116 protein-coding genes and 2 tRNA genes (1 of these 118 only partly in view) are annotated in these 111,984 nt (G+C 67.4%); 68 read left to right on the plus strand and 50 right to left on the minus strand.

The features are described 5' to 3' along the window. Positions 1-111: 111 nt before the first annotated feature. The 3 genes from hda to N5C18_RS19895 are packed head-to-tail and all read right to left on the minus strand — an operon-like array spanning position 112 to position 3,112. The gene (gene hda, locus N5C18_RS19885) at positions 112-819 is read right to left on the minus strand and encodes a DnaA regulatory inactivator Hda (RefSeq protein WP_053511546.1); all 708 of its coding nucleotides are present in this window, start codon (positions 817-819) and stop codon (positions 112-114) included. Next, complete coding sequence (locus tag N5C18_RS19890; RefSeq protein ID WP_006423004.1) at positions 819-1,988, minus strand: AI-2E family transporter; 1,170 nt, start codon at positions 1,986-1,988, stop codon at positions 819-821. The genes hda and N5C18_RS19890 overlap by 1 nt, the downstream gene beginning before the upstream one ends. Then, on the minus strand, positions 1,985-3,112 hold the full coding sequence (locus N5C18_RS19895) for a DUF2066 domain-containing protein (RefSeq protein WP_230078980.1): 1,128 nt from the start codon (positions 3,110-3,112) through the stop codon (positions 1,985-1,987). Before N5C18_RS19895 ends, N5C18_RS19890 begins: the two co-directional genes overlap by 4 nt. 112 nt (positions 3,113-3,224) lie before the next feature. Between N5C18_RS19895 and purM the strand changes: the two genes are divergently transcribed. The 6 genes from purM (at position 3,225) to N5C18_RS19925 (ending at position 7,471) form a co-directional block, all read left to right on the plus strand. Beyond that, positions 3,225-4,283, plus strand: coding sequence for a phosphoribosylformylglycinamidine cyclo-ligase (gene purM, locus N5C18_RS19900; RefSeq protein ID WP_053449018.1), 1,059 nt, complete (start codon positions 3,225-3,227; stop codon positions 4,281-4,283). Positions 4,284-4,303: 20 nt separating this feature from the next. Next, the gene (locus N5C18_RS19905) at positions 4,304-4,795 is read left to right on the plus strand and encodes a hypothetical protein (RefSeq protein WP_053511544.1); all 492 of its coding nucleotides are present in this window, start codon (positions 4,304-4,306) and stop codon (positions 4,793-4,795) included. Positions 4,796-4,802: 7 nt separating this feature from the next. After that, entirely contained in the window at positions 4,803-5,240 is a 438-nt protein-coding gene (locus tag N5C18_RS19910; RefSeq protein ID WP_154582922.1) for a hypothetical protein, read from the plus strand. Further along, positions 5,237-5,890 carry a phosphoribosylglycinamide formyltransferase gene (gene purN, locus N5C18_RS19915; protein WP_279945483.1) on the plus strand — a complete coding sequence of 218 codons (654 nt, stop codon included), beginning with the start codon at positions 5,237-5,239 and terminating at the stop codon, positions 5,888-5,890. The genes N5C18_RS19910 and purN overlap by 4 nt, the downstream gene beginning before the upstream one ends. A 67-nt stretch (positions 5,891-5,957) precedes the next feature. Next, positions 5,958-6,785 carry a DUF3108 domain-containing protein gene (locus tag N5C18_RS19920; protein ID WP_053511541.1) on the plus strand — a complete coding sequence of 276 codons (828 nt, stop codon included), beginning with the start codon at positions 5,958-5,960 and terminating at the stop codon, positions 6,783-6,785. Positions 6,786-6,787: 2 nt separating this feature from the next. Beyond that, positions 6,788-7,471, plus strand: a complete 684-nt coding sequence (locus N5C18_RS19925) for a DUF3108 domain-containing protein (RefSeq protein WP_053449013.1) — start codon at positions 6,788-6,790, stop codon at positions 7,469-7,471. Positions 7,472-7,593: 122 nt separating this feature from the next. On the opposite strand, the gene N5C18_RS19930 is transcribed toward N5C18_RS19925, so the two are convergent. Genes N5C18_RS19930 through N5C18_RS19940 form a run of 3 tightly spaced genes read right to left on the minus strand, consistent with a single transcriptional unit; the run spans position 7,594 to position 9,440 of the window. Continuing rightward, a complete protein-coding gene (locus N5C18_RS19930; RefSeq protein WP_008268212.1) occupies positions 7,594-7,920 on the minus strand; it encodes a hypothetical protein in 327 nt (108 codons plus the stop codon). Beyond that, positions 7,917-9,188: a UDP-N-acetylglucosamine 1-carboxyvinyltransferase gene (gene murA / locus N5C18_RS19935; protein ID WP_006422851.1), complete on the minus strand. Its 1,272-nt coding sequence runs from the start codon at positions 9,186-9,188 to the stop codon at positions 7,917-7,919. The genes N5C18_RS19930 and murA overlap by 4 nt, the downstream gene beginning before the upstream one ends. Positions 9,189-9,209: 21 nt before the next feature. Next, a complete protein-coding gene (locus N5C18_RS19940) occupies positions 9,210-9,440 on the minus strand; it encodes a BolA family protein (protein WP_021202589.1) in 231 nt (76 codons plus the stop codon). 54 nt (positions 9,441-9,494) lie between these two features. Between N5C18_RS19940 and N5C18_RS19945 the strand changes: the two genes are divergently transcribed. The 16 genes from N5C18_RS19945 (at position 9,495) to N5C18_RS20020 (ending at position 22,783) form a co-directional block, all read left to right on the plus strand. Next, positions 9,495-10,496: a KpsF/GutQ family sugar-phosphate isomerase gene (locus N5C18_RS19945; RefSeq protein WP_053449010.1), complete on the plus strand. Its 1,002-nt coding sequence runs from the start codon at positions 9,495-9,497 to the stop codon at positions 10,494-10,496. Between the two features lie 65 nt (positions 10,497-10,561). Next, the gene (locus tag N5C18_RS19950; protein WP_053449009.1) at positions 10,562-11,110 is read left to right on the plus strand and encodes an HAD hydrolase family protein; all 549 of its coding nucleotides are present in this window, start codon (positions 10,562-10,564) and stop codon (positions 11,108-11,110) included. Beyond that, a complete protein-coding gene (gene lptC / locus N5C18_RS19955; protein WP_279945484.1) occupies positions 11,107-11,682 on the plus strand; it encodes an LPS export ABC transporter periplasmic protein LptC in 576 nt (191 codons plus the stop codon). The genes N5C18_RS19950 and lptC overlap by 4 nt, the downstream gene beginning before the upstream one ends. 99 nt (positions 11,683-11,781) lie before the next feature. After that, complete coding sequence (gene lptA, locus N5C18_RS19960) at positions 11,782-12,309, plus strand: lipopolysaccharide transport periplasmic protein LptA (RefSeq protein WP_053511539.1); 528 nt, start codon at positions 11,782-11,784, stop codon at positions 12,307-12,309. Then, complete coding sequence (gene lptB, locus N5C18_RS19965; RefSeq protein WP_053449007.1) at positions 12,309-13,028, plus strand: LPS export ABC transporter ATP-binding protein; 720 nt, start codon at positions 12,309-12,311, stop codon at positions 13,026-13,028. Before lptA ends, lptB begins: the two co-directional genes overlap by 1 nt. A gap of 40 nt (positions 13,029-13,068) precedes the next feature. Next, positions 13,069-14,490, plus strand: a complete 1,422-nt coding sequence (locus N5C18_RS19970; RefSeq protein ID WP_164242731.1) for an RNA polymerase factor sigma-54 — start codon at positions 13,069-13,071, stop codon at positions 14,488-14,490. A gap of 58 nt (positions 14,491-14,548) precedes the next feature. Continuing rightward, positions 14,549-14,866, plus strand: coding sequence for a ribosome-associated translation inhibitor RaiA (gene raiA, locus N5C18_RS19975; RefSeq protein ID WP_005415556.1), 318 nt, complete (start codon positions 14,549-14,551; stop codon positions 14,864-14,866). Between the two features lie 21 nt (positions 14,867-14,887). Continuing rightward, positions 14,888-15,340 carry a PTS sugar transporter subunit IIA gene (locus tag N5C18_RS19980; RefSeq protein WP_006422799.1) on the plus strand — a complete coding sequence of 151 codons (453 nt, stop codon included), beginning with the start codon at positions 14,888-14,890 and terminating at the stop codon, positions 15,338-15,340. Further along, positions 15,337-16,287: an HPr(Ser) kinase/phosphatase gene (hprK, locus tag N5C18_RS19985; protein ID WP_004147299.1), complete on the plus strand. Its 951-nt coding sequence runs from the start codon at positions 15,337-15,339 to the stop codon at positions 16,285-16,287. The genes N5C18_RS19980 and hprK overlap by 4 nt, the downstream gene beginning before the upstream one ends. 25 nt (positions 16,288-16,312) lie before the next feature. After that, entirely contained in the window at positions 16,313-17,197 is an 885-nt protein-coding gene (gene rapZ / locus N5C18_RS19990; protein ID WP_053511537.1) for an RNase adapter RapZ, read from the plus strand. 408 nt (positions 17,198-17,605) lie between these two features. Beyond that, positions 17,606-17,998 carry a PTS ascorbate IIA component gene (locus tag N5C18_RS19995; RefSeq protein ID WP_006422749.1) on the plus strand — a complete coding sequence of 131 codons (393 nt, stop codon included), beginning with the start codon at positions 17,606-17,608 and terminating at the stop codon, positions 17,996-17,998. Next, a complete protein-coding gene (locus N5C18_RS20000; protein WP_005408385.1) occupies positions 17,991-18,260 on the plus strand; it encodes an HPr family phosphocarrier protein in 270 nt (89 codons plus the stop codon). The genes N5C18_RS19995 and N5C18_RS20000 overlap by 8 nt, the downstream gene beginning before the upstream one ends. A 2-nt stretch (positions 18,261-18,262) precedes the next feature. Further along, entirely contained in the window at positions 18,263-20,032 is a 1,770-nt protein-coding gene (gene ptsP, locus N5C18_RS20005; RefSeq protein ID WP_274512078.1) for a phosphoenolpyruvate--protein phosphotransferase, read from the plus strand. Between the two features lie 194 nt (positions 20,033-20,226). Next, positions 20,227-21,588, plus strand: a complete 1,362-nt coding sequence (gene mgtE / locus N5C18_RS20010; protein ID WP_008266103.1) for a magnesium transporter — start codon at positions 20,227-20,229, stop codon at positions 21,586-21,588. 60 nt (positions 21,589-21,648) lie between these two features. Then, complete coding sequence (locus N5C18_RS20015) at positions 21,649-21,915, plus strand: hypothetical protein (RefSeq protein WP_053449002.1); 267 nt, start codon at positions 21,649-21,651, stop codon at positions 21,913-21,915. 70 nt (positions 21,916-21,985) lie between these two features. Then, positions 21,986-22,783, plus strand: coding sequence for a prolyl oligopeptidase family serine peptidase (locus N5C18_RS20020; RefSeq protein ID WP_279945485.1), 798 nt, complete (start codon positions 21,986-21,988; stop codon positions 22,781-22,783). A 102-nt stretch (positions 22,784-22,885) separates the two neighbouring features. On the opposite strand, the gene N5C18_RS20025 is transcribed toward N5C18_RS20020, so the two are convergent. The 4 genes from N5C18_RS20025 to N5C18_RS20040 all read right to left on the minus strand — a co-directional run bounded on the left by N5C18_RS20025 (position 22,886) and on the right by N5C18_RS20040 (position 25,768). Continuing rightward, positions 22,886-23,377, minus strand: coding sequence for a transposase (locus N5C18_RS20025; protein WP_053512103.1), 492 nt, complete (start codon positions 23,375-23,377; stop codon positions 22,886-22,888). A 370-nt stretch (positions 23,378-23,747) separates the two neighbouring features. After that, positions 23,748-24,698 (minus strand): aspartate carbamoyltransferase catalytic subunit, encoded by a 951-nt coding sequence (locus tag N5C18_RS20030; RefSeq protein WP_049456205.1) that lies wholly within the window; start codon positions 24,696-24,698, stop codon positions 23,748-23,750. A gap of 16 nt (positions 24,699-24,714) precedes the next feature. Next, a complete protein-coding gene (gene ruvX, locus N5C18_RS20035; protein ID WP_180879650.1) occupies positions 24,715-25,182 on the minus strand; it encodes a Holliday junction resolvase RuvX in 468 nt (155 codons plus the stop codon). A 19-nt stretch (positions 25,183-25,201) separates the two neighbouring features. Continuing rightward, positions 25,202-25,768, minus strand: coding sequence for a YqgE/AlgH family protein (locus N5C18_RS20040; RefSeq protein ID WP_006422622.1), 567 nt, complete (start codon positions 25,766-25,768; stop codon positions 25,202-25,204). 89 nt (positions 25,769-25,857) lie between these two features. On the opposite strand from N5C18_RS20040, the gene N5C18_RS20045 reads away from it, so the two are divergent. Beyond that, positions 25,858-26,400: a DNA-3-methyladenine glycosylase I gene (locus N5C18_RS20045; protein ID WP_053449000.1), complete on the plus strand. Its 543-nt coding sequence runs from the start codon at positions 25,858-25,860 to the stop codon at positions 26,398-26,400. 73 nt (positions 26,401-26,473) lie between these two features. Here N5C18_RS20045 and N5C18_RS20050 read toward each other — a convergent pair whose 3' ends face one another. Continuing rightward, a complete protein-coding gene (locus N5C18_RS20050; RefSeq protein ID WP_164240476.1) occupies positions 26,474-27,181 on the minus strand; it encodes a YitT family protein in 708 nt (235 codons plus the stop codon). 110 nt (positions 27,182-27,291) lie between these two features. Continuing rightward, a complete protein-coding gene (locus N5C18_RS20055) occupies positions 27,292-27,501 on the minus strand; it encodes a DUF4287 domain-containing protein (protein WP_005412490.1) in 210 nt (69 codons plus the stop codon). Positions 27,502-27,594: 93 nt separating this feature from the next. On the opposite strand from N5C18_RS20055, the gene N5C18_RS20060 reads away from it, so the two are divergent. Next, positions 27,595-28,494, plus strand: coding sequence for a LysR family transcriptional regulator (locus tag N5C18_RS20060; RefSeq protein ID WP_279945486.1), 900 nt, complete (start codon positions 27,595-27,597; stop codon positions 28,492-28,494). A 75-nt stretch (positions 28,495-28,569) separates the two neighbouring features. On the opposite strand, the gene N5C18_RS20065 is transcribed toward N5C18_RS20060, so the two are convergent. The 3 genes from N5C18_RS20065 to N5C18_RS20075 form a co-directional block, all read right to left on the minus strand. Beyond that, positions 28,570-29,553, minus strand: coding sequence for an aldo/keto reductase (locus N5C18_RS20065; protein WP_279945487.1), 984 nt, complete (start codon positions 29,551-29,553; stop codon positions 28,570-28,572). A 201-nt stretch (positions 29,554-29,754) separates the two neighbouring features. Continuing rightward, positions 29,755-30,897, minus strand: coding sequence for a PilT/PilU family type 4a pilus ATPase (locus N5C18_RS20070; protein WP_006422552.1), 1,143 nt, complete (start codon positions 30,895-30,897; stop codon positions 29,755-29,757). 99 nt (positions 30,898-30,996) lie between these two features. Further along, a complete protein-coding gene (locus N5C18_RS20075; RefSeq protein ID WP_006422551.1) occupies positions 30,997-32,034 on the minus strand; it encodes a type IV pilus twitching motility protein PilT in 1,038 nt (345 codons plus the stop codon). A gap of 87 nt (positions 32,035-32,121) precedes the next feature. Between N5C18_RS20075 and N5C18_RS20080 the strand changes: the two genes are divergently transcribed. Next, positions 32,122-32,799, plus strand: coding sequence for a YggS family pyridoxal phosphate-dependent enzyme (locus N5C18_RS20080; protein WP_053508568.1), 678 nt, complete (start codon positions 32,122-32,124; stop codon positions 32,797-32,799). Between the two features lie 18 nt (positions 32,800-32,817). Beyond that, on the plus strand, positions 32,818-33,639 hold the full coding sequence (proC, locus tag N5C18_RS20085) for a pyrroline-5-carboxylate reductase (protein ID WP_053508570.1): 822 nt from the start codon (positions 32,818-32,820) through the stop codon (positions 33,637-33,639). Positions 33,640-33,678: 39 nt separating this feature from the next. Here proC and N5C18_RS20090 read toward each other — a convergent pair whose 3' ends face one another. After that, the gene (locus N5C18_RS20090) at positions 33,679-34,554 is read right to left on the minus strand and encodes a LysR family transcriptional regulator (protein ID WP_053508572.1); all 876 of its coding nucleotides are present in this window, start codon (positions 34,552-34,554) and stop codon (positions 33,679-33,681) included. A 100-nt stretch (positions 34,555-34,654) separates the two neighbouring features. Here N5C18_RS20090 and N5C18_RS20095 point away from each other — a divergent pair, with 100 nt between their 5' ends. Continuing rightward, positions 34,655-35,257, plus strand: coding sequence for a short chain dehydrogenase (locus tag N5C18_RS20095; protein ID WP_006422483.1), 603 nt, complete (start codon positions 34,655-34,657; stop codon positions 35,255-35,257). 42 nt (positions 35,258-35,299) lie between these two features. Here the strand turns inward: N5C18_RS20095 and soxR are convergent, their stop codons facing one another. Continuing rightward, complete coding sequence (gene soxR, locus N5C18_RS20100) at positions 35,300-35,734, minus strand: redox-sensitive transcriptional activator SoxR (RefSeq protein ID WP_008267329.1); 435 nt, start codon at positions 35,732-35,734, stop codon at positions 35,300-35,302. Between the two features lie 29 nt (positions 35,735-35,763). Here soxR and N5C18_RS20105 point away from each other — a divergent pair, with 29 nt between their 5' ends. Then, entirely contained in the window at positions 35,764-37,185 is a 1,422-nt protein-coding gene (locus N5C18_RS20105; RefSeq protein ID WP_053448992.1) for an MFS transporter, read from the plus strand. A gap of 87 nt (positions 37,186-37,272) precedes the next feature. Here N5C18_RS20105 and N5C18_RS20110 read toward each other — a convergent pair whose 3' ends face one another. Both N5C18_RS20110 and N5C18_RS20115 read right to left on the minus strand, forming a co-directional pair. Further along, a complete protein-coding gene (locus N5C18_RS20110) occupies positions 37,273-39,294 on the minus strand; it encodes an alpha/beta hydrolase (RefSeq protein WP_164240491.1) in 2,022 nt (673 codons plus the stop codon). Continuing rightward, a complete protein-coding gene (locus N5C18_RS20115; RefSeq protein WP_164240592.1) occupies positions 39,294-40,268 on the minus strand; it encodes a DUF4105 domain-containing protein in 975 nt (324 codons plus the stop codon). The genes N5C18_RS20110 and N5C18_RS20115 overlap by 1 nt, the downstream gene beginning before the upstream one ends. Positions 40,269-40,439: 171 nt before the next feature. On the opposite strand from N5C18_RS20115, the gene N5C18_RS20120 reads away from it, so the two are divergent. Together N5C18_RS20120 and N5C18_RS20125 are read left to right on the plus strand one after the other, a co-directional pair. Next, positions 40,440-40,844, plus strand: a complete 405-nt coding sequence (locus N5C18_RS20120) for a GFA family protein (RefSeq protein WP_053448989.1) — start codon at positions 40,440-40,442, stop codon at positions 40,842-40,844. A gap of 331 nt (positions 40,845-41,175) precedes the next feature. Further along, positions 41,176-43,263: a TonB-dependent siderophore receptor gene (locus N5C18_RS20125; protein ID WP_279945488.1), complete on the plus strand. Its 2,088-nt coding sequence runs from the start codon at positions 41,176-41,178 to the stop codon at positions 43,261-43,263. Here the strand turns inward: N5C18_RS20125 and N5C18_RS20130 are convergent. Beyond that, complete coding sequence (locus N5C18_RS20130; RefSeq protein ID WP_279945489.1) at positions 43,247-44,764, minus strand: MFS transporter; 1,518 nt, start codon at positions 44,762-44,764, stop codon at positions 43,247-43,249. The two genes, N5C18_RS20125 and N5C18_RS20130, sit on opposite strands and share 17 nt — an antisense overlap. A 106-nt stretch (positions 44,765-44,870) precedes the next feature. Here N5C18_RS20130 and N5C18_RS20135 point away from each other — a divergent pair, with 106 nt between their 5' ends. After that, the gene (locus N5C18_RS20135) at positions 44,871-45,770 is read left to right on the plus strand and encodes a LysR substrate-binding domain-containing protein (RefSeq protein WP_279945490.1); all 900 of its coding nucleotides are present in this window, start codon (positions 44,871-44,873) and stop codon (positions 45,768-45,770) included. Positions 45,771-45,783: 13 nt separating this feature from the next. Here the strand turns inward: N5C18_RS20135 and N5C18_RS20140 are convergent, their stop codons facing one another. The 3 genes from N5C18_RS20140 to N5C18_RS20150 all read right to left on the minus strand — a co-directional run bounded on the left by N5C18_RS20140 (position 45,784) and on the right by N5C18_RS20150 (position 48,602). Beyond that, positions 45,784-46,662 (minus strand): LysR family transcriptional regulator, encoded by an 879-nt coding sequence (locus tag N5C18_RS20140; protein ID WP_279945491.1) that lies wholly within the window; start codon positions 46,660-46,662, stop codon positions 45,784-45,786. Between the two features lie 38 nt (positions 46,663-46,700). Then, on the minus strand, positions 46,701-47,537 hold the full coding sequence (locus N5C18_RS20145) for an SDR family NAD(P)-dependent oxidoreductase (RefSeq protein WP_279945492.1): 837 nt from the start codon (positions 47,535-47,537) through the stop codon (positions 46,701-46,703). Positions 47,538-47,738: 201 nt separating this feature from the next. After that, a complete protein-coding gene (locus tag N5C18_RS20150) occupies positions 47,739-48,602 on the minus strand; it encodes a DMT family transporter (protein ID WP_053451252.1) in 864 nt (287 codons plus the stop codon). Between the two features lie 132 nt (positions 48,603-48,734). Here N5C18_RS20150 and N5C18_RS20155 point away from each other — a divergent pair, with 132 nt between their 5' ends. Together N5C18_RS20155 and N5C18_RS20160 are read left to right on the plus strand one after the other, a co-directional pair. After that, on the plus strand, positions 48,735-50,114 hold the full coding sequence (locus N5C18_RS20155) for a PLP-dependent aminotransferase family protein (protein WP_180879662.1): 1,380 nt from the start codon (positions 48,735-48,737) through the stop codon (positions 50,112-50,114). A 78-nt stretch (positions 50,115-50,192) separates the two neighbouring features. Beyond that, entirely contained in the window at positions 50,193-50,867 is a 675-nt protein-coding gene (locus tag N5C18_RS20160; RefSeq protein ID WP_271260609.1) for a methyltransferase, read from the plus strand. 15 nt (positions 50,868-50,882) lie between these two features. Here the strand turns inward: N5C18_RS20160 and smqnr are convergent, their stop codons facing one another. Then, positions 50,883-51,530, minus strand: a complete 648-nt coding sequence (gene smqnr, locus N5C18_RS20165; protein WP_279945493.1) for a SmQnr family pentapeptide repeat protein — start codon at positions 51,528-51,530, stop codon at positions 50,883-50,885. A 126-nt stretch (positions 51,531-51,656) separates the two neighbouring features. Here smqnr and N5C18_RS20170 point away from each other — a divergent pair, with 126 nt between their 5' ends. After that, positions 51,657-52,433, plus strand: coding sequence for a DeoR/GlpR family DNA-binding transcription regulator (locus N5C18_RS20170; protein ID WP_053508597.1), 777 nt, complete (start codon positions 51,657-51,659; stop codon positions 52,431-52,433). Positions 52,434-52,444: 11 nt separating this feature from the next. Further along, positions 52,445-53,578 carry an MFS transporter gene (locus N5C18_RS20175; RefSeq protein WP_279945494.1) on the plus strand — a complete coding sequence of 378 codons (1,134 nt, stop codon included), beginning with the start codon at positions 52,445-52,447 and terminating at the stop codon, positions 53,576-53,578. Between the two features lie 10 nt (positions 53,579-53,588). Here N5C18_RS20175 and N5C18_RS20180 read toward each other — a convergent pair whose 3' ends face one another. The 5 genes from N5C18_RS20180 to N5C18_RS20200 form a co-directional block, all read right to left on the minus strand. Beyond that, positions 53,589-55,094 carry a PepSY-associated TM helix domain-containing protein gene (locus N5C18_RS20180; protein WP_279945495.1) on the minus strand — a complete coding sequence of 502 codons (1,506 nt, stop codon included), beginning with the start codon at positions 55,092-55,094 and terminating at the stop codon, positions 53,589-53,591. Between the two features lie 11 nt (positions 55,095-55,105). Beyond that, positions 55,106-57,244, minus strand: a complete 2,139-nt coding sequence (locus N5C18_RS20185; protein ID WP_164240513.1) for a TonB-dependent receptor — start codon at positions 57,242-57,244, stop codon at positions 55,106-55,108. A gap of 128 nt (positions 57,245-57,372) precedes the next feature. Then, entirely contained in the window at positions 57,373-57,759 is a 387-nt protein-coding gene (locus tag N5C18_RS20190; protein ID WP_279945546.1) for a DUF2946 family protein, read from the minus strand. Positions 57,760-57,970: 211 nt separating this feature from the next. Further along, positions 57,971-58,225: a hypothetical protein gene (locus N5C18_RS20195; protein ID WP_053508608.1), complete on the minus strand. Its 255-nt coding sequence runs from the start codon at positions 58,223-58,225 to the stop codon at positions 57,971-57,973. An 11-nt stretch (positions 58,226-58,236) separates the two neighbouring features. Beyond that, positions 58,237-58,461 carry a hypothetical protein gene (locus N5C18_RS20200; protein WP_279945496.1) on the minus strand — a complete coding sequence of 75 codons (225 nt, stop codon included), beginning with the start codon at positions 58,459-58,461 and terminating at the stop codon, positions 58,237-58,239. Positions 58,462-58,941: 480 nt separating this feature from the next. On the opposite strand from N5C18_RS20200, the gene N5C18_RS20205 reads away from it, so the two are divergent. The 23 genes from N5C18_RS20205 to N5C18_RS20315 all read left to right on the plus strand — a co-directional run bounded on the left by N5C18_RS20205 (position 58,942) and on the right by N5C18_RS20315 (position 77,521). Beyond that, positions 58,942-61,278, plus strand: a complete 2,337-nt coding sequence (locus tag N5C18_RS20205; protein ID WP_279945497.1) for a VapE domain-containing protein — start codon at positions 58,942-58,944, stop codon at positions 61,276-61,278. 120 nt (positions 61,279-61,398) lie between these two features. Next, entirely contained in the window at positions 61,399-61,626 is a 228-nt protein-coding gene (locus N5C18_RS20210) for a hypothetical protein (protein ID WP_053508613.1), read from the plus strand. Between the two features lie 40 nt (positions 61,627-61,666). Next, positions 61,667-62,218 (plus strand): hypothetical protein, encoded by a 552-nt coding sequence (locus N5C18_RS20215; RefSeq protein ID WP_164240521.1) that lies wholly within the window; start codon positions 61,667-61,669, stop codon positions 62,216-62,218. A 151-nt stretch (positions 62,219-62,369) separates the two neighbouring features. Next, positions 62,370-62,753, plus strand: coding sequence for a hypothetical protein (locus tag N5C18_RS20220; RefSeq protein ID WP_053508617.1), 384 nt, complete (start codon positions 62,370-62,372; stop codon positions 62,751-62,753). A 352-nt stretch (positions 62,754-63,105) separates the two neighbouring features. Beyond that, a complete protein-coding gene (locus tag N5C18_RS20225; RefSeq protein WP_230078891.1) occupies positions 63,106-63,534 on the plus strand; it encodes a Mor transcription activator family protein in 429 nt (142 codons plus the stop codon). Beyond that, positions 63,531-63,881: a hypothetical protein gene (locus N5C18_RS20230; RefSeq protein WP_004154677.1), complete on the plus strand. Its 351-nt coding sequence runs from the start codon at positions 63,531-63,533 to the stop codon at positions 63,879-63,881. Before N5C18_RS20225 ends, N5C18_RS20230 begins: the two co-directional genes overlap by 4 nt. Beyond that, positions 63,878-64,363 carry a glycoside hydrolase family 104 protein gene (locus tag N5C18_RS20235; protein ID WP_279945498.1) on the plus strand — a complete coding sequence of 162 codons (486 nt, stop codon included), beginning with the start codon at positions 63,878-63,880 and terminating at the stop codon, positions 64,361-64,363. The genes N5C18_RS20230 and N5C18_RS20235 overlap by 4 nt, the downstream gene beginning before the upstream one ends. Beyond that, a complete protein-coding gene (locus N5C18_RS20240) occupies positions 64,360-64,737 on the plus strand; it encodes a hypothetical protein (protein WP_053508624.1) in 378 nt (125 codons plus the stop codon). Before N5C18_RS20235 ends, N5C18_RS20240 begins: the two co-directional genes overlap by 4 nt. Beyond that, positions 64,721-64,981, plus strand: a complete 261-nt coding sequence (locus N5C18_RS20245; protein ID WP_279945499.1) for a hypothetical protein — start codon at positions 64,721-64,723, stop codon at positions 64,979-64,981. The genes N5C18_RS20240 and N5C18_RS20245 overlap by 17 nt, the downstream gene beginning before the upstream one ends. Before the next feature lie 117 nt (positions 64,982-65,098). Next, entirely contained in the window at positions 65,099-65,650 is a 552-nt protein-coding gene (locus N5C18_RS20250; protein WP_053448966.1) for a hypothetical protein, read from the plus strand. Further along, a complete protein-coding gene (locus N5C18_RS20255) occupies positions 65,647-66,237 on the plus strand; it encodes a phage baseplate assembly protein V (protein ID WP_279945500.1) in 591 nt (196 codons plus the stop codon). The genes N5C18_RS20250 and N5C18_RS20255 overlap by 4 nt, the downstream gene beginning before the upstream one ends. Positions 66,238-66,289: 52 nt before the next feature. Next, positions 66,290-66,628, plus strand: a complete 339-nt coding sequence (locus N5C18_RS20260; protein WP_279945501.1) for a GPW/gp25 family protein — start codon at positions 66,290-66,292, stop codon at positions 66,626-66,628. A gap of 2 nt (positions 66,629-66,630) precedes the next feature. After that, positions 66,631-67,527, plus strand: coding sequence for a baseplate J/gp47 family protein (locus N5C18_RS20265; RefSeq protein WP_279945502.1), 897 nt, complete (start codon positions 66,631-66,633; stop codon positions 67,525-67,527). Between the two features lie 229 nt (positions 67,528-67,756). Then, complete coding sequence (locus N5C18_RS20270; protein WP_279945547.1) at positions 67,757-68,299, plus strand: phage tail protein I; 543 nt, start codon at positions 67,757-67,759, stop codon at positions 68,297-68,299. A 7-nt stretch (positions 68,300-68,306) separates the two neighbouring features. Beyond that, the gene (locus N5C18_RS20275) at positions 68,307-70,388 is read left to right on the plus strand and encodes a tail fiber domain-containing protein (protein ID WP_279945503.1); all 2,082 of its coding nucleotides are present in this window, start codon (positions 68,307-68,309) and stop codon (positions 70,386-70,388) included. Between the two features lies 1 nt (position 70,389). Beyond that, positions 70,390-71,022 (plus strand): hypothetical protein, encoded by a 633-nt coding sequence (locus N5C18_RS20280; protein WP_004154668.1) that lies wholly within the window; start codon positions 70,390-70,392, stop codon positions 71,020-71,022. Positions 71,023-71,124: 102 nt separating this feature from the next. Further along, complete coding sequence (locus tag N5C18_RS20285; RefSeq protein ID WP_279945504.1) at positions 71,125-72,327, plus strand: phage tail sheath C-terminal domain-containing protein; 1,203 nt, start codon at positions 71,125-71,127, stop codon at positions 72,325-72,327. A 2-nt stretch (positions 72,328-72,329) separates the two neighbouring features. Further along, positions 72,330-72,833 (plus strand): phage major tail tube protein, encoded by a 504-nt coding sequence (locus tag N5C18_RS20290; RefSeq protein WP_004154666.1) that lies wholly within the window; start codon positions 72,330-72,332, stop codon positions 72,831-72,833. Positions 72,834-72,914: 81 nt separating this feature from the next. After that, complete coding sequence (locus N5C18_RS20295) at positions 72,915-73,205, plus strand: phage tail assembly protein (protein ID WP_004154663.1); 291 nt, start codon at positions 72,915-72,917, stop codon at positions 73,203-73,205. Positions 73,206-73,325: 120 nt separating this feature from the next. Continuing rightward, the gene (locus N5C18_RS20300; RefSeq protein ID WP_279945505.1) at positions 73,326-75,788 is read left to right on the plus strand and encodes a phage tail tape measure protein; all 2,463 of its coding nucleotides are present in this window, start codon (positions 73,326-73,328) and stop codon (positions 75,786-75,788) included. Between the two features lie 2 nt (positions 75,789-75,790). Then, positions 75,791-76,258: a phage tail protein gene (locus tag N5C18_RS20305; protein ID WP_004154659.1), complete on the plus strand. Its 468-nt coding sequence runs from the start codon at positions 75,791-75,793 to the stop codon at positions 76,256-76,258. After that, the gene (locus N5C18_RS20310; protein ID WP_053448959.1) at positions 76,242-76,457 is read left to right on the plus strand and encodes a tail protein X; all 216 of its coding nucleotides are present in this window, start codon (positions 76,242-76,244) and stop codon (positions 76,455-76,457) included. Before N5C18_RS20305 ends, N5C18_RS20310 begins: the two co-directional genes overlap by 17 nt. Next, positions 76,448-77,521 (plus strand): contractile injection system protein, VgrG/Pvc8 family, encoded by a 1,074-nt coding sequence (locus N5C18_RS20315; protein ID WP_279945506.1) that lies wholly within the window; start codon positions 76,448-76,450, stop codon positions 77,519-77,521. The genes N5C18_RS20310 and N5C18_RS20315 overlap by 10 nt, the downstream gene beginning before the upstream one ends. Before the next feature lie 31 nt (positions 77,522-77,552). Here the strand turns inward: N5C18_RS20315 and N5C18_RS20320 are convergent, their stop codons facing one another. Next, positions 77,553-77,933 (minus strand): tautomerase family protein, encoded by a 381-nt coding sequence (locus N5C18_RS20320; RefSeq protein ID WP_279945507.1) that lies wholly within the window; start codon positions 77,931-77,933, stop codon positions 77,553-77,555. A gap of 519 nt (positions 77,934-78,452) precedes the next feature. On the opposite strand from N5C18_RS20320, the gene N5C18_RS20325 reads away from it, so the two are divergent. Continuing rightward, on the plus strand, positions 78,453-78,860 hold the full coding sequence (locus N5C18_RS20325) for a hypothetical protein (RefSeq protein WP_279945508.1): 408 nt from the start codon (positions 78,453-78,455) through the stop codon (positions 78,858-78,860). A gap of 52 nt (positions 78,861-78,912) precedes the next feature. Beyond that, positions 78,913-79,476 (plus strand): hypothetical protein, encoded by a 564-nt coding sequence (locus tag N5C18_RS20330; protein WP_279945509.1) that lies wholly within the window; start codon positions 78,913-78,915, stop codon positions 79,474-79,476. Between the two features lie 84 nt (positions 79,477-79,560). On the opposite strand, the gene N5C18_RS20335 is transcribed toward N5C18_RS20330, so the two are convergent. From N5C18_RS20335 to N5C18_RS20400, 14 genes are all read right to left on the minus strand, one after another. Continuing rightward, a tRNA-Val gene (locus N5C18_RS20335) sits at positions 79,561-79,635 on the minus strand. Between the two features lie 133 nt (positions 79,636-79,768). Continuing rightward, positions 79,769-80,122, minus strand: coding sequence for a PilZ domain-containing protein (locus N5C18_RS20340; protein ID WP_004146965.1), 354 nt, complete (start codon positions 80,120-80,122; stop codon positions 79,769-79,771). Further along, positions 80,119-81,075, minus strand: coding sequence for a DNA polymerase III subunit delta' (locus tag N5C18_RS20345; protein WP_279945510.1), 957 nt, complete (start codon positions 81,073-81,075; stop codon positions 80,119-80,121). The genes N5C18_RS20340 and N5C18_RS20345 overlap by 4 nt, the downstream gene beginning before the upstream one ends. Continuing rightward, a complete protein-coding gene (gene tmk / locus N5C18_RS20350) occupies positions 81,072-81,737 on the minus strand; it encodes a dTMP kinase (RefSeq protein WP_053448942.1) in 666 nt (221 codons plus the stop codon). The genes N5C18_RS20345 and tmk overlap by 4 nt, the downstream gene beginning before the upstream one ends. Next, positions 81,734-82,795: an endolytic transglycosylase MltG gene (gene mltG, locus N5C18_RS20355; protein WP_053508655.1), complete on the minus strand. Its 1,062-nt coding sequence runs from the start codon at positions 82,793-82,795 to the stop codon at positions 81,734-81,736. The genes tmk and mltG overlap by 4 nt, the downstream gene beginning before the upstream one ends. A 214-nt stretch (positions 82,796-83,009) precedes the next feature. After that, entirely contained in the window at positions 83,010-84,374 is a 1,365-nt protein-coding gene (locus N5C18_RS20360) for an aminodeoxychorismate synthase component I (protein ID WP_279945512.1), read from the minus strand. A 101-nt stretch (positions 84,375-84,475) separates the two neighbouring features. After that, positions 84,476-85,738 (minus strand): beta-ketoacyl-ACP synthase II, encoded by a 1,263-nt coding sequence (gene fabF / locus N5C18_RS20365; protein WP_049457622.1) that lies wholly within the window; start codon positions 85,736-85,738, stop codon positions 84,476-84,478. Positions 85,739-85,881: 143 nt separating this feature from the next. Further along, positions 85,882-86,121, minus strand: coding sequence for an acyl carrier protein (gene acpP / locus N5C18_RS20370; protein ID WP_005408313.1), 240 nt, complete (start codon positions 86,119-86,121; stop codon positions 85,882-85,884). A 152-nt stretch (positions 86,122-86,273) separates the two neighbouring features. Continuing rightward, the gene (gene fabG / locus N5C18_RS20375) at positions 86,274-87,017 is read right to left on the minus strand and encodes a 3-oxoacyl-ACP reductase FabG (RefSeq protein ID WP_004146899.1); all 744 of its coding nucleotides are present in this window, start codon (positions 87,015-87,017) and stop codon (positions 86,274-86,276) included. Positions 87,018-87,098: 81 nt separating this feature from the next. Next, positions 87,099-88,043 carry an ACP S-malonyltransferase gene (gene fabD, locus N5C18_RS20380; protein ID WP_279945513.1) on the minus strand — a complete coding sequence of 315 codons (945 nt, stop codon included), beginning with the start codon at positions 88,041-88,043 and terminating at the stop codon, positions 87,099-87,101. 135 nt (positions 88,044-88,178) lie between these two features. Beyond that, positions 88,179-88,961, minus strand: a complete 783-nt coding sequence (locus N5C18_RS20385; protein WP_053508659.1) for a serine/threonine protein phosphatase — start codon at positions 88,959-88,961, stop codon at positions 88,179-88,181. Positions 88,962-89,039: 78 nt separating this feature from the next. Continuing rightward, positions 89,040-90,017, minus strand: coding sequence for a beta-ketoacyl-ACP synthase III (locus N5C18_RS20390; protein WP_004154642.1), 978 nt, complete (start codon positions 90,015-90,017; stop codon positions 89,040-89,042). 91 nt (positions 90,018-90,108) lie between these two features. Then, complete coding sequence (rpmF, locus tag N5C18_RS20395; RefSeq protein WP_004154640.1) at positions 90,109-90,303, minus strand: 50S ribosomal protein L32; 195 nt, start codon at positions 90,301-90,303, stop codon at positions 90,109-90,111. 107 nt (positions 90,304-90,410) lie between these two features. Next, positions 90,411-90,920, minus strand: coding sequence for a YceD family protein (locus tag N5C18_RS20400; RefSeq protein ID WP_049457624.1), 510 nt, complete (start codon positions 90,918-90,920; stop codon positions 90,411-90,413). A gap of 112 nt (positions 90,921-91,032) precedes the next feature. Here N5C18_RS20400 and N5C18_RS20405 point away from each other — a divergent pair, with 112 nt between their 5' ends. After that, complete coding sequence (locus tag N5C18_RS20405; RefSeq protein WP_164240574.1) at positions 91,033-91,602, plus strand: Maf family nucleotide pyrophosphatase; 570 nt, start codon at positions 91,033-91,035, stop codon at positions 91,600-91,602. Between the two features lie 97 nt (positions 91,603-91,699). Here the strand turns inward: N5C18_RS20405 and N5C18_RS20410 are convergent, their stop codons facing one another. Beyond that, a complete protein-coding gene (locus N5C18_RS20410) occupies positions 91,700-93,535 on the minus strand; it encodes a glycosyltransferase family 39 protein (RefSeq protein ID WP_164240576.1) in 1,836 nt (611 codons plus the stop codon). 42 nt (positions 93,536-93,577) lie between these two features. Here N5C18_RS20410 and N5C18_RS20415 point away from each other — a divergent pair, with 42 nt between their 5' ends. From N5C18_RS20415 to N5C18_RS20430, 4 genes are read left to right on the plus strand one after another with little or no spacing between them, the layout of a single operon-like run. Further along, a complete protein-coding gene (locus N5C18_RS20415) occupies positions 93,578-94,531 on the plus strand; it encodes a MoxR family ATPase (protein WP_164240578.1) in 954 nt (317 codons plus the stop codon). 2 nt (positions 94,532-94,533) lie between these two features. After that, a complete protein-coding gene (locus tag N5C18_RS20420; protein WP_279945514.1) occupies positions 94,534-95,478 on the plus strand; it encodes a DUF58 domain-containing protein in 945 nt (314 codons plus the stop codon). Continuing rightward, the gene (locus N5C18_RS20425) at positions 95,471-97,420 is read left to right on the plus strand and encodes a DUF3488 and transglutaminase-like domain-containing protein (protein WP_279945515.1); all 1,950 of its coding nucleotides are present in this window, start codon (positions 95,471-95,473) and stop codon (positions 97,418-97,420) included. The genes N5C18_RS20420 and N5C18_RS20425 overlap by 8 nt, the downstream gene beginning before the upstream one ends. Then, entirely contained in the window at positions 97,417-97,944 is a 528-nt protein-coding gene (locus tag N5C18_RS20430; RefSeq protein ID WP_004154632.1) for a Slp family lipoprotein, read from the plus strand. Before N5C18_RS20425 ends, N5C18_RS20430 begins: the two co-directional genes overlap by 4 nt. 78 nt (positions 97,945-98,022) lie before the next feature. Here N5C18_RS20430 and N5C18_RS20435 read toward each other — a convergent pair whose 3' ends face one another. The 4 genes from N5C18_RS20435 to dnaX form a co-directional block, all read right to left on the minus strand. Beyond that, complete coding sequence (locus tag N5C18_RS20435; RefSeq protein WP_053508668.1) at positions 98,023-98,382, minus strand: histidine triad nucleotide-binding protein; 360 nt, start codon at positions 98,380-98,382, stop codon at positions 98,023-98,025. 67 nt (positions 98,383-98,449) lie between these two features. Continuing rightward, on the minus strand, positions 98,450-99,049 hold the full coding sequence (gene recR / locus N5C18_RS20440; RefSeq protein WP_008267969.1) for a recombination mediator RecR: 600 nt from the start codon (positions 99,047-99,049) through the stop codon (positions 98,450-98,452). A gap of 140 nt (positions 99,050-99,189) precedes the next feature. Then, positions 99,190-99,510 (minus strand): YbaB/EbfC family nucleoid-associated protein, encoded by a 321-nt coding sequence (locus N5C18_RS20445; RefSeq protein WP_004154630.1) that lies wholly within the window; start codon positions 99,508-99,510, stop codon positions 99,190-99,192. 6 nt (positions 99,511-99,516) lie between these two features. Continuing rightward, positions 99,517-101,568, minus strand: a complete 2,052-nt coding sequence (gene dnaX / locus N5C18_RS20450) for a DNA polymerase III subunit gamma/tau (RefSeq protein ID WP_053508670.1) — start codon at positions 101,566-101,568, stop codon at positions 99,517-99,519. 144 nt (positions 101,569-101,712) lie between these two features. Here dnaX and N5C18_RS20455 point away from each other — a divergent pair. From N5C18_RS20455 to N5C18_RS20465, 3 genes are all read left to right on the plus strand, one after another. Beyond that, a tRNA-Ser gene (locus tag N5C18_RS20455) sits at positions 101,713-101,805 on the plus strand. 390 nt (positions 101,806-102,195) lie between these two features. Continuing rightward, on the plus strand, positions 102,196-103,317 hold the full coding sequence (locus tag N5C18_RS20460) for a DUF3667 domain-containing protein (protein ID WP_053512186.1): 1,122 nt from the start codon (positions 102,196-102,198) through the stop codon (positions 103,315-103,317). A gap of 82 nt (positions 103,318-103,399) precedes the next feature. Continuing rightward, a complete protein-coding gene (locus N5C18_RS20465) occupies positions 103,400-103,843 on the plus strand; it encodes a GNAT family N-acetyltransferase (RefSeq protein WP_279945548.1) in 444 nt (147 codons plus the stop codon). A gap of 57 nt (positions 103,844-103,900) precedes the next feature. Here N5C18_RS20465 and N5C18_RS20470 read toward each other — a convergent pair whose 3' ends face one another. After that, positions 103,901-111,984, minus strand: partial view of an autotransporter-associated beta strand repeat-containing protein gene (locus tag N5C18_RS20470; RefSeq protein WP_279945516.1) — the 3' portion only. 2,824 nt of this gene lie beyond the right edge of the window; the window shows 8,084 of its 10,908 coding nt (coding positions 2,825-10,908); its start codon lies beyond the right edge, outside the window; the stop codon is at positions 103,901-103,903.

A 111,984-nucleotide genomic window follows, 5' to 3' on the forward strand; every position in this document is an offset into this window, starting at 1 on the left:
TCCCCGCAAGCCCACAGCGCCCCGCCTCCCCTCAGGAAGCCAGCTTTTGACGTTGACGTTGACGTTGCTTCGGCGGGTGCAGGGCGCAGCCCTGCAAAGCAAACCCCACCCTCAGTAGCGCGGCCGGCCTTCTTCCAGCACCTGGCGCAGGAACGGCACGGTGATCCGCCGCTTCGCCGCCAGCGACTCGCGGTCCAGCCAATCCAGCAGCGTGATCAATCCACCCAGCTCGCGCCCGGTGTGCGACAGCAGCCACTCGATGGCCGCCTCGTCAATCGCCAGGCCCCGGCGCAGCGCGCGCTCGCGCAGCACCGCCGCGCGGCCTTCCTCGTCCAGCGGCTGCAGCAGCACGCGCACGCACTGGCCAAGCCGCGAACGCAGGTCCGGCAGCAGCAGGCCCAGTTCGCCCGGTGCCTTCTGCGCCGTGTACAGCACGGTCACACCGGCAGCGCGCGCGCGGTTGTGGAAATCGAACAGCGCGATCTCGTCTTCGCGGTTGCCGGCCACCTCGTCCAGGCCGTCCAGCGCCACCAGCTCGCGCGACTCCAGCCCATCCAGCGCGGCGCGCACGCGGCCCGCAGCGCTGGCCAGCGGCACGTAGGTCGGCAGGCGGCCGGCCTGCTCGGCACTGGAACACATCGCCAGCGCCTGATGGGTCTTGCCCGTACCCGCCGCGCCTTCCAGGTAGACCCAATCGTGGCTGGCGCCGACCGCGATCGCACGCAGCTGCGCCAGCGCGCCATCCGGCGCGCCGATGAAGGTCTCCAGGCGCTGGTCCCGCGGGTAATGCAGGGCCAGCGGCAGTTGCGGCACACCCATCACTTCAGGTCGGGGCCCTTGTCATCCGGAAGAATGATATGAGGCTGGTCGACCACGCCATCAAGCACGATCGCCGGCTTCTCACCCACGTACAGCTCGCTCTGGCGGTAGCGCTGGTGGGCATAACGCAGCAGCACGTTGGTCACCGCCGCCACCGGCAGCGCCAGCAGCATGCCGAGGAAGCCGAACAGCTGGCCACCGGCCATCACCGCGAAGATCACCGCCACCGGGTGCAGGCCGATCTTGTCGCCAACGATGCGCGGGGTCAGCACGTAGCTTTCCAGCAGCTGGCCGACGGTGAACACCACGCCGACCAGGATCAGCAGCTTCAGGTCGAAGCCCTGTGCCTGCACCAGCGCGGCCACCACCGCCATCAGGATGCCGGTGGTCGCGCCCAGGTACGGGATGAAGCTGATCAGCCCGGCAATCAGGCCGATCAGCAGGCCCAGCTTCAGGCCGACCAGCGACAGGCCGCCGGCGTAGATGACGCCCAATGCCAGCATCACCAGGAACTGGCCGCGGATGAACGCGCCCAGCACCTCGTTGGACTCACGCGCCAGCGCGCTGATGGTGCCGATGTGGTTGCGCGGGATCACCGACGCCACCCGTTCGACCAGCTTGTCCCAGTCGCGCAGGAAGTAGAACGCCAGGATCGGCAGCAGCAGGATGTTGACCACCCAGGTCACCATCGCGAAACCCGAGCGCGAGACGTAGCCCATGAAGGTGGTGGCGAAGCCGCCGGCCTGCTGCCAGTGGCTGCGCACCCATTCGATCAGTCGGTCCGGATCCAGCCACTGCATCACTTCCAGGCCGGTCTTCTGCTCGAACCAGGGAATCCCCTTCTCCATCAGCCACGCCTGTGCCTGCGGCGCGACCGCGATCAGGGTGGTGATCTGGCGCTCGATCATCGGCACCAGCACCAGCAGCAGGGCCACGATCACCAGCACCATCGCCGCGAACACCAGCACCACGCCGGTCATGCGCGAGCGGCCGGTGGCCTCGATGCGGTCGACCAGCGGGTCGCCCAGCCAGGCCAGCGCCAGCGCCAGCACGAACGGGGTCAGGATCGGCGCCAGCAGCCACACCACCCAGCCGACCAGGCCGGCGAACAGGATGTACTTCAGGCGGCGCAGGAACTGCGCGATTTCCGCTTCAGGGGTCAGGGTCATCGCAGGCGGTACTCGTTGCTGACCGGCGCGGCGACCGGAGTACCGGTGGTGTCATCGATCGGGGTCGGCAGGGCCGGCAGCGGCGCGCTCGGCACCAGCACGCCGTTGTCGCCCAGCATGCGGTTGAAGCCGGCCAGGCCGGTGGTCATCTCCAGGCTCAGCTCCAGCTGGCTTGCCGAGGCGTGCAGCGGGGTGACGTTGCGCACCACCGGCACGTCGCGCAGGCCGGCGGCCAGGCGCAGGTAGTCGTCGGCGCTGTTGATGCCGGTCACCACCACGCGATAGGTCCCGGCCTGGCCGGTGGCCACGCCCGCCTTGGCGTAACGCTTGACCAGCGCATCGGCGGCACCGTCGGCGCCGGCGGCCATCGCGCGCATGGCGTTGGCGTCCTTGCTGGTCCACTTGTTCAGTTCACGGCCGTTGTCGACGAACACCCAGTCCGCCTGCCAGCCGCCATTGGCGCGGTACAGCTTGCCGATCAGCTGCATCGGCGGCGAATAGCGCGAGGAGGCGCGGGCCACGGCGGCACTGTCCTGGCGCCAGATGGCCCCGGCCAGCGCCTGCTCGGCGGCGCCGCCGCTGGGCAGGCCCAGCTTGTAGCCACGCTCGATGGCGCGGTTCAGCAGCGGGCGGGCGGCATTGGCCTGCTGCACGCTGACCAGGCGCGGGCCGCTGCCGTCATCGACCGCCAGCCACAGCACCGGCTTCGGCCGCGGCTGCGGCCACAGCGGCAGGCCCAGCGCCGACACCAGTGAATCCACGTCATCCTCGCGGAAGCGCGCCACCAGCAGGGTACGGAAGCTGGGGGCGCCACTGGCGCTCACGCTCTGGTCCTGCTTGTAGTCGTAGCTGGCCACGTAGTCCTTGGCATTGCGCAGTGCCTGCACCACGCCGGGGCGGGACATCACGCTGCGATCGCCGGACAACTTGCCCAGAACCACGCTCAGCGCGCGGGCCAGGGCGCCGTTGCGATCGGCTTCGGCCTGGCTGTTGACGGGCACTTCTGCCTCGTACGCGCCAGTGGCGGTGGCGACATCACCCTCGGTGCGCAGGCCGCTCTGGGCCATCGTGGCCACCGGCAGGCTCAGTGCAATGAGCAGGGTCAGAATCAGGCTGCGGCGCATCAGGACATCCATTGGCTCGACGTATCCGGGGGGAATTGTTGCCCGAATACGGACTTTGCGCCAATGCGGCCTGTTAAAATCGCCCGTTCAACCCCTGCCAGCGCCGACGCCCGTGACCAACACCCCGTCTTCCGCCCCCTCCCCCCTCACCTACCGTGACGCGGGTGTCGACATCGACGCCGGCAACGAGCTGGTCGAGCGGATCAAGCCCCTGGTCAAGCGCAGCTTCCGCCCGGAAGTGATGGGCGGCCTGGGTGGCTTCGGCGCCCTGTTCGACCTGTCCAACAAGTACCGCGAGCCGGTGCTGGTGTCGGGTACCGACGGCGTGGGCACCAAGCTGAAGCTGGCCCACCAGCTGAACCGCCACGATACGATCGGCATCGACCTGGTCGCCATGTGCGTGAACGACGTGCTGGTGCAGGGCGCCGAGCCGCTGTTCTTCCTGGACTATTTCGCCACCGGCAAGCTGGACATCGACACCGCCGCGGCGGTCGTGGGCGGCATCGCCAACGGCTGCACCGAGGCCGGCTGCGCGCTGATCGGCGGCGAAACCGCTGAAATGCCCGACATGTACGCCCCGGGCGAGTACGACCTGGCCGGCTTCACCGTCGCCGCGGTCGAAAAGAGCGAACTGAAGGATGGCGCCAGCGTCGCCGCCGGTGACGTGCTGATCGGCATCGCTTCGTCCGGCCCGCACTCCAACGGCTATTCGCTGGTGCGCCGCATCTACGACCGCGCCGGCCAGCCGGCCGATCTGGAGCTGGAAGGCGGCGTGAAGCTGGTCGATGCGCTGATGGCGCCGACCCGCCTGTACGTGAAGCCGATCCTGTCGCTGCTGAAGTCGCACGGCGACGCCATCCACGGCATGGCCCACATCACCGGTGGCGGCCTGACCGAGAACATCATCCGCGTGGTGCCCGAAGGCCTCGGCCTGGACATCCAGGCGTCGTCCTGGACCCTGCCGCCGGTGTTCCAGTGGCTGCAGAAGGAAGGCGCAGTGGCCGACAGCGAGATGTGGCGCACCTTCAACTGCGGCATCGGCTTCGTGCTGATCGTTGCACCGGACCAGCTCGCTGCCGTGTCCGACGCGGTCAAGGCGCAGGGCCTGGAGCACTGGACCATCGGCCAGGTGGTCAGCGCCGAAGGCGCCGAGCGCGTCCACATCGGCTGATCGCACACCCAGGAGCCCGCATGGACGCAACGCCCCCCTTGTCCCCCGCCCCGCTGCCGCCGCCTCTGGCGACGGCGCCGGTGTTCAGCGCGCAGGATGCCGACCACCTGCGCATGCTGTCCATCGCGCACTACGTGGTTGGCGGCCTGATCGCGCTGTTCTCGCTGATCTTCATCCTCCACATCGTGCTGGGCATCAGCGCACTGACCGGCCACCTGCCGATGAACTCCGGTGGCCAGCCCACGTCGCCGGCCGAGCAGCGCCTGTTCGGCTGGATGTTCACCATCATCGGCTGCGTCATCGTGTTCGGTGGCGTGACGCTCGGCGCGTTCGTCGCCTATGCCGGGCGCTGCCTGGCCGGCCGCCGCCGCTACCTGCTGTGCCTGATCGTGGCCGGCCTGGCCTGCCTGTTCGCGCCGCTTGGCACGGTGCTGGGGGTGTTCAGCCTGATCATCCTGCTGCGTCCGCAGGTGAAGGCGGCCTTCGAAGCCAACGTTCCTTCCCGCAGCTGAGATTTCCATGGCTTCCGTCCCGCCCCCGTTGAACGTGCCGCCTGGCTGGACCGCGCTCCAGATCGGCGGCCACCTGCACACGCTCAGGATCCTGTTCTGCGTCTACGGCGGCATCCAGCTGGCGCTGTCCGTTGTCCTGCTGATGGCCGCACTGGGTGGCTACATCAGCGAAAGCCGGACCCCCACGGTGGGCATGTCGCCTGTGCTGCTGGCGGCGATCCTCGCTGTCGCGGCGCTGGCCATCGGTGCACTGGGCATACTCAGCCTGACCGCTGCGAACCGGCTGGGGCAGCGCTGCCAGCGCACGTTGTGCCTGGTGGCGGCCGGTGCCGCCTGCCTGGGCGGCGCGCTGGGCATCGCGCTGGGCGTATACGCCCTGATCGTGCTGCTGCGTGCGGATGTCGCCGCCAGCTTCAGCGAACCAGGCGGCGCGGTGGTCGCATGACCGCTCGCATTGCGGTACTGGCCTCCGGCCGTGGCAGCAATCTGCAGGCCATCCTCGACGCGATCGGCGACGGCCGCCTGCCGGCCGACGTGGTCGGCGTGTTCTCCGACCGTCCAGGTGCCGCAGCGCTGCAGCGGGTGACACCGGGCCTGCGCTGGGCACACGCGCCGAAGGAGTTCAGCGACCGCGCCGCCTATGAGCAGGCGCTCGGCGATGCCGTGCAGGCATCGGCGCCGGACTGGATCGTCTGTGCCGGCTACATGCGCATCCTGGGGGCTGCCTTCGTGCAGCGCTTCGAGGGCCGCCTGGTCAACATCCACCCCTCGCTGCTGCCGCTGCACAAGGGCCTGGACACCCATGCGCGGGCCTTGGAAGCCGGCGATGCCGAGCACGGCGCCAGCGTTCACCTGGTGGTACCGGAACTGGATGCCGGGGCGGTGCTGGCGCAGGTACGGGTGCCGGTGGGGCCCGGCGACGATGCGCAGGCGCTGGCCGAGCGCGTGCTGGCGGTGGAGCACCCGTTGCTGATCGCCACCCTGCAGCTGCTGTGCGCCGGCCGCCTGGCTGAACGGGGAGGACAGCCCCAGCTGGACGGTCACCCCCTGTTTAGCCCGTTGGCCCTAGATTCCGCCGGGAACCTGAACCGGTAACGCCCGTGCACACGCCCCGCTGACTGCGGGGCTGGCATCCTGCCCCTCCCTGCGGTCCCTGTCCTTCATGAAGACCACGACCCTGCTGTCCACTTCGCTGCTGCTGTCGCTGGCTGTATTGCCCGCTGCGGGCTGGGGCCAGGCGCAAGCGCCTGCCGCCTCGCCTTCCCCGGCGCCGGTGCCTGCCGTGCAGCCGCCTGCCGAGCCGGCGGCGCCGGTGTTGCCTGCGCTGGCGTGGGAACCACCGCCGCTGCAGCCGTTCACCGCCACCTACCAGGCGTTCTACAAGAGCAAGGAGGCCGGCGACGCCAGCATGCAGGTCACCCACACCGGCGGCAGCCAGTGGCGGGTCGACATGCAGGTGGTCGGCCGCCGCGGCTTTGCCAGCGTGCTCGGCCTGAACATCGAGCAGAGCACGGTGTTCGAGGAACGCGGCGGTGTCTACGCGCCACTGAGCCAGAGCACGGTGCGCAAGGGCCTGTTCCTCGGCAAGAAGGCCGTGGGCACCTACAACTGGCAGGCCGGTACCGCGCAGTGGACCGGTGACGTGAAGAAGGAACGCGCGCAACCGATCCCGCTGCAGCCCGGCGACCAGAGCGCGCTGCTGATCAACCTGGCGATCATGCGCGATGCGCGCCCGGGTGCCACCATGCACTACCGCTACGTGGACATGGGCAAGGTCCGCCAGCATGACTACCAGGCCGCGCAGCAGACCGAGAACGTCGAAGTCGGCGACCTGTCCTACAACGCGCTGCGGGTCTACCGGACCAACGGCGGCAACAATGAAACCATCCTCTGGATCGCCAACGGTGTCCCCACCCCGGTGCGCATCCTGCAACGCGAAGACGGCGAAGACCGCGTCGACCTCCGCCTGATCGAATACCAAGGAGTCTGAGCATGAGCACCCTGACCCGCCCCCTCACCTGGATCGCCGCGGCCGCCCTGTCGATGGCCAGCCTGCCGGCCATGGCCCTGCAGCCGTTCAAGGCCGATTACCTGGCCAGCTACATGGGCATGCAGGCCAATGGCAGCATGACCCTGAGCAGCGAGGGAGCCAACAAGTGGCGCTACACGCTGCAGGTGAAGAACCAGCTGGCCGACCTGAGCCAGAGCACCGTGTTCGAAGAAGTGCGCGGCCAGCTGCGCCCGCTCAGCAGCCAGGACCGTTCGGCGCTGCTGGTGAAGAAGCGCAACGTGCAGGCCAACTACAACTGGAACAGCAACCAGGCCACCTGGACCGGCGACATCAAGCCGGACCGCGCCGGCCCGATCGCACTGAAGGCCGGTGACATGGATGCACTGCTGATCAACCTGGCGATCGCCCGCGACCTGGCCGCCGGCAAGCCGCTGACCTATCGCATGGTTGACGAAGGGCGCATCAAGAACATGACCTACCGCGTGATCGGCAAGGAGTCGATCACCGTGGGTGGCAAGAGCTACGAAGCCACCAAGGTCTCGCGTGCCGACGGCAACAAGGAACTGATCGCCTGGATCGTCCCCGAGTTCCCGGTGCCGGCGCGCATGCTGCAGCGTGAGAACGATCGCGACGCGCTGGACCTGACCATCAAGGCGATGAACTGACGCGCGAACCGGTAGTGCCGGCCGCTGGCCGGCATTCTCGCGATGCTCCACGAGGTTCATGGGGCTGCCGGCCAGCGGCCGGCACTACCGAAAGGAAAACGCCCGCTTTCGCGGGCGTCTTCTTATTTCTTCTGTTCGGCCGGCTTCGCTTCCGCCGGCGTGAACTCGGTGCGGCAGTCCACGCGGATCTGCTCGCCCGTGCTGCGCCAGACGAAGGTGCGGCAATGGCGGTTGCCGTCCTGGCTGTCGTTCACCGCAACCGCGTAGAACGACTCGATGATCTCGTCACGCGAGACGGTGCCATCGCCGTTCCAGTCCATGTCCTTCTGCTCGATGCCCTGGGTGATGGCGATGTTGGCGTACCAGGCGTAGCCCAGCCACGCCAGCACGATCAGCACCAGCGCCAGCAGCGCCTTGCGACGCGGGCTGAACTTGCCGCGCAGGATCATGGCACGCGCCGGATGGTGGCACCGAGCGAAGACAGCTTCTCTTCGATGTTCTCGTAGCCACGATCAAGGTGGTAGATGCGGTCGATGGTGGTGTCACCGTCGGCCATCAGGCCGGCCAGGATCAACGACGCCGACGCGCGCAGGTCGGTGGCCATCACCGGCGCACCACTCAGGCGTTCGTGGCCACGGGCAATGGCCGTGTGGCCTTCGACCTGGATGTCCGCGCCCAGCCGCAGCAGTTCGTTGACGTGCATGAAACGGTTCTCGAAGATCGTTTCATTGATCACGCCCACGCCGTCGGCCACGCAGTTGAGCGCCATGAACTGCGCCTGCATGTCGGTCGGGAACGCCGGGTACGGCGCGGTGGTCAGGTTGACCGCCTTCGGCCGCTTGCCCTGCATGTCCAGGGTGATGCTGTCATCGGTGGTCTCGATCTTCGCACCGGCCTCGACCAGCTTGGACAGCACGGCGTCCATGGTGTTCGGGCGCGCACGATTCACGGTGACCTTGCCACCGGTCATCGCCGCGGCCACCAGGAAGGTGCCGGTCTCGATGCGGTCGGGCAGCACTTCATGGCGGCCACCGGACAGGCGCTCGACGCCTTCGATGACCAGGCGCGCGGTGCCCAGGCCTTCGATCTTCGCGCCCAGCGCGATCAGGCAGTGCGCCAGATCGGTCACTTCCGGTTCCATCGCGCAGTTGTCGAGAATGGTGGTGCCTTCGGCCAGCACCGCGCCCATCAGCACGTTCTCGGTGCCGGTGACGCTGACCATGTCGAAGGTGAAATGACCGCCCTTCAGGCGCTTGGCCGAGGCCTTGATGAAGCCGTTCTCGACCACGATCTCGGCGCCCAGCGCCTGCAGGCCCTTGATGTGCTGGTCGACCGGGCGCGAACCGATCGCGCAGCCGCCCGGCAGCGACACTTCCGCAGCGCCGAAGCGGGCCAGCAGCGGGCCCAGCACCAGGATCGAGGCGCGCATGGTCTTGACCAGCTCGTACGGCGCCACATGCTGGTTCACAGGACGCGGATCGACCACGATCGCGCTGCCGCGCGACAGCGTGCCCTGGTCGATGGTGACCTTGGCGCCCAGTTCGCCCAGCAGTTTCACCGTGGTGACCACGTCATGCAGGTGCGGCACGTTGGTGATCTCCACCGGCGCATCGGCCAGCAGGGTCGCGCAGAGAATGGGGAGGACGGCGTTCTTGGCGCCGGAGATGCTTACTTCACCGTGCAGCGCAGCGCCGCCGGTCACAACGATCTTGGCCATGTATTCGGGATCTTCTGCGGTTCAGCCGGCTTCGGCCGGGGTCACGGTTTTCAGCGCCAGTGCGTGGATCGCACCGCCCATCAGGTCGCCCAGGGTGGCATAGACCATCCGGTGGCGGGCCAGCGGCATCTTGCCGGCAAAGGCCTCGCAGACCACGGTCGCTTCGAAATGCACGCCATCGTCGCCACGCACGTCGGCGCGGGCGCCGGGCAGGCCGGTTTCGATCAGATTGCGGATGGTGTCGGCGTCCAACGGGCTTTCCTAATAAAATGAGCGCTCATTCTACTTCCGCTGCGTGGCGTCCGCATGGCCGAGCCTCTCCTGCCCTCCCGTTCCGTCGACCCGGCCAGCCTGGTCGCCAGCGGCCGCCGTGTCTTCGACATCGAGCAGCAGGCCCTGAATGCGGTCGCTGCCCGCCTCGGCGAAGCGTTCCAGCAGGCCTGCCAGGCGATCCTGTCCAGCCGCGGCCGGGTGGTTGCCACCGGCATGGGCAAGTCCGGCCACATCGCCCGCAAGATCGCCGCCACCCTGGCCTCCACCGGCACCCCGGCGTTCTACGTGCACCCGGGCGAGGCGGGCCATGGCGACCTGGGCATGATCACCGAGGACGACGTGGTGCTGGCCCTGTCCTATTCGGGCGAGTCGGACGAAGTCCTGATGCTGCTGCCGGTGCTCAAGCGCCAGGGCAACCTGCTGATTTCCATGACCGGACGCCCGCAGTCCAGCCTGGCCGCCGCCGCCGACATTCACCTGGATGTCAGCGTGCCGGCCGAAGCCTGCCCGCTGGACCTGGCCCCGACCTCCAGCACCACCGCGTCGCTGGCAATGGGCGATGCGCTGGCCGTGGCCCTGCTCGATGCGCGCGGCTTCACCGCCGACGATTTCGCCCGTTCACACCCGGCCGGCAGCCTCGGCCGCCGCCTGCTGCTGCACATCACCGATGTCATGCACACCGGCGACGACCTGCCCACGGTCGGTGCCGGCGCCAGCCTCAGCGAAGCACTCATGGAAATGAGCCGCAAACGGCTGGGCATGACCGCCGTGGTCGATGCCGACGGCGTCCTGATCGGCCTGTTCACCGACGGCGACCTGCGCCGCGCGCTGGACAGCGCGCTGGACGTGCGTACCGCGAAGATCGCCGATGTGATGACCCGCAACCCACGTACCATCGGCGCCGACCAGCTGGCCGTCGAGGCCGCGCGGTTGATGGAGACCCACAAGATCACCGGCCTGATCGTGGTCGATGGCCAGGGCCGCGCGGTCGGTGCCCTGAACATTCATGACCTGTTGCGGGCGCGGGTGGTTTAACCGACAGTCCGTAGACCCCATTCAGTCTGTATCGTCCATCCGCCCACACCGAGCCTGCCGCCCTGATGCCCTGGTCCCCGCTGCCCGCCTTTCCCGCCCACCTGCATGCCGCCGCGGCCCGTATCCGCCTGGCGTGCTTCGACGTGGACGGCACCCTCACCGACGGTCGGCTGTACTACGACAAGGACGGCAATGAGAGCAAGGCGTACTTCGTGCAGGATGGCCTGGGCCTGAAACTGCTGCAGCAGCACGGCATCCATCCCGTGCTGATCACCGCGCGCAACAGCCAGTCCGCGCTGCGCCGTGGCGCCGATCTCGGCATCGACACCCAGATCGCCGTCGGCGACAAGCTGGCCAGCGTGCAGGCGCTGTGCGCGCAGCACGGCATCGGCCTGGAACAGGTGGCCTTCATGGGTGACGACCTGCCGGACCTGGCGCCACTGGGTGCGGTGGGCCTGGCCGTGGCGCCTGCCAACGCGCACCCGTGGATCGCCGAGCGCGTGCACTGGCAGACCCGCACCGAGGGCGGGCGTGGCGCTGCACGTGAACTGTGCGACGTCCTGCTGGCCGCCCAGGGCCACGTGGACGCCGTCCTGGCGAGGTTCAGCGCATGAACCGGCCGACCCTGAACTGGCGCACCGTGCTCGGCATCGGCCTGCTGCTGGCCGCGCTGCTCAGCAGCTGGGCAGCGCTGCGCAACCGTGACAAGGGACCGGCCAACGGCGGCAACGAGGTCGGCGTGGACTACATCCTGCACGACTTCACCATCGTGGCCCTGGACGAGCAGGGCAAGGAATCGACCACCCTGCGCGCACCGCTGCTGGAGCGCCAGCGCGGTGACCAGACCATCAGCATCTCGACCCCGCTGTTCGAAATGCCCGACAAGGACGGCAAGCACTGGACGCTGCGTTCGGAGACCGGCTGGCTCAGCGCCAAGGGCGACGAAATGAAGCTGCGTGGCAACGTCGCAGGCGACAGTCCCGCCGGCCCGGGCGTGCCGCCCACCACCTTCCGCACCGACCACCTGGACGTGTTTCCGAAGGAAAGCCGTGCCCGCACCGACGCGCTGGTGACCATGACCCGGCCCGGGATGGAACAGTCCGGCGTCGGCTTCGAGGTGGATTCGAAGAACAACACGTATCATTTCCTCAGCCAGTCCAAGGGCCGCTACACGCCCCGACACTGATCCCGCCGCCAGCCTGCGACGTCCCCGGACAGGCGCAAGGCCGGCAGCCCCTCCCCGCCCCCGGTTTCCGGGAGCCCTCCACCGGTACAACGGACCCCGATGAAGATTCCCTTTGCAGCCGTACTCGCGCTCGCACTTGTTGTGCCCAGCGCCGCCTTCGCCAAGTCCACCGACCGCAACGAAGACATGCACATCGATTCCGGCGCCCAGTCGGGCATGCTCACCGGCGACGGCAAGACCGTGCTGTCGCAGGGCGTGATCATCACCCAGGGCACGCTGGACCTGCGCTCGTCCGAGGCCGAGATCTACCTCAAGGACGGCGAGCCCGTGCGTGCGGTGTTCACCGGCAAGCAGGCCACCATGAAGCAGCAGCTCGACGATGGCACCTGGATGGACGCGGTGGCCGATCGCATCGACTACGACATCAAGACCGAGATCATCACCCTGACCGGCAACTACAAGGTCACCAGCGCGCGCGGCACCAACGCGGGCCAGCGCATGGTCTACAACACCCGCAGCGGTGAGATGAACTCCGGTGGCGACGGCAGCCGCGTGCGCACCGTCATTCCGCCGAAGAACAAGAACCCGGCCGCACAGCCGGCCAAGCCTGCCGGGAGCAAGAAGTAATGCTTGTCGCCAAGGGCCTGCGCAAACGCTACAAGCAGCGTGAAGTCGTCAAGGACTTCGGGCTGACCCTCGATGCCGGTGAAGTGGTCGGCCTGCTGGGCCCCAACGGTGCCGGCAAGACCACCTGCTTCTACATGATCGTCGGCCTGGTCGCGGCCGATGCGGGCAGCATCGTGCTCGACGGCCGCGACATCACCGGCGACCCGATGTACACCCGCGCCAAGCAGGGCGTGGGCTATCTGCCGCAGGAGCCCTCGGTGTTCCGCAAGCTGACCGTGGCCGACAACATCCGCCTGGTGCTGGAACTGCGCGAGGACCTAGATTCGGCCGGCCGCGAACGCGAACTGAGCAGCCTGCTCGACGAACTGCAGCTGGGCCACGTTGCCGACCAGCTCGGCGCCAGCCTGTCCGGTGGCGAACGCCGTCGGTGCGAGATCGCCCGTGCACTGGCCGCGCAGCCGCGCCTGATCCTGCTCGACGAGCCGTTCGCCGGCGTCGATCCGATTTCGGTCGGCGAGATCCAGCGCATCGTCACCCATCTCAAGCAGCGTGGCATCGGCGTGCTGATCACCGATCACAACGTGCGCGAGACCTTGGGAATCTGCGACCGCGCGTATATCCTCGCCGAGGGTGCCGTACTGGCCCAGGGCTCGCCGGAGGCGATCCTGGACAACGCCGACGTACGCCGCGTCTACCTTGGGGATTCGTTCAAGCTGTGACGGCGGGCACCCGGGCACTTTCCATCCTTTCGGCACAGGTATGAAGACTCGGCTGCAGACATCGTTGGGACAGCAGCTGGTGCTCACGCCCCAGCTGCAGCAGGCGATCAAGCTGCTGCAGATGTCCACCACCGAGCTGGAGCTGGAAATCGCCCAGGCCGTGGAAAGCAATCCGCTGCTGGACTGGGCCGACAGCAACGACAACGGCGCCACCAGCGAAGGTGGCGATGGCAGCGACGGCGACACCGCCGCCGAACCCAGCGGGAACGGCGACGACTGGGCGCCGGCTGAACTGGACTGGAGCGCCGCCGGCAGTGGCGGCAGTTTCGATGACGACGACGACAACGGCAGCGCCGCCGAGCGCGTGGCCGAAAGCGAGACGCTGGCCGATCACCTGCTGTGGCAGCTGCACCTGTCTCATCTGTCCGCACGCGATCGCAGCATCGGGGCCGCGCTGATCGATGCGCTGGACGACGATGGCTACCTGCGGGAACCGCTGGCGGCCATCGCCGAAACGCTGCTGCCCAGCATCCATGCGGACCAGGACGAGATCCTCGCCGTGCTGCATCGCATCCAGCGTTTCGATCCGGTCGGCGTGGCCGCACGCACGCTCGGTGAATGCCTGCAGCTGCAACTGGACGTGTTGCCCGCCGACACGCCAGGGCTGGTGTTGGCGCGACAGATTGCCGCAGGCCCACTGGAACGGTTGCCTCGCAGCGGCGTTGCCGGGCTCGCCCATGAACTGAAGCAAGCGCCGGCCGACGTCGAGACCGCAGTCAACCTGCTGCGTTCGCTGGACCCGCGTCCAGGCACGCAGATTGCGCCGCTTTCGCAGGACACCTACGTGGTGCCCGACGTGGTGGTGTGGCGGCAGAACGGCGTCTGGCGCGCGGCACTGGCCGGCCATGCCGGGCCGAAGGTGGTGATCCACCGCGGCTACGAACAGCTCATCCGCCGCTGTGGCGAGGCCGATGCCGGCTATCTTCGCGCGCAGCTGCAGGAGGCGCGCTGGCTGCTGAAAGGGCTGCAGCAGCGCGGCGAAACCCTGCTGCGGGTGGTGCGCAGCCTGATCCTGCAGCAGGCCGGATTCCTCGAGTTCGGCGAACAGGCGCTGCGCCCGCTGACCCTGCGCGAGATCGCCACCGAGCTCGGCCTGCACGAATCGACGATATCGCGTGCGATCGCGCGCAAGCATGTGCGCACGCCGCGCGGCACCCTGCCGCTGCGCGCCTTCTTCGCGTCGGGCATCGATACCGAGGGCGGCGGCGAGGCGTCCAGCACGGCCATCCAGGCCATGATCCGGCGGCTGATCGACGACGAGAACCCGCGCAAGCCGCTTTCTGACGCCAAGCTGGCTGACCTGCTCAAATCGTCGGGAATTCCAGTAGCGCGACGCACCGTGGCGAAGTATCGTGAAGCCATGAACATTTCCGCCTCGCACGAAAGGGTCAGAATCGCTTGACGCGCCGCCGCGCCCGGCGGAGAGGTTCATTGGCACATCCGAACACAGGAGAAACCCGATGCGCATCGAAACGTTTGGCAAAGATGTCGAAGTCACCCCGGCCCTGCAGTCCTATGTAGAGGAGAAGCTGGCCCGGATCGGAAAACACTTCGACCAGCACTGCGAAGCGCGGGTGACCCTCAAGCTGCAGAAGACCGAGCATCACGTCGACGCCAGCCTCAACATCCCGGGGCAGACCCTGCACGCCGAGGCCGGCGGCCAGACCATGTATGCCGCGATCGACCTGCTTGCGGACAAGCTTGACCGCCTTGTGATCAAGCACAAGGAGAAAAAACAGCAGCACGCGCCGCTGCCGGTGGGCGACAATGGTGGCTGATCGCCACTGTTCCCCGCAGACATGCCCCTGACTGACCTCCTGGCGGCCGTGCAGACCCAGCTCTGCACGGCCACCGACCGCGACAGCGTCCTGCAGGCCGCCGCCGGGCTGCTGGCCTGCCGCCAGGCCAATGCCGAACAGATCTACCTGAACCTGTGCCAGCGCGAAGCGCTGGGCAGTACCGCGATCGGCCACGGCATCGCCATTCCCCACGGCCGCGCGCCGACCCTGGACCGCCCCCGTGGCGCCCTGCTGCGGCTGGCGACCCCGGTCGACTTCGGTGGCGACGAGCCGGTGGACCTGGTGTTTGCGATGGCCGTCCCCGCCCACTACACCCACCAGCACCTGATGCTGCTGTCCGAGCTGGCCGAGTTGTTCTCCGCGCCCGACATCCGCCAGGCGCTGCGCGCGGCCGGCGATGCCCGGGCCCTGCGCCAGGCCCTTGAGCTGACGCCACCTGCGAGCGCCGCATGAATACCAGCATCACCGCCCGTGAACTGTTCGAACAGCAGCGCGAGCGGCTGGGGCTGCGCTGGGCCGCCGGCAAGTCCGGCGAGAAGCGTGAACTGGAGGCCGGCAATACGGTCTCGCGGCGGCCCTCGCTGGCCGGCTACCTCAATGCGATCTACCCCAACAAGGTGCAGATTCTCGGCACCGAGGAGCTGTCCTGGCTGGACGCGCTGGAACCGCGCCAGCGCTGGGAGACCATCGAGAAGATCATGCAGTCGCACCCGCTGGCGCTGGTGCTGACCCGCAACCAGCCCTGCCCGGAAGACCTGCGCGCCGCCGCGGACGAGTCCGGTACGCCGCTGTGGCTGTCCCCCAAGCGCGGCCACGAACTGCTCAACCACCTGTCCTACCATCTGGCGCGCACGCTGGCACCACGCGTGATCCTGCATGGCGTGTTCATGGAGATCTACTCCATCGGCGTGCTGATCACCGGTGAAGCCGGGTCGGGCAAGAGCGAACTGGCGCTGGAGCTGCTCAGCCGCGGCCATCGCCTGGTGGCCGACGATGCACCCGAATTCACCCAGATCGCCCCCGACGTGCTCGACGGTACCTGCCCCGAACTGCTGCAGGACCTGCTGGAAGTGCGTGGGCTGGGCGTGCTGAACGTGCGCGAGATGTTCGGCGACACGGCTGTAAAGAAGAACAAGTACCTTCGGTTGATCGTCCATCTGACCAAACCGATGACCGAACCCACGCCACATGGCTACGAGCGCCTGACCGGCGATTCGGGTACCCGCCATGTGCTGGACCTGGACGTCCCGCTGATCACCCTGCCGGTGATGCCTGGCCGCAACCTGGCCGTGCTGACCGAGGCGGCCACCCGCCTGCATATCCTGCGCACCAAGGGCATCGATCCGGCGGCGATGTTCATCGCCCGCCACAGCAATCTGCTGGAACGGCGAACGCCCTGACCCCTGTCTTTCGAAGAGCCCGTCCATGAGCACCGCCACCCCCACCGCCCCGACCCTGATCATCGTCAGCGGCCTGTCCGGCTCGGGTAAATCCGTGGCCCTGAAGACCTTCGAGGACCAGGACTACTACTGCTCGGACAACCTGCCGATCAATCTGCTCCCGGATTTCGTGCGCAGCCTGCTGGCCAACCACGACGGCAGCGCGCCGCGCCGGCTGGCGGTGGGCATCGACGTGCGCGGCCAGGCCGATCTTGGCCAGTTGGGCGACTGGCGGCGACTGGCCACCGACGCCGGCGTGGAGGTGAAGGTACTGTTCTTCGAGGCCAGCGACGAAACGGTGCTCAAGCGCTATGCCGACACCCGTCGCCGGCATCCGCTGAGCCAGCTGGGCCTGTCGCTGCCCGAAGCGATCGCACGCGAGCGCGTGCTGACCGCCCCGCTGCGCCGCGAGGCCGATGCGGTGATCGACACCAGCGCGCTCAACGTGCACCAGCTGCGGCGACGGATCATCACCGAGTTCACCCTGGACCACGCCACCCGGCTGTCGCTGCTGTTCGAATCGTTCGCCTACAAGCGCGGCGTGCCGGCCGAGGCGGACTTCGTGTTCGACGCGCGCGTGCTGCCCAACCCGCACTGGGACCCGGAACTGCGCGCGCTGAGCGGCCGCGAGCCGGGCGTGCGCGACTACCTGGAAGCGCAGCCCGACGTGCAGCGCTACCTGGCCCAGCTGATGGACTTTCTCGATACCTGGCTGCCCAAACTGGGCGACGGCACCCGCAGCTACGTGACCGTGGCGTTCGGCTGTACCGGCGGCAAGCATCGCTCGGTGTTCCTGGCCGAGCGCATGGCCCGCCACGCACGCGAGATGGGCTGGGAAGACGTGGCGACCTACCACCGCGAACAGGATTGAGGGGGCGGCCGGGCTGCACCCGGCACCCGCGGTAGTGCCGGCCGCTGGCCGGCAACCTCAACAGCAAATGCAGCATTCCGTGGGAAGACGGGGCGGGTCCGGTTGCGGGGGACGCCGTAAACCCATCCATGGGGGCTTGGCCGCGGCATCCATGCCGCGGACACCCCCGCAACCGGACCCACCCCGCCTCTGACAGATTCCGTGTGCTGTTGGTGGGTGTCGACCTTGGTCGACACGATGGATCCACGCCATGCGTGGATGAACCTCTGGCAGGCATCGGAAAGACGGACAGGGTCGGATCGCTTTTTCGGCGAAACGGGGATGCCACCCGGGCAACGCTGAATACGGGACACAGTGCCCCTCTCCTGCTGCTATCGCCGATTCACCTTGACCTGTTAACGTGCAGTAATGACCTGTGGCATTCTCCTCGTAACACATCCCGGGGTCGGGACCGCCCTGCTTGAGGTGGCGACCCGGCTCCTGCGGCAATTGCCGCTGAAGACCGAAGCTTTCGAAGTACCGTTCGACGCAGACCTGGACGCCCTGCTCCCGCTCGCCTCGGCCGCCCTGCGGCGGGTCGACGGTGGGGAAGGCGTGCTGATCCTGACCGACCTGTACGGCGCCAGCCCCGCCAACCTTGCCGGGCAGCTGGCCCGGCTGGGGACCCCGGTTCGCCGGGTGTCGGCGCTGAGCCTGCCGATGTTGCTGCGGGTGATGAATTATCCGGAACAGGGACTGGATCAACTGCCCGCCACAGCCGCGGCGGGTACCCGTAATGGAGCGATAGTCGACGATGCTTGAACGAGAACTCACCGTGAGCAACCGCCTGGGGCTGCATGCCCGGGCCACCGCCAAGCTGGTGCAGACCCTGGCGCCGTTCCGCTGCAACGTGACCATGGCCGCCAAGGGCCGTGAGATCAACGCCAAAAGCATCATGGGCGTGATGCTGCTGGCTGCCGGCCAGGGCACTCCGGTCACCGTGCGCATCAACGGCGAGGACGAAGCCGCCGCGATGGAGGCGGTGGTCGGCCTGTTCGAACGCCGTTTCGACGAGGACAGCTGAGCGTGCCACGCGCACGCGCCGGCCAGCTCCCCTCCGGCCAGCGGCCGGTGCAGCTGCTGGCCGGCCATGGCGCAGCGCGCGGCACGGCCATGGGCCGCGCCCGCGTGCGCCTGCCGCATGCCCTGGAGGTGGCCGAACAGCGTGTCGCCGCCCACCAGGTCGAGGCCGAGCTCGCGCGCCTGCACCATGCGGTGGATGCGGCGCGCACGGAAATGCACGAGCTGCGCCAGCGCCTGCATGGGGCACTGAACCAGGAAGTGGGCGAGTTCCTAGACCTGCACGCGCTGCTGCTGGACGACCCCGAGCTGCTGTATGGCCTGGACGAACTGATCCGCAGCGGCCCGTACAGCGCCGGCTATGCGCTGCGCCTGCAGCGCGACCGCCTGGCCAGGGTCTTCGATGGCATGGACGATGCCTACCTGAAGAGCCGCATGGACGACCTGGACCATGTGATCGGCCGCATCCACGCCTTCCTGCAACCCGAGCGCCCGCCGGTGATGAAGGGCCTGGCCGGCGAGATCCTGGTCTGCGACAACATCGCCCCGTCCGAGCTGGCGCAGCTGCAGGCACAGGGCGTGGTCGGCATCGTCACCGCCGCCGGCAGCGCGCTGTCGCACAGTGCGATCCTGGCACGCAGCCTGCACCTGCCGCTGATCGTCAACGTACCGCAGCTGCTCAGCCGCATCGCCGATGGCGACGTGCTGATCATCGACGGCGCCGACGGCAGCATCACGGTCAACCCGCAGGCCGACAACCTGCGTGACTACCGCGCGCGGCTGAAAGAGCATGCGCGCGAACAGCGCGAGCTGGGCCGCCTGCGCAGCAAGCCCAGCCGTACCCGCGACCAGGTCGACATCGCCCTGCTGGCCAACGCCGAATCGCTGGAGGATGTGACCCAGGCGCATGCGCTGGGCGCGCAGGGGCTGGGCCTGTACCGCACCGAATTCCTGTTTCTGCAGCGCAACGAGCTGCCGGACGAGGAAGAACAGTTCCAGACCTACCGCGATGCCGCGCTGGGCATGAGCGGGCGTCCGGTCACCATCCGCACGCTCGACCTGGGCGCGGACAAGGCCGATCGCACCGGCCTTACCTTGAGCAACGAAGAGAATCCGGCACTGGGCCTGCGCGGCGTGCGCCTGTCGCTGGCGCGGCCGAAGGTGGCCGACACCCAGCTGCGCGCGATCCTGCGCGCCTCGGCTTACGGCAAGCTGCGCGTGCTGGTTCCGATGGTCAGTACCCGCGAGGAGCTGCTGGCGGTGCGCCGGCGCATGCTCAAGCTGACCGAACAGCTGCGCGGCGAGGGCCACATGGTGTCCGACCATGTGCCGCTGGGCGCGATGATCGAAGTCCCCGCGGCCGCACTGGCGCTGGAGAGCTTCATCGATCTGGTCGATTTCCTGTCGATCGGTACCAACGACCTGGTGCAGTACCTGCTCGCCGCCGACCGCAACAACGAGGCGCTGGGCGAGCTCTACTCGCCGTTGCATCCGGCCGTGCTGCGGCTGCTGCAGATGGTGATCGACACCGGTGCGCGCCATCGCATCCCGGTGGCAGTCTGCGGCGAGATGGCCGGCGATGCCCGGATGACGCCACTGCTGCTGGCGCTGGGCCTGAGCGAGTTCAGCCTGCATCCCGGTACGTTGCTGGAGGTGCGCCGGGCGATCCGCGAGGCCGACCTGGGCGCCTTGCGCGCCCGCGCGACGAAGCTGCTGGCCGCGCGCGACCGCCGCGGCATCGAGCGCTGGCTGGCACTGGTGGCAGACACGCCCTGACCACCCAGGGTAGTGCCGGCCGCTGGCCGGCAACCTCATGAACTTCGATGAGGACGATTGCCGGCCAGCGGCCGGCACTACCCTCACCCAGCGGCTATGCGTTGAAACATCCCCTTGCGATAATGACGCGCTGAACACCCCTGTTGCCGCATCCTTGCCGGGATCGCGGCTTTTCTTATCCCGCGGGAGCTGCGATGGCTGAAGCTGTACGCCACGACAAGACTGCGCGCCAACTGCGGATGCTGTCCGATGCACTGGACAGCGGCCGGCTGGGTCCGGTGCGTCGGCTGGTCAACACCCTGGCCCCGGCCGAGATCGGCAACCTGCTCGAATCGCTGCCGCCGGGCAAGCGCGAGGTGGTGTGGGGCCTGGTCGATCCGGAAGATGACGGCGAGGTGCTGGTCCACGTCGGCGAGGACGTGCGCGAAAGCCTGCTCGCGGACATGGACCCGGACGAGATCATCGCCGCGGTCGAAGACCTGGACATCGATGATCTGGCCGACCTGGTCGAAGACCTGCCGGACACGGTCATCGACGAAGTCCTCAAGTCGATGGACCGCGAGAACCGCGAGCGCCTGGAACAGGTGCTGTCCTACCCCGAGGACAGCGCCGGCCGCCTGATGAATCCGGACGTGGTGACCGTGCGCGCCGACGTCAACGTCGATGTGGTGCTGCGCTACCTGCGCCTGCGCGGCGAACTGCCCGACCACACCGACCACCTGTTCGTGGTCAGCCGGCGGCACCAGTACCTCGGGCGGGTCTCGCTGGCCGCGCTGGTGACCCACGAGGACACCACCCCGATCAACCGCCTGATCGACGACGAGCAGCCGGCCATCGACGTCGGCGAGAGCGACCAGGAAGTGGCACGGCAGTTCTCCGACCATGACTGGATCTCCGCGCCAGTGGTGGACGACAACAACATCCTGATCGGCCGCATCACCATCGATGACGTGGTCGACATCATCCGCGGCCAGGCCGAGCACCAGGCGCTGGGCGCCGCCGGCCTGGACGAGGACGAGGATCTGTTCAGCCCGGTCTGGCGCGCCATGCGCCGGCGCCTGATGTGGCTGTCGGTGAACCTGTGCACCGCCTTCCTGGCCTCCAGCGTGGTCGGCCACTTCGAAGGCACCATCGACAAGCTGGTGGCGTTGGCGGTGCTGATGCCGATCGTGGCCGGCCTGGGTGGCAATGCCGGCACCCAGGTGCTGGCGCTGATGGTGCGCGGCCTGGCGCTGGGCCAGGTGGGCGCGTCCAATGCGCGCACGCTGCTGTGGAAGGAAGTGCGGGTCGCCCTGTTGAATGGCGTCATGCTGGGTTCGGTGCTGGGGCTGATCGTGCTGGCCTGGTTCCACTCGCCCGGGCTGTCGGCTGTGATCGCCATCGCGCTGACCTGCAACCTGCTGTTCGCCGCACTGGCCGGCGTGCTGGTGCCACTGACGCTCAAGCGCTTCGGCTTCGACCCGGCGCTGGCCAGCGGCATCTTCCTGACCGCGGTGACCGATTCGATGGGCTTCTTCACCTTCCTCGGCCTGGCCACCCTGGTGCTGCTGCACTGAACCCTTCAGGGTCGGATCCCCGGCACGCGTTGCTCTGACCCGATCCCAACTGGAACACCCATGGCAACAACGATCGAAAACTACTTCCAGCCCGGCTGGCGCGACCAGCAGCACACCTGCCCGGCCTGCGAATGGAAGGGCAGCTCGCGCGGCATGGAGATGGAACTGGACGAGGACGCAACCGAGTACGACTGCCCGGTCTGCGAGAACCCGTTGCTGGTGGTACTGCACCCGGACATGGCGCAGGTGCAGGCCGCCGCTGCTGAAGGCAATGCCGAAGCACAGGAACAGCTGGACATCATCGCCAGTTTCCCGCGCCCGCAGTGACGCGGCGCATGATGCCGCGTTGACGGCAGCGGACTACGATGGAGGCGTTCCCGCCGCCCCAGGAATTCCCATGGTCCGTTCCATGTCGCGCTGGCTGCCGCTGCTGGCCCTGCTGATGATGACCGGTTGTGCCTCGCTGCCGGACAGCGCGCGTGGTCGCTTCGAAGCCCGCGCAGTCAAAGTGGACGGCGAGACCGCCTACTACCAGGTGTTCATTCCGGCCGGGCTGAAGGCCCCGGCGTCCGCCAGTGTTCCGGTCATCCTGTTCCTGCATGGCTCGGGCGAGCGCGGCAGTGACGGCATCAGGCAGACCCACGCGGGGCTGGGCCCTTATCTGCGCGAGCATCCCGATTTCCCCGCCCTGGTTGTCTTCCCGCAGGCGGCAAAGCACTCGGAATGGAGCGGCCACAACAACCGCATGGCCCTGGCCGCGCTGGACGCAACGATCGCCGAGTTTGGCGCCGATCCTTCGCGCCAGTACCTGACCGGCATGTCGATGGGCGGCTACGGCAGCTGGAACATCGCCCTGGACGACCCACGCCGCTTTGCCGCGATCGTGCCGGTATGCGGCGCCGTGCTGGCACCGCGCGCGAAGCGACCGACCCTGTTCGTCGAGCAGGTCGCGCATGAGTCCGATCCTTACGCGGTGATCGCCCAGCGCCTGCAGCACGCACCGATCTGGATCTTCCACGGCGCCCTGGATGATGTGGTGCCACCGGACGACGACCGCAGGCTGCACAGGGCCTTCCAGAGCGCCAACGCGCGCGACGTGCGCTACACCGAGTACCCGGAAGGCAACCACAACGCCTGGGACGCCACCTACGCCGATCCGGCGATGTGGGCGTGGCTGTTCGCGCAGAAGCGCTGACCATAGCGTCCGCTGGTTGCCCACCAAGGTTGGAGCCTGGTTTGGGTGGGTACCCACCAAGGTCGGAACCTGCTTTCGGTGGGTGCCAACCTTGGTTGGCACTCATCTGACCGCACCCATGAACTCCGCCTTGGCACGGGAACCTTCGAGCTCCCACTCACACCACGCATGCGGGTACTCGCCAAGCTGCGTTGCCAACCCCGCCCTGATCGGATTCGCCATCACATACATTGCGTGCCGGAACAGCGATTCATCAGAGCGGATCGCGTGATCGTGGTAGCAGGACTGCCAGAAGCGTCCCACCCTGCCCAGTACCCTGTTTGCGTACACCGCCGTACGCGACTTGAAGCGCCTCATGACAACGTCGAGTGATGCCGCGCGCAGCTGCATCAACCAGTGGACGTGATCCGGCATGACCACGTAGGCGATGGAATGGGTCAGACCTTCCAGATCCAGACGCTGGAACTCCTGCATGGCGGTAACCGCAGCGGCGTCATTGGCGAACAGAGCCACTCGGCCATGCACGTTCGTCGTCAGGATGTAGCTCTGGCCGATACTGGAATGACGGCCTAGCAGGAGGCGGGTGCTGTTCATGCAGAAGAGCATGGGCGGGCGCATGTCCCCTGAACATCGGGAAATCACCTTCGCCCCGGTAGGCCAGTGCCAACCAAGGTTGGCACCCACCACACCAGCAGTGCCAACCAAGGTTGCCACCCACCACACCAGCAGTGCCAACCAAGGTTGGCACCCACCACACCAGCAGTGCCAACCAAGGTTGCCACCCAACACACCAGCAGTGCCAACCAAGGTTGCCACCCATCACAGCAGCAATGCCAACCAAGGTTGGTACCCATCACAGCAGCAGTGCCAACCAAGGTTGCCACCCACCACACCAGCAGTGCCAACCAAGGTTGGCACCCATCACAGCAGCAATGCCAACCAAGGTTGGTACCCACCAGAGCGGTCAGCCCAGCAGGGTTTCCAGCACGGCCATGCGCACGGCGACGCCGTTGGCGACCTGGCGCAGTACCCACGACTGCGGGCCGTCGGCCACCTCGTCGGTCACTTCCACGCCGCGGTTGATCGGGCCCGGGTGCAGCACGGCTGCATCCTTGCCGGCGCGCGCCAGGCGTTCGTTGGTCAGCCCGTACTCGGCGTGGTACTGCTCCAGCGACGGCACCAGGCCTTCTTCCATGCGCTCGCGCTGCAGGCGCAGCATCATCAGCGCGTCGACGCCTTCCAGCATGGCATCGAAATCATCGCCCACCACGCAGCCCTTCAGGGTCTCGTCGTCCGGCAGCAGCGACTGCGGGCCGCACACGCGGATCTCGCCTACGCCCAGCGTACGCAGCGCATGCAGGTCGGTGCGGGCCACGCGCGAGTGCTTCACGTCGCCGACAATCACCACCTTCAGCTTCGAGAAGTCCGGGCCCTTGGCCTGGCGCAGGGTCAGCATGTCCAGCAGGCCCTGGGTCGGGTGCGAGCTGCGGCCGTCACCGGCATTGATCAGCGCGGTGCCCTCGCCCGCCGCTTCAGCCAGTGCGGCGACGGCGCCATCATCGGGGTGGCGCACCACGAAGCCGCGCACGCCCATCGCTTCCAGGTTGCGCAGCGTGTCGCAGGCGGTTTCGCCCTTGCGCGTGGACGAGGTCGAGGCATCGAAGTTCAGCACGTCGGCACCCAGGCGCTGCGCGGCCAGCTGGAACGAGCTGCGGGTGCGGGTGGACGGTTCGAAGAACAGCGTGCATACCGCCGAACCGGCCAGCACGTGGCGCTTGTTGCCGACGCGGCCGACCGCGGCGTCGCGGATCTGCCCGGCGCGATCGAGCAGCTGCAGCAGGGTTTCGCGCGGCAGCCCCTCAAGGGTCAACAGGTGGCGCAGGCGTCCGGAGGCATCGATTTGCTGGGCGGTCATGGCGGGAGTCGTGCAGTCAGGGAATGGGGGTGGCGTCGTCGGGAGACGACAGCCAGCGATCGATGATCACCGCCGCGGCCACGGCGTCGAGGGCGGCCGCATCGCGGCGGCGCTTGCGCCCTTCGGCGCGCTCGACGGCGAAGCGGCGGGCGGCCTCGACCGAGCTGGAACGCTCGTCGATCATCACCACCGGCAGCTTGAAGCGTTCCCGCAGCTGGCGGGCAAAGCCCTGCGCGCGCTTGCGGTTGGGTTGGTCCTGGCCGTCCAGGGTCAGCGGGTCGCCGACCACCAGGCCATCGGGCTTCCATTCCTTGAGCAGGCGTTCGATCGCCGCCCAGTCCGGCCCATTGCCGTGCACATCGACCACGGCCACTGCGCGTGCATGGGCGGCGAAGGCACTGCCGATGGCCACGCCGATACGCCGCGAACCGACATCGAAACCCAGAACCGTACCGTCGCGGCGGATGGCCGGGGCAGCAGACACCGGTGCAGGGGCCGCCGGCTCAGACATGGCCGCTGTAGTCGGTCAGCCGGAACAGATCCACGCCGATACGCGAGGCCGCGCCTTGCCAGCGCTGCTCCAGCGGCAGCTGGAACACCAGCTCGGCATCGGCCGGCACGGTCAACCAGCTGTTCTCGGCCAGCTCGCTTTCCAGCTGCCCTGCGCCCCAGCCGGCGCAGCCGAGGGTGACCACGGCATTGGCCGGGCCTTCGCCGCGCGCCATCGCTTCAAGGATGTCGCGCGAGGTGGTCAGGTACAGGCCCTCACCCACGGTCAGGCTGGAATCCCATGCCCGTGCATCATCGTGGATGACGAAGCCGCGTTCGGGGTGTACCGGGCCGCCATTGAGCACCATGCGCGCCTGCAGGTCGCCGTCGCCGGTGGTGATGTCCATCTGGGCGAGCACCTCGCCCAGGGTGTATTCGGACGGCTGGTTGACCAGCACGCCCATCGCGCCGTTCTCGTCGTGCTGGCAGATCAGCGCGACGCTGCGGGCGAAGGTCGCGTCGAGCAGCGACGGCAGCGCGACGAGCAGGTGATCGGCAAGGGAGGTCGGCGTTACTGGCATGGCGCCATTCTAGCGGCTGGGCGCGCCGGGCGCCTCCACCCGGCGGTCACGGCGCGCATAATGGCCAGCCCGTACCGCAGGAATTCAACGTGTCCGGCTACTGCCTCATCGCCCCGGGCCATCCGGTGCACGATTACTACCACGCCAACGAGTACGGCTTCCCGCAGCGCGACGAACGCGAGCTGTTCGAACGACTGGTGCTGGAAATCAACCAGGCCGGCCTGAGCTGGGAGACCATCCTGAAGAAGCGCGAAGGCTTCCGCGCGGCCTATGACGGCTTCGACGTGGACCGCGTGGCGGCCTATGCCGAGCAGGACATCGAACGGCTGCTGTCGGATGCGGGCATCATCCGCAACCGGCTGAAGGTGCTGGCGGCGATCCACAACGCGCAGGTGATCCAGCAGCTGCGGGCCAGCCATGGCAGCTTCGCCGCCTGGCTCGATGCCCACCACCCGCTCAGCAAGGCTGACTGGGTGAAGCTGTTCAAGAAGACCTTCCGCTTCACCGGCGGCGAGATCACAGGCGAATTCCTGATGAGCCTGGGCTACCTGCCCGGTGCACACGCCGCGGACTGCCCGGTGCATGCGCGGCTGCTGAAACTGTCGCCACCGTGGTTGCAGGCCTCCCGGTAGTGCCGGCCGCTGGCCGGCAGCCTCGCGAGGCCACAGGTGTTGCCGGCCAGCGGCCGGCACTACGGTCGAATCGTCACACGCCCATGTAACGGCCGGGGCGGTGGTTGAACATCAGCACCAGGCTGAGCACCACCGCGCCGATGGCCGAATACAGCACCTTCGACGGCGACAGCACGAAGAATGCGGCCACCATCAGGCAGGCGTCGTAGGACATCTGCACCTTGCCCGCGCTCCAGCCGCGGGTGCGCTGCAGGTACACCGCCAGGATGCCGATGCCGCCGAGGCTGGCACGGTGGCGGATGAAGAACAGGATGCCCAGGCCGGACAGCGCGCCACCGACGATGGCCGAGTACAGCGGGTTGATGTGCGAGAAGTCGATCCAGCGCGGCAGCAGGTCGGTCAGCACGCCACAGGCGGTGACCGCGGCAAAGGTCTTCAGGGTGAATTCCCAGCCCATGCGGCGCAGCGCCACCCAGTAGAACGGCAGGTTGACCAGCACGAACACCAGGCCGAAGTTCCAGCCCATCGCGTAGTGCAGCAGGAACGCCATGCCGGCCATGCCGCCGATCATCAACCCGCCCTTGGCGAAGATGGCCAGGCCCAGCGAGGCCACCATCGTGGCCAGCACCATGCCCTGCACGTCCTCGGCGATCGAGTGCCTCAGTGCAGTTTCGTCGGCGGTGGTACCGGCACTGTCGGGCGGCGGGGTCAGCGGACCGGCGGTGACCAGGTGGCCGTCAGCGTCGTCGCACGGCGCGGGGCCATGGGATTCAAGGGACATGCGGGTGGGGGAACAACGGGTGGGGAGCGGTATTAGACACGATCTGCATGACAGTTGCAGATGAAATCGTTCAGCTGAAGGCGCTCCGCCCTGCCCCGACCCATGGCTGCTCAGCCCTTGCCGGCCAGATGGTGCGCCACCAGCGCGTTGGCATGGCCATGGCCCAGCCCGTGCTCGCTCTTCAGGAAGCTGACCAGTTCCATGTGCTTCAGGCCCTTCTTGCCCGCCAGCAACCCGAACCAGTGTGCTACCGGCTGGCCGTAGGTCTTCTCGATGGAGGGGAAATACGAGGCCGGGCCCTTGGGCTTTTCAGTGCTCATGCGAAAGCTCCTTGCGTTGGATGTACCGGTACGACGAACCGGGGCGCCGGAAATCGACAGCCCCGTTCAATCCGTGGGCCTTATCATCCTGTCATGCCCCGTGAAAACCTCAACGACCTGCAGGCCTTCGTCCACGTCGCCCGCGCGGGCAGCTTCACCAAGGCCGCCGCCCAGCTCGGCGTCTCCCAGTCCGCGCTCAGTCATGCCATGCGCGGCCTGGAACAGCGCCTGGGTGTGCGCCTGCTGACCCGCACCACCCGCAGCGTGTCCACCACCGAGGCCGGCGCCCGCCTGCTGGAAACGCTCGCCCCGCGCCTGGCCGAGATCGAGGACGGGCTGGCCGCACTGGCCGAGTACCGCGAACGCCCGGCCGGCACCATCCGCATCAATGCCACCGGCCATGCCGCCGAGTACATCGCCTGGCCGCGGCTGGCACCGTTGCTGCAGCAGTATCCGGAGCTGAAGGTGGAACTGGCCGCCGACTACGGGCTGGCCGACATCGTTGCCGAGCGCTACGACATCGGCATCCGCCTGGGTGAGCGCCTGGCCCGCGACATGGTCGCGGTGCCGATCAGCCCGCCACTGCGCATGCGCGTGGTCGGTGCGCCCGCCTACTTCCGCCAGCACGTGGTACCACGGCATCCGCACGACCTGGCCGGGCACAACTGCATCACCCTGCGCCTGCCCACGCATGGCGGGCTGATGCCGTGGGACTTCGGCCAGGACGGCACCGAGCTGAGCGTGCGCGTTGGCGGGCAATGGACCTTCAACACCATGGGCATGACCCGCGCCGCCGCGCTGGCCGGCAGCGGCCTGGCCTGGCTGCCGGAAGACCAGGTGCAGCCGATGCTGGACGATGGTCGCCTGCAATCCGTGCTGGACGACTGGTGCCCGCATTTCGATGGCTACTACGCGTATTACCCGTCGCGCCGCCACGTCACCGTGGCGATGCGCACGGTGCTTGATGCATTGCGCGGGCCGATGGGGAGTTGAGGAGTGCGGACCAACGGTCCGCACCCACCACCAACCGTCCGTACCCACCACCAACGGCCCGCACCCACCGGGTGATCAGCCCTTGGCCTGGGCGGCGCGCTGCGCGTTGTAGCGCTCGCCGACGATCGACACTTCGTCCAGCGCCTGTGCGATGCGCTGCAGCTCCTCCGGCGCCAGCTGCAGTGCGGCCGCCCCCAGGTTCTCGTCCAGGCGGTGGACCTTGGTGGTGCCCGGAATCGGCACGATCCACGGCGCCTGCGCCAGCAGCCAGGCCAGCGCCACCTGCGCCGGTGTGGCGCCCCGTGCCGCGGCAATCGTGCTGATGCGATCGACCAGCGCCTGGTTGGCCTGGCGTGCTTCCACCTCGAAACGCGGCACGGTGTTGCGGAAGTCGTTGGCGTCGAAGGTGGTCTCGGCGCTGATCGCGCCGGTCAGGAAGCCGCGGCCCAACGGGCTGAACGGCACGAAGCCAATGCCCAGTTCCTGCAGGGTCGGCAGCAGTTCGCGTTCCGGTTCGCGCCACCACAGCGAGTACTCGCTCTGCACGGCAGTGACGGGCTGCACCGCATGCGCGCGGCGCACGGTCGCGGCACTGGCCTCGGACAGGCCGAAGTGGCCGACCTTGCCTTCGGCGATCAGGTCACGCACGGTGCCCGCCACATCCTCGATCGGCACGTTCGGATCGACGCGGTGCTGGTAGAACAGATCGATATGGTCGGTGCGCAGGCGCTTGAGGCTGGCCTCGGCCACCGCACGGATGTTCTCCGGGCGGCTGTCCAGGCCGGTATCGACACGCGCATCCTTGAAGCCGAACTTGGTGGCGATCACCAGCCTGTCGCGGTACGGCGACAACGCCTCGCCGAGCAGATCTTCATTGGTGTACGGGCCGTACACCTCGGCGGTGTCGAAGAAGGTCACGCCACGTTCAACGGCGGCGTGCAGCAGGGCGATGCCCTGGCTGCGCTCGACCGGCTGGCCATAGCCATGGCTCAGGCCCATGCAGCCCAGGCCCAGGGCGGTAACCTTCAGGCCGCTGCGGCCGAGTTCACGTGTCTGCATCGTCGTGCTCCAGAGGGGGAGCGCTGACGATACGCCTGCACGGGCGCAGGATTGAACCGACGGGATGGCAGTCGGTCATGACTGGAATTCATCAATCGCCAGCGCGCCCGGTAGAGTCGAGCTTGCTCGACTGCGCTCGTAGAGTCGAGCTTGCTCGACTGTTCCTGTAGTCGAGCAAGCTCGACTCTACAGATCGTTGGGTCACCGGATCTCGGAGATCTCCACGCCATCCAGCCCCTGCGACAGGGTGCGCGCGTCGCCGCCCTGGCTGAGCTTGATGCGCAGGCGCACTTCGTTCTGCGAATCGGCGTAGCGCAGTGCGTCCTCGTAGCTGATCTCGCCGGCCTGGTACAGCTCGAACAGGCTCTGGTCGAAGGTCTTCATGCCCAGCTGGACCGAATCCTTCATCACTTCCTTCAGCTTGTGGATCTCGCCGTCGCGGATGTAGTCCTGCACCAGCGGCGTGCCCAGCAGGATCTCCATCGCCACCTTGCGTGAGCGGCCATCGGGCGAAGGAATCAGCTGCTGCGCGACCACGCCCTTGAGGTTCAGCGACAGGTCCATCAGCAACTGGTTGCGGCGGTCTTCCGGGAAGAAGTTGACGATGCGGTCCATCGCCTGGTTGGCGTTGTTGGCATGCAGGGTGCACAGCACCAGGTGGCCGGTTTCGGCAAACGCGATGGCGTGGTCCATGCCTTCGCGGGTACGCACCTCGCCGATCATGATCACGTCCGGCGCCTGGCGCAGGGTGTTCTTCAGCGCCGCTTCCCAGCTGTCGGTATCGATGCCGACCTCGCGCTGGGTGATGATGCAGCCCTCGTGCTTGTGCACGAACTCGATCGGGTCTTCGATGGTGATGATGTGGCCGGTCGAGTTCTGGTTGCGGTAACCGATCATCGCTGCCAGCGAGGTCGATTTACCGGTACCGGTAGCGCCGACGAACAGGATGATGCCGCGCTTGGTCATCGCCAGCGTCTTGATGATCGGCGGCAGGCTCAGCTCTTCCACGGTCGGAATGCGCGTCTCGATGCGGCGCAGCACCATGCCGACCTGGTTGCGCTGGTAGAAGCAGCTGACGCGGAAGCGGCCGACACCGGACAGGCCGATGGCGAAGTTGCATTCGTGGGTCTTCTCGAATTCCTCGCGCTGTGCCGGCGTCATCACGTTGAGCACCAGGTCGCGGCTCTGCTGCGGCGTGAGCGGGGTCTGGGTGATCGGCGAGATCTTGCCGTTGACCTTCATCGCCGGCGGCATGCCGGCGGTGATGAACAGGTCCGAGGCGCGCTGGTGCGCCATCAGCTTGAGGAACGAAGTGAAATCGATGGTGGTCGCGGTGGTGTTCACGGCGGGCTCCCAATGGGGCATGTACCAGGAAACGGTCGATGGAGGAAACGGCACGGAACGGCGGCGCAGTGGCGCACGCCGCGCCGTTGCTGCCTCGCCTTACTCGAACAGGCGCTTGTCCTTGGCGTAGTCGCGGGCCTGGTTGCGGGTGATCAGGCTGCGCTTGACCAGGTCCTGCAGGTGCTGGTCCAGGGTCATCATGCCGTACTGCTGGCCGGTCTGGATGGCCGAGTACATCTGCGCGACCTTGTCCTCGCGGATCAGGTTGCGGATGGCCGGGGTGCCGACCATGATTTCCCAGGCTGCGGTGCGACCGCCGCCCACCTTCTTCAGCAGTGCCTGCGAGATCACCGCACGCAGCGACTCGGACAGCATCGAGCGCACCATCGGCTTTTCGCCGGCCGGGAACACGTCGATGATGCGGTCGATGGTCTTGGCCGCCGAACTGGTATGCAGGGTGCCGAACACCAGGTGGCCGGTTTCCGCCGCGGTCAGCGCCAGGCGGATGGTTTCCAGGTCGCGCAGTTCGCCGACCAGGATGATGTCCGGATCCTCACGCAGCGCCGAGCGCAGCGCTTCGTTGAAGCCATGCGTGTCGCGGTGCACTTCGCGCTGGTTGATCAGGCACTTCTGCGAGGTGTGCACGAATTCGATCGGGTCCTCGACGGTGAGGATGTGGCCGTATTCGTTCTTGTTGATGTAGTCGATCATCGCCGCCAGCGTGGTCGACTTGCCCGAGCCGGTCGGGCCGGTCACCAGGATCAGGCCCTGCGGCTGCTGGATCACCTCGCGGAACAGCGGCGGGCAGGCCAGGTCTTCCAGGGTCAGCACTTCGGACGGAATGGTACGGAACACCGCACCGGCGCCGCGGTTCTGGTTGAACGCATTCACACGGAAGCGCGCCAGCGACGGAATCTCGAAGGAGAAGTCCACTTCGAGGAATTCCTCGTAATCGCGGCGCTGCTTGTCGGACATGATGTCGTACACCAGCGCGTGGACCTGCTTGTGGTCCAGCGCTGGGATGTTGATCCGGCGCACGTCGCCGTCCACGCGGATCATCGGCGGCAGGCCTGCGGACAGGTGCAGGTCGGACGCTTTGTTCTTTACGGAAAACGCCAACAGCTCGGCGATATCCATGAGCGGCTACTCCCCAATAACGGCTTCGACTGGAAGGATCTTTCCCCGGGCGGCAGTATAGCCTCCTGATTCAACGGAACGCGTTACGTGGCCACTCCCCTGCCCCAGATCCTGAGCAACCTGCATGCGGCCGCCGAGGCCGCTGGCAGGCCCGACCCACGCCTGCTGGCGGTGTCCAAGACCCAGCCGGCCGAGGCCGTGGCTGCGCTGGCCGCGCAGGGCCAGCATGCCTTCGGCGAGAACTACGTGCAGGAAGCGCTGGCCAAGATGCAGGCGCTGCAGCACCTGGCACTGGAATGGCACCTGATCGGCCACCTGCAGTCGAACAAGGCCGATGCCGTGGCCAGCCATTTCGACTGGGTGCAGAGCGTGGACCGGCGCAAGCTGGTGACCGCGCTGGCCCGCCATCGCCCTGCAGCGCGAGGGCCGCTGAACGTGCTGATCCAGGTCAACATCGACGATGAATCCAGCAAGCACGGCTGCGCGCCGGAAGAGGTCGATGCACTGGCTGCGGCGATTGCCGCCGAACCCGGCCTGCGCCTGCGCGGCCTGATGGCGATTCCCGCACCGTGGCCCGAAGCGGCGCGCCGTCGGGATGCATTCGTGCGCATGCGCACACTTTTCCAGTCGCTGGCGGCCCAGCACGCGCAGGTCGACACCCTGTCGATGGGCATGAGCGGCGACTACGCCGACGCCATCGCCGAGGGCGCCACCCTGGTGCGCATCGGCACCGCCCTGTTCGGCGCGCGTCCGCGCCCGGCCTGACTTTCCAAGGAGACTTCCATGGCAGCTGATTCCATCACCTTCATCGGCGGCGGCAACATGGCCCGCAGCCTGATTGCCGGCCTGATCCGCCGGGGCGTGCCCGCCGCGCACATCCACGTGGCCGAACCGGTGGCCGCACTGCGCCAGGCGCTGGCCGCCGACTTCGGCGTGCAGGTGCATGACAACGCCGCCGATGCCGCCGCGCAGGGCCGCACCTGGCTGCTGGCGGTGAAGCCGCAGGTGCTGCGCGATGTGTGCCAGTCGCTGCAGGCACTGGCACAGGCACACCGCCCGCTGGTGGTGTCGATCGCCGCAGGCATTACCAGCGCGCAGCTGGAGCGCTGGCTGGGTGGCCATCTGCCGGTGGTGCGTGCAATGCCCAACACCCCGGCCCTGCTCGGTGCCGGCGTGACCGGCCTGTATGCGACGCCGTCAGTGGATGCGCAGCAGCACGCGCGTGCCGAACAGGTGCTGGCCAGTGCCGGGCGCACGGTGTGGATCGACAGCGAAACGCTGATGGATTCGGTCACCGCCGTTTCAGGCAGCGGGCCTGCCTATGTGTTCCTGCTGGCCGAAGCGATGGAAGCGGCCGGCATCGCGCAGGGCCTGCCGGCCGATGCCGCGCGTGCGCTGGTGGTACAGACCCTGCTGGGGGCATCGCGCATGCTGGATGAAGCCGGCGAAAGCCCGGCCGAACTGCGCCGCCGCGTGACTTCGCCGAACGGCACCACCCAGGCGGCGATCGAGAGCTTCCAGGCTGGGGGGTTCGAGGCGCTGGTGGACAAGGCGCTGCGCGCCGCGCAGGTGCGCGGGCAGGAATTGTCTGCGGCGAATGATTGATCTCGATGTGTGCCGACCAACGGTCGGCACCCACCGTCATCATTGCCCCATTGTGGCCATGACGAAATCGACGAAACACTGCAACCGTGGGCGCGGCCTGCGGTCAGGCAGGTAGATCAGGTGCATCGGCCGCGGTTCGGGCAGGTAGTCGCGCAGCAGCGGCTTCAATCGCCCGGCCGCGATTTCACCCGCCAGCAGTGCCGTCGGCTGCAGCACCAGCCCCGCACCGGCCACGGCGGCTTCGCGCAGCGCAACGCCATCGTTGCAGGTCAACCGCGCTTCCCAGTCCACCTGTTCGCCGTTGGCCAGCTGCCAGCCATGGCCGCCACGCCAGGCCAGGTGGCTCAGGCAGTCATGCCCTTGCAGATCCGCCGGCGTGCGTGGCGTGCCACGCCGGCGCAGGTACGACGGCGCGGCGCACAGGCTCATTGCATACGGCGGCAACGGCCGTGCCACCACCTCCTGCGACGGTAGCGGCCCGACCCGGATCGCCACATCGAATCCATCCTCGATCAGGTCCACGCGGCGGTTGCTCAGGTCCAGCTCGATGTTCAACTGTGGCTGCGCACGCAGCAGGGCAGCCAGCCGTGGCGCCAGCACGCAGCTGCCCCAGGTGCTCGGCGCGCTGACCCGCAGCAGGCCACGCGGCTGCACCTGCAGGCCCGCCACATCGGCTTCGGCCTGCTGCACCTGTTCCAGCACCTGCCGGCACCCGGCCAGGTAGGCGCTGCCGGCTTCGGTCAGGCGCTGGCGGCGGGTGTTCCGTTGCAGCAGCGCAGTGCCCAGGTGCGCCTCCAGCTGCTGGATGTACTTGCCGACCATCACCGCCGACACCTGCAATTGTTCAGCGGCGCCGGCAAAGCTGCCGCGCTCGGCCACGGCGACGAAGGCCTGCATGCAGCGAAGCGTATCCATTACCAACCCCAGGTTAGGAATCTGCGAAGCATACGCCACTTACCTAACCATGCCATGAGCGCGCAGACTTCACTCATTCCCCCTCTCGCAAGGAACGGCCATGAAGATCCTCCTCGTCGGTGCCAGCGGCACCCTCGGCCAGGCGGTCGCCCGCCAGCTCGGCCAGCAGCACCAGATCCTCGCCGCCGGCCGCCACAGCGGCGAACTGCGGGTCGACCTGACCGACGACGCCAGCGTCGCCGAACTGTTCGCCCGCACCGGCCCGGTCGATGCGGTGATCTCCACCGCCGGCAAGCTGTACTTCGGCCCGCTGCAGGAGATGACACCCGAGCAGTTCAACATCGGCCTGCAGGACAAGCTGCTGGGCCAGGTGCGGCTCGCCCTGGCCGCGCAGCACCACCTGAACGCCGGTGGTTCGATCACCCTGACCAGTGGCATCGTCAGCGCACAGCCGATCCGCGACGGTGCCAACGCCACTTCGGTGAACGCCGCGCTGGAAGGTTTCGTGCGCGCGGCCGCGCTGGAGCTGCTGCCGCGCGGCCTGCGCATCAACGTGGTCAGCCCGAACGTACTGATCGAATCGATGGCGGCCTATGGCCCCTACTTCCCCGGCTTCGAAGCGGTGAGCGCACAGCGCGCGGCGCTGGCCTTCCAGCGCGCGGTGGAAGGCATCCAGAGTGGCGAAACGATCACCGTCTGGTAACACGCGTGCCGACCAAGGTCGGCACCTACTCCGTTCCGTTTTTCATTCCCAGCGCATCGGGCCGTCGCCGCGTTCGCCGAGGATGTCTTCCGGGTTGGCCAGGCGGCAGCGCTTCAGCGACAGGCAGCCGCAGCCGATGCAGCCGGTCAGTTCGTCGCGCAGCAGCTGCAGCATGTGGATGCGCGCTTCCAGCTCGGTGCGCCAGCGCGCCGACAGCTTGGCCCAGTCGGCCTTGGTCGGCGCACGCCCCTCGGGCAGGCTCTCGAAGGCACGGCCCACCGCTTCCAGTGGCATGCCCACGCGTTGTGCCACGCGGATCACCGCCAGCCGGCGCAGCACATCCCGGCTGTAGCGGCGCTGGTTGCCCGAGGTGCGCAGGCTGCTGATCAGCCCCTTGCGCTCGTAGAAGTGCAGCGCGGATACCGCTACGCCACTGCGCTGGGAGACTTCACCAACGCTCAGTTCCTGGGACGCCATCACTTGACCTCAACTACGGTTGAGGTGTCATGCTGCTATCTTCGCCGCCGGTTGACAAGCGCGGCCCGCAGCCCATCTGTATGACTACCATGCTCTCCCCTGCCGATACCCCTGTGCCGGCCGATACTTCGATCCTGTCCGCCCGCTACCGCGCCACCACCATCGGCATGGTCGCGCTGGTCGCGCTGCACGCCTTCGAGGCGCTGGCCGTGGCTGCCGCGATGCCCACCGTGGCCGAAGCGCTCGATGGCCTGCGCCTGTATGCGCTGGCGTTCGGCGGCACCCTGGCCACCAGTGTGATCGGCATGACCCTGGCCGGGCGCTGGGCCGATCGCCACGGACCGGCGCGACCGCTGTGGTACGGCCTGGCCTGCTTCGTACTGGGCCTGCTGCTGGCCGGTTTCGCGATGCGCATGGGCATGCTGGTTGCCGGGCGCCTGCTGCAGGGGCTGGGTGCAGGCGCGATCTCGGTTTCGCTGTATGTGATGGTCGGCCGCAGCTACCCCGAGCACCTGCGGCCGAAGGTGTTTGCGGCCTTCTCCGCAGGCTGGGTGGTGCCGTCGATGATCGGCCCGGCGTTGAGCGGCCTGATCGTGCAGCATCTGGGCTGGCGCTGGGTGTTCCTGGCGGTGCCGCTGCTGGCGGTTCCTGCCGCCCTGCTGCTGCGCCCGGCACTGGCGCGCATGCAGTCCACCGCAGTCGGCGACCGCGACGATGGACGTGGCAACGTGGTGCGTTGGGCCAGCGGGGCCTCGCTGGCTGCGCTGCTGTTGTATTTCGGCGGCCAGCAGCAGGGCCTGCCGGCGCTGCTCTGCATCGGCGCGGCGATGCTGGCGCTGCTGCTCTGCGTGCACCGCCTGCTTCCGACCGGAACGCTGGTGCTGCGCCGTGGCCTGCCCAGTGTGATCGCGCTGCGTGGCATCGCCGCTGCGGCCTTCTTCGCCTGCGAGGCCTATCTGCCGCTGCTGCTGCAACGCGAGCGCGGGCTCTCGCCCAGCTGGGCCGGCGCGGTGCTCAGCCTCGGCGCGCTGGGCTGGTTCGCCGGCTCATGGCTGCAGGGCCACCAGCAGCGCGGCTGGTCGCGCCAGCAGCTGCTGCGCGTGGGTACGGCGATGATGACGGTCGGCATCGTCGCCACCCTGGCAGTGCTGTTCAACCCCGTGCCACTGCCGGTGGCGCTGGTCGGCTGGGCCCTGACCGGCTTCGGGATGGGCATGATCTACGCCAGCCTGTCGGTGCTGACGCTTTCGCTGTCGGCGCCGCATGAGCAGGGCGCCAACACCTCGGCCCTGCAACTGAGCGAGGCGTTGTCGGTGACCACCGCGCTGGCGGTGTCCGGTGCGCTGTTCGCGCTGTTCGTGGAAACCGCGCCGCACACCGGTTATGTCCTGTGCCTGGCGATCACCTGCGGCTTGGCGGTGCTGGCGACGGTGATCGCACGGCGGGTGTAGGCCACCGGGATTCCGCTAGTGCCGGCCGCTGGCCGGCAACCTCCACGCACGCAGGAATGCCGTGATGATGCCGGCCAGCGGCCGGCACTACCTGCTACCGGTGCCTACGTCATCGATATCCCGGTGCAGGATGCGCCGCACTTCCAGCACCGCCTGCGGGGTCTCCTGCACGCTGTGGCCGGAGATGATCACCTTCTCCGACAGCGCGCCCGGCAGGTGTGCGCTCCAGTACGGCACCAGCCCGTCATCTGACTTCTCCACCGGAAGCTCCGGTTTGCGCTGGGCGATGATCGAGTGGTATTTCAGGCCGGCCTCGATCGGCAGCTGCGCGGCCGCCTTCACGAATGGGTCGCTGGCCTTGAGGTTGTCGATGCTGTTGGGAATCTTCGGCTTGGCGGTGCCGTCGACCTGCTGCTCGGCCTGTGCCAGTGCCATGAACACATCCTCGAACTTGCCGAGAATGGTCAGCGGCAGGCGCACCAGCCGGCCGATCAGGCGCCCGACCTTGTTGCCGGCGATATCGGTGCCCTGGTGCGGCGCGGCGATGAAAATCGCGCGCTCCACGTTCGGCTGCGCCTTGAAGTGCAGCAGCGGCCCCAGCTTGGCCTGCACGCGCTTCAGGCGCTCGCCCTTCAGGTCGTAGTTGGCCAGCAGGTCATTCCACAGCACATCGCCGGAATCACTGACCAGCAGGCGGGCCAGCACGCCGCCCATGCTGTGCCCGATGTAGACCATGTCCTTCGATGCCCGCGTGCTGCCATCGGGGTCGAAGTGCTTCAGCGTGTCATTGAACGCATTGGCGATCTCATAGCGGTTCAGCGCGATCGGCGCATTGGTCGGGTAGTAGACCTGCCACACCTGGAACTGCTGGCGCAGCTCGGGGTCGCCCATGATCTCGTTGGCCAGGTTCACCCAGGCCTCCGGGCTGCTGGCCAGGCCGTGCAGCATGAAGATGATGCGACGGTTCGGGTCCCACGGCTGCATCAGGTAGATGTGCGGCTCACCGATGCCCTCGCTCATGCCGAACAGGGTGCGCAGCGACTGCCGGGCAAAACCGCTCTGCGCCAGCCACAGGCCGTACGCTGCGGTGAAATTGCCGGCCAACGGCACCTGCTCGCCGTGCAGGGTGATGCGCTCGGTGGCTTCCGGCGAGTAGGCATCCAGCTCGACCCGGCGCGTGCGCATCACGTCGTCCAGGCTGCTGCCCTCGAAGCGCAGCAGCGCGGTGACGTTGATCGAGGACATCTCGCTGAACTCGGGCACCGAATCGTCATGTCGATGGCGGCGGCCACGGCGCGCGTCATCCTCATCATCCGCAGCGGTTTCAGCCTTCGGGCCGTCCGGCGCGATCACCGGCGCGACCAGCTTCGGCGGGTCCATCACCATCACCAGTTCGGCACCGAAGCCATCGCGGCGATAGGTGCTGCGCAGGCCGACGAAGCTGACCGTGCCGGCCGGCACCAGCTGCGCGGGAATGCTCTTCAGGCCCAGCTGCTGGTAGTTGGAGGCCAGCGACCAGCTGCCGACCGAGATCGGCTTCGTATAGTCCTCACCCGCCAGCGCAGACGCACGCGCGCGCACGAACAGCACCACCGCCGCCTTCTCGGCGGCGTAGTTGTAGTAGTCGCGCACCTGCGTCTGCCGGTCCTCGAAGGCGCGGTCAGACGGCGAACGGCCGCTGTAGAACAGGTAGGCATAGGCGTAACGGGCCGCTTCCAGCCAGGCATCCAGCGCGGCATCGCTCATCGGCGGATCGCCGGCGGCGGTCTTCTTCGGCGTCAACGCCAGTGCGGCCTTCACCCACAGTTCGGACAGCGCCGACAGCCGCTGTTCGACGTTGAGGTCATCGGTCATCAGCAGCGTGCTGCGGCAGACCAGGAAGTCCTTTTCGCACTGCGATTCGTCCAGGCCTGCCGCACTGAGCGTCTCGCGCGCGGCCGGGCTGAGCTTGCCGGTGTTGAGCACGTCGGCGCGCTTGTTGACCAGCGAATCACTGGACGTGACCTGCTTGACGGTAACCATCGCGCAGCCGCTGCTGCCCAGCAGCAGGAAGGCGGCGAACAACACCGGCAGCAGGCGCTGCCAGCGGGCCAGGGGACGTTGGGTCATTACTGCGGGTCCTGCTCGGTGCCGGGCACGCCCTGGCGGATTACGGTGGAGAAATGCACCCCGTCACCCAGGTCCAGCGCGCGCTGGGTGATGCGGCCCTTGTCATGCAGCTCGGCGTACGGCACACCCGGGGTGAGCGCGCCGACCTCCTGCGCGTACTCGGCCAGGTAGCCCGACAGCAGCAGGCGATAGTCCAGCGGCAGCCGCGGTGCGATGTGGCGGGCCAGGTCGAAGACGATGGTGGTGCAGTTGCTGGTCAGCGTGTTGTAGAAGCCCGGCTTCGCATCCAGTTCGCGCGCCTGCTCGATGTAGGCGGCGAACAGTTCCTTCAGCTGCGTGCGGTCCATGCCGTGCAGGCGGTACAGGTAGACATCCTCGCCCCGCGCATTGGTGCGGGTGCGGATGATGTCGGTCTCCTCGGAGGCCACCAGGGTCATCTCGAACTTGCGGAAGAAGCCGCCCAGCGCCGAGAACGATTCACCCCGTTCCTTGCGGATCTCCAGCGAGAACACCACGTGGCGGCCATCGTCGAAGCCGAACGAGATCAGCGTGTGGGCGATTGCCGGGCCCATCCAGTACGACAGCACCAGATCGGCCGAGCGCAGCTGGTCCAGGTCGTACTCGCGGCGCACCCAGCGCGCGTCATAGTCGGTTTCGCTGCGCCAGGTGAAATCACGGACGTTGTCCAGCACCACATGACGCCCATCGAACGACACCACGTGCAGGCGCTGGGCCACGTCATCGGCCCACACGCGGTCCTGGCGCGGCGCCAGCAGCAGCCACCACAGCGCGGCCAGCGCCAGTGCTGCGCCGAACCCCAGGCCCAGCCGGCGGTTGCCTCGGCCGCGTGCGACCTTCCACGATGCCCACAACGCGACCAGCAGCCACAGCACGGCCACCGTCGTGGCCAGCGCACCCGGCCCCGGCAGCTGGTAGGCCAACAGCCCGGTCACCCACAGCGCCGCCAGCGCCATGGCACTTCCTGTCATCCAACGTCCTGCGGTGTTCACTGGCATCCTGTGGCGGTATTCAAGCCGCATAGTTAGCCACAAGCCGCATCAGCGTGGCATCTACGGCCCGTTCAGGCAGGCCGGCGCACCGTCGGCGGCGGCGCCCGAAGCCAGGTTCACCACACAGGAGCATCAATGGGCATTACATCCGTGGCCGGCGTTCCGGTCCAACCCCGGCACCGCGCAACCTGCCACTGCGGCACGGTCGAACTGCTGCTGGATCTGCCGGACGGCATCGTCGACCCACGCCGCTGCGACTGCTCGATGTGCCGGCGCCGTGGCGCCATCGCCGCCAGCGTGACCCGTGCGGGACTGCAGGTGGTGCGCGGGCAGAACCACCTGCGGCTGTACCAGTTCAACACCCATGTGGCCGAGCATTACTTCTGCGGTGTGTGCGGCATCTACACCCACCACCGACGTCGTTCCAATCCCGAGCAGTACGGCTACAACGTGGCCTGCCTGGAGGGCATCGACCCGTTCGCGCTGGGCGTGATCCCGGTCAACGATGGCGTCAACCACCCGGCCGACCGCAGCGCCTAGTGCCGCGTGCGTCGCAGTGGTGCCGCCACTTTCTGCCAAGGCGCCATGCCACTGCGACCGGCGCGTGCGGGGCGTTTCAGCCAAGGGCGGCGGGGCGCTGCCTGCGGCTCGGCAGCGACCGGGGGAGGAAGGGGCCTGCGGCCAGGCCAGAGATGGTCGAGCAGCCACATGGCGGGTCTCCGCGGGGGACGGGGACAACCGAGACTAGGCGCTGGCCGGCATAGGGGGCGTGAGGCGGCGAAGTCTCGATGATGACAAGCCATTGAGAATCATTTGCAACAACAGGATGCAATCCCGATAATCCGCGGCGATCTTCCGTGGACCGACCGCCATGCCCGCCCGCCGCACCCTGCTCTCGCTTGCCCTCGCCCTGCCCGGCAGCCTCGTCGCACACGCCGCACTGGCCGACGACGCGCCGACTCCCCGCACCCTGGACCGCGTCAGCGTGGTGGCCGAGCGTGCCAGCACCGCGACCAAGACCGACACCGCCCTGACCCAGACGCCACAGGCGATCAGCGTGGTCACCCAGCAGCTGTTCACCGATCGCGGCGCGCACAACCTGCAGGAAGTGCTGCGCTACAGCGCCGGCGTCACCGCCGACGCGTGGGGCCTGGACACCCGCAACGATGCCACCTCGGTACGCGGGCTGGATCCGGTGCAGTACCAGGATGGCCTCCGCCGCAGTTACGGGTTCAGTCCGTTGGCGCGGCCGGAAATCTATGGCCTGGAGCGTGTGGAAGTGCTGCGCGGTCCTTCGTCGGTGCTGTACGGCGCAGGCGCCACCGGCGGCATCATCAATGCGATGAGCAAGCGCCCGACGTTCGGCAACGTGGCGGGCGAGGTAGGCGTGCAGCTTGGCAGCTTCGACCGCAGGCAGCTTCAGGGCGACATCGGCGGTGCGTTGAACGAGGCCGGCACGGTGGCCGGGCGCTTCGTCGGCCTGCTGCGTGAGTCAAACATGCAGACCGATACGCTCAAGGACGACCGTGTCTACCTTGCGCCTTCGATCAGCTGGCGCGGCGAACGCAGCACCTTCAGCCTGCTGGCCAGCTACCAGCACGACAGGACCGGCTCCAGCCAGCAGTTCCTGCCGCTGGCGGCGACGCTGCTGGCGCCCCCCGGACGCCGCCTCGATCCCTCCACGTTCATCGGTGACCCTGACTTCGACCGCATCGACTCGCGTGTCTACAGCCTCACCGCGCTGTTCGACCACCGCTTCAACGACGTGCTCAGCCTGCGCTCGGCCATGCGCTACATCGATGGCAAAACGACGCTGCAGCAGATGTACGTGGACAGCTACAGCAACCCGGCCGATCCCTTCATTGATGCCGAACGTCGCGTGGTCAACCGCACCGCCTACGGCACCCGCCCCGACGTGCAGATCTTCAGTGCCGACAACGCCCTGCAGTTCGACTTCGCCACGGGTGCCTTCCAGCACCTGCTGCTGGCCGGCGCCGACTACAGCCAGTACCGGGAGCAGCTGCAGCGCCTGGATGCGACCGGCACGCCGATCGACATCTACGCCCCGGTATCAGTGGCACCGACGGTGCGTGGCTGGGAGCGCCAGCCGGACCAGACCTCCACCCAGCTCGGCCTCTACCTGCAGGATCAGATCCGCTGGGCCGACCGCGTTTCACTGGTGCTGGGCGCACGACGCGACCATGCACGCTCGAAGACCGACGGCCAGCCCAGCCAGACCGACAACGCCACCACCTATCGCGCCGGCCTGATCGGCGAACTGGGCGCAGGACTGTCGCCCTACCTGAGCTACAGCGAATCGTTCCTGCCGGTCGCCGGCCAGGACCTGTTCGGCCAGGCCTTCAAGCCGATGCGCGGCCGCCAGACCGAGGCCGGCATCAAGTGGCAACCCGCGCGCAACCTGCTGCTGACGATGGCCGCGTACCGCATCACCGAAACCAACCGGCAGACCAACGACCCGGACAACGTGCTGAACGTGGTGCAGACCGGGCAGATCCGCTCCAAGGGTGTGGAGCTGGAGGGCCAGTTCCAGTTCGCCAACGAGCTGACGATCACCGCCGCCGTTGCGCGCAACGAGGCCGAAGTCAGCCGCAGCAACTTCGCATTGGAAGTGGGCCAACGCCTCAACGACACCCCGCAGGACCTGGCCTCGGCCTGGGTCTCGAAGGGCTTCCCGCTGGACGACGGCGCACGCCTGCGCCTGGGCCTGGGCGTGCGCCATGTCGGCAACACCGTGTCGCTGGGCAATGGCGGGCGCATCATCACTCCCAGCTACACGCTGGCCGATGCCCTGGTGGAAGTGCAGGTGACCGACTGGACGATGGCGTTGAACATCACCAATCTCACCGACAAGCGCTACTACGCACCGTGCCGCACCTTCGGTGACTGCTTCGCCGGCTACCCGCGGGTGGTCACCGGCACCATCAGCTATCGGTTCTGATCACGGCCACCGCTGGCCGCCGCAGCAGTAAGTGCAGCAGCACGGCACAGGCGGCGGTCAGCAGCGCCAGCACCCTCAGCAGTATCGCCAGCGCTTCGGCACTGGCCTGCTGCAGGTGTGCGCCGCGCATCGCCGGAAGCAGCGCCTGCGCCTGTGCATGCGCACCGGTGGCCAGATAGGCCCCGGCCCTGGCCAGCGACGCGGGTGACGCGCCCTGCAGCCGCTGGCCGATCAGCAGCGCGAGCAAGGCGGTCACTGCGGCCAACGCAATGCCTTCGCCGGCCACCCGCACGGTTCCGAAGATGCCGGCAGCCATCCCTGCACGCTGCACCGGCACCACGCTGACCGACAGCCCATCCATCAGGCCCCACGGCAACGCGGTTCCGGCACCGATCAGCATCAGCAACGGCACCCATTGCGAGGGCGACGGGTGCGACGCGTGGCGCGACAGCAGGTACAGGCCGGTGGCACAGACCAGCAAGCCGAGCGTGCACAACCGCGCACTTCCGATGCGCTCGGCCCAGCGCGCGGCCAGCATCGGCAGTACCAGCATCGGTGCGGACAGGGCCAGCATCTGCAATCCGACCGCGGCCGCGCTTTGCCCATGCACGCCCAACAACTGCAGCGGCAGTACCACCAGCAGCACCACGTAGCCGAAGCAGGTGGCCACCGGCAGCAGCTGGACACCGAGGAACGCCGGCTGCGAGAACAGTGAGAGGTCCAGCAGCGGTGAGCGATGCACCCGTTCGATGCAGACGAACACCCCGCCCAACAGCAGCGTCGCCAGCAGCGCCAAGTGCACGCGCAGGGCATGCAGCCCGAATTCGCCCAGCCACAGCAGGGCCAGGGTCAGCGCCGCCAGCATCAGGCTGAAGCCGAGCATGCCGCCGAGGTCCAGGTGTCCGCGCTCGCCGTGGCTTTCAGGCAACACGCGCGCGCCCAGCACGAAGGCCGCCAACGCCAGCACGCCACCCGCCGCGAACACGCTGCGCCACCCCAGTGCCTGCAGCAGAAGGCCGGCAAGCAGCGGCCCCAGTGCCAACCCTGCACCGAATGTCGTGCCCAGCAGGGCAAAGACGCGGGCGCGCGCCGGTCCCTGCCAGGCCTGCGCCAATGCGGCGGTGCCGGACGCCAGCGCTGCTGCAGCGGCAACGCCCTGCAGCCCGCGCGCCAGGTCCAGCCACAACAGCGTGGGTGCCAGGCAGACGACGGCGGTGGCGGCGCTGAAGCCTGCCGTACCCAGCAGGAACAGCCGCCGCCGGCCAAAGCGGTCGGCCAGGCCGCCGCCGGCGAGCAACAGGCTGCCGAAGGTGAGCATGAACGCATTGGTCACCCAGGCCAGCGCAGTGGGTGACGCCGCCGCGGAACGGGCCAGCACCGGCACCGCGACCGCGCCGGCCGAGAAGGACAACGGCAACGCCAGCGCGGCCAGGCAGACGGCAAGCAGCGTCCAGCGCTGCTGCGCACGGACAGGCAAGAGGAGCATCGAAACCGGGGCCATGCGGGCCTCCATCCATCAGGGGTATTGATGATGGACAGGCCGTTATTGATGAGAAACTGGCTCGATGGACGTTGATTGCGGCCTGATGTTCCGCAATCATGCCGGCATGGATTCCATCTCTGCCCTGCTCGCCTTCGTCCGCACTGCGGAGGCGGGCAGCATCGTCGGTGCCGCCCGCGTCCTCGGCCTGTCCGCGTCGGCGGTGGGCAAGCGCATCGCCCGCCTCGAGCAGGACCTGGGCACGCGCCTGTTCCATCGCACCACCCGCCGCGTACACCTCACCGATGAGGGCGATCTGCTCCTGCAACGCTGCCGGCGTGCCCTGGACGAGCTTTCCGAAGCACAGGCGGACCTGGCGCAGCGACAGCACGCGCCCAGTGGGCTGCTGCGCATCGGGCTGCCGACCATCGGCTATCGCTTCCTGCTGCCGGTGCTGCCCGGTTTCCAGCAGCGCTATCCGCAGGTGCAGCTGGAACTGGATTTCAATGACCGCATCGTCGATGTGGTCAGCGAAGGCCTCGACGCAGTGATACGCAGCGGTGCGCTGGCCGATTCCAGCCTGACCGCGCGGCGGCTGGGCGGGTTTCGTTTCATCCTCTGTGCGGCCCCCGGCTATCTGCACGCGCACGGCACGCCCGGTGATGTGAGCGAGCTGCGCATGCATGCCGCGCTGCGCTTCCGTTACCCGACCACCGGAAAGCTGCATCCGTGGCAGCTGCCGGGCGTCGAAGGCGATGCCGGAGCGGGCCTGCCGACGGCGATGACCTGCAACAACATGGAAGCCGTGCTGGCCGCTGCGATTGGTTGCATGGGCCTGGCCTGGATGCCTGACTTCCTTGCCGCTGACGCGCTGGACGATGGCCGCCTGCAACAGGTGCTGCCTACGCTGCCCACGCACCAGGGGCAGTTCTCGCTGCTATGGCCGGGTGGACGCCACCCCAGCGCGCGCCTGCGGGTATTCATCGACTACGCCGTGGCGCATCTGTTCCAGGGCGAACACGCCTAAGCGGCCGGCAGAATCAGCTCGCGTTCGCGGCGTCCAGGAAATTGCACAGCACCGGTGAAGGTTGCTCAGGGCGCACGCATAGCTGCAGGGCGAAGCGCGCTGCGTCGCCGGCCACCGTCCGGTAGACGATCTCCTGCGGACGGAAGCTGGCCATGCTGGCCGGTACGATTGCCACGCCCGCATCCACCGCCACCAGCGACAGCACTGCATGCATGCCCTGCGCCTCCTGAACCACGCGTGGAGTGAATCCCGCCGCGGTGCACAGGCCCAGCACCTGTGCGTGGAAGCCGATGCCCTCACCCGCCGGCCACGACACGAAGGGTTCATCGGCCAGCATCGCCACGCTCACTTCGGGCAATGCGGCCAATGCATGCGCACGCGGCAGCGCAATCGCCAGATGGTCGTGGTCGAAGTCGTGCAACTGTAGTTCGGCGGCAGGAATCGGTGGAATCAACACCCCCACGTCGATGCGCTGCTCTCTCAGCCACAGCTGCTGCTGGCGTGAGGTCGCCTCCTGCAGATGCAGGCGCACCTGCGGATACTGCTGGCGGAAGCGGCGGATCAAACCGGGAAGCCGACCGTACAGGGCGCTGCCGACATAGCCCACCTGCAGGCTGCCGCTCTGCCCGGCAGCGGCTTCACGGGTGCGCTGCAGCGCCTGTTCGGCCTGCTGCAGCGTCACGCGCGCTTCCACCAGCAAGGTCTGTCCGGCCACGGTCAGGCCCAGGGTACGGTTGCCGCGCACGATCAGTTCACTTCCGAGCTCGTCTTCCAGCCGTCGTATCGCCGCCGTCAGCGGCGGCTGCGACATGTGCAGGCGGGCGGCCGCGCGGTGGAAGTGCAGTTCTTCGGCCACGGCCACGAACTGGCGAAGCAGGCGCAGGTCGATCATCTCAATGCAGGCGGTGGGAACCCGGCTAGGGTACGCCCTCAGCTGCGCACGTCCACACTGGCGCGGGCGATGGCCGGCCACTGCAGGGCCACCGACTCGATGCTGTCGGCGCTGACCGCGCGCAGATCGCGCGGATATGCAACGTGTTCCGCTTCCTGCAGGCGCAATGCATGGAACTGGCCATTGCTTGCACGCAGTACCCACCCGCCGTCCTGGCAGCGCGTCGATGCCAGAAAGGCCACGCCGTGCGCGACTGCCTCCGGATGCAGCTCGTCCGGCTCGCCGTCGATGCCCCACATCCGCGTCTTGGCCACCGGCGAAACCGCATTGACCACGATGCCGTGCCCGGCACCTTCCAGTGCCAGCACATTGACCAGGCCGAGCGCGGCCAGCTTGCCCATCGCATAGGCGGAAAGGCCGCGCTGTGCGTACTGCGGATACAGCGCGCGATCGGAGGTGGTAATGACGATGCGGCCACCACCCGCCGCGCGCATTGCCGGCCACATTGCCTGTGCCAACCACAGGGGCGTCTTCGCGGCCAGGCACAGTATCCGCTCCATCGCATCGTCTTCGATGGCTTCCAACGCCTGGTACTCCACCCAGCCAGCGTTGTGGATCAGGAAGTCGATGTGGCCATGCTGCTGCAGCAGATCCTGCACCAGCGCGTGGCAACCGGCACGATGATCGATGGGATCACTGACGGCCTGCACCGATAGCCCACGCGCCCGCAACGCGTCGGCACTGTGCTGGATGCGCAGCGGATCGGTGCCACGACCATTGGTGCCGGCACCGACGTCGTGCATCACCACGTGCGTACCACGCTCGGCCAGCAGGCGACTGTAGGCCAGGCCCAGTCCACCGGCGGCACCGGTCACCAGCCCCACTTGGCCTTCAAAGGAAATTCGCGAAACAGGTTGCATCCGCACAGCTTCAACCACGGGCGGGGGCACCGGCCAATACCGTTGACCACACGCCACGATATGCCCGCGCTATCGCCAGAAAAGGGGACGGAGGGGATTAAGTCGCTTCCGGCACACCAGGGGCAATAGCGACTTAATCCCCTCCGTCCCCTTTTTCTAGCGGCTGAAGCGGCGCGCGCCGGCCACGCAGACCACCGCGCCCAGCGTTACCAGCACCATGCCGGCGCTGACCGATTCGTGCAGCAACAGCGCCGCCAACGCCAGGCCGAAGAATGGCTGCAGCAGCTGCAGCTGGCCGACCGCGGCGATTCCACCCTGCGCCAGCCCGCGGTACCAGAACAGGAAGCCGACCAGCATGCTGAACACCGCCACGTAGCCCAGTGCCCACCACGCAGGCGCGCCCACCGCGGCGAACGAGGCCGGGCGCATCACCACGCTCAGTGGCAGCATCACCGGCAACGCCAGCAGCAGCGCCCAGCTGATCACCTGCCAGCCGCCGAGATGGCGGGCCAGCCGGCCGCCTTCGGCATAGCCGAGCCCGCAGGCAAGGATCGCGGCCAGCATCAGCAGGTCGGCCTGCAGCGAGGCCTCGATGCCATTGCGCATCGCGTAGCCGACCACGCAGGCGCTGCCCAGCAGCGAGAACAACCAGAAGGCGGGGCGCGGCCGCTCGCCGCCGCGCAGCACCCCGAACAGTGCGGTACTCAGTGGCAGCAGGCCGACGAACACGATGGTGTGCGCCGATGACGCATGACGCAGCGCCAGCGCGGTCAGCAGCGGGAAACCGACCACCACGCCGAGGCTGACCACCACCAGCCCCGGCAGGTCACTGCGCCGCGGCCAGGGCTGGCGCAACAGCAGCAACAGGCCAAGGCCAAGCACTGCGGCGATGGTGGCGCGTGCGGCGGTGACGAACCCGGCGTCCAGTTCAAGCACCGCCAGGCGGGTGGCCGGCAACGAGCCGGCGAAGATCACCACACCGATGAAGCCATTGATCCAACCGCTCGCTGACCGTTCCACGCCTGTATTCCTGTCATGCCAGGCATCGCCCGGCGGAACCTGCATGGGAACATCCATCGCCGGGTCACCCCAGCTACAATCCAGTACAGTCGCAAGTAACTGTACTGCCCACACTTCCACTACAGTCCCTCCATGTCGCGTCCGCTCACCCGCATCGAATCAGTCATCCAGACCGTCCGCACCCGCATCAGCGCGCGCGTGGATGGCCCCGGTTCCCGCCTGCCGTCGGTGCGGGCGCAGGCGGCAGCGATGGGCGTATCGGTCTCCACCGTGGTCGAGGCTTACGAGCGCCTGGCGGCCGAAGGCGTGATCAGCGCGCGCGCGGGCTCTGGCTTCTACGTCAGTGGCCCGGCCGCACCGCTGGCGCTGGCCGCGATGGAGCCGCGGCTGGATCGCGTGGTGGACCCGCTGTGGGTATCGAGGCAATCGCTGGAAACGCCCGCGGGCCACCTCAAGCCGGGCTGCGGCTGGATGCCCAGCGACTGGCTGTACCAGGACGGCATGCGTCGTGGCCTGCGCCGGCTGGCACGTGTCGATGCATCGCAGCTGGTCGACTACGCCGGCCCGCTCGGTCTGCCCGCATTGCGCCAGTTGCTGCAGCGGCGCGCTGCTGCACTGGGCATCGACGCGCCGATGGAACAGATCCTGCTGACCGAATCGGGCACGCACGCGGTCGACCTGATCTGCCGCTTCCTGCTCAAGCCCGGCGACTGCGTGCTGGTGGATGACCCCAGCTACTTCAACTACCACGCGCTGCTGAAGGCACACCAGGTGCAGGCCGTAGGCGTGCCGTACACCCACACCGGGCCGGACCTTGATGCGTTTGCGCAGGCGCTGCAGGCACATTCGCCGCGGCTGTACATCACCAATTCGGGCCTGCACAACCCGACCGGCGCCGTGCTTTCCGCCAGCACCGCTCACCGCCTGCTGGGCCTGGCCGAGCACAGCGAACTGGTCATCGTCGAGGACGACATCTTCGCCGACTTCGAGCTGCATCCCGCCCCCCGGCTTGCCGCGCTGGATGGTCTGTCGCGGGTGATCCACGTCGGCAGTTTTTCCAAGACGCTGTCGGCGGCCTCACGCTGCGGCTATATCGCGGCGCGCCACGACTGGATCGACGCGCTGACCGACCTGAAGCTGGCAACCAGCTTCGGCGGCGGCCATCTGGCGATGCAGCTGATGCACATCGCGCTGACCGACAGTGGTTATCGTCGCCACATGCAGTCAGTACGTTCCCGCCTGGCCGATGCACGCCGGCATGCGCTGCGGAAACTGCACGCGCTGGGCATCACCCCGTGGCTGCAGCCCGAAGCCGGCCTGTTCCTGTGGTGCCAGCTGCCCGATGGCCGCGACGCCGCGGCCCTGGCGCGGCACTGCCTGCGCCAGGGCATCGTGCTGGCACCGGGCAACGCCTTCAGCCAATCGCAGCGCGCGGCCGACTATCTGCGCTTCAATGTCTCGCAATGCCAGGACCCGCGCATCTGGCAGGTGTTGGCGCAGGCCTTGCGCTGAGCGCGATGCCGGTGCCCTGCGGCACCGGCACTTGCATGCCACGGTACAGTGGTAGTTCCCCGTTGCAGGAGTGCCCGCATGTCGTCGTTCTCCGATCCGCAGGCCGTGGCCCGCTATGCCGAGGGCCCGTTGCGCCAGGTGCCGGGCTACCTCGCCCTGCAGCAGATGAGTCGCCTGCTGCTGGCCGAACGGGTCCCCGTGCAGGGGCGCGTGCTGGTGCTGGGCGCCGGTGGCGGCCTGGAGCTGAAAGCCTTTGCCGAGGCACAACCGGGCTGGCAGCTGCTGGGCGTGGACCCGGCCGCACCGATGCTGGCCCTGGCCGAGCAGACGCTGGGCCCGTTGAACGCACGCGTTGAGCTGCTGGAAGGCTACATCGACGATGCCCCGGACGTGCGCTTCGACGGCGCCAGCTGCCTGCTGACCCTGCACTTCCTCGACGCCACGCAACGCCTGCATACGCTGCGCGAACTGCACAAGCGGCTGCGCACGGGTGCCCCCCTGGTGGTCGCCCACCACAGCGTGCCGCAGGACCCGTCCGGCAAGCTGCGCTGGCTGCAGCGCTACGCGGCGTTTGCCGAAGCCTCTGGCGTTGCGCGCGTGGATGCACAGCGCGCGATCGAAGCCATTGCCGAGCGGCTGCCGTTGCTGCCGCCCGAACAGGAGGTCGCGCTGCTGCAGGAGGCCGGCTTCGACGACGTGGAACTGTTCTACGCCGGCTTCAGCTTCAAGGGCTGGGTGGCGTACGCGACGTGATGCACCCGGACCGGATCACGGCACCACGGTGATGCCGATGCGCTGCATCAACAGCGCCACCTGCTGCACGTCCAATGTCGCGCCGCGCAGATTGGTGGTGCGCAGGTCCAGCTCGCCAAGCTCGGAGTTGGTCAGGTCGCAATCAGTGAAATTGGCGCTGTTCCAGTCGATGCCCTCGAACTGGCCACCGGACAGGTCCGAGCCAGAGAAACTGGCGCCGCTCACATTGGCGCCGTCCCAGCGGTTCTCCCACAGCTCGCACTTTTCCAGCGTCACCCGCGAGAAATTGGCGTAGCGCAGGTTCGACTTCTTGATGAAGCCGCTGCAGAACCCACTGCGCGTGGTGATCTGGTTCATGAAGCTGGCGTTGCTGAAGTCCGCGCCCTGCGCGCGGCATTCGCTGATCTCCAGGCCCAGTGCCTTGATGAAGTTGAAGTGGCACATGCTGATGTCACAGCCACGGAAGCTGGCTTCCTTCAGCGTGGCGCCGTTGAAGCGGCAACCGCTGCGGCTGTCGGCGTCGTAGAAGCTGCAGTTGATGAACTCGGTCGCGGTCAGGTCCGCGCCGGAAAAATCGCATTGCTGGAACTGCTGGTCGACCACTTTCTGGCCGGTGTACTGGTCGGCGCCGATGCGCAGCTTGTGGTGAATGGTGGGGGACATCAGGGATTCCATGCCAGGGAGCGCGGCCATGATGCCGGGCAAGCGCCGTATTCCCAACCCCGCCAGCGTCGCGGAACACTATTCCGGATGTTGCACGTTAATGCACGCTCATGCATGATTCCCGGTATGAGCTCCGATCCCAGCCCCCTTCCCGCCCAGCGGACCCAGCAGATCCTTGAGGAACTGCGCCAGCAGGGCCGCGTAGTGGCCGCCGACCTGGCGCGCCGCTATGCCGTCTCTGAAGATTCGATCCGCCGCGACCTCCGCGAGCTGGCGGCGCAGGGCCTGTGCCAGCGCGTCTACGGCGGTGCCGTGCTGCCGCCGCCGAAGGAACGCCCACTGCGCGAACGCCTGACCCGCGATCGCGGCGACAAGGCAGAACTGGCCGCGCGCGTCTGCGCGCTGCTGCAGCCCGGCCAGGTGGTATTGCTCGATGCCGGGTCGACCAACCTGGCCATCGCCCAGCAGCTGCCCGCCGCGTTGGGATTGACGCTGATCACCAACGCGCCGCAGATCGCCACCGCCGCCAGCGTGCATGAAGGCACCGCCGTGCAGCTGATCGGCGGCCGCCTGGCCAGCGGTGGCGGCGCGGTCGGTGCCGAAGCGCTGGCCCAGGTGCAGCGCCTGCGCGCCGATGTGTACCTGCCGGGCCCGTGCGCGGTGGACGGCGACACCGGCGTGTGGGCGATGGATTCGGAAGAAGCCACGCTGAAGCGCGCAATGGTGGCGTGCAGCAGCCGCGTCATCGTCGCTGCCACCACTGAAAAGCTCGGCGCGCGTGGCAACTGGCAGATCGCCAGCCTCGACGAGATCGACGATCTGGTGCTGACCACGTCGGCGCCTCCCGCACTGGCCGCGCGCTTCCGTGCCGCCGGCATCACAGTGCATCCCACCCTGCCCTGACCGAACCGCCCATGCCTATTTCCAACCGCGCGCGTGCCGAACAGCACGCGACCCGCGCTGCGTTCTTCATCCCCGGCTTCGCTACCGCGTTGTGGGCCACGCTGGTGCCCTTCGCCAAGTCACGCACGGACATCAACGATGCCACGCTGGGCCTGGTGCTGCTCTGCCTGGGCGCCGGTTCGCTGCTGGCGATGCCGCTGTCCGGCGTGCTCGCCGCGCGCCTGGGCTGCCGTCGGGTGATGGTGGCCAGCACGTTGCTGATCTGCCTCAGCGTGCCAGGGCTGGTGTTGGCCGACACGGCCTGGCTGCTGGGACTGGTGTTGTTCGTGTTCGGTGCCGCGGTGGGGGCGATGGACTGCACGATGAACGTGCAGGCGGTGATCGTCGAGCGCGAAGCCCGGCGCGTGATGATGTCCGGCTTCCATGCCTTCTTCAGCATCGGCGGGTTCCTTGGTGCGGCCACCATGACCGTACTGCTCAGCGCACAGCTGCCACCGTTGGCGTCGGTGCTTGTCGGCGTGGGCGCCATGCTGCTGGTGATGCTGTTGTCGGCGTCATACTGGCACCGCGAGCGCATGCCGCATGACACGCCGATGCTGGCGATGCCTCACGGCGTGGTGCTGTTCATCGGCGTTCTGGCTTTCATCGCCTTCCTTGGCGAAGGCGCGATGCTGGACTGGAGCGCGGTGTTCCTCAGCGACGTACGTCGTGTCGACGCCAGCCTTGCCGGCATCGGCTATGTGACCTTCACCCTGACCATGACCGTCGCCCGCCTGTTCGGCGATGCGCTGGTGGCACGCGTCGGTCGCCAGCGCGCGATCGTGTTCGGCGCCCTGCTCGCCGCCAGCGGCGTGCTGGTGCTGACCCTGGTCACGCCCTGGCAGGCATCCCTGCTCGGCTATGTGCTTGTGGGCCTGGGTTGCGCCAACATCGCACCGGCCCTGTTCTCGCTGGCCGGCCACCAGACCCGCATGCCGGGTGCACTGGCGATTACAGCGGTGTCCACGCTTGGCTTCGCCGGCATCCTTGCGGGCCCGGCACTGATCGGCTTCGCCGCCAATCACTTCGGCCTGATCGCCGCGTTCATCGGCGTGGCGACCGCCCTGTTGCTGGTGGCGCTGTCCACGCGCTGGCTGCGGGTGTGATCGTGCCGGATCAGCGCCGCCGGCGTCGCAGCGTCATCCGCAACCGGCGGTAACCGATCACCGTGGCCGTCGCGCACAGCGCGGTACCCGCCAGGCTCAGCAGCAACAATACGCCCAGTCGCGCGATGTCCTGCCGCAGCATCGCTGGCAGGTCCCAGCTGTGCAGGAAGTAGAACAGCCAGCGTCCTACCCGCTCGCGGTGCCCCATCGTCAACAGCGGGTCACCGCTGGCCAGGTCGAGGTAGACACGCGTCGCCTCGTCATCATCGAAGTCGGCAACTGCCACCGGAAAGCGGCGCACGGCCGCACCATTCATGGCCTCGGGCGCGCGCGGATAGAAATAGGCATCAGGCGACTGCAGGACGCGGAAGTCCTGCAGCGGCGCATCCGACATCAGGCCTGCCTGCTGCTGCAGGCGCGCAGCAGGCAACTGGCGCGCGACCTGTAGCCGCCCGTCCACATTGGACACGATGCGGGTATCGCCCTGCCCGTCCAGCAACAGCGCGAACAGCTCGCCACCGATGCGACGCCACTGGATTTCCACCGGCCGGAACCGCGCGTCGCCGGCCACCGCCAGCAACGCCGACGGTTCGGCCAGCGCCCCATCCACCGCCACCCTGTCTCCGCGGTAACGGTCGGCATTGATCGCATTGCGGGTGCCGCTGAACACGCCCAGCGGATTCATCGACATCAAGCCGCTGAAGATCCAGGTGAACACGAAGGCAGCAGCGACCAACCCGATCAGGTGGTGCCAGCGCATCCAGGGTTCGACATACGGCGTCTTCGCGCCGGAGCGGTAGTGCCCGCGAAAACGCCAGCGCCACATGCCAACCACGATGCCGCTGATCGCCGCCACCGTGCACAGCGCAGACAGCACGATCACCACCCACGTCCATACAGGATCCACCGATTGCATGCGCAGGAAATACAGCCAGTGCAGCCACGCGCCCACATAGTTCCAGCGCTGCTGCGCATGCGGTGCATCCAGCACCACCTCGCCCGTGTGCGAGGACACGTAGAGGTCCCCAGGTTGGGTACCGCCCACCTCCACCCGGTACAGCGGCCGATGCGCATCCAGCGCGCGCGAGTGCGTCCAGCGATCCTCATCCACACGCATTGCGCCGACGAACGCCTGCCCGCCGGCGAACTGCGCGGCCGACGCTTCAGCTTGCCGTGCCGACACGGGCAGCAGCGCCTGGCCTGTCCGCGCCGACCACGCACCGACGTTGCTGCCGCTGCGCACCACATAGGTGGGTTCGCCACGCAGCGTGGTCAGCGCCACGGCTTCCGGCTCGGCCTGTACAGCGTATGGCAGCGCCGACAGCCCTCGCCAATCGACGGCATCACCCAGCACCGGCAACGCCGCCAGGCGCTCACCGGGTGTCAGCTTTGGATAGCCGATGAACAGCATCACCATGCCGCTGACGAACCACAGCAACATCAACAGGCATCCTCCGACGCCCAGCCAGCGATGCACCAGGTAGGTCCAGCGCTTGGCGGTGGAACGCAGCGACATGGCCCTTGCCCTCAGAAGCGATGATCGACGGTGAATTCGACGCGCCGGTCCGCACCCAACAACCACTGTGTACTGGTGTAGTACGCGGTGGCGTAGTACGCCTTGTCGAACACATTGAACACGCGTGCAGTCACCCGCGTCCGCGGCGCGGCCTGCCAGGACAACGCCAGGTCGGTGGTGCTGTAGCCCGGCAGCTCCAGCGTGTTGGCGTTGTCGGCGTAGCGCTTGCCGACGTAGCGCGCGCCGCCGGCCAGGGTCCAGTCGGGCAGGAACTGCCAGCTCAACCACACGTTGGCCAGGCGTTCGGCCACATTCGGCGGCACATTGCCGTCGCGCGAGACCAGCACCGGCGGCGTCCCCGCGGTTTCCAGGAAGTCCTCGAACTCGGCCTTCAGCACCGTCGCGTTGGCATCGAGCGACCACTGCGGCGCGAAGTTCCAGTTCAACGAAGCCTCGATGCCACGCGAAGTCTGCGCGCCGATCTGCACGCGGCGGTCAGGCTGCAGCGGGTCGCGGCTGAGCAGACCGGTCTTGCGGATGCGGTAGGCGGCCAGCGTCCACTCGCCACCGTCGAAGGCCTGCTTCATGCCCACCTCGAACTGCCGGCCCTTGGCCAGGTCGAACGCCCCGTTGGCCGGGCTGATCATCAGCAGGCCGCTGACCGGGTCCGCTGCCTGCGAATACTGCGCGTACAGGTTCAGCGTCGGGCGCAGCGCAAACACCGTGCCCGCGCGCCACCCGGTGCTGCTGTAGGTCTTCGAGAGCACACGCTCGCCGCCTATCAGATCGGTGCGATCGATGCCGGCACGATCGTGGCGCAGCCCGCCCAGCACCGACCAGCGCTCACCCAGTGCCAGCCGGTCTTCCACGAACAGCGCGTACTGCTCGGCGCGGTTGCGGTAGCGCGGCAGGTTCGGCGCATCGCTGACGAACGTGCCGGGCACCGGATGGAACGGATCGACCGGGCCCGAACTGCCGGCATAGGTGTTGTTGGTGTGCTTGAAGTGCGCACGGTTGGCATCCAGTCCCACCGCGAAACTGTTCGCCAGGCCGCCCACCTCACCCTGCACGCGCAGCGTCGAGGTCAACCCGGTCTGGTCCTGGTTGTGGGTGATCCGGGTGTTGCCGGACCGATCAACCAGGCCGGTGCGTGGGTTGTAGACATAGGCCTCGGCGTTGCGCCAGTCGCGCTGGCTGTTGATCTGGTAGACGCGGGTGCGCCATTCGACGTTCGCCGTGGGCGTCCACAGCGCGTCGAGCTGGGTCCAGCGGTCACGGAAGCGGATCTGGCTGTCTTCCACGTTGAAGTTGCGGTGGCGCAGCGCGTCCAGCTGGCGACCGTCGATCAACGGCGTGCCGAAGTAGCGCATCGGCCTCTGCTGGCCCTGCGCATGGGTGAGGGTCAGCTGCAGGTCATTGCGCGGCTGCCACAACAGCGCACCGGAGAAGGTGGCGTCGCTGTTGCGCCCGCGGTCGACCCACCCCGCGCTGTAATTGCCACTCATGTCCAGCCGGTACGCCAGCGCCGGAGTCAGCGCGCCGCCGCTGCCGAATCCAAGGCGCGCGGTGTCCTCGCTGCCGACGGTCACGCTGACTTCGTTCTCGATGGCGCCGCGCGAGGGCTTCTTCGGCACGATGTTGATGACCCCGCCGATCGCGCCGTCGCCATGGATCACCGAGGCCGGCCCACGCAGCACTTCGATGCGCTCGATCGACCAGGTATCGAACGGGAAGGTGATGCCCACGCCCCCGTACTGGCGCAGCCCGTCATACAACCGCATCACCGACGCCCCATCGGTGAAACCACGGCTGGACAGCGCACTCAGCCCGTTGCCGGGATGCGGCATGGCGCTGATCGCACCTGCGCGGCTGATCGCATCGTTGAGGTTGGTATCGCCGCGCTGCTCCAGCTGGTCGCGGCTGATGACGGTGAGCGCGGCCGGCGTCTGCAGCACGCTCAGGCCCAGCGCGGAACCGGCGCTGGCGGAGGAGGACAGCTCGCCGCTGCGGGTATCCACCACGCGCACGGTATCCAGCGTGGTGGGAGGCGCCGTATCGGCGGCAAGGGCAGGCGCCGCCTGCAGAAGCCAGGCACACAGCGCAGGCAGCAGCGCCCGGCACAGGCACGCGGAGTTGGGGTTGGTTTTCATTGGGTCACGGCATGCAAGGCCACCCCGCATTGCAGGGCAGCAATCAGAAAGGGATAGGCACGCGCGTGCGGGCACCGGCCGTGGCCGGCAGCCTCATGGCAGGAAGATCACTGCAGCGCGCGTGCGGCTCAGGCGGTCCTGAGGACCGGTGGCCCACGCGCTCCCAGGGTACCGCTGATCCGTTGCGGCAGGGCCTGCACCGCCCCGCGCAGCGCGCGGCAGACCGGCGTCATCGGTGCCAGCAGCAGCAACGCTGCCACCAGCAGGGTGATCATCCGCGCGGCGATCAGGCAGTAGTCGCAGTCCACGCTCATCTCATGATCGGCATGGGGGTCGGCAGCAGGCTTCGGTGCCGCTTCGCCGTGCGGCATCGCCATCGCATGATGGTCGTGGTGGCCGTCCATCGCATGCTGTGCGTGCAGGCTGTGGTCCATCGCCGCCACCGTTGCGCTGGCCGCAACGTGGCCATGCGCCAGCCAGCGGCTCACCAGCGGGGCGAGCAGCACCAGCAGCATGGCAAGCCATGCCAGGGCCTGGAACCGGCGGTGGAGAACAGAACGGCGCACGCGGCCATTCTACGGGGCCTCGCCCAACCTTGGACCACGTTCAGGGTTGCTGCACAGGCGGTGCGACGTTATGACGCAGCCCCCGCCGTGCAGCGCGCTGCGTACTCCGGTGGGGACGGAAGGCGACCACACCGGCCCCTTCCGCCCCCACGCGGCAACGCTAGAACCGGGCGGGCTGCCGCACCGCGCGTTCCAGGAACATCACGCCCACCTGCAGGCTGTTGCGGGCGTTCTCCAACCAGCGCTCCGGATCGGCGACCGCGAATCGCTCCTGCGCATCCACGTCACCCGAATCGGCCAGATCGGCCAACTGCAGATGGATGTGGTTCTCCACCAGGCTAACCAGCACGGCGAGCTCGGCCGACACTGCGGCGATGCGTTCGGTGAAGCCAGCGTCGTTGCTGTTCAGAGACATGTCCCCTGTTCCTATGCGTTGCGGTGTTGATGGATGGCTTCGTAGCGCTCGGCACAGGCAGGCCCACAGAACAGCCTGGCCGGATCGTTGTCGAAGTCTTCGCTGCAGTCCGGGTTGTGGCATTCCCCAATGGGCGTGAGAGGGGCAACAGTGCGGGCCCGCGTTGCGTGCTGGACCAATGCATGTTGCAGATGGCGCGCTTCCAGTTCCTGCGCTTCGTCGATGGTGTCCGTCATGCAGGCTGTATTTTATCGGGGGGTGGTCGCACCGATTGAGAACGCCACAACGGCGGTGGACGAGACGCGTCCGTAATCGGATCGGCTTTCGTTGTTGCAGTGGATTTCAGGCATGCAGGCTCCTTGTGTATGGGCGCCCGGAAGGGCGGAAGGCGAGTCGGAAGGCCGTATCTGACGGCAACGGCATCATCGGAAAAACGGTTCTCGCCAACTGCGACACGCCGCCGCAGAAGCGACAATCTGCGAAGGTCATCGCAGATCCCTGGAGTACCGGGCTGCGACGCCGGGGTCAGGGATGCAAGGTGACGTAAGGTGTTGCAAAAGAGAGGTCGTTCCGACACCATGGCCGCATCACCGCCTCCCCTCTGCGGCTGACCCTGCCGCGTCGGCCGGTCGCCACGTGCACTGCGCCCGGCATGAATCACGCTGCGCATCGACAGGCTGCGGTGAACCGGACCACGCTTCAAGGGGCTTCGCCGAATGCACACATCGCACCCAGCGCAGGACGTCGTTCCCGCGTTCCTGCAGGTCATGCACGCACATGGCATCGTGCCGGACGCCCGCGGGCGCGAGGCACTCAATGCCGACGGCATGCTGGTGCGCTTCCATGTGGAGGGTGACCGCCCCGGCACACGCAATGGGTGGGCCGTACTGTTCGGCGACCAGGTACCGGCAGGCGAGTTCGGCAGCTGGCGCACCGGCACCCGTCATGCCTGGTGCGCGAAGTCACCCGGCACGCTCAGCGCCGCCGAACAGCGCGCCATCCGCCACCGCCAGGAGGCGGCCCGTGCCGAACGCGAGCAGCAGCAGCGCGAGCGCGAGGAGGCCGCCGCCAAGGCCGCCAATGTCCTGTGGAACCGCGCCGTACCGGCGGACGGCAGCCATCCCTATCTGGTGCGCAAGGGCATCCCTGCGCATGGCCTGCGCGTGGCGCCGTGGCCGGTACGCAACAGCGACGGCCTGGTCTTCCGCCACATCGACAACACGCTGCTGGTGCCGGTGATGAATGCTGCCGGTCGGATCGTTTCGCTGCAGGCGATCTTTCCGCGCATGGAACACGCACTGGGACGCGACAAGGACTTCCTGTCCGGTGGCCGCAAACAGGGGTGCTTTCACGTCATCGGCAAACCGCTCGCTGCACAGCCGATCGCCATCGCCGAGGGCTATGCCACCGCCGCCTCCATCCATCAGGCCACCGGTTGGTGCGTGGTGATCGCCTGGGATGCCGGCAACCTCGCCGCGGTCGCCCGCGCCTGGCGCAGCGCCGTGCCCGACGGTGTGTTCGTGCTCTGCGCGGACAACGATCAATGGACCCGGCAGCCCGTGGACAATCCCGGCGTCACCCAGGCAACGCGCGCCGCTGCGGAGATCGATGCACGCGTAGCATGGCCCGAGTTCTCCGCAGTGCACGGTGACAGTGACCGCCCCACCGACTTCAACGACCTGCATCTGCGCGAGGGGCTCGAGGCAGTCCGCGCCCAGCTCCTGCCACCGCCAGCCGCCGTGGTGGAAGATGACACGGCCGGCGACGTCGCACCTTCGGCAGCCAGCGCGAGCTATCAGGTGCCTGGCAACCTGTCCGCATTCGATGCCTTCACGCCCTTTCCCGATACCAGCACGCGCGGCCGCCCATTGCCCACAGCGCGCAATCTGGCCGAACTGTGCCGGCGCACCGGCGTGACCGTGCGCTACAACGTCATCCGCAAGGACCTGGAGATCCTGGTGCCGGGCCTGCAGAGCACGGTGGACAATGCCAAGGAAGTGGCTGCCGGTGAAGTGATGGACTGCATGCACCGCGCTGGCATGACCACCGCCAGCTTCGAAACCAACCTGTGCCAGGTGGCCGAAGCCAACCCCTACAATCCGGTCGCCAGCTGGATCACCTCACGCCCGTGGGATGGCCAGTCCCGCCTGCAGGCCTTCTTCGATACGGTGCAGGAAGCGCAGCCCACCCGCATGGCCGACGGGCGCATCCTGAAGGAAGTACTGATGCGACGCTGGCTGGTCTCCGGCGTGGCGGCGGCCTTTGAACCGGATGGCGTGGTGGCGCGGGGTGTGCTGACGTTCGTCTCGAAGCAGAATCTGGGCAAGACACGCTGGGCCCGGCAGCTGGCACCGCCGGAACTGCAGCTGATCGCCGACGGCGTGGTGCTCGATCCGGCCAACAAGGACAGCGTCAAGCAGGTCATCTCCAAGTGGATCGTCGAACTGGGTGAAGTGGATGCCACCTTCCGCCGCACCGATATCGCCGCGCTGAAATCGTTCATCTCGCGCAGCCATGATGAGATCCGCCGTCCATACGCGCGCAACGAGTCGCGCTACGCGCGCCGGACCATCCTGTTTGCCAGTGTCAATGACGAGCGCTTCCTGCGCGACGCGACCGGCAACACGCGCTGGTGGACCGTGCATGCCGTGGCACTGGGCGAACCGGCGCGCATCGACATGCAGCAGGTGTGGTCCGAGGCCCATGCGCTGTACCGCAACGGCGAGACCTGGCACCTGTCCGGTGAGGAGCTGGATGCGCTGAATGCCACCAACAGCGAGCACGAACCGATCTCGCCGATTGCCGAACTGATCGACCGCCGTTTCGACTGGTCGCTGCCGACCGAGCACTGGAACGCACACTACCGCGCCACCGAGATCGTCATTGCCGCAGGCATCGACAAGCCGAACCGCCGCGATGTCAACGAGGCGGCCGCCTATGTGGTCAAGCGCCATGGCGTACGCACCCGCGTGGTCGGCAAGGAGCGGGCCAAGGTCTGGCTGATGCCGCCGCGCAGGCTCAACCTCGGCGAGCAGGCGGCAGGCCCGTTCTGATGCCGGGCGCCCACCGGCCGCACCAACCAAGATGTAAGTAGATGAAAGGTGTTGACTAGAGGGGCCCAGGAAGGCAAGATGCCTGTATCGGCCACGCCACCTTCCAGGAGCGCTTGCGTCATGCCTCGTCCCCAACTTCATGCCTTCGAAGGCGAGCAGCTGACCGTGCGGCAGATCCACCAGCGGGTACCGGTGCTGTCCGAACGGACCATCCGCGATCACCTTGCCGCTGGCCGTCGTACCCGCACTGCCATGCTGTGCTTTGACCCTGTCGCGGCCGCTGCCCGCGGAGGGCGCATCACCCAGCGCCTGCTGCGTGCGCGCGGTGGTGCCGGTCGCGATTCCTGACCGCCGCCACCCACCGTCTTCTTCCAGGAATAGATTCCGCATGATTCCCGCCTCCCTCGACAGCGGCCATCGCATGATCGCCGACACTCTGGCCGCATTCCGTGCCGGCCCCGCCCTGCGCCGCACTCGGCTGCGGCCTGCCCCGCAGGCAGCCGGTCCGCTCTACATCGGCATCGCCGGCGCCAAGCATGCGGGCAAGGACACCCTGGCCAATGGACTGGCCTCGGCACTGGCGTTGCCCTGCGACAGCTTTGCGGCACCGCTGCGGGCGCTGGCTCAGCTCATCCCTCAGCAGCTGATGCAGAGCGCCGGAACCGGATCGGGGCGTGATTGCATCCTCCCCGAACTGCGGGTGCGCGCGTTGTTCGCACGCCTGCCTGCAGGCGGACTGGTGCCGGATGTGCGCTTGGCCGATGAAGCCCGCGCGATCCGCCGCCGTGGCGGTGTCGTGATCCGCGTCAGCCGTCCGGGCCATGCCAGCGAACAGGCCTTGCCGGACCATCTGGTCGACATCGAAGTAAACAATGACGGCACCCCGGCCGATCTGGTGCGCAGGACGCTGGACCAGCTGCTGTCGCGCGGCGTGATCTGAACGCGGCACGGGGCCGTGTGATCTCTCTTCCCACTCATCCGAGCGCAGGTCGTGGCCCATCATCGGCGAAAATGATGTAAGGTCGCCTCATCACCGACGACACCTGTCGTCACCCTGCATCCCCCAATCATTTTCGCAGAGAGGAAACCCCATGGAGGTCGAACAGTTCGCGTCGACGCGCCTCAAGGCCATCGAATTGTTCAAGTCCCAGCCCAAGGGTGGCAAGGACATCGTGAGCCTGGATGCGATCTTCATCTCGCTGTGCTCGCAGGCCTGCACCCAGGCGGGCGATGGCAGCACGACGCAGGCCCGTACCGTGGCCCGCCCCGGCAGGCAGCAGCCGCCCGCACCGTGGTTCACCGAAACCCTGGCCGCCCTGAAGGGCAAGGGTGAATCGATCACCGTGGCGCGCTTCCTGATGTTCGCCAACCGCTTTCCGGTCAAGCGCATGGATCAGGTCAATGCGGCGCGCTGGCTGCGCGACGCCGGCTACATCCCCCGCAAGACCGGCGGCAACCTGGTGTTCGACCTCTGATCCAGCCCCACCTGCAGCCCTGAAGCCCCGGCATCGTCCGGGGCTTTTTTGTTTCCGGGCCTGCGCCCGGACGTGAGGGCGGGCAACAAGGCCATCCTCACCCCATACCTGCCGGATTCCCCTTGACCTGCCTCTGTTTCCACACGGTGAGGACAGCGAGTACAGGAATACGGAAAACAGCCGCGGCAACGACAACCCGGCGAGAGCCACCGCAGGCATCCGCAGCGCTGTCCTCACCGGTGCTCAGGCTCACTGAATGCCTTCAGCACGTAATTTCGAAAGTAGATGAAAGGTGTTGACCGGAAGGGCGGGAGGGCAACAGTGGAGATCAATGCCACTGACGACACTCCTCATGAACGCCCTGCCCGACAGCATCCAGACCCTCGCCGAGGTCATCGGCGAATCCGCAGCCCTCACGCTGGTGCGTGCATGGCCGCCGACCACCTCCAGCACCACCGGCCGCCACCGCGTCATCGTCTACGTGCCGTCCACCCTGCCCGACCAGCACCGGCTGATCGACATCCTCGGCTACGACGTCGCCCAGCGGCTGGTCGCGCACTTCGGTGGCGAACTGCTGTTCCTGGCCTCCTGCTTCGCTGCCGGTGCGCAGCAGCGCCGCGAACGCATCGCACGTGCCGTTGCCAGCGGCATGCCACGCGACCACGTCGCGCGTGAGTTCGGTGTCTCGCAGACCACCATCAAGCGCGCCCTGCGCGATGCCCGCTCCGCGCCACCGCCTGCGGTCCATCCGGCCCTGCTCAAGGGATACGCACGCGCATGAACGAGAGCGACCTGCTGGCCGGCGTACCCGACTGGGCCAAATACCTGGGCGGTACCTCCGGCGTACTGATCGCGGTGTCGCTGTGGCTGCGCCAATGGCTGTCGTCGGCCAAGGTCGACCGCACCGCCGATGAAGCCACCAGCAACACCCTGCGCACCCTGCAGGAGCAACTTGCCGCCGAGCGCACCCGCGCCGATGGCCTGATGCACGAACGCGAGGCGATGGCGCAGGAGATCGGGCAACTGCGTGGCGAGGTCAACGCCCTGCGTGCACAGATCGCCCAGCAGAGCGTGCAGATAGACGCGCTGCTGGCACTGGTGCGCAAGCAGCCGGAGGCGGCCGCATGACCGCCGCCGCAGCCAGCGCACTCGGCGGTGCCAACGTGGCCGCGTTCCTCGACATGCTGGCCGTGTCCGAAGGTACCGACATTGCCAGCCAGCGCTCGCGTGACCGCGGCTACGACGTGATCGTGGGGGGCCAGCTGTTCAACGACTACCGCGACCATCCCCGCGTCCTGGTGTCGCTGCCGCGCTATGGCATCAAATCCAGCGCCGCCGGCCGTTACCAGTTCCTGCGCAGTACCTGGGACGACCTGCACGCACGCCTGGGCCTGCCCGACTTCGGCCCGGTCTCGCAGGATCGCGCCGCGGTCGCCCTGCTCAAGCAATGCGGTGCCTACGAGCTGGTCCGGCTGGGACGATTCGACGCCGCCGTCAGCGCGGCACGGCGCATCTGGGCATCGCTGCCGGGCGCCGGGTATGGGCAGAAGGAACACGCACTGGAAACGCTGCGCGCTGCCTATCGCGCCGCGGGTGGAGCCCTGGCATGACCCCACTCGCGCTGAGGCTGCGCGTCGGCCTGCTGCTGCTCGTCGGCAGCCATGCCGGCTGCGCCTGGCTGGGGTGGACCCTGCGGGACCGCAGCGCGGACCTGGCCGTTGCCAGCGCCCAGGCCGCACAGCAGGCATCCCGCGCTGATACGGCGCAGGCCGCACATCAGCAGGACCTCGCCAATGCCCGGGCCGGCGCCCGCGCCGAATCACAGCGCCTGGCCACGCAGGCCGAGCGCACCCAGCAGTTCAACGCCCTGCAACGGGACATCGACACCCATGCCAAGACTCCTGGCCGCGATCGCGGCGACGCTGATGCTGAGTTCGTGCGCATCTGGCGCGAAGCCAACGCCGGCCATGCCCTGCCACGTTGACATCAGCATCGCACCGGCACAGTTGCAGACACCCCCTGAGTTGCCGGACCTGCAGGGCGCCGACGACGATGCGCTGCTGCGCAACCACGTCGCCGTCGCGCGCCGATACCACGAACTCGCCGACCAGCTGCGGGCGCTGTTGTGCAGCCTTGGCAACCAGCGCGGTTTCACCATCAACGGTGCGTTGCCGGTCGCGCCTGCCAGCTGCGGCGCTGCAGCCGGCGCCAGCAGGACCCTGCCCTGACCCCGCCGCTCGCGGTCACGCCTGCAATGCCGCCCACCTCCGGTGATGGCAACACTGGCTGCAGACCGCATGGGCCGCACCGGCCCTGCCCTCCTTCCATTCACTGCATGAGCTGACATGGCGACCGATTCCCCTCCTCCGACGCTCGACGCGCTGCACAGCGCCATCGAAACCGCGATACGCGCGCACTTCCCGGGCCTTGCCACCGTTGCGTTCTATCGGGAATCCAGCACGGACAACATGCCCATGCCGGCCTGCCTGCTGGCCATGACCCGTTGTGATCGCAACAAGGAAAACAGCGACGGCAGCGGCCTGCTGCACGCCCTGCTGCGCTTCGAGGCACGCATTGTCGTAGCGGCCAATGCCGATGCAGCGCTGCAGGTACGCAATGCCGCCGTCGCCCTGGCAACCTGGCTGCACCAGCTCGGCCGCTTCCCCGGGGCCGCCAGCGGCGCCATCGATGTGATCGCCGCGTTGCCCGAAGACGTTGCGACGGCACAGCCTGGTCTCCGCAGCTGGGTGGTCGAGTGGTCGCTGCCGATCGCCCTGGGCAGCAACGCGTGGGAGGACACCGGCGGCGTGGTGCCGCAGGCCTTCTACAGCTTCGCGCCCGAGATCGGCCGCGCCCATGAGCCACGCTACCAGCCACTGCCGGAGCACGCACCATGAGCGCCGAACATGCGCGGCTGATTGGCAACCTGTTGATGATCGGCGTCGTGCGCGAACTCGACGAAGCCGCAGCGCGCGTACGCGTCGATGCCGACGGCATGCTCACCGACTGGATTCCCTGGCTGGAGCGACGGGCCGGGCCGGGCATGCGCAGCTGGTGCGCGCCCGAGCCGGGCGAGCAGGTGGTGCTTGCCTGTCCCTATGGCGACCCGGGCCAGGCGCTGGTGCTGGGCAGCCTGTACCAGGACCGCTTCGCCGCACCGGCTGACTCGCGCCTGCGGCAGCGTACCCAGTACGCCGACGGCAGCATCGTCGAGTACGACCAGGAAACCACCACGCTCAGCGTCAACGTCGGCAGCGGCAAGGTCATCGTGACCTGTGCAAGCGCGCAGGTGATCGCCAGCGAATCGGTGCTGCTCGATACACCGTCGATCAAGGCCACCGGCGACCTGGACGTGACCGGTGCGATCACCGCCGGCAAGGACATCAGCACTCCGGCGGAGATCAAGGCCGGCGCCATCGGCCTGAAGGCACACAAGCACACCGCGCAGGGCCCCACCGCACCGACCACGCCGGCCCAGGCCTGACCGGCCACGCCTGCAATGCCCTGAAAACCTGCACTCCACGACGATAGAGACCATGCGAGGAATCGACGCCAACACCGGCAAATCCCTGGATGGGCTGGCCCATCTGCACCAATCCGTGCGTGACATCCTCATCACGCCCCTTGGCTCCCGCGTACTGCGCCGCGAATACGGCTCACGCGTGTTTGAACTGATCGATGCGCCCACCAATCGCTCGCTGCGCATGGACCTGATTGCCGCCACCGTCGACGCCCTGGCGCGATGGGAACCGCGGCTCCACGTCGAGAACGTCGACGTCTCCCTCCCCGCCCCCGGCGTGATGATCCTGGCAGTCACCGGCATCCATCTACCCGACGGGCAGGCCATCACCATCGAAGGAATCGAGGTTCGCTAACCGTGGCATCCGGCTCGTTCACCAGTGTCAATCTGTCCCAGCTGCCTGCCCCGGCGGTCATCGAAGTGCTCGATTTCGAAGCCATGTTCGATGAATCGCTGACTGCGCTGCAGGCCCTGGATCCCACCTTCGACGCGCTGCTGCCGTCGGACCCTGCTTTCAAGATCCTCGAGGTCTGCACCTACCTGCGCCTGCTCGACCGCCAGCGCGTCAACGACGCCGCACGTGGCGTGATGCTGGCCTATGCGATCGGCAGCGACCTGGACCATCTCGCTGCGATCTTCGGCATCGCCCGCCAGGTACTGGACCCGGGCAAGCCGCAGGAGGGCATCGCGCCACGCTACGAGAGCGATGAAGATTTCCGCCGCCGTATCCAGCTGGGCCCGGAAGGCTTCAGCGTGGCCGGGCCGGAGGGTGCGTATGTATTTCATGCCCTCAGCGCCGACCCGCGGGTACTCGATGCGAGTGCGACCAGCCCCACCCCGGGCGAAGTCGTGGTCTCGGTGCTGTCGCGCGAGGCGGACGGAACCGCCACCCAGAGCCTGCTCGACATCGTCGAGGCGAAGCTGAGCGCCGATGACGTGCGGCCGCTGACCGATCACGTGCTGGTGAAGCCGGCCACGATCGTCAACTACACGGTCGACGCCACGCTGTTCACCTTCGCCGGCCCGGACTCGCAGGTGGTGCTCGCCGAGGCGCGCAACCGCCTGGATCGCTACATCGGCGAATCGCACCGCCTCGGCCGTGACGTCACCCGTTCGGGCCTGTTCGCTGCACTGCACGCCGAGGGGGTACAGCGCGTGGAGATCATCCGCCCGGACACCGACGTGGTGGTGGATCGCACCCAGGCCACGCACTGCACCGGCGTGACCCTGACCCATGGCGGCACCGATGAATGAGCCCAGCACGCGCCTGATCAACGCGCGCCTGCGCGGCGCGATCGATGGCCGCAACCGCACCTTCCGCCACCCCGGTGGCGCGCTGGCGACGCTGCAGGCGGTGTACCGCACGAACGCGCAAGGACGGCAGCCACTGCAGGGCGGCGTCATCGAGGGCAGCGTGGTGACCCTGGCTGCTGCACCGGTGCCCGGCGAGATCATCGACGGCGACGCCCAGATGGTGGTGCCATTGGCAGCGAACCTGCTGCCCGCCAATGCCACCCGTGCCGAGCGCGCGCTTGCCCGCGCCAGCGTGGCGCGCCCGCTGCCGGTGGACATCACTGCACTGTGGGACGCCGACCGCTGCCCGACCGCACTGCTGCCCTGGCTGGCCTGGGCGCTGTCGGTGGATGAGTGGAAGGCCTATTGGCCCGAAGCCGTCAAGCGCGCCCGGGTGCGCACGGCCATCGCCATCCAGCGCCGCAAGGGTACAGCCGGCAGCGTGCGCGACGTGGTCGCTGCCTTCGGTGGCTCAGTGCTGATCCGCGAATGGTGGCAGCTGCAGCCCAAGGGACCACCGCACACCTTCGAAGCAGTGATGACCATCGCCAACCAGAGCGGCCAAGCCGCCACGGCGATGTTCGTCGAGGACGTCATCGGCGAAATCAGCCGGACCAAGCCGGTGCGATCGCACTTCACCTTCACCCAGGGCATGCAGGCCGACGCCGCCGTCGGCGCCCTTGCAGCCGCCCACGCCACGGCCTTCCGCCGCCTTCAACTGATCGGAGAGTAACCCCCGCATGCGCTTGAAAATCACCGATGCCGGCTTCGCCAGGCTGGTCAATCCGCCGAACACCGGCACCAACGCCATCCTGATTACGCAGATTGGTTTGACATCCACTGCCTTCACTCCATCGGCAGGGCTTACCGCGCTGCCAGGCGAAATCAAACGCGTCGCCAGCTTCGGCGGGCAGGCGGTGGGCGATGACACCGTGCACGTCACCATCCGCGACGACAGCGCAACGGCCTACACGCTGCGCGGGTTCGGCCTGTACCTGGCCGACGGCACGTTGTTCGCCACGTATGGCCAAGCCGATCCGATCATGGAGAAGTCGGCCGCCTCGATGCTGCTGCTGGCCACCGATACGCGCTTCGCCGAGGTGGACACCGCACTGATCCAGTTCGGTGACGCCGGCTTCATCTATCCGCCCGCCACCACCGAGGTCGTGGGCGTGGTTGAACTGGCCACGAGCACCGAAGCCGAAGATGCGACCGACACTCAGCGCGCGGTGACGCCGCGTGGCGTACGCGCCTACACCGACAAGCGCTTCGGTGCCAGCGCCCCGACCGCACTGGCGAAGACACTGCTGTCGGCTGCGACCACCACGGCAGCCCGCACCGCGCTGGAACTGAAGAGTGCCGCACTGAAGGACACCGGGCATGGCAACGGCCTGGACGCCGACACCCTGGACGGCAAGCACGCCTCCGAGTTCGCGCTGGCCGGTGATTTCGCCACGGTGGGCCACAAACATGTGATTGCTGAGGTGACCGGGCTTCAGTCGGCACTGGATGGCAAAGCGACGAAGGCGGGCAATACCTTCACCGACCAGCAGTTCATTTCGGGTAGCTGGCCCCTGGTTGGATTCGGCAGTGCCGGCGCGGAACAGTCGTTCATCGGTGGCTGGGCGAACACGGGCCTGTGGCGCGTGTGGAGTGCCGATCGTAATGCCAGCAGCGAGATCACCATCAAGCATGGCGACTCGCCGCGCTGGAATGGCTCGGTCATATGGCACGCCGGCAACTTCGCGCCGGAATCGAAGATGGACAAGACCGGCGGGACGTTCACCGGACACGTCGGCGTGAATGGAAACTCGCTTCGTTCCTATGGCTGGAATGGTGTGGCCAACGATGGCGTACTCGTGCTGGGCGACGCCAACTCGTACATCTTCAAGAACGGATCGAATTTCACTTTCGCCAATGCGGCAGGCGGATACACCGCCATGCTCAACGCCGGCGGCTATGTCTGGACCAGCGGCAACTTCGATCCGGCAAGCAAATTGAACAAGGCCGGCGACAAGATGACCGGCCCGCTCAAGGTGCAAGCGGGTAACGGCTCGTTGATTCGCATTGTCAATGATGGCACCAGCAGCACCATGCTCCAGTCCGTCAATGCAGCTGAAGACGCATTCGCGAAGTTGCTCCTGACCGGGGAAGGCGTGAGCCTCCAGGGTCGGGGCCAACAGGTGGATATTGGCAGCAACGTGGACGTTGCGATCAGCGCAAATGGGCTGCGGTACAACGATTCCCAGGGTGCCAACCGCGTTCACTTCACAGCGAACGGCGAGATCGTCGCCAAGCCCATCAACGCCTCCCCAGGCAATGCGGTTGGATCATTCGGACTGATCTCACAAGGCAATTACGGAGGCGGGCTCGGCTTCATCGATACGGGCGGCAACACGCATGGCGGCATCTGGACCGAGTATCAGACATTGCAGTTCGGCGTCAGTACGCCCGGAGCGCTGACACCGAAGATGTCACTTACCTCAGCGGGCGTTCTTTCTGCCGTCGGCGGATATGACTTTGGCTCTTCGCGCAAGCTGAAGAACATCGAAGGCACGCTGCCCTACGGCCTGGCGGCTGTCGAGCGGATGGAACTCGCAGCCGGCCACTACAAGCCCGAATACAACGACGACGGCCGTCGCCGCCTGTTCTTCGTCGCCGAGCAGCTGGCCGAACTGGTGCCGGAAGCGGTCGACCTGGAAGGCGTCGAGTTCCAGGGCGAGCGCGTGGCATCGGTCAAGCTCGACCAGCTGCTGCCGGTCCTGGCCAAGGCCATCCAGGAGCTGTCGGCCGAGGTTCGCGCCCTGAAGGCGGAGCGTTGATATGGCCAGTGGCTATCGCTCCGGCGGCACGGATTTCGATGACCTGTTCGATCCCTATGTAGAAGGTCCGCTGGCACAGGATTCGGGCCGCCGCGTCGGCGGCACCGACCTGAGCCGCCGCTACGCCCACATCCAGTACGGCAGCAAGCGTGCGGACGTCGGGCATCGCATCGGCGGCATGGACGTGTCGAACCTGTGGGCGGCCCGGGGCACCGCGCAGTACGACGCGGTCACCATCCCCAACCCGAGCATCGGCGGCTCGTCCTACGCCGGCGCTGCGCCCAATGGACACGCGGCCTTCAGCTTCAAGTCCAACGGCATGGTGCAGACGTGGACGAACAACCCCAACGGCGTCACCCGCACCTTCGGTCCATGGCTCATCCGTGGTATCGCGAGCAACTTCGAGATCCGCTACACCAAGGTCGAAGGCGATGCGAATCCTTCCGGAACGGGTGCCTGGTTGAATCTCGGTACCGATCGCTACTGCGGATTCGACGTTGTCCATGGCAGCGCGGGCTGCAGCCTCATTGTCGAGATTCGCCGAGCCAGCACCGGCGTCGTCCTGGCGCGCGAAGACCAGGTCTACATGAGCGCATCGCACTCGCGTGGTGACACCGGCCCCATCCTGGAATGACGCCGCGGCCACGATTGCAATTATCGCCAGCGCCACCTTCTCCGAACATTACCCCGTCGCCTGCACAAGCCGGCACACACCCACACCGAGGAAGAACCCCGAATGACCGAATTTCTCCATGGCGTACAGGTCGTCAACATCGATACCGGTGCCCGTTCGATTGCCATCGCCTCCAGCAGCGTGATCGGCATCGTCGGCACCGCACCGCTGGCTGACACCGAAGCGTTCCCCATCAACACCCCCGTCCTGGTGACCTCGCCCTCGCAGGCGGCCAAGCTGTCGGCCAAGACCGGCGCCGAAGCCGGCACGCTGCCCGGCGCACTCGATGCGATCTTCGATCAGTCCAGTGCTGTCGTCGTCGTCATCCGCGTCGAGAACGGTGCCAACGAAAGTGCCACCCTGGCCAACGTGCTTGGCGGTGTGAACGCACAGACCGGCGCCTATGAAGGCGTGCACGCCCTGCTGGCGGCCAAGTCCATCGTCGGCGTCAAGCCGCGCATCCTGGTCGCACCGGGTTTCACCCATGTGCATCCCACCGATCCGGCCAAGCCCGAGGCCGTACTGGCCAACCCGGTCGTGGCCGAGCTGCTCGGCATCGCCGACAAGCTGCGCGCGGTGATCATCAAGGACGGCCCGAACAGCAACGATGAGGCCGCCAAGAGCACCACCGCCCTGACCGGTTCCAAGCGCGTCTACGTGGTCGACCCGGCGCTGCTGGTGCAGTCCGGTGATGCCATCGTCACCCGCTACGCCTCCGGTGCCGTGGCCGGCGCCATCGCCCGCAGCGACAACGAACGCGGCTGGTGGGCATCGCCGTCGAACCTGGAACTCAACGGCGTGCTTGGTACCGCGCGTGCCATCGACTTCGGCCTGTCCGACGCGACCAGCCGCGCCAACCTGCTGAACCAGTCCAACGTGGCGACCATCATCCGCGAAGGTGGCTTCCGCCTGTGGGGCAACCGCACCGCCAGCAGCGACCAGAAGTGGCAGTTCCTGTGCGTGGTGCGCACCGCCGACATCATCGCCGACAGCCTCGAGGCCGCCCATCTCTGGGCTGTCGACCGCGGCATCAGCAAGACCTACGTCGATGACGTGCGCGAGGGCGTCAATGCCTTCCTGCGCGGCCTGAAGACCCAGGGCGCGATCCTCGGCGGCAACTGCTGGATCGACCCCGATCTGAACGCAGCGGACAGCGTGGCCCAGGGCCGTTTCTACTGGGACTTCGACTTCACCCCGACCTACCCGGGTGAACAGCTGACCTTCCGCATGCACATGAACAACAACTACGTCTCGGAGATCTTCTAAGCATGGCGCGCAACGTCCGCAAGAACTTCAACTTCTACGTCGATGGCAAGGGCTATGCCGGCAACGTGGAATCCTTCACCGCTCCGAAGCTGACGCTGAAGACCGAGGATTTCCAGGCGGGTGGCATGTTCGCCCCGACCGAAATCACCCTGGGCCACGAGAAGCTTGAAGCCGAGGCCGTCCTCATCGCCGATGATCCGGACATCATGGGCAAGTTCCATGTTGTGGAGAGCAAGGAGTATTCCTTCACCGCACGCGAGGCACTCGAATCCAGCGACGGCAGCATCACCGCCGTGGTCCACAACATGCGCGGCAAGGTCAAGGCCATCGATCGTGGCGAGTCCAAGTCCGGCGAGAAGGGCACGGTGAAGATCTCGCTCGCGCTGAACTACTACAAGCTCACCCACGGACCGCTGGTCGTCCAGGAGCTGGACGTGGTCAACATGATCGCCAAGCAGAACGGCGTGGACATGCTGGCCGGCCTGCGCAGCGCCCTGGGCATCTGACCCCGCACGCATCTCCACAGCACCGGGGGCGCCTCGCGCCCCCGCCTTCATCGCGCTCCCTCGATTTCCAGGAACACATCCATGTCCAGCAAGACCAAGACCGCCAACGACCACGTCATCGAACGCGATGGCTATGCCGAAGTCACCCTCACCCGCCCGCGCCAGGTCAATGGCGTGGAGACCGCCGTGCTGCGCATGCGCGAACCCACCGTGGAAGACATGGAGCGGTTCCAGGATGACAAGGGCAGCGATGCACAGCGTGAGGTCCGGATGATCGCCAACCTGTGCGAGATCCCGCCGGACGACCTGCGCAAGCTGCCGCTGCGCGACTACGCCCGCCTGCAGTCGGGGGTCGCGCTTTTTACCACCTGACCCTGCCGCAGATCAGGCAGGGAGTGCTCGCCCTGGCCGGCCATACCGGCTGGGCCCTGCGCGAAATCATGACGCTGCGGGTGTCGAAGTTCATCTGGTGGATACAAGGATTGCCGGTACATGGCGAGTAACGTTCAAACGACAACGATCACGATCGGTGGCTCGATCTCGGGCTCGCTGAAGTCCGCACTGTCCTCCACCGAGGATGGACTGAAGAAGATCGGCAGCGAACTGGACAGGCTGGAGCGCAAGCAGCGCTCCATGAGCAAGGCGAACCCCTCGCTGGTGAAGCTCAAGCAGAACGTTGCCGGGCTGCGCCAGGAGTTCGCCAGGCTCTCCAGCGAGGGCGATCGCCTGCGCAAGGTGCAGACCGGCCTGGAGCGCGTCGAGAAGGCGAGCACCGCCAATCTGCGTAGCCGCAAGAAGCTGGGAACCTCCTTCAAGGAGTCACGCACCCTGCTCGGCAGCGCAGTGACCCAGCTGGCCAAGCCGGTCGAGAACGCCTCCAGCTTCGCCCGCCAGAACCAGCAGATCGGCAGCGCAGCGGGCCTGGACAACGGCCAGGTCAAGGCGCTGGGCAGGACAATCCTGGCCGAGACCGGCAACACCAACCAGAAGGCGAATGACCTGCAGCGCGCCATCCGGCTGCTGGTCGACGCCGGCATGGATGCACAGTCGGCGCAGACCAGCCTGCGCGCCATCGGCCGCACCGCCACCGTCACCGGCACCGGGATCGACGACGTCTCCAGCGCCGCCGTTGGCCTGCAGCAGTCATTCGACATCGACCCTGCCAACATGCAGTCGGCGCTGGATGTCCTGGTCGTCAGCAGCCGCCAGGGCGGGCTGGGGCTGAAGGACATGGCCAAGGTAATGCCGGTGCTGGGAACGTCGTTCCAGGCGCTGAAGCTGCAGGGCAACGCCGCAGCGGCCACCATGGGCGCGGCACTGGAAGCCACGCGCAGGTCCGCGGGCGGCGCTGACCAGGCAGCCACCCAGATGAAGGGCTTCATGACATCGATCATGTCGCCCGAGCTCCAGGCCAAGGCCAAGAAGGGATTCGGCCTCGACCTGCGCAAGGTCATCAGCGACGCGCAGAGCAGCGGTGGCAACCCGTTCGACGCTGCGATGCAGGCCATCATCCAGGCCACGGCCGGCGATCAGCAGAAGATCGGCAAGCTGTTCGGCGATGCACAGGCGAAGAACTTCGTCGGCCCGATGATCCAGAACTGGGACCAGTACACCCGGATCCGCGACAAGGCGCTCAATGGCTCTGCCGGAACCACCGATGCGGCTTACGCCAATGCCATGCAGACTGACCCGGAGAAGATCCAGGGCGCGAAGATCGCCGTGGACAACCTGTCCAAGGCCTTTGGTGCGGCGTTGCTGCCCGCGGTCGGCGACGCCGCGGTGAAACTGACCGAACTGCTGAACGGCGTAACCACCTTCGTGACCGAGAATCCGAAGCTGATCGCCAATACCACCAAGGTGGTGGTGGGCATGCTCGCCATGCGCAGCGCGGTACTCGGTGCCCGTTACGCCTGGACGTTCGTGAAGGGTCCGATCCTGGGCGTGCAGAAGGTCTTCCAGCTGTTCCGTGCCGGCAACCTGCTGGCCCAGCTGGGGCGCTTCGGCCCGATGGCCATGCGTATCGCCTCGGTGTTCCGCGTCGTCGCCACCGCAGTGGGGGCCATTGGTGGCGGACCTATCGCGGTAGCTGTGGCCGCGCTCACTGCCGGTGCCCTGCTTGTCCGCAAGTACTGGGAGCCGATCAAGGCCTTCCTCGGCGGTGTATGGGAAGGTCTCAGCAGTGCGGGCACCTCCGCGATGGGAGAACTGGTGAATGCCGTTGCGCCGCTGCGTCCGGCGTGGGAGGCCGTGGGTGCCCTGCTGGGGCAGGCCTGGGACTGGCTGTCGCGGATGCTGGCCCCGGCGCAGTACACCGGAAACGAACTCTCCCGCGTGGGCGAGATCGGCAAGCTGGTGGGCGAAGCACTCATGCTCAACTTCCGCGCCGTCATCCATGTCGCTGGCTTCGTCGCCGAGGTCTTCAGGATGATCGGTGAGGTCATCGGCACCGTGGCCGGATTCATCGTCGTCACCTTCGGCGGCGCCTGGGACTGGGTTGCAGCAAAGGTCAGCAGCGTGATCGACACGATGATGACCAAGATGGCCCCCTTCATGAAGGTGGTGGGCACCATCATGGACAAGGTCGGGGGCGTGCTGGGCACCGCCAAGGACAAGATCGCGTTTGGTGTGAACACCGCGGCCGATGCCTACGGCGCGATACGCGCAAACGGCGGCATACAGCTCCCGCCGGTGATGCTCGCGCCCGCCAGCATGCACAGCGCCAGCGTGCAGCCACGCATGCCGAATGCCTTTGGTACACCGGCCGGGCGTGCCGCACCGGAGATGCCTTCGCCCACACCGCGCAGCGCCACCACGGTGCAGCAGCAGCAGACCAACAACATCACCATCCACCAGCAGCCAGGCGAATCCAGCGAAGCGGTGGCGCGCCGCACGGCCGACGAGCTGCAGCGTCGCAGCGCGGTGACCGCCCGTGGTGGCCTGGCAGACAGGAACTGAGCATGAAACGCGAATTCGTAACCGGCGCAGTGGACAAGCTGCTGTCGCAGTTCAAAGCCAACGACTCCGGCAACGCCCCGGTCCTGCTGATGCTGGGCGGCTTCAAGTTCAGCCTCAACACCGCGGTCTTCCGGGAGATCCAGCAGTCCAACGAGTATCGCTGGCAGGCGCAGGACCGCGTCGGCCAGATGGCGGCCCTGCAGTACACCGGACCGGGCTCGGCCAGCATGACCCTGCCTGGCGTCATCTACTACCAGTTCCGCGGCGCCGGCAATGAGCTCGCACAGCTGCGCAGGCTGGCCGCGCAGGGCACGCCTCATCGACTGCTGACCGGCAAGGGCGGCAACCTGGGCCTGTGGGTCATCGAGAAGATCGATGCCACCGCCAGCGAGTTCACCGCCGACAGCGCGATCCTGAAACAGGAATTCACCCTTTCACTGCGGAAGCACAGCGATGGCACCAACGTATAACACCCGCGACGGCGATGTCGTCGACCGTATCGCGTATGCGCACTATGGCGAGCAGTCGCCGGCCATCCTGCGCGCGGTACTCGACGCCAACCCGGGCCTGGCCGCGCGCGGCCCGGTGCTGCCTGCCGGCGTGGCGATCACCCTGCCGGAGATGCAGCGCCCGGCCAGCGAGCGCAAGGGAGTCGCCCTGTGGGATTGAACATCGCACCGGCCTTCCGCGTGGTGGCCAACAGCCAGGACATCACCGACAAGATCATGGCGCGCTTCAAGTCGCTGCGCATCACCGACGAGACCGGCAACACGTCCGACACGCTGGAACTGCAGCTGGCCGACCATGATCCGTCCGATCCGATCCAGCTGCCACCCGTGGGCGCGGAACTGGAAGCCTTCATCGGCTATGACGGCGAAGTGCGGCGCGTGGGCCTATACATCTGCGACGAGGTGGAGATCTCCGGCTTTCCCGGCAGCATGACGCTGCGCGCCCGGGCGGCACCGTTCGAGACCAGCAAGGGGGGCAAGAGCGACCTGCAGACGCAGAAAACGCGCACCTGGAAGAAGGGCACCACGATCGGCGACATGGTGCGGCGCATGGCCGGCGAGCATGGGCTGAACGCAGCGGTGAGCGCATCGCTGGCATCGATCGTGCTGCCGCTGACGGTGCAGTCGCAGGAGTCGGACATGAACCTGCTGCTGCGCCTGGCCAAACAGCACGATGCCATCGCCAAGCCCGGAGGCGGGCGCCTGGTGTTCGTGAAGCGGGGCGAATCCACCAGCGCCAACGGCGAGCGCATTCCCGATGTCACCCTTACCCCGGCCGATGGCAGCGACTATCGGGTAACCCTTGCCGCACGCGAAGATGCCGGCACCACCATTGCCTACTACCGCGATGTGCGCGGTGCCAAGCGCCAGGAAGTGAAAGTGGGCAGCGGCGAACCGATCATGCGCCTGCGCATGGCCTATGCCGACCGGGAGAGCGCAGAGGCGGCCGCACGCGCCAAGCATCGCGAGCAGGCACGGCAGACGCGGACGCTCAGCTACACCCTGCCCGGCCGCGAGACACTGATGGCCGAAGCCACCGTGGTGATGCAGGGGTTCCGCGAAGGCGTGGATGGCCAGTGGCTGGTCAAGCGCGCCGAGCACAGCATCGGCAGCGAGGGCTACGTCACCCGCATCGAATGCGAACAACCCAACAGCGCCGATGCAGTGAAGGCGGCCAGCAGCGCCGCGGCCACCGAAGGCGAGCAGGTAGCCAGCGAAGTGTAGATCCACGCCATGCGTGGATGCTTTTTGCACATCAACTCACGTACTGCGCCACGCCATTACCAAACGACCAGTTCTCCTTCTTCACTTCCACCAGGTTGATGAACACATCCTCGCGGCGGATGCCCACCGCCGCGTGCAGGCCCTCGGCGATGCCCGCATACAGCGCCTTCTTCTGCTCCAGCGTGCGCCCCTCGTTCCAGGTGATCTGGATGCAGATGAAGTCGTCGGTGCGGTCCACGCCCAGGTAGCCCGGGTCGTAGATCAGCGTCCCGGCGTCGTGCTGCTGGAAGATCTGGAAGCGATCGTTTTCCGGAACGCCCACCGCACGCATGGCCTGGTAGATGGTTTCGCCGACACGTTGCAGGTAGTCGGCGGATTTACCTTTGCGAAGATCGATGCGGGCGAGCGGCATGGCGGGGCTCCAGGGCCAGGTGGGACGGCAGTGAGCCGAGACTACGCCCGTCGTGAGCGGCGGCACAGCGCATGGATGGAACGTCTGCTTTCATGGATGGCACGTTCGAGGGCACCTGCGCCGGATGACGTGATTGCCATCTACCTGGGCCGTGTAGCGGCGCTGCTTCGTTCAGACAAGGCGCGGATTGCCCCATGGGGGGGTGGAATCCCGTCGTGGCTGGCGTTGTTACAACTTTCCTCAATGACTTCCGTCTTTAAGCGGATCGATGATCGCCTCGCCAAGGCAGCACGCCTTGGTCGGGATTGGCGTCTCGAATAAAGGAACAAGCTACTGGAAGTTGCGATCTTGATCGCAGCAAAGAGAATGCACCGACTGCCTTCTATGGCGGGCGGTGCGTGGGGATCGCGAGATCCGCCGGGCCTTTTCTCCCAGTGAGCTTTTCTGCCTTGGTACGCCAACCCGCACCGCCCGCCACCTTCACTCCGAAGGTGGCCTTACGCCAGTGAGGGTTTTGCCATGACCAAACGAGCCGCATCGCTTCCGCGCCTGTACGCATTGATTGCCGACATCGCCAACCAGGTTCCCGACGACATCGCACGCGAGATCGAGTGCGCGCTGGACGAACAGAACCTGCCCGTGCAGTCACCCACGTTTTTCTCCTGCCTCAACGCCATCAGCAACGCCGAGGGCGAGGATGGGCAGCCGTGCAGCAGCCTCACCCTTGCCGCGAGCCATCACGCTTCGCTGCGCCGCTCGATGGCAGGACTCAGCGCAGTGCTCGATCTGCTGCAGGCCGCCGACCGCGCGCGCAGCGAGGCCGGCCCGGATGAACAGCTGGGCGCCTTCCACACCGACGGGTTGATCGTGGCCGCGCGGCAGCTGGTGCGCGAAGCCAACCATTGCCTGGAAGGTGGAACCGCCTGAGCCTCTGGGCGCGACGTGGCTACAATCGCGCAGGGAATCGCAGGAGACCGCAATGGACGCCGAACACCTGGAGTACTTCAAGGCCGCCCTGGAAGGCCGCGCAACGGTCGGCTGGAATGTCTGGTTTGCCGCCAACCAGCAGGCGCTCGCCCAGCAGGTGAGCCGCCCTGCCCTGCTGCGGTTGAAGTTCAATCACCTGCATGAAGCCGAGCGCCTGCTGGCCGAAGCCGGCGTCGTGCCGGCCAGCACGGCGGGCAAGCGCTATGAGGTGTATTGCGCGCAGCTGTCAGCAGACGTGGTGGACGAGAACGGCCGTCCGTTGCCTGCGGTGTGGCGCGCGGCGCACGGCGGCGCCATCGGCCTGCTTGCCGATGGCGAACACGAAGCGGGCCGGGCAAAGCTGCTTGCGGAGTTCAGCCGCGCGCGCAAGCGCGGGCTGCAGCAGGCGCATGAATGGTTGAGCGATGTGTGCTTCGAAGGCGAGATGGAGCTGAGCGGCGGCAATGCCGAGGTGGGCCGCAGCCTGCTGGCGGTGGTGGTGCAGGCCGGCAGCGGCTACGACCTGTTGGATGGCGTGGCGATGATGGCCCGCGAACGGCTGGAGGATCCGGGCTGAGACGGAGCCTGCTTCGGCGGGCGCCACGGAACCCCAGACAACAAAAAAGCCCCCATTGCTGGAGGCTTTTTTCGTTCTGCAACATGGTGGGCGGTACAGGGATCGAACCTGTGACCCTTGCCGTGTGAAGGCAATGCTCTACCGCTGAGCTAACCGCCCGGTGTGTTGCTGAGCCGCTCATTATAGGGGCTTTTCAGAGGCCGTCAACCATTTTTCACATTCGTGTTCACGGGCGTTTTCCGGGGCACGCAGTCGAGCATGGCTCGACTCTACAGAACCGCCCAGCGGCGCCTCACATCGTATGGGTCGGCTTGTCCGAACTGGTCAGGCCGGCCAGTAGCGTCTCGATCTTGTGGCGCACGCCCTCGCCTTCGGCGCCATCGGCCAGCTGCACGCCGATGCCGGCGGTGCGGTTGCCCTGCGCGCCGGCCGGGGTCACCCAGATCACCTTGCCGGCCACCGGCAGGCGCTCGCTGGAATCGGGCAGGGTCAGCAGCAGGAACACCTCGTCGCCCAGGAAATAGCGCTTGGGCGTGGGCACGAAGATGCCGCCGTTCTTCACGAACGGCATGTACGCGCTGTACAGCGCGGCTTTGTCCTTCACGGCCAGGGACAGGATGCCCTGGCGGGCGTTGCTGGCACTCATCGATTTCCCCTTGCGGCAGGCCGCTCGTTCACCTTGTTCCAGGCCAGCAGCAACTCCACCACCGCAAGGTCTGCACGCACCGTGGTGCGCAGCAGGTCGCGGGTGCGGTTGGCCGCATCGAACCAGGCTGCAAGCTTGTGCAATCGCTCCGGCGTGGTCAAGGCATCGGTGCTGGCCTGGGCCAGCGCCAGGTCGGCAGCGAAGCGCAGGCGCAGCGCCGCGTTGTCATCACCGCACCACTTCTGCGCCAGCTCCACCACGCCGGTCTTGCCGGCCGCCAGCTGTTCCAGCTCGCGGCCTACCTCGCGGCGCAGGCTCAGGCCATCTTCGCGCAGCCAGTTGTCGGCCTGGCCGGGATGGCCGCGCGCGGCGTCCAGCGCTTCGCGCGCCGATGCTTCGCTGTGGCCCTGCTGCTGCAGCCACGCCAGTGCTTCCTCGCGGGGAGGCAGCTTGAACTCCAGCCGCAGGCAGCGGCTGCGCACGGTCTGCGGCAGGCGCGCCGGATCGCTGCTGATCAACCACAGATAGCGGCCGGGCTGCGGCTCTTCCAGCGTCTTCAGCAGCGCATTGGCCGCCGAGCGGTTGATCGCATCGGCCGGGTCGACGATCACCACCTGCGCCACGCCGTACTGCGGCGTCAGCGCCAGCTTGTTGGTGATCTCGCGTACCTGCTCGATGACGATCTCGGTACGCAGCTTGTCGCCGCTCTTGTTCGGAATGAAGCTGACCAGCTGCAGGTCCGGATGCGTGCCGGCGGCGATCAGCTGGCGCGTGCGCGTGGCATGTGCAGCGTCGCCACGTGCCAGCACATGGTCAGCCAGCGCCAGCGCCACCTCATGCTTGCCCAGACCCGCCGGGCCGCAGATCAGCAGGCCGTGGCCGAGGCGATCAGCATCGAGCGCAGCCACGGTCTGCTCGAACGCGCGCTGCTGCCATGGCGAGAACGTACTCATGCGCCCTCCCCGTCCTGCAGCCAGCGCTCGACACGCGCAACCACATCAGCGGCGACGCGTTCCTGCACCTGGCCGGCATCGATCAGCGCGAAACGCTGAGGGTCCTGCTGCGCGCGGCTGCGGAACACGGCGCGCACACGCTGGAAGAAATCATCCTGTTCGCTCTCGATGCGGTCCGGCCACAGGTCGCGGCCATTGGCGCGCGCACGGCCCACGGCCACATCCACGTCCAGCAGCAGGGTCAGGCCGGGCAACAGGCCGACCGCGCGACGTTCCAGATCGGCAATCCACTGCGGATCAAGCCCGCGGCCACCGCCCTGGTAGGCGTAGCTGGAATCGGTGAAGCGATCACTCAGCACATAGGCACCGCGCTGCAATGCTGGCTGGATCACCTGGCGCACATGCTGCGCGCGTGCGGCGAACACCAGCAGCAGCTCGGCTTCGGCGCTGAGCGGCTCGGCGGCAATCTCGGCATCGGGCTTCAGCACCAGGCCGCGGATGCGCTCGGCCAGCGGCGTACCGCCCGGCTCGCGGGTCAGCACCACCTCGTGGCCGTGGCTGCGCAGGCAGTCACGGATGGCATTGATGGCGGTGGTCTTGCCCGCACCCTCGCCGCCTTCCAGGCTGACGAAACGCGGGTGGCGAAGCAGCGCGGGACTCATTGCGCCGGGGTCTCCTGGGTACGTTGCCGGCGCAGCTGCTGCAGGTAGCGTGCTACTGCGGCGTTGTGCTGGTCCAGGCTGGACGAGAACACGTGCGCGCCACTGCCGTCGCCGACGGCGACGAAGTACAGCGCGTCGCCCGACAGCGGCTGCGCAGCCGCCATCAGCGCATCGCGGCTGGGCATGGCGATCGGGGTCGGGGTCAGGCCGGCACGGGTATAGGTGTTGTAGGGCGTGTCGGTGGTCAGGTCGCGGCGGCGGATGTTGCCGTCATACGCGGCGCCGATGCCATAGATCACGGTCGGGTCGGTCTGCAGGCGCATGCCGATCTTCAGGCGGCGCATAAACACGCCGGCAATCTGCGGGCGCTCGCTGGCCAGCGCGGTTTCCTTCTCGATGATGGAGGCCATCGTCAGCAGTTCGTACGGCGTGTTGATCGGCAGGTCCGGCGCGCGGCTTTCCCACGCCTCGTCCAGCGCCTTTTCCATCGCGGCATGGGCACGCTTGAGTACGTCCAGATCGCTGTCGCCACGCTGGTAGACGTAGGTCTCCGGCAGGAAGCGACCTTCCGGATGCTGGCCACCGAAACCGAGACGCTGCATCAGGGCCGCGTCATCAAGCGTGTCGGTGGTGTGCAGCAGCGGCTCGGCGCGCTTCAGCGCGGCACGCAGCTGGCGGATGTTCCAGCCCTCGACGATCGTGACGCGGTGCTGCAGCACCTTGCCGGCGCGCATGCGCAGCAGCAGTTCGCGCGGGGTCAGGTCGGTGCTGAGCGCGTATTCGCCCACCTTCAGTTTGCCGGCGGCATCGAGCTGGCGCGCCAGCAGCTGCCACTGCGCATCCTGGCCTTCATCCACGCCGGCCTCGCGCAGTTTGCGCAGCACGCTGTTCATGCCATCGCCGCTGGCGATGACCACGCTCTCGGCGGTCGGGGTGATCCGCGCGTCGGCGAACTGGGTCTGCTGGTAGAAGAACCACGCGCCCGCACCGGCCACGACGGCGGCCAGCACCACCACCAGCGTTACCACGAACAGACACCCGCGCTTGGCTCCCGCCATGGACTACCTCTGAACTCGATTCCGTCGTGCAGGATACCGTGCCGGTGGATTGGGGTCATGACCGGGGGTGGCATGCGCCTGTGCCGACCCACCATCGGAACCCATCCGAACAATGGCCCCCACTGGTACCGGTAGTGCCGGCCGCTGGCCGGCAGTCGCGCGGATCATGGGTGCATGAGGTTGCCGGCCAGCGGCCGGCACTACCGGAGTGCGCCTAGCCCTGCTGCCCCAGCGCACGCAGCAGGCCGCGCGCCTTGGCCCGGGTCTCGTCCAGCTCCTTGTCCGGGTCCGAATCGACCACGATGCCGGCGCCGGTACGGAAGCTGACCTCATCGCCCTCCACTTCGGCGGTGCGGATCAGGATGTTCAGGTCCAGGTCGCCATCGCGGTTCAGCCAACCGAACGCCCCGGTGTAGGCGCCGCGCGGCACCTGCTCCAGCTCGCTGATGATCTGCATGCAGCGCACCTTCGGGCAGCCGGTGATGGTGCCGCCCGGGAAGGTCGCGGCAATCACCTCGCCGGGGGTGACCTCCGGGCGCAGATGGCCACTGACGTTGCTGACGATGTGGTGCACGTGGGCGTAACTCTCCACGGTCATCAGCTCATCGACCACCACGGTGCCGGGCAGGCAGATGCGGCCCAGGTCGTTGCGCTCCAGGTCGATCAGCATCACGTGCTCGGCACGCTCCTTCGGGTGGCCGACCAGCTCCTGGATGCGCGCGGCATCGTCATCGCCTTCAAACCGCGGACGGGTACCGGCAATCGGCCGGGTCTGCGCGTGGCCGGCGTGCACCGACACCAGCCGTTCCGGCGAGGAACTGACCACGTGGCGGCCATGCGCGCTGAACAGGCCGGCGAATGGTGCCGGGTTGGCGCGGCGCAGCTGCGCATACAGCGCCTGCGGACTGACCGGCGCGGCGAACCGGGCGCTCCAGCGCCGTGACAGGTTCACCTGGAACACGTCGCCGGCACGCAGGTACTCGATCACCCGGCGTACGCCGTCGGTGAAGCGCTGCGGTGCATCCTCGCCCACCGACTGCGGCGGCTGCCAGCCCAGCCCGGCCTCGGGCAGCGCGGCCGAGGCCTGTGCCACCAGTGCATCCAGCAGCACCTGCTGGCCCGCTTCGGCGATCACGAAGCTGGCATCGTTGTGGTGGTCGTGCAGCACCGCCGCCGGGCAGCGCAGCGCCAGCGCGGTCGGGCGGCCGTCGTCGCGCGCGCGCGCCGGCAGCACCGGTTCGATCTGGCTGGCCACTTCGTAGTCCAGCATCAGCGCCCAGCCGCCACGGAACGGCAGGCTGTGGCTGCCGTCGTGCGGCAGGCGTTCGGCCTGCCAGGCGCGGTCCAGTGCCTGCAGGAACGTACCGGGCTGCACGGCGTCGTGCTGATCACGCACCTGGCCATCGGCATCCAAGCGCAGGACATCGCCCTGTGCGGCCAGCAGCAGGCTCCAGCGGCCCTGGGCGGTACCCGAGGCGGTGGACTCCATCAACAGCGGGAAGCGCACCGGGTCATGCTGCTGCAGGGCCAGCAGGTCGATCGGGTGCGGCAGCGGGTGGATCAGCGGTGCGTGGGTCATGGCGGCCAGTTCAGCGATTCAGATGCACGGAAGCCGCCTTGCGGCGGCCTCCTCGTGCGTGACGCACGTTCAGTCGAGCATGGCTCGACTCTACAACTCGGTCAGATGCGCTTGAAGATCAGCGTGCCGTTGGTGCCGCCGAAGCCGAAGCCATTGGACATCACCACGTCGACCTTGGCCTGGCGTGCTTCGTTGGGCACGTAGTCCAGGTCGCAACCTTCGCCCGGCTGCTGCAGGTTGATGGTCGGCGGAATGACATTGTCCTGCAGCGCCATCACCGAGAAGATCGCTTCCACGCCGCCGGCGGCGCCGAGCAGGTGGCCGGTCATCGACTTGGTGGAGCTGACCATCATCTTGTAGGCGTGGTCGCCGAAGGCGGTCTTCATCGCCATGGTCTCGCCCAGGTCGCCCAGCGGCGTGGAGGTGCCGTGTGCGTTGAGGTAGCCCACCTGTTCCGGGGTCACGCCGGCGTCCTTCATCGCCATCACCATGCAGCGCGCGGCGCCTTCGCCGTTCTCGCTCGGTGCGGTCATGTGGTACGCGTCGGAGCTGGCGCCGAAGCCGGCCAGTTCGCAGTAGATCTTCGCGCCACGTGCCTTGGCGTGCTCGTACTCTTCCAGGATCAGGATGCCGGCGCCGTCGCCCAGCACGAAGCCGTCACGGTCCTTGTCCCACGGGCGCGAGGCCTGTTCCGGGGCATCGTTGCGGGTGCTCATGGCCTTCATCGCACAGAAGCCGCCCACGGCGGTCGGCGAGGAGCCACGCTCGGCACCGCCCACCACCATCACGTCGGCATCGCCGTACTGGATCATGCGCATCGCGGTACCGATCGAATGGTTCGAGGTCGCGCAGGCCGACACCGCCGAGAACGACGGGCCCTTCAGGCCGGTGATGATGCTCAGCTGGCCCGGCAGCATGTTGATGATGGTCTTGGGCACATAGAAGGGCGAGATCTTCTTGCCCTCGTGGAACTCGATGGTCTGCTCTTCGATGCCGAGCAGGCCGCCGATGCCGGCGCCGACGATGGCGCCCATGCGATCGGCATTGGCCTCGGTGATCTCCAGGCCCGAGTCATGCAGGGCCATGAACGAGGCGCCGAGGCCGTAATGGATGAACGGGTCCATCTTCTTGGCATCCTTGCCACTGACCCGGAACTTGCCGAACAGTTCGTTGTCGGCGGTGATGTCGAATCCCTTGACCTCACCTGCAATCTTGGTGGTGAACCGGTCCAGATAGGCATCAGCAACGTTGGTCAGCGGACCGATGCCCGAACGACCGTGGGTGATGCCTTCCCAGCTGCTGGCCAGATCATTGCCCAACGGCGAGACGATACCCAGGCCGGTTACGACGACGCGACGCTTCATTGCTGTTTCTCCTGACCCGGATGGTTTCTACGGGTAACTCGGTTTGCTTCGATGTGATGCCCAAACACACGGGGCCGCAACAGCGGCCCCATGGGATGCGGTGCGCGGCGAGGATCAACCCGCGCGCGCACTGCCGTCTGACATCAGGCCTTGACGTGGGCCTTGACGTAGTCGATGGCGGCCTGCACGGTGCTGATCTTCTCGGCTTCTTCGTCCGGGATCTCGCACTCGAATTCTTCTTCCAGGGCCATCACCAGCTCGACGGTGTCCAGCGAGTCAGCGCCCAGGTCATCGACGAACGATGCGCTGTTGGTGACTTCTTCTTCCTTGACGCCAAGCTGTTCGACGACGATTTTCTTGACGCGTTCTTCGATGGTGCTCATGGGATCTCGCTCCAGATGGAGTTGTGGTTCAAAAGTGGTCGCCATCAAAGGCGATGGCCGTGGGATAGTGTAGTGGAAACCGGCGCGGCCTTGCATCGCAGCAAAAAACCCGGCAGATCAACCACTTGCGGCGCAATCCCTGCGCCCCTTGCTTACGGCATGTACATGCCACCGTTCACATGGAGGGTTTCGCCGGTGATGTAACCGGCAGCCGGGCCGGCCAGGAAGGCAACCGCATGGGCGATGTCTTCCGGCGAACCCAGGCGTTCGAGAGCGATGTCGTTGATCAGCGCGGTACGCGCTTCTTCCGGCAACGCCTTGGTCATGTCGGTGTCGATGAAGCCGGGAGCGACCACATTGACGGTGACACCGCGCGAACCGATTTCCTTGGCCAGCGACTTGCTGAAGCCGATGATGCCGGCCTTGGCGGCCGCGTAGTTGGCCTGGCCGGCATTGCCGGTCACGCCCACCACCGATGCGATGTTGATGATGCGGCCCTTGCGCGCCTTCATCATGCCGCGCATGACTGCCTTGCTGGTGCGGAACACGCTGGTCAGGTTGGTGTCGATGATCGACGCCCAGTCCTCGTCCTTCATGCGCATCAGCAGGTTGTCGCGGGTGATGCCGGCGTTGTTGACCAGGATCGAGATCGGGCCGAATTCCTTGGCGATGCCGTCCAGCACGCTGTCCAGCGCCGCCGCGTCGGTCACGTTCAGCGCGCGGCCGTGGCCACCGTGGGCGGCCAGGCGCTCGCCGATCGCCGCAGCGCCGGATTCGGTGGTGGCGGTGCCGATGACGGTGGCGCCCTGGGCGGCCAGCAGATCGGCAATGGCGGCACCAATGCCACGGCTGGCGCCGGTGACCAGTGCGATTTCACCCTGCAGGGGCTTGCTCATGATGTTTTCCTCAGGCTGGGACGGCCGCCGCGCCCGTGCCGCTTGCAGCGGCCACCGGCACGGTCGGCAGGAACAGGGGGGTCAGGCCGACCATGCCTCGCGGGCGGCTTCGAAGTCGCCCGGAGTGGCCAGTGAACGGCCATCGATGGCCTTGTCGATGCGCTTGACCAGGCCGGTCAGCACCTTGCCCGGGCCGCACTCGGCGATCTGGGTGATGCCACGGGCGGCCAGCGCCTGCACGCAACCGGTCCACTGCACCGGCTGGTACAGCTGCTGCACCAGTGCGGTACGGATGGCGTCCACGCCGTCATGCACCTTGGCATCGACGTTCTGCACCACCGGCAGCTGCGGTGCCTGCCAGGACAGGCCGGCCATCACTTCGGCCAGGCGGTTGGCGGCTTCGCGCATCAGCGGGGTGTGCGAGGGCACGCTGACCGCCAGCTTGACCGCCTTGCGAACGCCCTTCTCGGCCAGCAGCGCCAAGGCGCGGTCGACGGCATCAGCGTCGCCGCCGATCACGATCTGGCCCGGCGAATTGAAGTTGGCCGGTACCACCACCTGGCTGCCTGCGGCTTCGGCGCACACGTCCAGCACCAGCTGGTCTTCGGCGCCCAGCACGGCGGCCATGGCACCGACACCGGCCGGCGCGGCTTCCTGCATCAGCTGGCCGCGCAGGCGCACCAGGTGCGCACCGTCATGCAGGCTCAGTGCGCCGGCAGCGACCAGCGCGGTGTATTCGCCCAGGCTATGGCCGGCCAGCACCGACGGGCGCGGACCGCCCACGGCGGTCCAGGCGCGCCACACGCCGATGCTCGCGGCCAGCAGGGCCGGCTGGGTGTATTCGGTACGGTTGAGCATTTCCTCCGGGCCACCCTGGGACAGCGCCCACAGGTCGACGCCGGCACCATCGGATGCCTCGGTGAAGGCTTCACGCACCTGCGGGTGCAGTTCAGCCAGCTCGGCCACCATGCCCACAGACTGCGAGCCCTGGCCGGGGAAGACAAAAGCGAGGGTGGATACGGTCACGCGGTCATCCGCTTGTTGCAATCGAAGCGGGCCATGATAAGGGCGAATCCGCTGTGTCGTCTGTACGTGCGCGTATGCAGGCGTATGGAGCTACCGGCCAACAGTCCGCCGGACATGGCCCGGCGGACGCATCACTCAGCAGAACAGCTGCAGGACGTCCAGGTCGCCGTCGGCGAGGAAATCCACGCACAGGCCCACCAGCATCAGCACGCCGGCGGTACTGGCGCCATGGGCGATGAAGATCGAATGGGCCAGCGCGCGCGCGGAACGGCCCAGCTTCATGCACACCCGGGCCAGGCCGTGCAGGCGGCCACTGACCGCATGCACATGCTCGCGCACCGGCGCCTGGGCGTCGCCCATCGCCTCGGCCATCATCGCCTGCAGCTGCTCGGGGCGGTCGGCGTAGTACTTGGCCACGCCATAGCCGAACATCAGCCAGTCGCGGGCCTGCGCCTCGGCCAGATCCATCACTTCCAGCGGGTCTTCCTCGAAGTCGATGAAGCCCACCTTCTGGCCATCCCAGGTGAGGTTGCGTGGCAGCGGCTGGCCGAAATAGGCCCCGCGCGCATGCGCCTCGGCGATGGCCTGCATCGCCGCCATCACCAGCCGGTCGCGACCGGCCTCATCGGCCTCGCGCAGGCAGGTATTGAACGAACTTCCGTTGTCGCCGATCACCAGCGCCGCATGGCCGGTGCCCAGCACGTCAGGCACGTTCACGCCCTGCGCGTGCAGTTCTGCCAGGCGACGGGCTTCGGTTTCGCGTGCGGCATCACCGCCGCGGTGCGGTGGCGGGCGCAAGGCGTCCAGATGGAAACGACGGGCAACGAAATTGAGCAGGCCCAGGGCCAGTGCGCGGCTTCCCTTGCCGTACTGCTTCAGCCAGGCGCGCTGCCCTTCAATGACGATGGGCTCAACCATGGACAGGTACTCCTCTAAACGCGTTACGGCCCCAGAGGGGCCGTAACGACAAGCTTCACGTTGTCGTAACTTGCACTATCAATAGCGCAGCAGGGCCGAACCCCACGTGAAGCCGCCACCGAAGGCTTCCAGCAGCAACAGCTGGCCACGCTCGACCTTGCCCGAACGCACCGCCGCATCCAGCGCCAGCGGCACCGAGCCGGAGGAGGTGTTGCCGTGCTTGTCGACGGTGACCACCACCTGGTCCATCGACATCTCCAGGCGCTTGGCCGTGGCTTCGATGATGCGCAGGTTGGCCTGGTGCGGAATCAGCCAATCCAGGTCGGACTTGTCCAGGCCGTTGGCGGCCAGGGTTTCGTCCACGACCGAGTCCAGCGCCTTGACGGCGTACTTGAACACGTCGTTGCCCTTCATGTTGATCGTGCCACCACCGTTGGCGCCGTCCTTGAAGCCGGTCGAGACACCCACCGGGTTCCACAGCAGCTCCTTCTTGCTGCCATCGGCATGCAGGTGGGTGCTGAGGATGCCGGTCTCTTCGTCGGCCTTGAGCACGACGGCACCGGCGCCATCACCGAACAGCACGCAGGTGGTGCGGTCGTTCCAGTCGACCATGCGGGTCAACGTTTCGGTACCGATCACCAGCACGTGCTTGCAGTCGCCGGAACGGATGAACTTGTCGGCCACGCCCAACGCGAACACAAAGCCAGAACAGGCCGCGTTGACGTCAAAGGCAGGGCACCCTGCAACACCGAGCTTGGCCTGGATCAGGCACGCGGTGGAGGGGAAAATGAGGTCAGGCGTGGTCGTGCCGACCACGATCATGTCGAGCTGCGAAGCGTCGATACCGGCCGCTTCAAGTGCGCGCAACGCGGCCTGGTAGCCGAGGTCGCTGGTGGTTTCGCCTTCGGCCGCGATGTGCCGTTCACGAATTCCGGTGCGCGACTGGATCCACTCATCCGAGGTTTCGACCATTTTTTCCAGGTCGGCATTGGTCAGGACTTTTTCCGGCAAATAGCTACCGGTGCCCGCGATCCTCGAATAGATCCGCTTGCTCATCATGTTTCCTGTTGCGCGGGCCGCCGATCACCGGCACGCCCGGGAAAGAAGGCAAAGGCCGCTGCCCGCAGGCAGCGGCCTTCCCGGCACATCAATCTTCTTCGACGGCCGAGGTCTTGGTCTGGATGACCTTCTTGCCGCGGTAGAAACCGTCAGCAGTGATGTGGTGACGCAGGTGCACTTCGCCGGTGGTCGGGTCGGTCGACAGCTGCTTGGCGCTCAGGGCGTCATGGGCACGACGCATGCCGCGGCGGGACGGGGTGACACGGGATTTCTGGACAGCCATGGGATTGCTCCAAACTCGGTTCGTTTTGCTTCGTCGTATCGTCGCGCAGGACGCCAGCGCCCAGCACACTTTCGCTTTCGCCGCAGCCGCCGACGACAATCCGGCTGCTATTGTTTCTTCAGTGCTGCCAACGCCGCAAACGGGTTGGCCTGCTTTGTTTCTTCTTCGCTCGGCGCCCAGTCCTTGTCGACTGCTTCGCCATCGGGCGACAGCGGTACAACCGGCACTGCCAGCACCAACTCGTCCTCGACCAGGTCCAGCGGACGCAGCTGGCCGTCTTCCGGCACCAGCAGCGCCTCGTACTCCTCCGGCAGGGACGATTCCTCGTCCTCGTCGCGGATCAGGCCAAGCCTCTGGGTCATCTTCACCGGCAACAGGAAACGCTGCATGCTGCGCTGACAGGTCAGCGGCAACGCGGTATCGATGGTCAGTTCCACATAGGATACCCGCAGGACGTCGTCGCGACCGAACTCAAGCGAGTAGGCACACTCGCCGTCGGTATCTGCGACCAACCCCTGCAGGCGGGTCAATTCAGCCAAGGACACCTGACCGTCGAAGCGCCTTCGCGCTACAACCATCCGCCAGGCATCCAGCGTTTCGGGCACGTTCGCGGACATAAGCCGCTGAATACTAAGGATCGGGAGGGCCGGTGTCAAATGCCTGCCATACGGGCCTTGCCGCTGGCAGCGCGGGCGGCCAGACTGCCCCGCCCTGCCCCGGTATTGTCGCATGCCACTGGTCCTGGCCTCCACCTCCCGCTACCGCCGCGAGCTGCTGCAACGGCTGGGCCTGCCCTTCGACTGCGCGCGCCCGGACGTGGATGAAACCCCGTTGAACGGTGAAGCGCCGCTGGCCCTGGCCACACGCCTGGCTGCCGCCAAGGCCGCCGAGGTCGCCGCCCGGAATCCCGGTGCCTGGGTGATCGGTTCGGACCAGGTGGCCGACCTGAACGGGCAGCCGCTGGGCAAGCCGGGCACGGTCGAGGCGGCCTGCGCGCAGCTGGCGGCGATGTCCGGGCGGACGGTGCGCTTCCATACCGCGATCTGTCTCAGCCGCGCCGGAGAATCTTTCACGGCCATCGACCTGACCGAAGTGCGCTTCCGCGCGCTGGAACAGGATGAGATCGCCCGTTACGTCGCAGCCGAACAGCCGCTGGACTGCGCCGGCAGCTTCAAATGCGAAGGCCTGGGCATCAGCCTGTTCGAGGCGATCGACAACCGCGACCCGACCGCGCTGGTCGGCCTGCCGCTGATCGCACTGTGCGGGTTGCTGCGCAAAGCAGGTTTCGCAGTGCCATGACCTGTAGAGTCGAGCCATGCTCGACTGCTTCTGCTGTAGATGGCAGGAGGCCAGGTAAGAGCAGTCGAGCATGGCTCGACTCTACAAAAGCAGGGCCTCAACGAACCTCGAACGGCTGCTCCTGCCATTCCTCCACGCTGCCATCGTGGCCGTGCAGGCGCAGGCCCATCCAGTGCCGGCCCGGTGCCAGCGTGCTCGTGTCCAGGGTGGCATCAAAGCCCACGGCCGGATGCTGCGGATCGGTGCTGTCCGGCCAGGTCTGGCGAACATCGAAGACACGGCCATAGCGCGCGCTTCCGATCGAGCGTCCATCGACCAGCACCTCGACACCTGCCAGGCCGACGCCATCCTTGAAGGCCCATCCGCGGATGGCGAGGGTGCCGGACACTTTCTCGCCATTGGCAGGCGCATCCAGCCACGCCATCGCCGGGGTCACGCATGCGCCCGAGGCACGCTGCGGCGGCAACCGGAACAGCAGGAAGCGCTGGAATCCATGATCGCTGCTGACCACGCGCGGTGCAGGCAAGGGCCCCACCTGTTCGCAGATGGCGTGATAGCGCGCCAGCAGGTCGCGGTAGCGCTGATCGCTGGGCGACAGCACCAGCAGCATCGGCGCCGCGCGTGTACCCGCGTGCAGCAGGTCCCACTGTGCAAGCTGCGCGGTCCGCCCATGCTTGTCGTTGAGCGGGTGCGGCAGCACTTCAATGTCACCGTCGCCCAGCTGGAAGCCCAGTTCGGCCCCTACCTTGAAGTTGCCGGCCAGCACGCGCGTTCCCGCCGGCATCTGCTGCAGTTCTTCGCGCACGGCGGCGGCCAGCGGCTGCCAGCCTGCGAAATTGCGCGGGTAGTACTTGCTGCCTGCCAGCTGCTCGCGCAGCGATGGCGTGGAGGCCATCAGGTAATAGCCAAAGGCCAGCACCATGCCCGCGCCCGCCAGCCACCAGCCGGTGCGGCGCAGCCAGCGTGGCCAGCCGTTGAGCACCACCGGCACCGCCACCAGCAGCGCCAGGTAACCCGGCAGCGGCCAGTGGAAACTGATGCGCTCGACGTCGGTGAAGAAGCCGAGCAGGAAAATGCCCAGCGTGGATACACCGCCCACCAGGCCGAAGTAGCGCCATTGCACGCGCGTACCGCCGCCGCTGCGGGTACCGGCCAGCGCCACCTTCCACATCGCCATGCACAGGATCGGCGTGACCAGCATCGGCTGGATCACCAGGAACCACAGCCCGTTCCACTCGAACGTCCAGGGATGCCGCTCGACCACCTGGAACTTCAGGCCGGCATCGTGATTGTCGGCATTCCATGCCAGCAACGGCAGCCAGGCCAGTACACCCACTGCCAACGCAACCCATACGCGCGGATCGGCCAGCATGCGCCGGCCCTGTGGCAGCGCCAGCAATGCAATGAAGCCGACACCGATGACGCCGATGAAACGGTAGTGGCTGAGGGCGCCGATCATCAGGCCCAGCGCCAGCTTCATCGCCGATGATGCATCCACGTTGTGCAGCAGGCGCGCACCGGCATGCAGGCAGATCACCGCCGCCAGCGCCATCGGCACATCCGGCACCGCCAGCAGGCCCAGCGTCGCCGACAACGGCATCAACAGCGTAAGGCTGCCCGCCTGCCAGCCCGCCACGTTGCCGAACCAGCGCGTGGCCGTGCGCACCACCAGCAATGGCAGCAGCGCACCGATGGCCAGGAACGGCAGTCGCAATGCCAGCACGTGATGGCCGCCGATCTCCACGCCCAGCCGTGCCAGCCATGCGGTCAGCCCGGGCAGATCGGAATAGGCCGCAGCCAGATGCTGCCCTTCCTGCCAATAGAACGCCTCGTCGACGAACAATGGCAGGCGCGCAGCCACCACCAGCTTGGCCGCTGTGACCAGCGTCCACAACCAGAGAAAAATTGCCCGTGCGCGCTGTTCGCCTTGCATTGCTCTATGGATAATCAAGTGAAATTCAGAACTGAGACGATCATGCCAGCTTCGTCCCCCAATCCCAGCATGCTAACCGATCAATTGCGTCAGGCCCTGCGTGAGGCACAGGATCAGGTCAACGCACTGGTGCTGGGCAAGGTGCCGGAAGTCAGGCTGGCGTTTGTCGCCCTGCTTTCCGGCGGGCATCTGCTCATCGAAGATCTGCCCGGGCTCGGCAAGACCACATTGGCGCATGCACTGGCCAGCAGCCTCGGCCTCACCTTCCAGCGCGTGCAGTTCACCTCCGACCTGTTGCCGGCCGATGTACTGGGCGTGTCGGTGTACGAGGCCGGCAGCCGTCAGTTCCAGTTTCACGCCGGACCGGTGTTCACCCATGTGCTGCTGGCCGACGAGATCAACCGCGCGCCCCCGCGCACGCAGAGTGCGCTGCTGGAGGCCATGGCCGAACAGCAGGTCACCCTGGACGGACAGACCCATCCCCTGCCCGATCCCTTCTTCGTGATCGCCACGCAGAACCCGGTGGACCTGTCCGGCACGTTCCCGCTGCCCGATTCGCAGCTGGATCGATTCCTGCTGCGCCTGGCGATGGGCTACCCCAACGCCCAGGCGGAGCGCGAGCTGCTGCGTGGAACCGATCGTCGTGACCTGATCGCGCGCGCGGTACCGAAGCTGGATGACACGCAGGTCCGCGCGCTGCGTGAGGCGGTCGGCCACATTCATGCCAGCGACGCGCTGGTCGACTATGTGCAGGCGTTGCTGACCCGCAGCCGCCAGCACGCGGGCGTACGGGTGGGCCTGTCACCGCGCGCCGGCCTGGCGCTGCTGCGCGCGGCCAAGGCGCACGCGCTGCTGCTGGGCCGCAGCCATGTGGTCCCCGAGGATGTGCAGACGCTGTTCGTGGCCGTGGCCGGGCATCGGCTGGTGGCCGAGGCCGAGTCCAGCTCAGGACCGGCGCTGGCGCGGGCGATCCTGCAGACCGTCGCGGTGGACTGAGGGTGACCACGCGCTGGGCCCGTCTACGGCTGCTGGCACGTCCGCGCCGGCCCGAAACGCTGCCGCAGCGGCTCGACCGCCATCGCATCTATGTGCTGCCCACGCGTTTCGGGCTGTTCGTCGCCACCCTGCTGATCGCGATGCTGCTGGGGGCGTTGAACTACAACAACAACCCGGCACTGCTGCTGGCACTGCTGCTGGCCGCCGCGGCGATTGCCAGTGCCATCGCCGCGCACCTGCAGCTTTCCGGTGTACAGGTCGATGCGATCTCGGCAGAACCGGTTGCGGCCGGGCAACCGCTGCGCCTGCGCGTGGACCTGTCGCTGCGTGATCCGCGTGCGCGGCATGGGCTGCACCTGCAACTGGGTGACAGCGAAGCCTGGACCTCACTGCCGCCACAGGGGCGTGGCGAGGTCGAGCTGGAAGTTCCCAGCGAGCGCCGCGGATGGCTGGAGCTGCCGCGCATCCGCCTGTCCACCACCCAGCCACTGGGGCTGGTGCGGGCGTGGTCGTGGGTGTGGCCGGAACAGCCGCTGCTGGTCTATCCGTTGGCCGAGGCGCTGGCCCCGGCGTTGCCGGAGAGCGGCAACGATCCACTGCATACGCGTGCCCATGCCAGTGGCGAAGAACTGCACCAGCTGCGCCCTTATCGTGCAGGCGATGCGCCGCGCAGCATTTCATGGAAGCACTCCGCGCGCCGCGACAGCCTGCTGGTGCGCGAGTATGAAAAGCCGATCGGCATCGAAGTGATCCTCGACTGGCGCACGCTGGCGCCGCTGGGGCACGAAGCCCGCATCGCGCGATTGGCGCGCTGGGTTGATGTGGCCGAGCGCGAGGGCCGGCGCTACACCCTGCTGCTGCCCGCACATCCGGCGATCGGCCCTGGCCAGGGGGCCGGCCATCACCACCTGTGCCTGCGTGCACTGGCGTTGTTGCCGCATGGCTGAGACCCCTGCCCTGATCGATCGCACTGCCCGCAGCTGGACCCTGGCCAGCGCGGCGCTGGCGCTGCTGCCGTTGCTGCTGCAGCTGCCACCACTGTTGGCCGGCGTCATCGCAGCCACAGCGGTGGTGACTGCATTCCTGTCATGGCGAAAGGTGCTGCCGATGCCGGTACGCCTGCTGCTGGTGCTCGGCATGCTCGCCGCCATCGTCTGGCAGATGGGCATGGTGCGCCCCGGGCGCGATACCGGTTGCGCCCTGCTGGCCGCGATGCTGGCGATCAAGTCCAGCGAGCTGCGCAGCCTTCGCGATGCCCGCAGCCTGCTGGGCTTCGCGCTGTTCTCCCCGTTTGCGGCGTTCCTGCTCGACCAGGGACCGCTGACAACCGTGCTGGCGGCGTTGGCAGGCATCAGCGCGCTGCTCGCCCTGCAACGCCTGGCCCAGGATGAAGGCCATGCAGGCCGAGTGCCGTTGTACGGGCAGTTGCGCGGCGTGGGTCGCCTGCTGGCGATCGGGCTGCCGCTGGCCCTGGCCTGCTTCTGGCTGTTCCCGCGCCTGGCGACGCCACTGTGGGGGGTCCCCGAGCGCGCCGTCGGCACCCCGGGGCTGTCCGACAGCATGGAACCGGGCCAGTGGCTGGACCTGATGGCCGACGACACGCCCGCACTGCGCGTGCAGTTCTTCGGTGCCGTACCCGAAGCGGCGCAGCGCTACTGGCGTGGGCCGGTGCTGACCGCATTCGATGGACGACGCTGGATGCGCGACCCTGCCAGCGCGCGGCGGCCGCCCGCGGTGGTCGAGGCCGGCACGCAGCACTGGGACTACCAGATCGATTACGAGCCGACCGACCGTCGCCAGCTGGTCGCGCTGGATCTGCCGGGCCAGGCGCCCGCAGGCAGCACGCTGGATGCGGACATGAGCCTGAGCAGCGATCGAGCGCTGGCCTCGCTCAGCCGCTGGCGGCTGCAATCGGCGCCACCACGGCGCTTCGACAGCACCCTGTCGCCGTATCTGCGGCGCGCGGCGCTGCAGTTGCCCGATGGCTTCAATCCACGCACCGCCACCCTGGCACGCCAATGGCGGCATGACGCAGGCAACGATGACGCGGCCATCGTCCGCCGCGCGCTGCAATGGATCACCACCGATTTCTCCTACACGCTGGAAACGCCCCAGGCCGGGCGCGACCCGGTCGACGAGTTCCTGTTCGGCTACAAGGCCGGCTTCTGCGAGCACTTCAGTTCCGCATTCGTGGTGCTGATGCGCAATGCCGGCATTCCTGCACGGGTGGTCACCGGATTCGCCGGCGGCACCCGCAATCGCCTTGGCGATTACTGGGTCGTGCGACGGATGGATGCCCATGCGTGGGCCGAGGTGTGGCTGCCGCAGCGCGGCTGGGTGCGGGTCGACCCCACCGCTGCGGTGGCGCCCGAACGCATCCTCGATACTCTCGACGACCGACTGCAGGCTGGCACCGGCAACCCGATGCAGCAGCGCCTGCTGGAACTGGGGCAGATGGGCGACTGGCTGCGCCGCGGCTGGAACGATCTGGTGCTGTCTTTCGACGCACGCCGCCAGCAGCAGCTGCTCAAGCCGTTCGGGCTGGCTGATCTGGGCCCCGGTCAGCTGGCCGCCGGCTTCGTGATCGCCGCGTTGCTGGCCTTGGCCTGGATGGCCTGGCTGCTGGCCCGCGGCGAACGCGAACGTGATCCGCTGCTGCGCGCCTGGCACCGGCTGGGGCGACGCTATGCACGCCTCGGCCTGGCCCGGGATCCCCACGAAACCGCACGGGACTGGGCGCATCGGGTACACGCCCAGCGGCCCGACCCTGCCCTCCTCGCACTCAGCCAGCGTTTCGCCGACGCGCGTTACGCTGGAACTTGCACCGACCTCGCTTCATTATTGCGGGACCTGCGCAGGCATCGCCCGACTTCCGGAGCCTCCCCATGAACACCAAGTTCTTCCTCACCGCCGTGGCCACGCTGGCCCTGTCGGCCTGCGCCACGGCTCCCAAGCCGCTGCAGGGACAATTCAGCCTGGTCTCCCCCCGCGACTCGGTCGCCACCCAGCAGGTCGGCACGCCGGTCCGTTGGGGCGGTCGCATCATCGAAACCAAGCCTGGCCAGGGCGAGACCTGCTTCCAGATGATCTCGCGCCCGCTCAATGCCAGTGGCCGCCCGAACACCACCTCGTCCGACGCCAGCGACGGCCGCTTCATCGCCTGCCGCGCCGGTTTCTACGACCCGGCCGTGTTTGAAGCCGGCCGCGACGTGACCTTCATCGGCAAGATCGATGGCTACCAGAACACCCGCATCGGCGACTACGACTATCGCCTGCCGAAGCTGTCGGCCGACGTGATCTACCTGTGGCCGGAACAGCGCCAGGTCGATGTGGTGCCCTACCCCTATGGTCCGTGGGGCCCGGGTCCGTATGGCCCGTACTGGGGCGGCTACGGCCGTTGGGGCTGGTGGTGATCGCCAGCCGGCATGCATGACGGAAAAGGCCGCCCTCGGGCGGCCTTTTTTCATCCACGCAGGGCGTGGACGGGGGATTCAGCGCCCCGGCGAACCGAAATGGCCCAGCGGTCCACCGGCCAGCAGATGCATGTGGATGTGGAACACGGTCTGCCCGGCATGCTCGCGGCAGTTCATCACGATGCGGTAGCCGTCCTGGGCAAAACCCTCGCGGCGCGCGTACCCGGCCGCGGCCAGTGCCAGCTTTCCGATCAGGTGCGCCTGTGACGGCTGCAGGTCGTCCAGGGTCGGGATGATCTCGTTCTTCGGAATGAACAGCACATGCACCGGCGCCTGCGGCGCGATGTCCTTGAAGCCCAGCACCTCGTCATCCTCGTAGACGATGGTGGCCGGGATCTCGCGACGGATGATCTTGCTGAAGAGGGTTTCGGTGCTCATGGTCGGCCTCGGCGGGGATATCGTCCGCATTGTAGGCCGGCCGCGCCGGGCCATGCCCAGCGCCTGCTCAATCGCGGAACTCGCTGCGCGTTCCGAACGCGTGCGACAGCGTGCCACGGTCAACATACTCAAGCTCGCCGCCGAGCGGCAGCCCTTGCGCCAGGCGGCTGGGCTGCACCTTCCGCGCGCGCGCCAGCTGCGCCAGGTAGTGCGCGGTGGCCTCTCCCTCGACGGTCGCGCTGGTGGCGATGATCAACTCCTGCACCTCGCCTTCGGCCAGGCGGTTCTCCAGCTGCTCCAGCCCCAGTTCGCGCGGGCCGATGCCATCGAGCGGCGACAACCGGCCCTGCAGCACGAAGTAGACGCCACGGAACCCCGTAGCGTTCTCGATGGCCAGGCGGTCGGCGGGCGACTCAACCACGCACAGCTGGCTGCGTTCGCGGCTGCTGTTGGCGCAGGTCGGGCACAGCTCGGTTTCGCTGAAGTCGCGGCACTGCGCGCAGTGGCCGATGCGCTCCACCGCCAGCGCCAGGGTCTCGGCCAGGCGTTGGCCACCTTCGCGCTCGCGTTCGAGCAGATGGTAGGCCATGCGCTGCGCGGTCTTCTGGCCCACGCCAGGCAGCACCCGCAGTGCGTCGATCAATTGTTCAAGCAGGGGTGCGGACACGGCGACAGGCTTTGTAGAGTCGAGCAAGCTCGACGGCTATGTGTAGAGTCGAGCTTGCTCGACTGAAGCGCCCGGTGGCGTCGAGCAAGCTCGACTCTACGCGGTCGATGGCACCCGATAACCGGGTGCCATATCACGCATCAGAACGGCAGCTTCATGCCCGGCGGCAGCTGCATGCCCGCGGTGGCCGACCCCATCTTCGACTTCGACTCGGCATCGATCTTGTTCGAAGCGTCGTTGAAGGCGGCCGCGATCAGGTCTTCCAGCATTTCCGGGTCGCTGGCCAGCGACGGGTCGATGCGCACCTTGCGGCACTCCTTGGCGCCGGTCAGGGTCACGCTGACCATGCCGCCACCGGCGCTGCCGGTCACTTCGATCTTGGCGATTTCTTCCTGGGCCTTCTGCAGGTTCTCCTGCATCTTCTGGGCCTGCTGCATCAGTTGGGCGATGTTTCCGCGCATGGTGTCTTACTCGTCAAAAGTACGGATGGAATCGGAAACAACCCGCGCGCCGTGCTGTTGGATCAGCACCTGCACTTCCGGGTCGTCCATGAAAACGGCCTCTGCCACCTGCTGCCGCTCGCCACGCTGGCGGTCGGCCCGCTGGTGCAGGGTCTCGGCCGGAACGTGTTCGGTTTCCACGGTCTCGACCACGATCTTCGGCGCCTGGCCAAGAGCCTTCTGCAGCATCTCGCCCAGGGCAGCCAGCGCGCGCTCGGAGCGCAGGTATTCAAATCCGGGCGAAAGGCCCAGTTTCAAGGTCCCGTGCTGGCAGCTGATGAAGGCGGCGTTGGCGGCCAGCTGTCGCGAAGGGCCGCTGAGGCCGCTGTTGGCGACCAGATCCAGCCAGTCCTCGGCGCTGGCCAGTTCGCTGACACCTTCCAGCGGCGCGGCGTCGCGCACCGTAGCCGGCTCGGCCGGGGCGATGACGATGCCTTCGGTGCGGAATGGACGCTCCCGCTCGGCAGGTTCCGCTTCAGCCGGCGCTGCCACCGGGGTTGGCGGTTCCTGCCAGGGCGCCACCATGGCCGCGTCCGGGCCGGCCATCTCGACCGCCAGCGCCTCGTCGCGGGCCTCGGCCTCATCGGTGGCCCACGGCGGCAGGTCGTCGCTCGCCGCTGGCTCAGCCGGCGGCATCTGCGCTTCCACGTCGGCCTTCATCGGCGGCGGCTGCACGGGCTCTTGCACCGGCACCGGCTCGGGTTCCGGCGTCGGGTCCGGCTCCGGTTGCGGGGCCGGCTCAGGTTCGGGATCGGGTTCGCGCGGTGCGGCCTGCATTGGGGCAGCCACCTGTGCCGTCGCGGCCGGGCCTGCCGAAGCGGCGGCAGCGGCCGGCGTCGCATCGTGGGTCCCGGCGCCGCTGCCACCACCGGCAACGTTGCCTCCTGCGGCACCTTCCACCGACTTCGGTACCGGCGGTACCGCGGCGGCCGGACGGAACGCCAGCATGCGCAGGACCGCCATCTCGAAGCCGGCACGCGGGCTCGGCGCCAGCGGCAGGTCACGACGACCGTTCAAGGCCATCTGGTACCAGAGCTGCACCACTTCCGGGCGCAGGCGCTCGGCAAAGGCGGTGGCATCCAGGCCTTCGGCAACCGCCGCACCCGGTACCAGCTGCTGCACCTGGATACGGTGCAGGCCTTCGGCCAGCGCTTCCAGCACGCCACTCCAGTCCGGCGAGAACTCGGCCAGCGCCGCCACCACCTGCAACAGGCGCGGGCCATCGCCCTCGGCCAGCGCATCGAGCATCGCCGCCACCTGGGTGCGGTCGACGGTGCCCAGCATGGTGCGCACCACGTCCTCGCGCAGCGCGCCGCCGGCATAGGCGATCGCCTGGTCCAGCAGCGACAGGCCGTCGCGCAGGCTGCCGTCAGCGGCCTTGGCCAGCTGCACGATCGCGCTGTCGTCGGCCTCGATGTCTTCCGCCGCCAGGATGCGGGTCATCTGGCCCTGGATCTGATCCTCGTCCAGGCGCTTGAGATTGAACTGCAGGCAGCGGCTGAGCACGGTCACCGGCAGCTTCTGCGGATCGGTGGTGGCCAGCAGGAACTTGACGTGTTCCGGCGGCTCTTCCAGCGTCTTCAGCAGCGCGTTGAACGCCGCCTTCGACAGCATGTGCACTTCGTCGATCAGGTAGACCTTGAACTTGCCGCGCGACGGCATGTACTGCGCGTTCTCGATCACCTCGCGCACGTCATCCACGCCGGTGTTGGACGCGGCGTCGATCTCCAGCAGGTCGATGTAACGGCCGGCGTCGATGTCCAGGCAGGCCGCGCACTGGCCACACGGGTCGGCACTGGTGCCCTGCTCGCAGTTCAGCGACTTGGCGAAGATACGCGCGATGGTGGTCTTGCCCACGCCACGCGTACCGGTGAACAGGAACGCATGGTGGACCCGGCCACTGTCCAGCGCATTGCTGAGCGCACGGACCACGTGTTCCTGGCCCACCAGCTCGGCAAAACGCTTCGGACGCCACTTGCGGGCAAGCACGAGATAGGACATCAGGCCACCGTCTTCCATCGGATGTTCCATTGTGCCATGCCTGTCCAGCCCCCTCGCCCCCGGCACGCCCCTCGCAGGTTCCTGACCAGGGTGCTTGTGAAGTGCCGCGCGGCCCGCTAGAATCTGCGCCCCTGCTGAGGCGTTTGCCGATGGCAGGGATCCGGAGAGGTGTCCGAGTGGTTGAAGGAGCACGCCTGGAAAGTGTGTAAGCGTCTAAACCGCGCTTCGGGGGTTCGAATCCCCCTCTCTCCGCCAGATAACTGAAAAGGGCTGCCCGAAAGGGCAGCCCTTTTCAGTTATCTGGCGCGGGATGCGAAGTGCGCTGCGCGCGCTTCGCCCCAAACGTTGCTGCGCAACCTTTGGGCCCCTCCCTTTGCCTGCCTCTCCCCGCCCCTGTCGGGGCAGCCCCTCAACAGAGGGGCTTGTTCCTCCAGATGCGTGACATGCACCGGCGGAGGCACGGCGATACCCGCCACGGCTGTCCCGATGCGTGGATATCCTCTCACTCTACCCATCAGTAGATCCACGCCATGCGTGGATGCGCATGATCGCTTCCGAACACTATCCAGCGACCTCAAACAAAGCTGAACGAAACCTGAAAATTCGCTATCGTAGGCGCCTACATCCCATGCCGCCCCATCGCCCATGAGCTCGACCGACACCGCTCACGCCGCCTGCGAGAACTGCGACACCGCCCTGCATGGCCATTACTGCCATCGTTGCGGGCAATCGGCGCACAACCCGCTCAAGCATGTCGGCCACGCCATCGAGGAAGTGTTCGAATCCTTCTGGCACCTGGACGGGCGCATCTTCCGCACGCTGCGTGACCTCTGGGTGCCCGGCCGCATCGCGCTGAACTACCTCAAGGGCCGCCGGGTGGGATACGTACAGCCACTGCGGCTGTTCGTCATCCTCACGTTGTTCACCTTCTTCGTCGGCAAGCTGTTCGTACACGTCGACGATTTCGGTGTGGGCGGCGGACGCGACTCGGTGTACGCCAAGGCCACCACCGTGGAACAGGTCGAAGCCGCCCGCGCACGACAGCTGGCGCTGATCGACCAGCAGCAGGCCAGTTCCCCCGCCACCGGCAACGCCGGCTTCACCATGGCGAGAGCAGCAGTGAACGCCGCCGCCGCACAGCGCAGGGCAGAGCTCGAGGGCACCCGCACCGTCGCCCCTGCTGAAACCACCACGGGCGGATACGGCACCTTCTTCGATCACACCGTCAACGGCAAACCGTGGGATGCGGACAGCAATCCCATCGTCCTCGACGGTTGGCCGCAGTTCGCCAACCGATGGCTCAACAAGCGCCTGCAGAACGGCAACGCCAACATCAAGCGCATGGGCGGCAAGGCCGACCTCTACATGCAGGCGATCCTCACCGCACTGCCGGGCGCCCTGTTCTTCCTGATGCCGGTGTTCGCACTGGTGCTGCGCATCGCCTACATCAGTCGACCGATGGGCTATCTCGAGCACCTGGTGGTCGCCCTCTACAGCCACTGCTGGCTGATGATGGTGCTGCTGGCAACGTTCATCGTTGCTGGCATCGGCAACGCCTTCGCTTCACCGGCGATCGCCACGCTCAGCCAATGGTTGTATGCCCTGCTGTGGCTGGCGGTTCCGGTGTACCTGCTGTGGATGCAGCAGCGCGTGTATGGCGGCAACAAGGCGTTCACCGTACTGCGCTACCTCGCCATCGGCGGCGTGTACCTGTTCCTGGTGACCTTCGTGGTGATGTACGCGGTACTGGCGGGCATTTCGGCCTGAGGGGAGACACGCATGGCGTGTCACCCCTGAATCCGCGCGTGGCGTGGATCTTCTGATACTGCTGATCGTCTATCGTGGGCGCATGAAACTCCGGCTCTACCGCCCCACGGATGCCAGCGCCTGCCTGTCGATCTTCGACAGCAACGTGCCCACGTTCTTCGCCGCCGAAGAGCGCAGCGATTTCGAACGCTTCCTGCTCGTGCAGGCGGTGGACTTTGCCTTCCAGGTCATCGAGCGCGACAGCAGCGTCATCGCCTGCGGCGGCATCACACGCCGTGGCGATGGCAGCGCCGGCTTCTGCTGGGGCATGGTCCAGCGCGCGCTGCACCGGCAGGGCATCGGCCGCGAACTGACGCTGGCACGCCTGCACCAGGCCGAAGCGGACTCGTCGATCACGCACATCACGCTCAGCACCAGCCAGCATACGCAAGGGTTCTATGCCGGCCTCGGCTTCCACGTGACACGGGTGATACCCGATGGCCACGGCGCCGGGATCGACGCCGTGGAGATGGAGCGGAGGGTGTAGCCCTCCGCCCCGCCCCGGATCCACGGCGTGCGTGGATCCATTGCCGGCCTACTCCCCTCAGAAGCCCACGCGCAGGTTGATCTGCCCGCCGACATCGCGACGGCCATCGCCATGCTGGCCCTGCACGAACATCGACAGCTGGCTGTTGCGGCCCAACCCGACCGCCACGCCGACCTGGCTGACCAGCGCATTGCGCGCCATCACCGCGCTGTAGACGTCGAAGGCATCGCCACCCACCGCGAAGCGGTTGCGGCTGGCCACGTCGGTGTCACCGGAGGCGTGCTGCCACCCCAGGCCGACGGTCAGCTGTGCCGGGAAACGCTCGCCGCTGCCCACGTCCCAGCGGCCCCGCACGCCCACCGTGCTGACATTGAGCGTGTCCTTGCCGCCTTCCAGCACCAGCGCAGCGCTGCCGCCCTGCTCCGTCGCACGATCGCTGTCGACCCAGTGCTTGGTGAACTGCACGTACGGCTGCAGTTGGGTCCTGCCGTGGGTCCAGGTCCAGCTGCCCTCCACCTGGGCGATGGTCACATCCGAATCCTGGCGGCTGTGCAGGGTCTGGCCCAGCAACGGCACCTCACGGGTGGTGCGCGTGCGGTAATCACCGCGCGACACGCTGCCGCCCACCGCGAAGCCGTTGTTCCACTCGCCCTGTGCGTACAGGCCGAAGGTGGTACCGCGCAGGCGGGCCCGCGAGTTGCGATCGTACAGGCGTGTATCCAGTCGCTCGCTGCCTGCGGCCGCGCCCAGCACCACGTGCTCACCCAGCTGCCAGTCCACGCCGGCCATCACCGCATTGCGGTTGGAACGGATCTCGTCGCCGTTGCCATCGCCATCCTGCTTGAACACCTTGCCGCTGCCGGCCAGCCACGCCGAAGCGCGCTCACCTCGCACGGTGGGCAACTCGCTGCCCAGGCGCTGGCGGATGCCCTCTTCCAGGTAGTTGTCATACAGCAGCACCGCACGGCTGGCCGCATGCACTTCGCCGGACAGCTGGTCGAATGCGCTGCGCGCAGTGCCGGCGTCGTACATCAACAGCGTGTTGTACAGGCCCAGCGCCGGACCGCTCTGCGGCAGGCTGTCCAGCGCCGCAGCCGTGTTGTACTGGTTGCGCGTCTTTGCCACGGTGGTGAACGCTGCGGTCTGCGCCACATCGATCTTCAGGTTCGCGGTGTTCGCGGTGTAGACCGGGGTGATGGTCAGGAAGGCCGACGGCGTGGTCGCCGCGGCGAACTGGCCGCTGACGCCGCCGCCCGCATTGACCACCGTGTACTGCTGGCCCTGCTGATAGCTGGTGCTCGGCGAAAGGGTATTCACCTTCACGGTGCTGCCGCCCACATTGGCGCTGCCTCCCACCTGCACCGTGTCGCTACCGGTGGCGCCCAGATCGATACCCAGCGTACTGCCCGGCGACAGGGTCAGGTTGCCACCGATGGTGATGGTACCGACGCCATTGCCGGTGCCACTGCCGTTGCCGGGGCCATTGCCCGGCGACAGCACGCCGCCGCTGGATACCGTCACGCCGCCACCGGTACCGCCGATGGTGCCGGTGCCGGACAGTCCGGTGCCGCTGCCGATGGTCCACTGGCCACCGATGGTGCCGGTGACATTGAGGCCCCCGCCGGTGACCTGGCCGGTGCCGCTGAAGCCGCCGCTGTTGCCACCAAGGTTCAGGCCGCCCGGGCCGGCCTGCACGATGCTGCCACCGCCACTGATGCTGCCACCCAGTGTCGTGGTGCCCCCCGTGTTGATGACCAGGCCGCCGTTGTTGGTGATGTTGCCGGTGATCGAACCACTGGCGCCGCCATTGCCAACCTGCACGGTGCCACCGGCATTGATGGTGGTGCCACCGGTATAGGTGTTGTTGCCGGTGAGGGTGACGGTGCCGCTGCCGGCCTGGGTCAGGCCGCCGCTGCCGCTGATGGTGCCGCCGACGGTGGTGTTGCCGCCGACGTTGAGTACCAGGCTGCCATTGTTGATGACGTTGCCGGTGATCGCGCCGCTAGCGCCTCCGTTGCCAACCTGCAGCGTGCCGCCCGCGTTGATCGTGGTCCCGCCGGTATAGCTGTTGTTGCCGGTCAGGGTCACCGTGCCGCTGCCGGCCTGGGTCAGGCCGCCGCTGCCGCTGATGGCACCGCCGACTGTGGTGTTTCCACCCACGTTGAACACCAGGCTGCCGTTGTTGGTGACGCTGCCGCCGATCGCTCCGGTGGCGCCGCCATTGCCCACCTGCAGCGTGCCACCGGCGTTGATGGTGGTCGGGCCGGTATAGGTGTTGTTGCCGGTCAGGGTCAGCGTGCCGCTGCCCGCCTGGGTCAGGCCACCGCTGCCAGTGATGGTTCCGCCCAGCGTGGTGTTGCCGGCCACGCCGGACACCAGCGAGCCATTGTTGGTGATGTCACCGACGATGGAACCCGTTGCTCCGCCGTTACCCAGCTGCAGCGTGCCACCGGTATTGATGGTGGTGCCGCCGGTGTAGGTATTGGTACCGGTCAGTACCAGCGTGCCGCTGCCCGCCTGGGTCAGGCCACCGCTGCCGCTGATAGTGCCGCCCAGCAGGGTGTTGCCTGCAACGTTGGAGATCAGTGCGCCATTGTTGGTGATATCACCGGTGATCGCACCGCTGGCACCGCCGTTGCCGACCTGCAGCGTACCGCCCGCATTGATGGTGGTGCCGCCGCTGTAGGTGTTGTTGCCGACCAGGGTCAGCACGCCACTGCCGGCCTGGGTCAGGCCGCCACTGCCACTGATCGCACCGCCGACGGTGGTGTTGCCCGCCACGTCGAACACCAGGCTGCCGTTGTTGGCGACGTTGCCGGTGATCGCACCGGTCGCACCGCCGTTGCCCACCTGCAGCGTGCCACCGGTATTGATGGTGGTACCGCCGGTGTAGGTGTTGTTGCCGGTCAGGGTCAGCGTGCCGCTGCCGGCCTGGGTCAGGCCGCCACTGCCACTGATGGTGCCGCCCAGCGTGGTGTTGCCGGCGACATTGGATACCAGTGCGCCGTTGTTGCTGATGTCACCGACGATCGCGCCGGTCGCACCGCCATTGCCGACCTGCAACGTGCCGCCCGCATTGATGGTGGTGCCGCCGGTGTAGGTGTTGTTGCCGGTCAGCACCAGCGTGCCGCTGCCGGCCTGGGTCAGGCCGCCGCTGCCGCTGACCACGCCACCCACGGTTGCGGTGGTGCCGAGGTTGTAGACCAGGCTGCCATTGTTGGTGATGTCGCCCAGTACCGACCCGGTGGTGCCGCCATTGCCGATCTGCAGCGTGCTGCCGCCATTGATGGTGGTGCCACCGGTGTAGGTATTGCTGCCGGTCAGGGTAAGCGTGCCGGTACCGCCCTGCACCAGGCCGCCGGTGCCACTGAGCACACCGCCGAACGTGGTGTTGCCGTTGTTGCCGCCGGTGCTCAGGGTTGCGCCACCCAGCAGCACGCTGGACCCGGTCACGCCGGCCAGGCCACCGACGCTCTGGTTGCCGCCGGCGCTGATATCCAGTGTCCCGGTACCGGCCAGGTTGACCGTGCTGGCACCGGACAGGCTGCCACCGGCCGCCACCGCCAACGTTCCGCTGTTGATGGTGGTGGTGCCGGTATAGGTGCTGGCACCGCCCAGGGTGACCGTCGAGGCACCGTCCTTGAGCAGGCCGCCGGCACCGCCGATCGCACCATTCAGGGTCAGCGCGTTGCTGCCAGGCAAGGTCAGCGTGCCGCTGGCCAGCTGTATGCCATTGGCCAGGGTCAATGCCGTGGTGCCGTCCAGCGTGGCGTTTCCGCCCACCGTCAGCGTGCCGGTTCCCAGTGCGTTGTTGTTGCCCAGGGCAAGGCCACCGGCGTTGAGCGCCACGCCACCGCTGAAGGTATTGTTGCCGCTCAAGGTCTGCACGCCGGCACCGTTCTTGACCAGGCCGCCGGTACCGGTGATGTCACCAGCGAACGTGGTGTTGCCCACGCCACCGAGAGTCAGCGTGCTGCCACCCAGCGACACCGTGCTGCCGGCCACGCCGGCCAGCGAGCCGATGGACTGCGCGCCCCCTGCACTGATGTCGAACGCGGTACCGGCATTGGCCAGGGTCACCGCGCCGGTCGCGGCCAGGCTTCCGCCCGCGCCGATCGCCAGCGTGCCGGCATTGATGGTGGTGCCACCGGTGAAGGTGTTGGTGCCGGTCAGGGTCTCGGTGCCGCTGCCTTCCTTGACCAGGCCGCCTGTGCCGCCGATCGAACCGCTGAACGTGCCGTTGCTGGCATCACCGATCGTCAGCGTATTGGCGCCCAGGTTCACCGTGCCGTTGCCGATCAGGGTGCCGAAGGTCTGCGTGCCGTTTCCGGCCGACAGATCGAAGGTCGCGCCCGAGGCCAGGTTCACGACGCCACCGGCATGCAGGCTCGCGCCTGCGCCCAGCGCCAGCGTACCGGCATTGATGAAGGTGCCTCCGGTGTAGCTGTTGGTGCCGTTCAAGGTCAGCGTCGCGGCGCCCTCCTTGGTCAGCGAGCCGGCGCCACTCAGGTTGCCGTTGAAGGTGAGGTTGTTGCTGCCCAGTACGGTCAGCCCGCTGTTGAGAATGAAGTTGTTGGCCAGCGTCACTGCGGTGTTCGAATCGAGCGTGGCATTGCCACCCACCGTTACCGCGCCGGTGCCCAGCGCAGCGTCGTTGCCGAGCACCAGACCGCCGGCATTGAGAGTTACGCCACCATTGAAGGTGCTCGCGCCATTGAGCGTCTGCACGCCTGCACCGTTCTTGATCAGGCCACCGTTGCCGCTGATCGCGCCGTTGAAGGTGCTGTCCACAGTGCCGCCCAGGCTCAGCGTGCTGCCACCGAGTGCCACCGTGCTGCCTGCCACGCCGGCCAGCGAACCGATGGTCTGGTTGCCCGCAGAGATATCCAGGGTACCGGTACCTGCCAGGTTCACCGCACCGGTCGACGCCAGGCTGCCACCAGCACCGATGGCCAGCGTGCCGCTGTTGATGGTGGTGCCTCCGGTGTAGGTATTCGCACCGGTCAGGGTCACGGTCGCCGCACCGTTCTTGATCAGGCCGCCGCTACCGGAAATCACACCGCCCAGCGTCAGCGCGTTGCTGCCCAGCAGATCCAGATTGACACCCGCTGCGATCCCGATGTTGTTGGCCAGGTTGACGCCTGTCGATGCATCCAGCGTCGCGTTGCCGCCCACGGTCAGCGCGCCGCTGCCGAGCGCAGCGTTGTTGCCGACCACCAGGCCGCCGCCATTGAGTGCAATGCCACCACTGAACAGATTGGTGCCGCCCAGGCTCAGGACGCCAGCTCCGTTCTTGACCAGGCCGCCGGTGCCTGAAATCGCACCGTCGAACACGCTGTTGGCCACCCCGCCGAGAATCAGCGACTGCGCGCCCAGGCTCACGCTGGAGCCAGCCACCCCGGCCAGCGAACCAATGGTCTGGTCGGCGCCGGATGTCGAGATGTCGAAGCCGGTCCCCGGTGCAGCAAGCGTCACCGCACCGGTTGCCGCCAGGCTGCCACCCGGGCCGATCGCCAGCGTACCGGCATTGATCAGCGTGCCGCCGGTGTAGGTGTTGGTTCCGGTCAGGGTTTCAGTGCCGGCACCGACCTTGGTCAGGCCACCGGTACCGGTGATCGAACCGCTGAAGGTGCCATTGGTCGCCCCACCCACCTCGATCGCATTGGCGCCGAGGTTGATCGTGCCGTTGCCGATCAGGGTGCCGAACTGCTGCGTGCCGTTGCCCGCAGAGAGGTCCAGCGTGGCGCCGGTGGCGAGGTTGACCGTGCCGGTTGCCGACAGGCTGGCATTGGCACCCAGCGCCAGCGTACCGGCGTTGATGTTGGTGCCACCGGTGTAGGTGTTGGCGCCGTTCAAGGTCAGCGTCGCGCCGCCCTCCTTGGTCAGGCTGCCCGCACCGGACAGAACGCCATTGAGGGTCAATGCGTTGGTACCGAGCACGGTCAGCCCGGCATTGAGCGCGATGTTGTTGGCCAGCGTGGCCAGCCCGGTGGTGTCCAGCGTCGACGCACCGCCGACAGTGAGCGTACCGGTACCCAGCGCGGCGTCGTTGCCCAGCACCAGGCCGCCGGCATTGAGTGTCACGCCACCACCGAAGGTGTTGGCGCCGGACAGGGTCTGTACGCCTGCACCCACCTTCACCAGGCCGCCGCTGCCACTGATCACGCCACCGAAGGCGGCGTTGCTGGCGGTGCCGAAGGTCAACGAATTGCCCCCCAGCGCCAGCGTGGTTCCACCCACGCCATTGAGCGCGCCGATGGTCTGGCTGCCGCCCGCACCGGAGATATCGAAAGCGGCACCGGCGTTGCCCAGGGTGACATCCCCCGCCGCGGCAAGGCTGCCGCCCAGGCCCAGTGCCAGCGTGCCGTCATTGATGGTGGTACCGCCGGTATAGGTGTTGGCAGCGGACAGCGTCAGCGTGGTGGCACCGTTCTTGACCAGGCTGCCGTTGCCATCGATCACCCCCGACAATGTCAGCGTGTTGCTGCCCGGCAGGGTCAGCGCAACACCCGAGGCCAGGTTGATCGCATTGCCCAGGCTGACGCCGGCACCTGCATCCAGCGTGGTGCTGGCATTCACCGCCAGAGCGCCACCGCCCAGTGCGCCGTTGGCGCCGACCACCAGCCCACCACCGTTCAAGGTCAGGCCACCGCCGAAGGTATTGGTGTTGTTGAGGGTAAGCAGGCCGGCGCCGTTCTTGACCAGGCTGCCGTTGCCCGCCACGACGCCGCCCAGGGTGACGTCATTGCTGCCGCCCAGCGTCAGCTGCGTGCCGTTGCCGAAGTTCACTGCATTGGCCAGGTTCACCGCCACCGTGTTGTCCAGCGTGGTGGTGCCTCCAATCGCCAGCGCCCCGGCTCCCAGCGCCCCCGCGTTGCCAAGAACCAGGCCACCGGCATTCAGTGCGACACCGCCGCCGAAGGTATTCGCGCCGGACAGCGTCTGCACGCCGGTGCCGGTCTTGACCAGTCCGCCGCTGCCATCGATGACGCCGGCAAAGCTGCCATTGCTGGCGCCGCCGAAGGTGAGTGACTGCGTACCCAGCGCAACCTGGCTGCCGGCCACGCCGTTCAACGCGCCGATGGTCTGGCTGGCGCCCGCCGCGGAGATATCCAGGGTTGCACCCGCACCGGCAAGATCCACGGCGCTGCCTGCGGCGAGGCTGCCGCCGGCACCGAGTGCCAGCGTACCGGCGTTGACCGTGGCGCCGCCCAGGAAGGTGTTGGCTCCGGACAGCGTCAGCGTCGAGGCACCGTTCTTGATCAGGCCACCGGTGCCGCCCACCACACCGGTCAGAGTCAGGTTGTTGCTGCCCGGCAGGGTCAGCGTGTTGGCGCCTAGGTTCACTGCATTGGCCAACGTCACCGCAGCGCCGGCATCCAGCGAAACGTTGCCGCCGATGTTCAACGCTCCCGTGCCGAGCGCGCCGTTGGCGCCGACCGACAGGCCACCTGCATTCAACGCAAGGCCACCGCTGAAGAGATTGCTGTTGTTCAACGAGAGCACGCCGGTTCCGGTCTTGATCAGGCCGCCGGTGCCCGTGATCAGGCCGCCCAGGGCAGTGTTCTGGTTGCTGATCAGGCTCAACTGCGCGCCGGCATCGAGATCGATTGCATTGGCCAGGTTCAAGGCCACCGAGCTGTCGAGTGTGGCGTTTGCACCGACTGCAAGAAGTCCGGTTCCAAGCGCGCCGGCATTGCCCAGCATCAGGCCACCGCCATTGAGCACCAGGCCACCCGTGAATGCATTGGCACCATTGAGCGTGAGCGTGCTGGCGCCGTTCTTGACCAGGCCGCCCGCACCGGAAACCACCCCGCCGAGCGTGATCGCCTGCGAACCCGGCAGTGACAACACCGCCCCGCTGCCGAGGGTCACGTTGTTGGCCAGGTTCAGCGCCGCGCTGCCGTCCAGCGACGCGCTGCCTCCCACATTCAACACGCCACTGCCAAGTGCGCCACTGTTGCCGAGCAGCAGGCTGCCAGCGTTGAGCGTCAGGCCACCGCTGAAGGTGTTGGTGCCATTCAAGGTCAGCAGCGAGGCACCGTTCTTGGTCAGGCTGCCGGTGCCGGTGATATTGCCGCCCAACGTGAGGTTCTGGCTGCCCGGCAAGGTCAGCGCCGCCCCCAGGTTGATGGCGTTGC

This window comes from Stenotrophomonas sp. GD03930 (assembly GCF_029839665.1).
Lineage (GTDB): Bacteria > Pseudomonadota > Gammaproteobacteria > Xanthomonadales > Xanthomonadaceae > Stenotrophomonas > Stenotrophomonas forensis.

Bases quoted from the DNA above. Each gene is read 5' to 3' on its own strand.
- hda (WP_053511546.1), bottom strand. From the start codon at position 819: ATGGGTGTGCCGCAACTGCCGCTGGCCCTGCATTACCCGCGGGACCAG.
- N5C18_RS19890 (WP_006423004.1), bottom strand. From the start codon at position 1,988: ATGACCCTGACCCCTGAAGCGGAAATCGCGCAGTTCCTGCGCCGCCTG.
- N5C18_RS19895 (WP_230078980.1), bottom strand. From the start codon at position 3,112: ATGCGCCGCAGCCTGATTCTGACCCTGCTCATTGCACTGAGCCTGCCG.
- N5C18_RS19905 (WP_053511544.1), top strand. From the start codon at position 4,304: ATGGACGCAACGCCCCCCTTGTCCCCCGCCCCGCTGCCGCCGCCTCTG.
- N5C18_RS19910 (WP_154582922.1), top strand. From the start codon at position 4,803: ATGGCTTCCGTCCCGCCCCCGTTGAACGTGCCGCCTGGCTGGACCGCG.
- purN (WP_279945483.1), top strand. From the start codon at position 5,237: ATGACCGCTCGCATTGCGGTACTGGCCTCCGGCCGTGGCAGCAATCTG.
- N5C18_RS19920 (WP_053511541.1), top strand. From the start codon at position 5,958: ATGAAGACCACGACCCTGCTGTCCACTTCGCTGCTGCTGTCGCTGGCT.
- N5C18_RS19925 (WP_053449013.1), top strand. From the start codon at position 6,788: ATGAGCACCCTGACCCGCCCCCTCACCTGGATCGCCGCGGCCGCCCTG.
- N5C18_RS19930 (WP_008268212.1), bottom strand. From the start codon at position 7,920: ATGATCCTGCGCGGCAAGTTCAGCCCGCGTCGCAAGGCGCTGCTGGCG.
- murA (WP_006422851.1), bottom strand. From the start codon at position 9,188: ATGGCCAAGATCGTTGTGACCGGCGGCGCTGCGCTGCACGGTGAAGTA.
- N5C18_RS19945 (WP_053449010.1), top strand. From the start codon at position 9,495: ATGGCCGAGCCTCTCCTGCCCTCCCGTTCCGTCGACCCGGCCAGCCTG.
- N5C18_RS19950 (WP_053449009.1), top strand. From the start codon at position 10,562: ATGCCCTGGTCCCCGCTGCCCGCCTTTCCCGCCCACCTGCATGCCGCC.
- lptC (WP_279945484.1), top strand. From the start codon at position 11,107: ATGAACCGGCCGACCCTGAACTGGCGCACCGTGCTCGGCATCGGCCTG.
- lptA (WP_053511539.1), top strand. From the start codon at position 11,782: ATGAAGATTCCCTTTGCAGCCGTACTCGCGCTCGCACTTGTTGTGCCC.
- lptB (WP_053449007.1), top strand. From the start codon at position 12,309: ATGCTTGTCGCCAAGGGCCTGCGCAAACGCTACAAGCAGCGTGAAGTC.
- N5C18_RS19970 (WP_164242731.1), top strand. From the start codon at position 13,069: ATGAAGACTCGGCTGCAGACATCGTTGGGACAGCAGCTGGTGCTCACG.
- raiA (WP_005415556.1), top strand. From the start codon at position 14,549: ATGCGCATCGAAACGTTTGGCAAAGATGTCGAAGTCACCCCGGCCCTG.
- N5C18_RS19980 (WP_006422799.1), top strand. From the start codon at position 14,888: ATGCCCCTGACTGACCTCCTGGCGGCCGTGCAGACCCAGCTCTGCACG.
- hprK (WP_004147299.1), top strand. From the start codon at position 15,337: ATGAATACCAGCATCACCGCCCGTGAACTGTTCGAACAGCAGCGCGAG.
- rapZ (WP_053511537.1), top strand. From the start codon at position 16,313: ATGAGCACCGCCACCCCCACCGCCCCGACCCTGATCATCGTCAGCGGC.
- N5C18_RS19995 (WP_006422749.1), top strand. From the start codon at position 17,606: ATGACCTGTGGCATTCTCCTCGTAACACATCCCGGGGTCGGGACCGCC.
- N5C18_RS20000 (WP_005408385.1), top strand. From the start codon at position 17,991: ATGCTTGAACGAGAACTCACCGTGAGCAACCGCCTGGGGCTGCATGCC.
- mgtE (WP_008266103.1), top strand. From the start codon at position 20,227: ATGGCTGAAGCTGTACGCCACGACAAGACTGCGCGCCAACTGCGGATG.
- N5C18_RS20015 (WP_053449002.1), top strand. From the start codon at position 21,649: ATGGCAACAACGATCGAAAACTACTTCCAGCCCGGCTGGCGCGACCAG.
- N5C18_RS20020 (WP_279945485.1), top strand. From the start codon at position 21,986: ATGGTCCGTTCCATGTCGCGCTGGCTGCCGCTGCTGGCCCTGCTGATG.
- N5C18_RS20025 (WP_053512103.1), bottom strand. From the start codon at position 23,377: ATGAACAGCACCCGCCTCCTGCTAGGCCGTCATTCCAGTATCGGCCAG.
- N5C18_RS20030 (WP_049456205.1), bottom strand. From the start codon at position 24,698: ATGACCGCCCAGCAAATCGATGCCTCCGGACGCCTGCGCCACCTGTTG.
- N5C18_RS20040 (WP_006422622.1), bottom strand. From the start codon at position 25,768: ATGCCAGTAACGCCGACCTCCCTTGCCGATCACCTGCTCGTCGCGCTG.
- N5C18_RS20050 (WP_164240476.1), bottom strand. From the start codon at position 27,181: ATGTCCCTTGAATCCCATGGCCCCGCGCCGTGCGACGACGCTGACGGC.
- N5C18_RS20055 (WP_005412490.1), bottom strand. From the start codon at position 27,501: ATGAGCACTGAAAAGCCCAAGGGCCCGGCCTCGTATTTCCCCTCCATC.
- N5C18_RS20060 (WP_279945486.1), top strand. From the start codon at position 27,595: ATGCCCCGTGAAAACCTCAACGACCTGCAGGCCTTCGTCCACGTCGCC.
- N5C18_RS20065 (WP_279945487.1), bottom strand. From the start codon at position 29,553: ATGCAGACACGTGAACTCGGCCGCAGCGGCCTGAAGGTTACCGCCCTG.
- N5C18_RS20075 (WP_006422551.1), bottom strand. From the start codon at position 32,034: ATGGATATCGCCGAGCTGTTGGCGTTTTCCGTAAAGAACAAAGCGTCC.
- proC (WP_053508570.1), top strand. From the start codon at position 32,818: ATGGCAGCTGATTCCATCACCTTCATCGGCGGCGGCAACATGGCCCGC.
- N5C18_RS20090 (WP_053508572.1), bottom strand. From the start codon at position 34,554: ATGGATACGCTTCGCTGCATGCAGGCCTTCGTCGCCGTGGCCGAGCGC.
- N5C18_RS20095 (WP_006422483.1), top strand. From the start codon at position 34,655: ATGAAGATCCTCCTCGTCGGTGCCAGCGGCACCCTCGGCCAGGCGGTC.
- soxR (WP_008267329.1), bottom strand. From the start codon at position 35,734: ATGGCGTCCCAGGAACTGAGCGTTGGTGAAGTCTCCCAGCGCAGTGGC.
- N5C18_RS20105 (WP_053448992.1), top strand. From the start codon at position 35,764: ATGCTGCTATCTTCGCCGCCGGTTGACAAGCGCGGCCCGCAGCCCATC.
- N5C18_RS20110 (WP_164240491.1), bottom strand. From the start codon at position 39,294: ATGACCCAACGTCCCCTGGCCCGCTGGCAGCGCCTGCTGCCGGTGTTG.
- N5C18_RS20115 (WP_164240592.1), bottom strand. From the start codon at position 40,268: ATGGCGCTGGCGGCGCTGTGGGTGACCGGGCTGTTGGCCTACCAGCTG.
- N5C18_RS20120 (WP_053448989.1), top strand. From the start codon at position 40,440: ATGGGCATTACATCCGTGGCCGGCGTTCCGGTCCAACCCCGGCACCGC.
- N5C18_RS20125 (WP_279945488.1), top strand. From the start codon at position 41,176: ATGCCCGCCCGCCGCACCCTGCTCTCGCTTGCCCTCGCCCTGCCCGGC.
- N5C18_RS20130 (WP_279945489.1), bottom strand. From the start codon at position 44,764: ATGGCCCCGGTTTCGATGCTCCTCTTGCCTGTCCGTGCGCAGCAGCGC.
- N5C18_RS20135 (WP_279945490.1), top strand. From the start codon at position 44,871: ATGGATTCCATCTCTGCCCTGCTCGCCTTCGTCCGCACTGCGGAGGCG.
- N5C18_RS20140 (WP_279945491.1), bottom strand. From the start codon at position 46,662: ATGATCGACCTGCGCCTGCTTCGCCAGTTCGTGGCCGTGGCCGAAGAA.
- N5C18_RS20155 (WP_180879662.1), top strand. From the start codon at position 48,735: ATGTCGCGTCCGCTCACCCGCATCGAATCAGTCATCCAGACCGTCCGC.
- N5C18_RS20160 (WP_271260609.1), top strand. From the start codon at position 50,193: ATGTCGTCGTTCTCCGATCCGCAGGCCGTGGCCCGCTATGCCGAGGGC.
- smqnr (WP_279945493.1), bottom strand. From the start codon at position 51,530: ATGTCCCCCACCATTCACCACAAGCTGCGCATCGGCGCCGACCAGTAC.
- N5C18_RS20170 (WP_053508597.1), top strand. From the start codon at position 51,657: ATGAGCTCCGATCCCAGCCCCCTTCCCGCCCAGCGGACCCAGCAGATC.
- N5C18_RS20175 (WP_279945494.1), top strand. From the start codon at position 52,445: ATGCCTATTTCCAACCGCGCGCGTGCCGAACAGCACGCGACCCGCGCT.
- N5C18_RS20180 (WP_279945495.1), bottom strand. From the start codon at position 55,094: ATGTCGCTGCGTTCCACCGCCAAGCGCTGGACCTACCTGGTGCATCGC.
- N5C18_RS20185 (WP_164240513.1), bottom strand. From the start codon at position 57,244: ATGAAAACCAACCCCAACTCCGCGTGCCTGTGCCGGGCGCTGCTGCCT.
- N5C18_RS20190 (WP_279945546.1), bottom strand. From the start codon at position 57,759: ATGCTGCTGGTGCTGCTCGCCCCGCTGGTGAGCCGCTGGCTGGCGCAT.
- N5C18_RS20195 (WP_053508608.1), bottom strand. From the start codon at position 58,225: ATGTCTCTGAACAGCAACGACGCTGGCTTCACCGAACGCATCGCCGCA.
- N5C18_RS20200 (WP_279945496.1), bottom strand. From the start codon at position 58,461: ATGACGGACACCATCGACGAAGCGCAGGAACTGGAAGCGCGCCATCTG.
- N5C18_RS20205 (WP_279945497.1), top strand. From the start codon at position 58,942: ATGCACACATCGCACCCAGCGCAGGACGTCGTTCCCGCGTTCCTGCAG.
- N5C18_RS20210 (WP_053508613.1), top strand. From the start codon at position 61,399: ATGCCTCGTCCCCAACTTCATGCCTTCGAAGGCGAGCAGCTGACCGTG.
- N5C18_RS20215 (WP_164240521.1), top strand. From the start codon at position 61,667: ATGATTCCCGCCTCCCTCGACAGCGGCCATCGCATGATCGCCGACACT.
- N5C18_RS20220 (WP_053508617.1), top strand. From the start codon at position 62,370: ATGGAGGTCGAACAGTTCGCGTCGACGCGCCTCAAGGCCATCGAATTG.
- N5C18_RS20225 (WP_230078891.1), top strand. From the start codon at position 63,106: ATGAACGCCCTGCCCGACAGCATCCAGACCCTCGCCGAGGTCATCGGC.
- N5C18_RS20230 (WP_004154677.1), top strand. From the start codon at position 63,531: ATGAACGAGAGCGACCTGCTGGCCGGCGTACCCGACTGGGCCAAATAC.
- N5C18_RS20235 (WP_279945498.1), top strand. From the start codon at position 63,878: ATGACCGCCGCCGCAGCCAGCGCACTCGGCGGTGCCAACGTGGCCGCG.
- N5C18_RS20240 (WP_053508624.1), top strand. From the start codon at position 64,360: ATGACCCCACTCGCGCTGAGGCTGCGCGTCGGCCTGCTGCTGCTCGTC.
- N5C18_RS20245 (WP_279945499.1), top strand. From the start codon at position 64,721: ATGCCCTGCCACGTTGACATCAGCATCGCACCGGCACAGTTGCAGACA.
- N5C18_RS20250 (WP_053448966.1), top strand. From the start codon at position 65,099: ATGGCGACCGATTCCCCTCCTCCGACGCTCGACGCGCTGCACAGCGCC.
- N5C18_RS20255 (WP_279945500.1), top strand. From the start codon at position 65,647: ATGAGCGCCGAACATGCGCGGCTGATTGGCAACCTGTTGATGATCGGC.
- N5C18_RS20260 (WP_279945501.1), top strand. From the start codon at position 66,290: ATGCGAGGAATCGACGCCAACACCGGCAAATCCCTGGATGGGCTGGCC.
- N5C18_RS20275 (WP_279945503.1), top strand. From the start codon at position 68,307: ATGCGCTTGAAAATCACCGATGCCGGCTTCGCCAGGCTGGTCAATCCG.
- N5C18_RS20280 (WP_004154668.1), top strand. From the start codon at position 70,390: ATGGCCAGTGGCTATCGCTCCGGCGGCACGGATTTCGATGACCTGTTC.
- N5C18_RS20285 (WP_279945504.1), top strand. From the start codon at position 71,125: ATGACCGAATTTCTCCATGGCGTACAGGTCGTCAACATCGATACCGGT.
- N5C18_RS20290 (WP_004154666.1), top strand. From the start codon at position 72,330: ATGGCGCGCAACGTCCGCAAGAACTTCAACTTCTACGTCGATGGCAAG.
- N5C18_RS20295 (WP_004154663.1), top strand. From the start codon at position 72,915: ATGTCCAGCAAGACCAAGACCGCCAACGACCACGTCATCGAACGCGAT.
- N5C18_RS20300 (WP_279945505.1), top strand. From the start codon at position 73,326: ATGGCGAGTAACGTTCAAACGACAACGATCACGATCGGTGGCTCGATC.
- N5C18_RS20305 (WP_004154659.1), top strand. From the start codon at position 75,791: ATGAAACGCGAATTCGTAACCGGCGCAGTGGACAAGCTGCTGTCGCAG.
- N5C18_RS20310 (WP_053448959.1), top strand. From the start codon at position 76,242: ATGGCACCAACGTATAACACCCGCGACGGCGATGTCGTCGACCGTATC.
- N5C18_RS20320 (WP_279945507.1), bottom strand. From the start codon at position 77,933: ATGCCGCTCGCCCGCATCGATCTTCGCAAAGGTAAATCCGCCGACTAC.
- N5C18_RS20325 (WP_279945508.1), top strand. From the start codon at position 78,453: ATGACCAAACGAGCCGCATCGCTTCCGCGCCTGTACGCATTGATTGCC.
- N5C18_RS20330 (WP_279945509.1), top strand. From the start codon at position 78,913: ATGGACGCCGAACACCTGGAGTACTTCAAGGCCGCCCTGGAAGGCCGC.
- N5C18_RS20340 (WP_004146965.1), bottom strand. From the start codon at position 80,122: ATGAGTGCCAGCAACGCCCGCCAGGGCATCCTGTCCCTGGCCGTGAAG.
- N5C18_RS20345 (WP_279945510.1), bottom strand. From the start codon at position 81,075: ATGAGTACGTTCTCGCCATGGCAGCAGCGCGCGTTCGAGCAGACCGTG.
- tmk (WP_053448942.1), bottom strand. From the start codon at position 81,737: ATGAGTCCCGCGCTGCTTCGCCACCCGCGTTTCGTCAGCCTGGAAGGC.
- mltG (WP_053508655.1), bottom strand. From the start codon at position 82,795: ATGGCGGGAGCCAAGCGCGGGTGTCTGTTCGTGGTAACGCTGGTGGTG.
- N5C18_RS20360 (WP_279945512.1), bottom strand. From the start codon at position 84,374: ATGACCCACGCACCGCTGATCCACCCGCTGCCGCACCCGATCGACCTG.
- fabF (WP_049457622.1), bottom strand. From the start codon at position 85,738: ATGAAGCGTCGCGTCGTCGTAACCGGCCTGGGTATCGTCTCGCCGTTG.
- acpP (WP_005408313.1), bottom strand. From the start codon at position 86,121: ATGAGCACCATCGAAGAACGCGTCAAGAAAATCGTCGTCGAACAGCTT.
- fabG (WP_004146899.1), bottom strand. From the start codon at position 87,017: ATGAGCAAGCCCCTGCAGGGTGAAATCGCACTGGTCACCGGCGCCAGC.
- N5C18_RS20385 (WP_053508659.1), bottom strand. From the start codon at position 88,961: ATGGTTGAGCCCATCGTCATTGAAGGGCAGCGCGCCTGGCTGAAGCAG.
- N5C18_RS20390 (WP_004154642.1), bottom strand. From the start codon at position 90,017: ATGAGCAAGCGGATCTATTCGAGGATCGCGGGCACCGGTAGCTATTTG.
- rpmF (WP_004154640.1), bottom strand. From the start codon at position 90,303: ATGGCTGTCCAGAAATCCCGTGTCACCCCGTCCCGCCGCGGCATGCGT.
- N5C18_RS20400 (WP_049457624.1), bottom strand. From the start codon at position 90,920: ATGTCCGCGAACGTGCCCGAAACGCTGGATGCCTGGCGGATGGTTGTA.
- N5C18_RS20405 (WP_164240574.1), top strand. From the start codon at position 91,033: ATGCCACTGGTCCTGGCCTCCACCTCCCGCTACCGCCGCGAGCTGCTG.
- N5C18_RS20410 (WP_164240576.1), bottom strand. From the start codon at position 93,535: ATGCAAGGCGAACAGCGCGCACGGGCAATTTTTCTCTGGTTGTGGACG.
- N5C18_RS20415 (WP_164240578.1), top strand. From the start codon at position 93,578: ATGCCAGCTTCGTCCCCCAATCCCAGCATGCTAACCGATCAATTGCGT.
- N5C18_RS20425 (WP_279945515.1), top strand. From the start codon at position 95,471: ATGGCTGAGACCCCTGCCCTGATCGATCGCACTGCCCGCAGCTGGACC.
- N5C18_RS20430 (WP_004154632.1), top strand. From the start codon at position 97,417: ATGAACACCAAGTTCTTCCTCACCGCCGTGGCCACGCTGGCCCTGTCG.
- N5C18_RS20435 (WP_053508668.1), bottom strand. From the start codon at position 98,382: ATGAGCACCGAAACCCTCTTCAGCAAGATCATCCGTCGCGAGATCCCG.
- N5C18_RS20445 (WP_004154630.1), bottom strand. From the start codon at position 99,510: ATGCGCGGAAACATCGCCCAACTGATGCAGCAGGCCCAGAAGATGCAG.
- dnaX (WP_053508670.1), bottom strand. From the start codon at position 101,568: ATGGAAGACGGTGGCCTGATGTCCTATCTCGTGCTTGCCCGCAAGTGG.
- N5C18_RS20460 (WP_053512186.1), top strand. From the start codon at position 102,196: ATGAGCTCGACCGACACCGCTCACGCCGCCTGCGAGAACTGCGACACC.
- N5C18_RS20465 (WP_279945548.1), top strand. From the start codon at position 103,400: ATGAAACTCCGGCTCTACCGCCCCACGGATGCCAGCGCCTGCCTGTCG.